A 106,606-nucleotide genomic window follows, 5' to 3' on the forward strand; every position below is an offset into this window, starting at 1 on the left:
GTCCCGGAGATGTCCGGGACCGACCGTCGGCGTTTTTCTCGGATTCGATGGAACCGGGACGCCGCCCCGTGCGTCCAAATCCCATGCGTCCACTCCTGGCGGGTCCTGAACTCGCACCCACGAGCACGTCGCGGCCGCACGGATCGCGGCCGTCGCAGCAGACACCGCGGGTCCGGGTTCGTCCGGCGCCGCCGTACGAGCCCGCCGGTCCGGTGGTGGCAGCACCGCACGGCCTTGCGACTCCGACGGCCATCCGGCCGTTCCCGGGGTCGGCTCCGGGTGCCGGTTCGGCGCGCAAGACCGCGGTCGCCGCGGCCGAGGCCCGCCGCTTCACCGTTGCGGTGTCCCGGCTGCTGTTCGAGGTGGTCGATCGGCGTCGCTCGGTCGCGCACCTCGGCGACGTCGTGTCGCCGGCGATAGCCGACCAGGTCGCAGCCCTCGTCCGGCACGACGCCTTTCGGATTCCGGAGTCGACCGGAACCGGGACGCCGGGGACCGCATCGACGCCGGTGGCGCAGGTGTCGACCGGGAACGTGCTGCGGCGCGTGCACGTCCAGGTGTGCGATCCCAGCGCCGCAGAGGTGTTCGGCTCGTACGAGGGAGGTGGGCGGCTCCGGGCGTTCGCGGGCCGCATCGAGCGCAAGCCGATCCGGGTCCGTGGCGCCGCGGACCCGGGCCGGCGATCGTTGGGTCGAGTGGAATACCGGTGGCAGCTGGTTGCCCTCGAGTTCGGCTGACGGGTGGCTCCTGCGCAGACCACGGAAATCCGCGTCGGCGGCTACGATCGGCGTCGTGGTCACCCGTCTGTCGCCCCGCGACGCGATGTACTACTTCCTCGACGATTCGCGGTCCACGACCCACCTCGGGGCGTTGCTGATCGTCGATCCCGCGGCCGCGCAGGCCACCGCGGAGAACGCCGAACCGGGCGACACCGGATCCGAAACGTCCGACGCGGCCAGGCGAGCGTTCCGGCAGTCGACGCTCGACTACGCGGGTCTGGTCTCGCTGGTCGAGAACCGCCTTCAACTCATCCCGCGGTATCGCCAGGTTGTCCGAGAGGTGACGCTCGGGCTCGCGCGCCCGGTCTGGGTCGACGACCCCGACTTCGACATCAACTTCCACATCCGTCGCGCGGGTCTGCCGCGCCCCGGTGGAACCGTCGACGTCGACGAACTCGTCGCCCGGGTGATGTCGCGGCCGCTCGACCGCACGCGACCGCTCTGGGAGATGTATCTCATCGAGGGTCTCGCCGACGGCCGACTCGCGATCCTGACCAAGTCGCACCGATGCCTCATCGATGATGCGGGAAGCCGGGAGATCAGTGAGGTCATCTGCGACGACACCGAGACAGCGGAACCGCTGCCGGAGGAGTTGTGGATGCCGGGCAGGCCGCCGGGCGGCACCCATCTCGTCGCCGGTGCCCTCGCCGAGGCGCTCGCGCGTCCGGGCGACCTCGTGGACACAGTGCTCCACGGCAACGGAATCGTGTCCGAGATGCGGTCCGCCGTCGGCACGACCGTGCGGCGCGTGGGGGACGTGGTGTCGCAACTGACCGATTCGGCGCCGCGCAGTCCGTTGAACAACGCGGGCACCACCACCCGGTCCTTCACCACCGTCGCACTGCCGCGACGGGGGTGCGCAAAGGTCGCCGAGCATCACGGTTGCACCATCAACGACGTCGAGCTGGCCATCATCTCCGGCGTCATGCGCAAGTGGATGCTGTCGTTCGATCCGGCCGAGGTCCCTGCCGACACCGTGCGGGTCGTCGTGCCGCTGTCAGCACGCGACCCGGGTGTCGAGCGCACGGCCGAGCCGGAACCCGGGTGGATCGGGGTCGGCAAACCGAGTTTCGTCACCGATCTGCCGGTGGGGGAGAGTAATCCGGCCGTTCGGCTGGCGCAGGTGGCCGGCCTGGCCGACCGATATGCGCAGTCGCCGCGCCGGATGACTCTCGGTCCCAGCCCGCTCTTCCCCGAACTGGGTGTGGTGCCGTTCCCGGAGATCAGCTCTCGGGCGTTCCGGTCGCTGAACAGCCGTGCGTACAACGTGCCGGTGGCGATGAGCACGTCGCCGGTGCCGGACCGTTTCGTCCTCGGCGCACCGGTGCGCCAGGTCTTCTCGATTCCCACCCTCGTGTCGCAGCGTGCGCTGGCGATCAGCGTCGTCGAGTACCGTGACCATCTGCACTTCGCCTTCGTCGCCGACCGCGGGGTCATCGCCGATCTGCCCGCGATGGCCGACTACGTCTTCGAGTCCCACGAAGAGTTGACCCAGAAGAGTTGACCCAGAAGAGCTGACCCAGAAGAGCTGACCCAGCCCTACCGCTGGCCGAACGGGAGTAGTTGACGAATGAGGGTGTACCTGCCGGCGACATTGGCGATGCTGTTGCGGCTCGATACCGACGGCGAGTTCCGTCCGCTGGGCGGCACGGGATTCGCCCTGACGCCCGCGCTGCGTGAGGCCTTCGTCTCCGGGGACGACGAGGAGCTGTCCGAAGTCGCGCTGCGCGAGGCCGCGCGTGCGTCGTTGCGCCTGCTCGCCGGGGAGGCCCCGGAGGCCGGCGACCGCGAGTCCGAGTCCGAACTGGTCGCCGACGAGGCGGTCACCGACTCCGCGGACACCCCGCGTCTGCCTCCCCGGCGCGTGGTCGTCGCGGCCGACGTGGAGGACGTGACACTGCGTCCCGACCTGGACGACGCGGTGGTCAAGATCGCCGGGCCCGTCCCGGTGTCGGCGATCGCGTCGGTGCATGTCGACGTCGCCGAGGCGGAGCCGAAGGTCCGTGCGGCCGTGGTGGTCATCGACGCCGCCGACATGGGTGACCTCGATGCCGAACTCGCGGTCGGCGACGTCGAGGACTTCGATCTCGCGTGGTACGCGACTCAGGAACTGCCGTTCCTCCTCGAGCTGCTCTGAACCGAACCACTAACCTACGGTTGCGTAGGTTATGGTGGCTCCGACACGTTCCCCGACGTCGAAGGCGGTAAGTGAGATGGGTTTGCTCGAGAGGTTCGAGGAACCGGTTTCCGGCGTCGCGGCCCGCAGCCGCGGCTCGCAGTGGGCCCGCGCCGCGCTCACCCGGATCACGACGCCGCTCCTGCCCGACGACTATCTCCACCTGGCGAATCCGTTGTGGTCGGCCCGCGAGCTGCGGGGCAAGGTCGTCTCGGTGACCAAGGAGACCGAGGACACCGCGACTATCCGCATCCGGCCCGGTTGGGGCTTCTCGTTCGACTACGCCCCGGGTCAGTACATCGGCATCGGCGTCCTGATGGAGGGCCGCTGGGCGTGGCGTTCCTATTCGCTGACCTCGACTCCGGACTCGTCGGCGAACGACAAGACGATCTCGATCACGGTCAAGGCGATGCCCGAGGGCTTCCTGTCCAGTCACCTGGTCAACGGTCTCCGGCCCGGCACGGTCGTCCGGCTCGCCGCACCGCGCGGGGAGTTCGTGCTGCCGGACCCGTTGCCGGCCAAGATTCTCTTCGTGACCGCCGGAAGCGGACTCACGCCCATCATCTCGATGCTGCGCACCGCACGACACCGCGACCAGCGCACCGACATCACACTCGTGCACTCGACGCCGACGCCGGCCGACCTGCTCTTCGCCGACGAACTCCGGGACCTGGCGGACAGTGGCGTCGTCGACCTGCATGTGCAGTACACGCGATCCGACGGGCAGATCACTCCCGAAGTGCTGCCGTCCCTCTGCGCCGACTGGCGCGAACGTCAGACCTGGGCGTGCGGACCCGCCGGGTTCCTCGACGGCCTGCAGCGCCTCTATGCGGAGGCGCACCTGACCGAGCACTTGCACATCGAGCGGTTCGCCCTCGAACGCGGCGTCGTCGGGGCCCAGGGCGGCACTGTCACGTTCTCCCGGTCCGGGAAGTCGGCGGTTGTCGACGGCGCGACCACGTTGCTCGAGGCGGGGGAGGCCGCGGGCGCGATGATGCCGTTCGGATGCCGGATGGGGATCTGCCAGAGCTGCGTGGTGATGCTCGACAAGGGATGTGTGCGGGACCTGCGCTCGGGCGTCGAACACGTCGAGGGCGAACGCATCCAGACCTGTGTTTCCGCTGCGGCGGGGGACTGCACCCTCGCCGTCTGAGCAGCGTCTTCGTCTCGTGTGGCTCGCGCCCAGCGGTGAGCCGGTAGGGTGAACGACGTGCGTGGCGAGAGGACATCGTGCTGTGGAAACGCCGGCGAAGGCACCAGTGACCGCTGAGGCCCCGGTCCCCAGCGAGATCCCCGTCCTGAGTGACGGAGGCGTCACCCTGCGGCCGCATGAGCCCCACGACCTCGACCGGATGGTCGAACTCGCGGCGGATCCGGCCATGATGCGATGGACACCGATCCCGGCACCGTACAGTCGTGCGGCAGCCGAGCGCTTCGCCCTCGACTACGCGCCGCGCAGCTGGGCGCAGGGCACCCGGATGTTGTGGGCCGTCGAATTCGACGGCCGGTTCGTCGGCACCGTCGACATCGAGGGCGAGGGACCGCTCACCCGACTCAGCTACGACCTGCACCCCGACGCCCGCGGGTGGGGCGTGATGAAGCGCGCCGTCCTGCTGGCCGTCAACTACGCATTCACCGAGGCGGACAAAGAGGTCGTCCGATGGACGACCGTCGCCGGCAACATCGACGCGCTGCGGGTGGCCCACTCCTGCGGTTTCCGTCTCGACGCCGCGGTTCCCAACGGCATCGAGGTCCGCGGTCATATTCGCGACGCCTGGGTCGGATCGCTGCACGCAGGCGATCCTCAGCATCCCAAGACCGATTGGCGGACAGACGTTTTCGAGACCGAGCGGTTCCGCTTGCGGCCGCTCGCGGAGACCGACGACCCGCGCATCCGGGAGACGCTCGACGACCCGGTGTCGCGCAAGTACCTGTTCGCGCGCCCCGATCCGCTGGAACTCGAACACGCTGCGGCCGAACGCCTCCGCAAGTGGTGGACGGCCGCGCAGGGCACGACATGCACCTGGGCGGTGGCGGATCGCGAGACCGACGACTACCTGGGCGACATCACCCTGCTGCACATCGACGAGGTCACCGGTGCCGAGGCGGGTTTCTACACGCACCCCGAGGCCCGCGGCAAAGGCGTTCTGGGCGAGGCATTTCCGGCTGCGGTCCGGTACGCCTTCGACAAGCTGGGGTTTCGCCGCCTCACCCTCTTCGCCGCCGACAGCAACGAGGGCAGCAAGAAGCTCGCCCGCATCGCCGGCTTCCGCGAGTTCGGCACACAGAAACTCGCCGCCCGGTCCGACGGCGTCTTCGAGGACCTCGTGGGATTCGAGCTGTTCCGCGACGACTACGAGGCCGACCGCAAGGACTGACTAGTCCCGCCCCGTCGACCATCCACTGTCTCGCGTCGATTGTGCAGCTTCCTCGCCGGCACGGAACCCGTTCCGTTGATCGGTTGAGTCCCGGTTCGTCACACTCACTGGACACGACGCCGTCGCCAACCTACGCTTGCGTAAGTTACGGAAACGTAGGCGTAGGCAGCGGTCGACACGCGCACCTCGAAGTCGCGCCATCGACCGACCACCGGCGAAGGGAACCACACGTATGGCGATCTCCGACATCCCCGAATACGCGCACCTGACCGAGTCCGACGTGGCCGCTCTGGGAGCCGAACTCGACGCGATCCGCGCCGACATCGAAGCCGACCGTGGTGAGCGGGATGCGCGGTACCTGCGCAACACGATCCGATTCCAGCGCGGGCTGGAGGTCACCGGCCGCGCCCTGCTGTTCGGTTCGACTCGGAAGTCGGCCTGGTGGGCGGGTGCGTGCGCCCTCGGCGTCGCGAAGATCGTCGAGAACATGGAGCTCGGGCACAACGTGATGCACGGGCAGTGGGACTGGATGAACGACCCGGAGGTGCACAGCACCACCTGGGAGTGGGACAACACCGACCCGTCGGCGCACTGGAAGCACACCCACAACTACATCCATCACAAGTACACGAACGTGCTGGGCATGGACGACGATGTGGGCTACGGACTGCTGCGCGTCACGCGCGATCAGCGGTGGCGTCCGTTCAACTACGGAAATCTCGTGTACAACACGATTCTCGCGCTCGCCTTCCAGTACGGGGTCGCCGTGCAGCACCTCGAGCTGGGCAAGAAGCGCAAGACCCCGGAGGCCCAGGAAGAGTTCCGGCGCAATCGCAACGAGGTCCTGTCGAAGATCGGCAAGCAGGTCGCCAAGGACTATCTCGCCTATCCCGCGCTGGTCAGCGCCACGACGGGGCACAAGGTCGGCTACGGCCGAGCGTATGCCAAGGCTGCGACCGCGACCGCGCTCGGCAACGTCATCCGCAACGTGTGGAGCAACGCAGTCATCTTCTGCGGTCACTTCCCGGACGGCGCGGAGAAGTTCACCAAGCAGGACATCGACAACGAGACGCAGGCGGAGTGGTACCTGCGCCAGATGCTCGGCAGCGCCAACTTCGACGCCGGATTCCCCCTGGCCTTCATGAGCGGGAACCTGTCGTACCAGATCGAGCACCATATCTTCCCCGATCTCCCCAGCAACCGGTACGCCGAGATCGCGGTGCGCGTGCGGGCCCTGTGCGACAAGTACGACCTCCCGTACACCTCGGGTCCGTTCCCGGTGCAGTACGCGAAGGCGTGGCGGACCATCGCCAAGCTCTCGCTGCCGGACAAGTACCTGTCGGCGACCGCGGACGACGCACCCGAGACCGCTTCCGAACGCCGCTTCAAGAAGGGGCTGCCCGAAGGTGCGCGTCTGCAGGCGACGATCGACGAGACGACCGGCACGCGTCGTGGACTGCGCTCAGCCATCGCGTCGCTCCGCTCCCGGCGGCGAGACCAGGGTTCGCTCCGCTCGCTTCGTTCGCGGATCGGCGCCGATACGTCGGGCACCCGCTCCGACGAGCAGGCCGCTTGATCGGCGCAGGTCAAACGGCCGGCACACATCGAGACCAAGGCAGTGGCCTCAACAGGGGCATAATGAGGCGCAATGGCAATCACTGATATCAACGAGTACGCGCATCTGACCGACGCCGACGTGGAAGCACTCGGCGCCGAGCTCGACGCGCTCCGCCGTGAGATCGAGGCGGACCGCGGCATGCGTGACGTCCGATATCTTCGGCGCACCATCTTCGCGCATCGCGCCCTGGAGGTCGCGGGCCGCGCCGCGCTGCTGGGCAGCCGCTCCCGGCCCCTGTGGCTGCTGGGGACCGGAGCGCTCGCGCTCTCGAAGATCATCGAGAACATGGAGCTCGGGCACAACGTGATGCACGGGCAGTGGGACTGGATGAACGACCCGGAGGTCCACTCGACCACCTGGGAATGGGACATGGTGTGCGCGTCCCCGCACTGGAAGCACTCGCACAACTACATCCACCACAAGTACACCAACGTCCTCGACATGGATCACGACGTCGGTTACAAGACATTGCGGGTCACGCGCGACGAGCCGTGGAAGCCCAAGCAGCTCCTGCAGCCGGTCACCAACATCCTGCTCGCGGCGCTGTTCGAGTGGGGCATCGGTCTGCACGACCTCGACATCAAGGACGCGATCTCGGGGAAGAAGCCCAAAGAGGTCGCGATCCCGCAGCTGAAGGTGTTCGCGCGCAAGGTCGGCAAGCAGCTGGCCAAGGACTATGTCCTGTTCCCCGCGCTGTCGGGACCGAATTTCAAGCACACGCTGACCGCGAACCTCAGTGCCAACCTGATTCGCAACGTGTGGGCCTACGTCGTCATCTTCTGTGGTCATTTCCCGGACGGCGCGGAGAAGTTCACCGCGGAGTCACTCGAGAACGAGACGCAGGGCCAGTGGTATCTGCGCCAGATGCTCGGCACGGCGAACTTCGAGGCCGGACCCGCGATGGCCTTCTTCAGCGGAAATCTCTGCTACCAGATCGAACACCACCTGTACCCGGACCTGCCGAGCAACCGGTACGCCGAGATCGCGGTGCGGGTGCGCGCGCTGTGCGACAAGTACGATCTGCCCTACACCACGGGATCGATTGTGGTGCAGTATCTTCAGACGCTGCGCACGATCAACAAGCTGGCCCTGCCCGACTCGTTCTTGCGCGACACCGCCGATGATGCCCCGGAAACCGCGTCGGAGCGGCGTTTCGCCGGGATGACCCCCCGCGCCACGGGCCTCAAGACCGCGATCCGCGAGCTGCGCGCCCGGCGTCGACGGTGGTAGCGCGCCACTCGGTCACTCCGGCGAACGGGGCTCCTCGGCCGCGTCGCCCTCGCCGCCGCTGACCGCCACCAGGAGGTGGCGCACGGCCATCGCGCGACGATACGAGTGGCCGATCAGCTCGTCGAGCTTGCACTCGGGATCCGCCGGTGGGCCCAGATGTGTACAGCCGCGGGGACATTCCTCGATGGCGGCGTCCAGATCGTCGAAGGCGGCGACGATGTCGTCGGGTCCGACGTGCGCGAGTCCGAACGACCGGATGCCGGGTGTGTCGATGACCCAGCCACGCGGGCCGGCGTCGTCGGGCAGGGCCAACGCCACCGACTGGGTGGAGGTGTGCCGGCCCTTGCCGACTCCCGACACCACGCCGGTCGCCCGATATGCGTCCGGGACAAGACGATTGACCAGAGTGGACTTGCCGACCCCGGAGTGGCCGATGAACGCGGTGATCCGACCGCGCAACGTCGACAGGATCGCGTCGAGCGGGTCGTCGCGGCCCGCGCACACCACCGGCAGGTCGAGATCGGCGAAGGCCGCGGTGAATTCGGCGGGATCGGCGAGATCCGATTTCGTCAGGCACAGAATGGGGGACAGGCCGCCCACGTAGGCCGCGGCCAGTGCGCGTTCGACGAATCCGGTGCGCGGCGGTGGATCCGCCATGGCGGTCACGATGAGGAGTGCATCGGCGTTGGCCACGACGATCCGCTCGTAGGGATCGGAGTCATCGGCGGTGCGGCGCAACACCGTTCGACGGTCGGCCACCCGGACGATGCGCGCCAGCGTGTCGGGCCGGCCGGACAGGTCGCCCACCACGGACACGTCGTCGCCGACGACGATCGGAGTGCGACCCAGTTCGCGGGCGCGCATCGCGACGACGCGCCGATCCGGGTCGCCGTCGAGCACCACGCCCCAGCGACCGCGATCGACCGAGACCACCATGCCCTGCTCGGCGTCGTCGTGCGACGGTCGCGTCTTGGTGCGCGGTCGGGTGCCCTTCCCGGGACGGACCCGGACGTCGGATTCGTCGTAGCTCGCCGCGCGGCGACTCAACGGCGCGCCTGTCCTCGAGAGCTCATGCGCGCCCCAGCATCTGCTGCCACATCCCCGGGAAGTCGGGCAGCGTCTTGCTCGTCGTCTCGATGTCGGCGACCACCACACCGGGTGTCACCAGGCCGACAATTGCTCCGGCGGTGGCCATCCGGTGGTCGGCGTAGGACTCCCAGGTACCCCCGCGTAACGGGGAACCGGCGGTGCCGGTGATGCGCAGTCCGTCGCCGGTTTCGGCGCATGTCCCACCCAGGCGGGTGATCTCGGTGGTGAGCGCGGCGAGCCGGTCGGTCTCGTGGCCGCGGAGATGGGCGATTCCGGACAGCACCGACTCCCCGTCGGCGAGCGCGCACAGCGCGGCGATGGTGGGGGTGAGTTCACCGATGTCGCGGAGGTCGAGGTCGACGGCCTTGAGTACCGCGGGTCCGCGAACCGACAGCGTGCCGTCGAGATGCTCGACGGCACAACCCATCGCGGCGAGGACGTCCGCGATCCGTGCACCGGGCTGGGTGGTCACGGCGGGCCAGTACGGCACCCGCACGGTACCGCCGGTGACGGCTGCCGCGGCGAGGAACGCGGCCGCATTCGACAGGTCGGGCTCGACCGTCCAGTCGACGGCCGCGATCGGTCCCGGGGCAACGCGCCAGACATTCGGTTCGGAGGTGTCGACGACGACGCCGGCCGTCGCCAGCATCTCCACGGTCATGTCGATGTGCGGGGTCGACGGGACAGCCGCGCCGACATGCCGGACCACGACGCCGGCCTCGAACCGGGCCGCCGACAACAGGAGCCCCGATACGAACTGCGATGACCCGGATGCGTCGATGGTGACCTCGCCGCCGGGCACGGTGCCGGTGGCGTCGATGGTGAACGGCAACCGATCGCCGTCGACGGCGACACCCAGCCCGCGCAACGCGTCGAGGATGGTGGTCTGCGGCCGTTCGCGCGCGTGGGGATCGCCGTCGAAGACCACACGCCCGGTGGCCAGGGCCGCGGCCGGCGGCAGGAACCGCATCACGGTCCCGGCGAGGCCGCAGTCGATCGCGGCACCCCGCAGGGGTCCGGGCACGATCGAGACCGTGGTCTCGCTCGCGGGGTCGATGCGGATCTCGGCGCCCAGGGCCTCGAGCGCGGCGAGCATCAGGTTCGTGTCGCGGCTCCGGAGGGTTCCACGGACGGTCGACGGCCCGTCGGCGAGGGCGGCGAGGACGAGAGCGCGGTTGGTGATCGATTTGGAACCCGGCAACTCCACGGTTGCATCCAGGCCGCCTCCGGCGGGTGCATCCAGGCCGCCTTTGGTGATCGTCGGCGCGTTCCAGGAACTCATGGCGTCCAGTCTGTCATGGGGTGCTCACGTTCCCCGGCGCCGATGGGCCGTCCACGGCGGTGGGTTCCCGATCTATCGCGTGTCCTTGCGCAGCGGGTGATCGGCGGGGATCTGGACGACGATCAGGGTCCGGCCGTCGGGATCGGTCGCGTGCATCTCGATGAGACCCCACGGCTCGGTGCGCGGTTCGCGGGTCACGGGAACGCCACGGTCGCGGAACTCGTCGGCGACGGCCTCGGCGTCCCGGACCTGAAGCCAGAGAACCGAATCGCTGGACGGGGCCGGCTCGTCGGTCTTCATGTGCGACGAGATCTCGATGAGCCCGTTGCCGGCGAAGAACACGACACCACCCGGATACTCGCGGTGGACCGGCAGACCGAGCCGGTCGCGGTAGAACGACTGCAGGCGTTCGGGATCGGCCGAGAGCAGGAGCACCCGGCTGGCCAGGACCTCCATCTACTGCCCCTCGGTGGTGCCGGCGGAGCCGCCCAGGGCGTGTCCGCGATTGAGGTCGCTCCCGTGGCTCGCGGCCTCGTACGCGGCCCGTTCGCGGGCCAGCCGGTCCGTCTCGCCGATGGGAGTCGAATCGCCGAACGCGAACGCGGAATCGTGCGGCCACTCGTGCGGCAGGTCGGGGTCGACGATGCGCCCGTCGTCGTCGATCGGCTCGGGATCAGAACTGGGGGACATGGGTTCCACGATAGGCCGAACCGGGCGCGGTGCGCGGGATTCGGGAGCGGCCCGACCGTTGCGCGATCGTGCGGTCGTCGCAGTACAAACGCAAGGTCGGCGGCCTACCGTTGTCGTCGGGGTCGGGCGTTTCGTACGCGATCACCGGGAGGGATCATGACCAGCATCGAGCACCGGACCGAACACCGCGCCTTCGCCGAACCCGACGAGGTGCGCACCTTCGGGCACGGACATGTCGACATACTGACCGTCGGGACCTCGGACATCGGCCGGCTCACCCTGGAGCCCGGCTGGCGATGGTCGGTCGACGTCAAACCGATCGCCGGCACCGAGCTGTGTGAGGCACCGCACTTCCAGTATCACGTCTCCGGGGTCCTGCACATCGCGATGGCCGACGGCACCGAGTTCGACGCCGGTCCCGGGGAGATCACGTCCCTGCCCTCCGGGCACGACGCCTGGGTGGTCGGCGACGATCCCGTGGTCCTCGTGGACTTCTACGGCGCCAGCAACTACGCGAAACAGCAGGCCGGATGACGACCGACCACGGTCCAAACCGAGCCCGTCACGAACCGCGCCGCGAGAACCCGCCCGAGGTGTAACCGTCCCAGGTGTCGAAGAGCCGCAACACCTTCGGGTCGCCGAGGCTCTTGATGTGGTCGGCCAGATCCTTGGGCGCAGCCGGATTGGTGACGATGAACGGGTGCAGCGACGCGTCGTGGTCGGCCAGGTAGCGGAGCGTGTCGGGCGGGGTGTCGGGGTCGGCGGCCGCCAATGCGTCGCGCGGGTCGAAGGCGGCGGCCCGTACGGCGTCGGCGCCGGACAGGTCGGTTGATCCGTCGGGTGCACGGACCACCGCGATGTCGCCGGTGTTGTGGTAGTCGACCGGATCGGCGGAAACGCTGCGCGTGTTGAGCAGGAGGTTCAACACGATCGCGGTGAGCGCACCCGCGGAGATCCCCGAATGGAAGATGGTCTGGAACCAGTCGGGGAACTGGGCGTAGAGATCCAGGACCACGTTGACCGGCGCTTCGCCGAGTTCGCGGTCGGTGTAGTAGATCTTGGCCTCGGTCAGCATGGCGACACCGACGGAGATCGCGACGACCAGGATGTTGGTGTTGTTCAGCTTCGCCTTCGCGAGCGTCCGGATGCCGCTGGCCGCGACCATCCCGAACAGAGCGACTCCGGCCCCGCCGAGCACTGGCAGCGGTATGCCCTCGACGACGGCGGCCATCTTGGGCAGCAGGCCGAGGACCACCAGGATCACGCCGGCGCAGGTCGCGACGTGGCGGGTCTTGACCCCGGTGATCGCGACGAGGCCGACGTTCTGCGCAAAGGCCGTGTAGGGGAACGTGTTGAACACGCCGCCGAGGGCGGTGCCCAGGCCGTCGGCGCGCATTCCGTCGGCCAGCTTGCGCGGGGTGATCTTCTGGTCGACGATCTCGCCGACGGCGACGATGTCGCCGGTGGTCTCGGTCATGATCACGACGCCGACGATGATCATCGAGATGATGGCGCTGACCTCGAAGGTGGGTGCGCCGAACTGGAACGGCTGCGGGATGCCGACCCACGGGTACTCGCCGACCTGATCCCAGTGCGTCATGCCGAACGGGATCGCGATCAGGGTGCCGACCGCCAGGCCGAGCAGGATCGACACCCGGCGGATCGCCGCGGGGGCGAATCGTTCGATGCCGATGATGACGGCCAGGGTGAGGAATCCGAAGGCGATGTTCTTCGGGTCGCCGAAGTCGGGGCCCGCGGCGGTGCCGCCGCCGAACCAGCCGGCCGCCACCCGCATCAGCGACACCCCGATGATGAGGATGACCGTCCCGGTGACCAGCGGCGGGAAGAAACGGATCAGTCTCCCGACGATCGGTGCGACGGCGATCATGAACAACCCGCACGCGATGACCGACCCGTAGATGGCGGTGATGCCGTACGACGTCCCGATGGTGATCATCGGGCCGACCGCGGCGAAGGTGACGCCCTGCATCAGCGGGAGTCGGACCCCGAACCGCCAGAACCCCACGGCTTGCAAGATCGTCGCGATGCCCGCCACGAACAGGTCCGCCATGATCAGGTGGACGATGTCACCCTGCTCGAGTTGGCCGGCGCCGACCATCGCGCCGCCGACGATGAGGGGTACCGCGACGGCCCCGGCGTACATGGCCAGGACGTGCTGGAGGCCGAGCGGGAACAGCTTGATGAACGGCGGGATCTCGTCCACGGGATGCGCGGCGGACCTTCCGTTCTTGACGACATCGAGAACCGACATGGTCAGTGTTCTACGGTTCGCACGTTTCCGTGAAGGCGCGAGCGTGTATCCGCGACGTTTCCGCCAAGATATATCCGTGATGGCCACCGCCTCCCGCCGCAGCGCGGGAATCCTGCTCTATCGCCGGACGACGTCGGCCGACGGTGCCGCTGCCGTCGAAGTCCTCCTGGTGTTCCCCGGGGGTCCGATCTGGGCGCGTAAACCGGACGCGGGGTCGTGGTCGGTGCCCAAGGGGCTCGTCGAACCGGGCGAGGACGAGTGGGCCGCCGCGCGACGCGAGTACGCCGAGGAGATCGGGAGCCCGGTGCCCGACGCCCCGCCGATCGAACTCGGCGAGGTCAGATTGAAGAGCGGCAAGCGGGTGATCGGATTCGCCGTCGAAGGCGACCTCGACGTCGCGTCGGTCGTCAGCAACACCTTCGAGCTGATGTGGCCGCCGCGGTCGGGACGGATGCAGGCGTTCCCCGAGATCGACCGCGCCGAATGGTGTTCCGTCGATCTCGCGCGGACCCGGCTCAACCCCGCTCAGGTTCCGTTCGTCGACCGTCTGCTCGAGGCGCTGGGGTCCGCGGACCCGGCGTCACCGAGGAGGTAGGTGCGCGTCAGGTCTCGCCACAGCGGGAGATGCGGGTCGGTCAGCGGGTCGCGCCGGTCGATGAGGTAGGTGGTCGCCGCGCCGCGCATGCTCGTCAGGAGCAGCGGGTAGAGGGCGGCGTAGCGCGGCGACGCGGTCAACTCGGGACCGAGGAACCCGGCGACCGCGCGCCGGACGGTCTGGCCGATCTCGCGTTCGGTGGGGAGCAATGCCGTCCGCAGATTGGCATTCGTCCGCGCCGCGACCCACAACTCCATCGACGCGACGAAGTACGGCTGATGGAACGTCGACCACCCGACGTCGGTGGCCAGCGCGATGCGCTCGACCGGATCGGCCGGCCATTCGACGTGGCTGGGCAGTTCGGCGATGCGGGTGCGGGCGAGGTGTCCGACGGCCGCCATCAGCAGGACGTCCCGCGACGGGTAGTGGTGCAACAACCGGCCCCGGCTCACGCCCGCCTCGTTCTGGATCGCGACCGTGCTCGCGGCGGCGTATCCGCGATCGACGAGGACTCGGATCGCGGCATCGAGGATGCGGGTCTGCGTGACCCCGCTGCGTTGCTGCCGCGCGCGCGGGGCGCCGGGAGAGGTGGTCACACGAGGATCGTAGTTCGGCACGGCGCGGATGACCCGCGGCCTCACACGTCGAGGATGTGCGGGAGGCCCGCGCGGTAACGATCGCGGTCGATCTGTTTCAGCGGCTCGAGCATCGGCAGTTCCCAGAGCGGGAAGACGGTCGCCGCGCGGGCGGGGCTGTCGGCCGCGGCGATGATCGCGTTGGTCACCCGGCGGCCGGATTCGTTGGCGCCCTCCATCGTCGCGAGATCGATGTTGCTCCGGACGTGGTCGCCGCCGATGAACAGATTCGGAATCGACGTGTAGGCGTTCGGCCGGTTCTTGTACGAGCCGGCGGTGTTGACCATGAGCGGTGTGGCGTTGGCGATGGACGGCGACCAGGTGATCCCGGGGTCGAGAGACCAGGTGACGATCTCCTCCGAACGCAGGAGCTTCCGGGCCCCCGAGTTCATCGCTCGGCTCATCTGGGCCCACACTTCCCGCGCGATCTCTTGCCGGGTGCACTGTTTGGCGGGTTTGCCGTAGAGGATGCCTGGCTTCTCCCACTCCGAGATGTCGATGGACAGACAATCTTTCACTCGTCCGTCACCGTAGGTGCGCGCGAAGTCGACGTTCCAGGGGCGGGCCTGGAACAGGCCGGTCAGAGCCCAGGGGGTACCCAGCGCGGCGATGTGGCTCGGCGGCATGTCGGCGCGCCGGGACAGGAAGTACTGGATGCCGACCATCCAGTCGTCCTTGAGAGCGTGGATACCGGCCAGCGACGGGTCGGCCGTGACCAACTCGAGCGACAACAACGGACGGAGGCGATCGATGGGCATCGCGGCGACATACCAATCGGCATCGACCGGGGCGCCGGAGGTGAGTTGCGCTCCACTGATCCGGCCGCGCGTCAGATTCAGTCGCGCCAGGCCGGTCCCCATCTCGAAGCGGACGCCGCGACCGCGGAGGTGGGCCACCCACGGGTCGATCCACGCATGATTGGTGGGGCGGTTGAGGATCCGGTCGACGCCGCCGTGTACGAGCCCGGCGTCGTATCCGCTGATCAATCCGGTCGCCGAGGTGGCCAGCGCCAGTCCGATCTGGCCGATCGTCCGTGCCGAGGCGGTGTCGGGTTTGGCGGCGACAAGCGCTCGCGTGAGGGCGCCCACGAGATATCGCTGATACGCCCGTGACTTGCCCTTGGACTTCACGAACTGCATCCAGGACTGGTTCTCCCACTGGCCGATTCGACGTTCGGTGCAACTGGTCGCGATGATCAGCTCGCGGGTGACGAAGAACGCGAGTTCGGGAGGCGGCACATCGACGACGAACTTGAGTCCGGTCATGAACGCGTTGCGCAGGTTGTCCAGCGTCACGATCTCGTTCGCGTGTTGGACGAAACCCATGATCGATGCCGGGGCGGTGGTCGGGGCGTACCCGGCGTCGTCGAAGGCGATGACCGCCGACTCGACGTCGATGAGGTGACGGTCACGAACGTTGCTGTTGCCGACGGGGATTCGCTCCATGGTGTCCGGCACGTGCTGGTAGCAACCCGGGAAGAACCGGAAACCGTGCTCGCCGGGGAGTGCGAGGCGACCACCCCGTGCGGTGCCGGGGACGTCGTGGCTGTAGGCCTTGCCGCCGAGGCGCGACGGCTCGTAGACCGTGACCCCGAAGCCGCGCTCGACGAGTTCATGCGCCGCGGACAAGCCGGCCATCCCGCCGCCGAAGATCGCGACGTCGCGTCCGCGGCCGGTGCCGTGTCGTGGCACCGCACGCGCAGAGGGAACCGTGACGCCCGGTAGCGCCACTGCGGTACCGGCCAGGACTGCGGCGGCAGCCGATCCGCGCAGCATGGACCGCCGCGGAAAGCTGTTCGGCGAGTTGCTGTTCGAAGTGGAAGTGGCGTCCGACATCCCCATGACCCCTTTGTCGACGACTGTCCGCGACGGTGGAGAACAGTCAGCGTTGACTTATCTGCTGTGATGTCTACCACAGCGTCGAAGTGGGTCGGACGGTTTTGGCGAATCGTCTCACGGGGTGCTCCGACGCGCCCCGCGGCTGACTACGACGGTTCGCGGCCGGTGAGGGTGCGTTGGCGAAAGTACTCGTACAGACCGTCGAAGACGGCATCGGAGACCGACAGGGTGTGTTCGTCGTCGCCGATGAGGGAGAGGCCGCGCAACACGACATCGAGGCCCGGCGCTTCCGGCGCGTCGTAGCGGTCGTCCTCGATGTCGGCTTCGTGGATGATCTCTCCGATCGCCCACAGGACCGGGTCGGTGAGTTCGTACCGTTTCAGGATCGTCTCGAACGTGCAGTCGCCGTCATGATGGCCCAGTTCGACCCCGCGCATGTCGAACGGCGTTGCGTCCGAGGGGACTTCGTCTGCGCTGGTGACGAAGACGAACTCCGCGGTGGGATCGACGTACCGGCGGATCAGCCACGCGCACGCCGCCCGGTCGATGTGTACGCCGGCCCGGGTCGCCCACCTCACGACGGCCTCGCCGGTTCGGTCTCGAGGAGTCGGTCGGCCAGTGTGCGAAGTGCTTGTCGGGCGGTCTCGCGCGACTCGGTCGGAAAGTGGTCCCGTCGGGTGATCTCACGGAACCTGCGACGCAGGACGCCGAGCTGTTTCGCGGGGTCGGCATGGTCTTCCGCCTGCTGCGCCTCGACGACTATCTCCGCGTACTCGGCTCCGCGGGCCGACTGGAGTTCGGCGCGGATGCGTTCGAACTCGGCCGGGTTGGTGGGCGCGGCCGACCAGACCTCGCCGGATCCGCCTGCGCTGACCGCGTCCTCGGCCACCCACTCGAGCTGTTCGCGGGTTCGGGCGCTGGCGGGCAGCAGTACCACCCCGTCGGTCAGCTGGTAGGCGCCGTACTTCCGGAGCTTGCGCCAGATCGCGATCCGCGGCGTCGACGGCTCTCGGGGAACCCGATACACGAGCATCACCCAGTCTTCGGACACTCCAGCACCTCCTCGGCATGCCATCCGATCATGCACCAGCGGTCGATGTCGTGACCCGCCGCTCACCGCGCGTTCAACCCTGGACAATCGGATTGTAACCGTGGTTGCATCTGCTGGGAGCCGCACGATCGCGGCGACGTGGGCACGTTGGTGCGTGGTGGAAGGGGTGCGAGTGGCGATGTCGGAGAGATCCGGTCGACCCGGGAGTTCGGATGCGTCGAGACGTGCGGACAGTCCGCCGGAGACCGAAGGGTCGGCGGCCGTCGAGTCGGGTGACCACGTCGACCCGACGGCGGGGGTCTCGCTGCGGACCGCGACCCGCGCGTGGTTCCTGATCTCGCTGCAGACCTTCGGGGGTCCCGCGGGTCAGATAGCGGTGATGCAGCGAGCGCTGGTCGATGACCGGCGCTGGATCGGCCAGCGCCGGTTTCTCCATGCCCTCAACTACTGCATGCTGCTGCCCGGGCCCGAAGCCCAGCAATTGGCCATCTACGTGGGTTGGCTGCTCAACGGAACCGCCGGTGGGCTGATCGCGGGCATCCTGTTCGTCCTGCCCGGGGTGATCGCGATACTCGGGCTGTCGGCGATCTACGTCGCCTTCGGCGCGACGACCATCGTGGCGGCCCTGTTCGCCGGCATCGGCCCCGCGGTGCTCGCCATCGTCGCCCAGGCGGTCACGCGGGTGAGCAAACGGGCGCTCACCGGGCCCGTGCAGATCGCGATCGCGGTCGCCGCGTTCATCGCCCTGGCGGTCTTCGCCGTCCCGTTCCCGATCGTCATCGCCGTGGCCGGCGTCCTGGGCTGGCTGACCGGCCGCCGTGTCGTCGCCGCCCAGAAGGAGGTCGCCGACGACGGGCCCGCGCCGATCATCGCCGACGACGCGATCCACACGGCATCCCCGAGCTGGCGTCGCGCCGGGGTGGTCCTCGGTGTCGGTGCGCTGGCCTGGATCATCCCGATGGGCATCGTCGTGGCGACCACGGGGACGGGCAGTGTGTTCACCCAGCAGGGCACGTTCTTCACGTGGACCGCCCTCATCACCTTCGGCGGCGCCTACGCCGTCCTGGCCTACATCGCCCAGCAGGCGGTCGAGGTCTACGGCTGGGTCACGCCGGGTGAGATGGTGCGCGGACTCGGACTCGCCGAGACGACCCCCGGCCCTCTCATCATGGTCGTCCAGTTCGTCGCGTTCCTCGGCGCCTATCGCGATCCGGGCGGTCTCGACCCCTGGGTCGCGGCGACCATCGGCGCACTCCTGACCACCTGGGTCACGTTCGTGCCGAGTTTCGTGTTCATCTTCCTCGGCGCGCCGTTCATCGAGAAGCTCCGCAACAACCGGCATCTGACGTCCGCGCTGAACGGCGTCACCGCCGCGGTGGTCGGCGTGATCGCCAATCTCGCACTGTATTTCGCACTGCACACGCTGTTCCGGGACACCACGGTCGTCACCGCCGGGCCGTTGCACCTCGCGGTCCCGCATCTCGACACCCTGCGTCCGTTGGCCGTGGTGATCACCGTGATCGCCTTCGTCCTGATCTATCCGCTCAAGCAGTCGGTGCTCCGGACCCTCGGCATCTGCGCGGTGCTCGGCCTGCTCGCCGCCGCGGTCGGCCTGCCCCTGACCTGAACGACCCTGACCTGAACGGGTGTCGTCAGGGCACGAGGAACGGGCGGATCCAGTCGGGCGAGACATCACGGGCGACACCTGCCGCGGTCTCGTCGTCGACGTCGACGAGTGCGTAGTGCTCGGCGCCCGCCGCGGTCGCGAGAATCAACGTGGTGACGCCCGCCCGGCGCTGGAAGAGCGACGTACGGCTGGCCCAGCCGATCACACCGTCCCGGTCGACGACGATGCGTTGCCGCGCGACGCTCGGCGGTGCGATGACCACCGAGCGAGAGGTCAGCCGATGCCCGAGGTGCCGGGCGCGGACGACACCGAGCGCGGTCGAGCCGAGAACGGCGATGACCCCCACCGCCAGCCATGGCGCCGGGAGGGCGCGCGTGAGTACCGCGACGCCGATGACGACGAGCACGACTGCGCCGGACAGGAATCCGCGGTTGATCCGACGCCGCCCGGCGGTGACGCCGTGTCCGACGAGCGGCGTGGTGAGCTCGGTGCGTTCGTCGGTGACCAGACCGGCCACCCGCATCGCCTCGTCGATCGGTGCCGGTGGCAGCAGAAGCGGGTGCTTGGTGCTGCCGGTGGCGATCGCCTGCAGGCGAGCGCCTTTGAGTGGGCGCATGAGGACCGGCTCGGTGAGGTGACTGCCGCGGATGCGCCGTTCGTCGAAGCTGATCGCGTTGGTGGTCAGCAGTCCGCGTTCGGTGCGGAGGGTCCCGTCGGGATGGCGGAGGAGCCGGAAGTTCCAGTAGTTCAGGACGTACCCCAGGACGGACAGGATTCCGCCGACGACGATCACGAGCAGACAGGCACCCAGCACGACGAGTCCGATCGCGGTCTCGCGGACGGAGTCGACGGCATCGCGCGCGAATCCGATCCCTTCTGCGAAGACCCCGGCGTCGTTGGCGATCTGCACGGCGAGGCCGGCGGCGCCCGCCGCCAGTGCGAGCCCGGCGACGGAGAAGGGGGAGTAGCGCAGCCACGAGGTCTGGAACCGCGCCAGGACCGTGGGGTGCTCGGCCGCCACCGGGGCGGTCGGGTCGTCGGGGTCGGTGCCGGCGAGCGCCGACGGTCCCTGGAGGGTGCGCGTGGCCATCAGATTGTCGTGCAGCGCCCGCGCCTCGTCGACGGTGAGTGCGGTGAGGACGACCGCCGACGACTCGTCGTCCCCTCCGGTGCCGATCTTGACCTTCTGCAGTTTCAGCACGCGGTGAACCGGGGACGCGGTGAGGTCGACGCTGCGGATGCGGTCCCGGCGCGCGGTCGCGACCTTGCGTGTGACGAGCCCGCTGCGCACCCGGACGTGCTCATCGGTGACCTGGTAGCGCGTGGTCAGCCAGGGCACCACCGTCACGAACGGCACGATGACCGCGGTGGCGATCAGGGTGAACAGCGGCGCACCCGAGCCGGCGAAGACCAGCGCGATCACGACCGGGATCAGTGAGGGCAGGAGCTCGACGGGTTTGACGGCCATCATCCACGGCGACAACCGGTGCCAGTCCTCCGGCCCGTCGACGGCGAACGGCTCAGGTCGCGTCATCGGTGAAAGCCTGTGTGCGGATGGTCAGATCGGCGGCGGTCGTCCGTGCGACCTCCGCGTCGAGACCGGCGATGTGGATCGTCCCGGCCGACGACGCCGTGGTCACGGTGAGGGTCGCCAGCCCGAGGAACTGTTCGATCGGCCCGGCCTCGGTGTCGACCACCTGGATTCGGGCGATCGGGATGATCACGCGGTGCCGGACGAACCAGCCCGATTGCGAGTACACCGCGTCGTCACTGACCTCCCAGCGGTGAAAGCGGTAGCGCCACTGCGGGACAACCGCGACCCAGGCGACGGTCACGACGACCACGACGACCACGGCGAGCACCGCGATCCATCGCGCCTGGTCGACGACGACGGCCACCACGACGGCGGCGACCACACCCAGGACCCCGAGAACGAGCGGGCCGATGCGCCACAGGGTCTTGGCGCGTGGATCGACAATGTTGACCGGGTCGCGCAGGGTCGGGTGCACCGGCACGGTCGGATCAGATGAGGGGTCCATTGCCGCCAGTCTAGGGGTGGGTTCCCCGATGCTAGGTGACGGTGATGCCTCCGTCGACGGGCAGCGTCTGGCCGGTGACGTATCCGGCTGCGGCCGAGGACAACCAGATCGCGGTGGCGGCGAGTTCCTCGCCGTGTCCGGTCCGGCCGAGGAGTACCCGGGGCATCTGGGAGTCGAGATATCCCGGTTGGTAGGTGTCGGTCATCTCGCTCTCGAAGAACCCGGGGGCGATGGCGTTGACGCGAATGCCCTTGCGCGCGCCCCATTGCTGGGCCAGGTCGCGGGTGAGGCCGATGACGCCGGCCTTGCTCGCGGCGTACGCCGCCTGCGGCAACCCGGCGGTGGTGATGCCGAGGATCGACGAGATGTTGATGATCGAGCTACCCGGTTGCATCACCCGCCCGCAGGCCTGGGCCATCCAGTAGGAGCCGTTCAGGTTGACGTCGATGACGCCGCGGAACTGCTCGGGGGTCTCGCGGGTCGCCGGGTACGCGGTCCCGACGCCGGCGTTGTTGATGAGCACGTCGACCTTGCCGAAGGTCTCCATCGCGGCGTCGACGACCCGTTGACACTGCTCGGGGTCGGCGACATCGGCGGGGACCACCAGCGCCTTGCGGCCCAGTTCCTCGACGGCGGCAGCGGTGGCGGCGAGCTTCTCCGCCCGTCGCGCGGCGAGTACGACGTCCGCGCCCGCCTCGGCGAAGCCGCGGGCGAACGAGACCCCCAGCCCGGACGAGGCGCCGGTCACGATGACCACCTTGCCGGTGGTGTCGAACAGATCCATCACGGACATCGTTGTCTCCCTTGAGTACTCAGCACGGTGAACGACGCGGGGCGCCGGTCGAGTCGGAATCGGTGTCAGAACCAGGACGGTTCGACGTCGAGGGTGGTGCGGTCGAGTGCGGTCAGCAGATCGAGCTGTGGGCCGGTCTTGGGTAGTTCATACCGGAAGAAATACTGTGCCGCAGCGCGTTTGCCGTCGTAGAAGTCACCGGTCCGGCCGTCGGCGGCGAGGAGTTGTTCGAGCCAGATCCAGGCGATCACGATGTGGCCGGCCGTCTCCAGGTAGACGGTCGCGTTCGCCAGCGACAGCTTCGGGTCGCCCGCCGACCAGATGTGCGCGGTCACCTTCACCAGCCGGTCCACCACCGCGTGCAGCGTGTCGGCGAGGGTGTCGAGTCCGTCGACAGCCCGTGCGCGGGCGACGGTGGCCTCGATGGTCTCGGCCAGCGCGGCGAGACCGGCCCCGCCCTGCATGATCACCTTGCGGCCGAGCAGGTCCAGGCCGTGGATGCCGTGGGCACCTTCGTGGATCGGGTTGAGCCGGTTGTCGCGGTAGTACTGCTCGACGTCGAATTCGCGGGTGTAACCGTATCCGCCGTGGACCTGGATCGCGAGGCTGTTGGCCTCGAGACACCACTGGGAGGGCCAGCTCTTCGCGATCGGGGTGAGCACCTCGAGCAACAGGTTCAACCGGTCGCGTTCGGCGGGGTCGGTCGTGGTGGCCGCCTCGTCGACGAGGGTGCTGCAGTACAACCCGAACGCGAGAGCGCCTTCGACGTAGGACTTCTGGGCGAGCAGCATGCGACGAACGTCGGCGTGTTCGATGATCGGGACCGGTTTGGTCGACGGGTCCTTGTGGTCGACGGGTCGGCCCTGCGTACGCACCTTCGCGTAGTCGAGTGAGGCCCGGTACCCGGCGTAACCCAGTGCGGTGGCGAGGAATCCGACGCCGATGCGCGCTTCGTTCATCATGTGGAACATGTAGGACAGGCCGCGGTGTTCGTCGCCGACGAGGTAGCCGACAGCGCCGGGAGCGGAGCGAGCGGACTGATCGTCCACAGCGCCGGGAGCCGTCTGGGTGGAGTCGGTGGGGAAGGTGCCGTCGCCGAAGTTGAGCAGGGTGTTGGTGGTGGCGCGGTTGCCCATCTTGTGGTTGAGGCCGACGAGCGCGACGTCGTTGCGTGTTCCGTCGGCGAGGTATTTGGGCACGATGAACAGCGAGATGCCCTTGACGCCGGGTCCGCCGCCGGGGATCTTCGCCAGGACGAGATGGACGATGTTCTCGGTGAGTTCGTGGTCTCCGCCCGAGATCCACATCTTGGTGCCGGTGATGCGGTAGGTGCCGTCGCCGGCGGGTTCTGCCTTGGTGGTGATGTCGGCCAGCGACGAGCCGGCCTGTGGCTCGGACAGGCACATCGTGCCGGAGAAGCGGCCTTCGACGAGGGGGCGGACCCAGGTGTCGCGCTGCTCGGGGGTGGCGTATTCGGCCAGCAGGTTCGCGTTGCCGACGGTGAGGAAGTTGTACGACGACATCGCGGCGTTGGCGGCCTGGAACCACACGGCGGAGGCCTGGCGGATGACGGTGGGCAGCTGCATGCCGCCGAGTTCGTCGTCGAAGGAGGCCGAGATGAGACCGGCCTTGCGGTACTCGGTGAGGCCGGCGACGATCTCGTCGGGCAGGACGACCTTGCCGTCGTCACCGATGTAGGGCTCGTTGGCGTCGCCGATCTTGTTGGCGGGTGCGAAGCACTTCATCGCGATGTCGGCGCTGAGTTCGAGCACGGCGTCGAAGGTCTCCCGCGAGTGTGCCGAGAAGCGCTCCCGCGAGGTCAGCGCCTCGACATCGAGCCATTCGTAGAGCAGGAACTCGAGGTCCCGCCGGGACATGGGTGTGGTCATCGCACTTCCTCGTCGTTCAGGTGGGCGGACGCTGGTACGCGGAGGTCCGTCGCCCGTCCATCATGCCCCGGCATCAGGGCTCGCCCCGACCCGGGTTTCGCCAGTGGGTTGTCCCGGGCGGCGACACGGCCGGCGTGGTCAGACGTCGATACCGAATTCCTTGATCTTGCGATAGATCGTCGCGCGCGAGATGCCCAGCGCGTGGGCGGCGGCGAGTTTGTTGTGGCCGTTCTCCTCGAGACTGCGCACGATGGCGTCGCGTTCGAGGGCCTCGATGCGGGTGAGGGTGTGACGGCTCTGCGCCCGATACGTCGGGGGCAGTTGCGTGACGGTGATCGTCCCGGAACGGTGGTGGGTGACCACGTCGCGCAGGGCCTGACGCAGTTCGGCGACGTTGCCCGGCCAGGTGTATTTGCTGAGCTGACGCATCGCGTCCGGCGCCACCGGCAGTTCCTTGCCGCGGGTGAGCTGGCGCAGGATCGCGGGCACCAGGACCTGCAGATCTTCGATGCGGTGCCGGAGGGGTGGCACCTCGACGGTGTGGGAGAAGAACGGAAGCAGCGTCGCGCCGAGCGCGGGCAGTGTGTCGACGGTGCTCAGGGTGATGCCGAGCCAGCCCGCGTGTTCGCGACCCTGCAGCACGTCGGCGACGTCGAACAACATGTCGTCGTCGAACTCGTCGATGTCGCGCAGGATGATCGCGAAGTCGTCGCGTTCGATCTCGGCGGTGAAGGTGTCGAGGGTGTCGGCGTCGGAGAAGTCCTCGGCGGAGAAGACGCGGATGGTGCCTCGGCGGTACTGGCCGGCGGCCGCACGCAGCACCGCGGCCCGGCCGCTCCCGCGTTCGCCCGACACCGCGATCCATCGTCCCGCGCCGACATGTTGGGCGATGCGATGACAACACTCCCGCCACGACGAACTGCGGCCGACGATGCCGGGCAGCGTCGCCGCGGCCGCCGGACGGCGTCGCGGTTCCGGAGACGGACCGGGATCCATCAGGTGTACGTGGAAGACCGCGATACCGGCGTCGGTGTCGGAGAACTCGACGACCGGCGCGAGTCGGACCGCGCGTCCACTGGGCAGGGTGTTGACCCGGCGGGTCGACGAACTGTCCAGGGTCTGGTCCACGGCGTGCTCGAGCATCGACACCTGGTCTTGCGGATCGATGCTCTGGCGCAGTCGCCGGTTCATCAGCACGACGTCGGCGGCCAGCGCCAGGACCATCATCTGCGGCGCACGGCGGCAGGTGGCGAGATACGCTGCGAGCAGCCGGGATTCGCGCTCGCTGGCATTCGTCAGCATCTGTTGCTCGATCTGGACGGTGGCCGACTTGGCCAGGGAGAGCAGCAGTGACCCCCCCTCTTCCACCCATCCGGTGAGATCGAGTGCGCCGACGATGCCGCCGGAGAACGGATTTCGGATCGGGACACCGGCACAGCTGAGCTGAGCGAGGCAGCCGGCGTAGTGCTCGGCGCCGGTGACGAGTGTGGCCTGCCGGGTCTCGAGTGCGGTGCCGATCCCGTTGGTGCCGGCGTGTTCTTCGCTGTAGCTGTACCCGGGAGCCAGGGAGACGGCATCGAGTTGGCCGAGGAGTTCCCGGCTGCCGGTGGCGCGCGATAGGACGACGCCATCGGGGGAGGTGAGGATGATGCTCACCGGTTCCGCCGAGAGGTCCATGGCGAGCTGGTCGAGCACCGGACGGGCCGCGCTCATCAACGGGCTGTCCGTGTTCGGTTCGCGGACGAAGGGGAGTTCGAGTCGGTCCGCCTGCACCTTGAACGACCGCGACCGTCTCCACGAGGTGGAGATCGCGTCGCGGACGGTGCCGCCGAAACGGTCGTCGGGTACGCCGTCGTCGCTGAGGAAACGTTCGCGCGCCCGCGCGACGTAAGCGATCGAATTCCGGGCCTGGGCTGAGGGCTGATGATTCACCGGGGTAGACAACTCCCTATTGTGATGTACGTCTCACATCATCAGCAGTGTACAGAACAACGGGCTGGTGGCGGGGGTGGATGGAGCCGGACGAAACGGACCGTGCTGACCCGCCGGGATCCCGCCTGCCGGGACGGCTCGGCAGTGGGCCGGCCGCGATCGACGCCGAGAACGAATTCCGATCGCGACCGGCCCCCGTCACCGTCGTGCGGTGACGTCCCCGCCGGGGTCGATGGCCACCGGCCGGTGTGGGCCGGCCGGTGGCGGCCTGATGAAGGCCGGCCTAGTAGATGTTGGAGGGTCGGACCATGCCCTCCGCGAGGTCGCCGAAGCCGGGCGCCTCGATGGCGCCCGGATGGGTGAGGACCTCTTCGACCACAGCCGTCTCGGTGGTGATCAGCAGGGCGGCGATGGACGCGGCACTCTCCAGTGCCGCCTTGGTGACCTTCGCCGGGTCGATGACACCTTCGTCGAACATGTCGCCGTAGCCACCGGTCATCGCGTTGAAACCGTGCCCCAGCGGCAGGCCGCTCACGACCCGGACCACCTCGTCGCCGTCGAACCCGGCGTTGGTGGCGATCCAGAAGAGCGGCTCGGCCATCGATCGACGCACGACGTCGATGCCGACGCCCTCGTCACCGGACACCTCGGCGAGCGACTCGAGCGCCCGATGTGCCTGCGCAAGAGCCGTTCCGCCGCCGGAGACGATGCCGTCCTCGACCGCCGCGCGTGTCGCTGCCAGTGCGTCCTCGACGCGGAGCATCCGCTCCTTGAGTTCGACGCTGGTGACCCCGCCGACCCGGATCACCGCCACCCGGCCGGTCAGCCGCGCGATCCGCAGTTCGAGGCTGTCGCGGTCGGCGTCGATGCGGGCGCGGGCATGCTGGGTCTCGAGTTGCGCCACCCGCGCGTCGACGAGACCCTGGTCGCCACGCGCGCCGACGATCGTCGTCGCATCTTCGGTGATGGTCACCCGGTCGCACTTGCCGAGCTGTTCGACGGAGACCTCCGACAGTTCCAGCCCGGTGTCCTTCGCGATCACCTGACCGCCCAGGGCGACGGCGAGATCCTCGAGTTCGGCGACCCGCCGATGTCCGAAGCCCGGGGCCCGGACCACCACCGACTGCATCGTCTTGTGCATGTTGCCGCCGACGAGGAGCTGCAGCGCCGGGCCGTCGACGTCCTCGGCGAGGACCAACAGGGGTCGATCGGCACGCTTGGCCGCCTCGATGCTGGGCATGATCTCCTGAACGGTGGTGATCTTCTTGTTCGTCAGCAGGACCACCGGGTTCTCGAGAACCGCTTCCATGCGTTCGTGATTGGTGACCATGTAGCCGGAGATGTACCCGTGGTCGAACTCGATGCCGTCCACCACGTCCACGCCCAGCCCGAGCGTGTCGCTCTCCTCGGTGGTGATGACACCGTTACGACCCACGTACTCGACGGCCGCCGCGATCGCCGAGCCGATCACCTCGTCGTCGCTGGCGGCCAGCGTGGCGATCCGCTCGAGGTCGCTGCGCCCGCCGAGTGCGACGGACTGCTCGGACAGCGACTCGATCACGGTCGCGATGGCACGCTCGATGCCTCGACGCACCCGCATCGGGTTGGCGCCCTGTTCGACCGCCCGTAGACCTTCACGGACCATTGCTTGCGCCAGCACGGTCGCCGTGGTGGTGCCGTCGCCGACCACCCCATTGGTCTTCATCGCCACTTCTTTGACGAGCTGCGCGCCCATGTTGGCGAACGGGTCGCGCAACTGGATCTCGCGGGCGATGGTCACCCCGTCGTTCGTGATGGTCGGAGGGCCGGTGAGCTTCTCCAGGACGGCGTTGCGTCCCTTCGGTCCCAGCGTCACCTTGACCGCGTCGGCGAGTGCGTTGACCCCTCGCTCGAGCCGCAGCCGCGCTTCGGCGTTGTAGCGCAACTCCTTGGCCATGGTCGTCCTGCCTTTCGTTCGGTGTTCTCGGCTGTGTACTGCGGTAAATCTGTTGTGCTGCTCGCCCTTCGAGTCTCGTTGCGCTCTACTCAGGCCTCTGCTCCCTGAGGAGCGCCCGGAGCTTGCGGAGGGCGCGTCACCCCCTGCTCCCTGAGGAGCGCCCGGAGCTTGCGGAGGGCGGCCAACCCCTGCTCCCTGAGGAGCGCCCGGAGCTTGCGGAGGGCGCGTCACGAAGGGTCTTCGCAACTCGTCTCGCCAAGACCCTTCGTGACGCTCGCAAGCTCGCTCCTCAGGGAGCAGGGGGGTCGCCGTCCTTACTCCCTGAGGAGCGCAAGCGGGCTGCCTTCTCTGCTCCCTGAGGTGCGAGGAGCGCAAGCGACGAGCCTCGAAGGGTCGGCTCGGTCAGGGCACGAGGATCGCCCGCCCGCGGACCCGGCCGGCGTCGAGGTCGTCGAGCGCCTGCTGAAAGTCGTCGAGGGCGTAGGTGCTGGTGTGCAGCTTGACCTTTCCCCGCGCGGCGAGGTCCATCAGTTCTCCGAGGTCGTTGTACGACCCGACGAGGTTGCCGATGTAGTTGATCTCCGTGGAGATCACGTCGATGGTCGGCACGTTGATGTTCTCGCCGTAGCCGACGACGAAGAAGTTGCCCGCGCGCCGCAGCATCGCGGTACCCTCGGCGGTGGCCCCGCCCTCGCCGACGAAGTCGAGCACGGCCTCGGCGCCGTGCCCACCGGTCAGCTCGAGAACCTTCTCGACATGTGAACCGTCGGCGACGATCCCGATGTCGGCCCCGATCTGCTGGGCGAGTTCGACGGCGTCCGGATTACGATCCACCACGATGAGCCGGACCGCCGAGATGGCCGCGAGAACCTGAATCCCGATGTGCCCCAGTCCTCCGGCGCCGATCACCACGCAGGTGTCACCGGGACGCGTCATGCGCGCGACCTTGGCGGCGGCGTGATAGGCGGTGAGTCCCGCGTCGGCGAGTGCGGCCACGTCGGCGGGTTCGAGCGAATTGTCGATCCGGACGACGCTGCGGGCGGTGGTCTTCAGGAATTCGGCATATCCGCCGTTGGTGTCGATGCCCGGGAATTTGCTGTTCTCGCAGTGGACGTCGTCGCCGAACCGGCACGCCCGGCAGAGACCGCAGGTGATGAGCGGATGCAGGATCACCTTGTCGCCGACGGCCACGTTCGTGACCGCGTCCCCGACCGCGTCGACCCACCCCGCGTTCTCGTGGCCGATCGTGTACGGCAGCGCCACACCGGATTTCTCCTCCCACTGGCCCTCGAGGATGTGCAGGTCGGTGCGACACACGCCGGCGCCCCCGATCTTCACGATGACGTCGAAGGGACCGGTCACCTCCGGTGCGGGTACCTCGTTGAGCTGCAACTTGTCGTGGTAACCCACGACCTGGACTGCGCGCATGGTCTACTCCTGTTCCGTTCGGGTGATGGCGTCGCGGGTGGTCCGGAGATCGGTGATGACGGGCCCGCTCCGACCGTCGCAAGCGGTGTCGTCGGCATAACGGGTGGCTAGCAGGCCGCGGCAGAAGTGGCTGTTGCCCTCCATCGAGATCCGCACCGAGCGGGCGAAGCGCAGGCGCATCGGCACCTGTTCGGCCGGCAACGGCCTGCCCTCCTCGTCGACGACGACGAGGCTGTTGGGGCACACGCTGAGTCCCAACTCCATCCGTCTGCGCAGCAGCGCCGACTTCCGGTGGCCGCGCGGGAGGTCGCGCAGGGCGAGGCGGTCGACCTCGGACACGAGCACGCGTCCGGCGGTGAGCTCGGCCGCGACGCAGCGCTCCATCGCGGCGGTGTGTGCCTTGCGCCGGAACGTGAGTCGGAGCTCGTCGAGGCTCTCGAGTGCCTCCACCCCGAACGTGCCCTTGTAGCCCGCGTGCGCGTCGAGTCCGGTGTTGATCTTGTCGCTGTCGTGGTGATCGTCGAGCAACACGCGGACCTGACCGATCCCGTCGATGTCCTCGAGCGCATCGAGGGCGTCCGAACCCATGAGGTAGGCGAAGTTCGGCGAGCAGAACGAGGTGGGGAGTCGCAGATGGACCGTCACCCCGGCGTCCTCGAGGAGGATCGACCGGACGAAGGCGAGATCGGTGATCGGCTCGTCGAGTTCGGGATCGAGGACCGTGTCCAGTGCAGCGAGTACGTCGCGCTCGAGGCGGCTCGCCCGGGCGACGCCGAGTGCCGGCCGATCGTCCAGGGCGGTCATGCGTTCACCGCGTCCTTTGCCCCGGCTGCCACCTCGGCATCCGGATCGGCTGCGCTGGTGGGCAATCGCAGTTCTTCGGGCACCTCGATGTGCGGGTACAGCGCGGCCGCGTTCAGGCCGAGGATCTTCTTCTTCTGCTCGACCGTGATCGGTGCGTACTCGGTCATGTCCTCGGGGATCTGGAAGTCGACGAACTTCTCGACCAGCCACTGCGGGGTCCACAGCGCGTAGTCGCTGGCAAAGAGGATCTTGTCCTCGCCGATCCAGTACAGGAGCTCGCCGATGATCTGCGCGAAGTAGCGAGGCCGCGTGTGGATGAACGGGATCGCCACGGCCAGACCGCCGAACACGTTGGACTCCTGGGTTGCGATCCAGCAGAAATCCTCGAGCCGGGGCAGGCCGACGTGCTCGATGACGAAGTTCAGGTCGAGGTAGTCGGTGGCCACCTTGTCGACATCGGCGACGTCGAAGGCGTCACGGTCCAGCGGCCGGATGGTGGGGCCCTTGTGGATGTGGACGTTCTTGATGCCGAGTTTGATGCACTCCTCGAGATAGCGCCGCGACCAGGCGTCGTCGAGCTTGTATCCGCGTGAGTCGCCGAACCATTCGGCCGTGTAGAGCTTGACGCCCTTGAGGTTCATCGTCTCGGCGTCGCGCCGCAGCTGCTCGAGACCGGCCTCGCCGTGGCGGGGATCGTAGGCGTGGTTGTAGGTCAGCAGGCCGGGATTGTCCTCGCACAGCTTGAGCGAGTCGTCGACCTGGGCGAAACCGTTGACGTAGAAGTCCTTCAGGATGGTGGCCTGGAAGATGGCATGGTCGGCCGGCCCCTCCTCGAAGAGGTCTCGCATCAGGCGGTCCGGGCCGTAATAGGTGTACGTGTCGTAGTCCCACACCTTGTCCTCGGGGCTGAGGTTGCGGTGATAGTCGTAGAAGCAATCGATGAACTGCTTGCCGTGGATGTTCTTCTGATTGGACTCGCGTCCGTCCCAGAGGTGGACGTGGGCGTCGACGATGAAGTACTTGTCGCCGTTCTTCTCGTACATCGTGTGCTCCTGACGATCGTGGGCTGTGGTCTCGGCGGGCGGGGCTTAATTTTCTCGGATGTGATTGGCGGGGAGGTGTTCTCGGTGGTGGGCGGGGTGATGCGGGGTTGGTGTACGTCGTGGCCGCCGGGAACGGGCCGCCGGCGGCCACGACGTATGCCTGGTGGGCTCTGGTTCGAGCGTCAACCCTGGGCGGTGAGGTCGAACCCGATGTACTCGGCGGCGTCCTCCGGGCTGGCGAACAGGAAGGTTCGGTCGTCGAGGTGCACCATCCGTCCGTAGTGGGTGGAGCTGATCTCCTCGAAGATCGATCCGTCGAAGTCCTGGCCGAGTGCGTCGGTCAGCTCGTCGTAGTCGAACTCGAGCCGGTTGACCCCGTCCACGCGGATCATGGACGGGTATTCGGTCAGTTCGACCCCGTCTTTCGCTCCCATGACGTCGGCGACGACCCGGCCGATCGGGGTGTTCATCAGGGTCACGCCGCACATGTTGGAGAACTCGGTCTCCGCGCCGAATTGCATGGTCACTTGCTCAACTCCTCGGGGATGGCGACATCGATGGATGTCAGCAGGTCGGTGAACTTGGCGGTTGCCGCGTCCAGGCTGGTGGCGAACGTGATCGACTTGTCCGCCGGCTGCGACCAGATCGGTTGCAACGCACGGGCTGCGTCGAGACACCGGGGGACCCACACGGCGAGCCACTGGCCGAACAGCTCCTTGTTCTCGTCGCCGAACTGCTCGTCGCGCGTGAGGATTCGGAAGAGGCTGCGTGTGTAGGCCAGGTCGCGGTCGTAGTCGTGCTCACCGGTGCCGACAATGGTCGGGGTGATGTAGTCGCCGTTGCGCGCGGCGACCTGCATGACCAGCTCCGAGCGGAAGAGCGATCCGACGAGCTGCTCGAAGACGATGTTGGTGGCGAACAGCAGCTCGCACCAGTCACCGACTGCGGTCAGCCGTTCGACCACCTCGCGGGTCGGCTGCCACTCCGGTGCTGCCTGCCACACCTCTTTGTGTGCCTCGCCGTCGAACTCCTCCTCGGCCTCGGACAGGTCGAGGTTGAACAGCGCGAGATCCTGGGCGAAGCGCATCTTGTGTGCGGCGTTCACGGCCACGGCGGTGTTGATCATGTTGGTCGGGCCCGACCGCTGGATGGAGGTGAACACGTGGAGTGCCAGCCCGTTCTCGGCGTGCATCCAGGCTCCGAGATTGCGCTCGATGAACTTGAGCCACGGCGAATTCCACGAATCGTACGCGCGTGCCCGCTTGGCGTTCTGCAGGCACAGGTCGACCTGGTGGACGACCGCTGAGTTGTTCCGGTAGATCGTCTGGTCCCACTCCTCGTTCGGGTCGAGGAAGGCGTGCCAGTTGCTCGACTTCGCCGTCGTCCACTCCTGCGGGTAGCCGCCGGGACCGTTGCCGAAGCCGTAGATCCAGCCCTGACTCAGGTGCCGTTCGGGATCGGGCTGTACGTCGACGGTGACGTCCTCGTACATCGTGGCGCGCTTCTTGGCCGGCTGATAGTAGCTGTACTTGCGGCTCTTGGAACTCGGGAAATCCTTGGCGCCGGCTTCGGCGTCGGTGAACTCGATGGACGGGAAACTGCGTTCTCGCTGGTTGGATCTGGGGGCGGTGGGTGCGGACATACTGCGCGCTCCTCCTCGTTCGGCGGCTGTCAGGGGTTCGGCGACTGTTAGGGTGTCGAGCTGGCTAGTCGAATGCCGGGCTGGTGAAACTGTCGTAGAAGATCTGGTCACGGGGCACCGAATGTTGTTCGGCGAGAGCCAACGCCGCGTCGACCATGGGCGGGGGTCCGCAGAAGTACACCTCCGTTCGGGACAGATCGGATTCGCATCCGTTGACGATGTCGGTGACGTTGCCCTCGGCCACGGAGACGCCTGCGGGTGCGTCGGCGGCGGACTCGGACAAGCATGCGGTGAAGCTGAAGTCGGCGATCTTCTCGCCGAGAGAAGCGATCTCGTCGAGGCAGAAGAGATCGGCCGCGGTGCGGGCACCGTAGTAGAAGCGCACCGGGCGGACGATCTCCGACTCGCTGATGTGCCGGAGAAGGGACAGCAGCGGTGCCATCCCGGCGCCGCCGCCGATGCAGACGATCGGGAGTACGTGCCCGTTGCGGAGGGTGCATGACCCGTACGGGCCGTTGACCATGATCTCGGTGCCCGGTTCGAGTCCGTTCTCGAGCATGCCTGCGAACACTCCGCCCGGGTACTTCTTGATTAGGAACTCGAGTTTGTCGGGGGTCGACTGGGTGGTGGCGATCGAGAAGGACCGCTTCTCCTCGGTACCGGGGATCGAGAGGTCCACGTACTGACCGGGTTTGAACTCGAAGGTGGCCGGCTCGACCACGTCGAGTCGCAGGGACACGATGTCCTTGGTCATCGGCTCGACCGCGGTGACCCGCGTGCGTACGTCCTGGATCGGTGCGCCGCCGAGCAATTCGTCCTCGTCGAAGTTCAGCAGTTCGATGTCGCAGTCGCTGTAGGCGTACGTGCGGCAGAGCAGGACATACCCTTCGGCCTCCTCCGCGTCGTTGCAGGCGAAGGTCGAGTAGTCATCCATCTGGACGTCGCCGTCGAGCATGTAGGACTTGCACGCCGAGCACCGGCCCTCCCGGCACCCGTGCATGAGGTGGATGCCCTGCCGGAATGCGGCGTCGAGGATGGTCTCGTCCTCGCCGACCTCCATCTCGATGTCGACGGGGGCGAAGTTGATGCGATGTGTGTCGGCCACTGTTTCTCCAGTTCGGACTTCGGGTGCGGGGACCCTTCGTGACGCTCCGCTCCTCAGGGAGCAGGGGTGACGCTCCGCTGCGCTCCGCTCCTCAGGGAGCAGGGGTGACGCTTGGCTCCTCAGGGAGCAGGGGGATGGCTTGCGGGACATCACCCGCTCCCTGAGGAGCGCTCGGAGTTCGCGCTGAGTGCGTTTCCTTCTGCTCCCTGAGGAGCGCTCGGAGTTCGCGCTGAGTGCGTTTCCTTTTGCTCCCTGAGGAGCGCTCGGAGTTCGCGCTGAGTGCGTTTCCTTCTGCTCCCTGAGGAGCGCTCGGAGCTTGCGGAGAGCGCGTCACGAAGGGTCGACGCGACTCAGGCCGGTACGGCCCCGTTGGTGTTGGCGCGGTACGCCGCGATGTGGGCGTTCCGTTCCTCGTCGGACATCTCGTTGAGCAGCACGTTCGGGCTGTTGAAGACGTTGCCGCGGACATCGTCGAGCGTCCACATCTTCTTCGGGTCCAGGTCGAGGTGCGGCTGCGGGATCAGCGTCTTGCCGTCGTCTCGGACGTAACCCAGATCCTGGATGATGTCGGCGAGATCCTTGCCGTGATGCAGCGTCTCCCACTCGCGGAAACCGGTGAGACGTCCCATGTTCGGGGTCTCTCGGCCCTCGTACTCGCCCCGGAAGGCCACCGCATCGGTCCAATAGCAGGTTTCCGAGCAGTACGTGCGCCATTGGTTGTCGACCTTCTCGGTGACCATGTCCTCGCGGATGAGGGCAGGCACCATGCAGGTCCAGCACCGGTGCGGGTACTCGTACCCGACCTCTTCGAAGGCGATCGGCTTGTTGCGTCCGGGGTAGGCGAGCCGGTTGTAGTTCTCCCACCACTTGCCGAACTTGTTGTACCAGCCGGGGTACTTGTGCTCGAACCACTCGAAGTCCTTGTCGGTCATGGCGTCGATGCGCCAGTAGTTGACCGGCCAGCCGGTGGCGAAGAAGCGGGCGACCTCATGGACGTAGTGCTTGTCGACGATCCGCTTCCACGCCTCTTCGACGAGGTCGTGCGGGATGGTCAGCCCGTACTTCTCCAGCGGCAGAAGGTAACTGCGGTAGTAGTCGTCGTAGATCCAGCGACGCCACATCTCGGCGTAGCTCTCGCGGTCCTTACGACGGTCCTTGGTGCCGTACTCGATGAAGGTGCCGATCGCGGCGTCGACGACGCAGTGGTTGTTCCACCATGCGTACCGCAGATCGCGTTCCAGTAGCGGGCGATTGCGCTCGTCGGCGAGAGCCATGAGCAGAATCGAGTAGCCGTTGGAGATGTGCCGCGACTCGTCGGACTGGACGGAGTGGAACACGGTGGGCAGCAGGTAGTCGCCGTTGGCGGCGGCCTCATCGGGCATCGCTACGAAAAGTGTGTTGGTGAAGGCTGTTTCGGCGACGACGGTCAGGTAGATGTTGGCCGCGGTGATGGCGTCGCCGGTGATGAACCCCTCGCCGAACTGGCGGCCGATGGTGCCGGCGTAGTTGTTGGCGAACGCCTTCTCGGTGATGTCGAAGCCGGCCGGGTCGATGTAGTTGTTCATGTACAGCTTCTTGAGGTTCATCTGGATCGTCGAGTGACGGACCTCGTCGATCATCTGCACGGCCAGGCCGTTGTGGATCTCCGGGTTGGGCACGGCGTCGATGGCCATCGGCATCGCGCGGGCCGCGGAGATCTCGGGGAACGGGATGATCGACAGGAACAGCTTCTGCCATTCCAGCCAGCGTTCCTGCACCTGGCGAAACATGTTGCCGCGGATGGCGCCGTCCATGGCGCCGTACACGCGGTTGTCTTTTTCCTCCTCCATCGGGAAGTACGACCGCATGATCTGCTTCAGCGGATCCTTCTTGGGGGCCTTCTCGAATGTGTAGTCGGTACCGAACCGGGTGGCCGGGGTGGCGAAGGTGGGCTCCCAGGACAACTCGGTGATCTTCGCATGGGCTTTTGTCAAGCTCTGCCTGCTCAAAGTGCGCCTCCTCGGTGGAGAGCCGGCGGATTGCCGGCCCGCATGGACTGGAGCGACTTCGATACAACCCTGTGACGTGGATTACAAACGTCTCACTGTGAGACGACGACAGAGAACCCGCCCGGTGCAGTGCGCACGGGGCGGGTTCGGAGGTGGTGAGGGACCGCTACAGCTCGCGATCCGCGGCGGCGAACGACCCGGACGGCAGCAGCGGATCGTTCAGACGTTGTGCGTACTGGTCGAAGTAGATCCGCGCGATCAGCTCGCGGCGGCTGCGGACGCCGGCCTTGTCGAAGATCGATTTCAGGTGGTCCTGCACGGTGTAGGCGGAAACGTGCAGGGCGGTGGCGATGTCCTTCGTGGCCACACTCTGCAGCACCATCTGGGTGACGTCGCGCTCACGGGCGGTGAGCCCGAACGCCTCGACGACCAGCGGGATGATCTCGGGCGGGCGGGCCTCCTCGATGGTCACCACGACCTCGCCGACCCGGCCGTCGGCCGACGACAGCGGCGACGCGTGGATGACGAGCCACATGCCCGACGCCCCGCGCACCCGGAGGCGCGGCGGGACGGAGGACTCACCCGAGCCGTAACGGCGCGCGGCCCCGATCAGGCCGTAGATCGGGTTCATCACCGCCGCGCCGTTCGGACCGGACGCGAGGTCGGCGATGCGCTCCTGGCTGCCGGCGCTCATCTGCACGATCTCGTTGCTGCGGTCGATGATCAGCACCGCCGGGCCGTGGCCGGTCGCCGGTGGCGCACCCGGCGCGTCGACGGCGGCCGGGGCGGCGGCACTCGCCCCGCCGGCGACCACACTGCTCAGCAACCCCACGCGCACGCCGTAGGCGAGGGTGCGCGACAGCGACCCCAGGAAGTCGATCTCGTCGGCGTCGAAGGGCCGGCACCCGGCCCCGCTGCGGAACATCGCGATCCCGGCCCACGCCCGGTCCCCGTCACGAAGCACCAGCCGGGCCTCGTCGTGGAAGCAGTATTCGGGAATCATCAACTGCGACATACGATTGGACCGTTCGGTGGCGCCCCGGTTGAGGAGGTTGAGTCCGACCGCATCGCGTTTGGCGGCCACCATCTCGCGGTAGGCCGTCGGCTCGACCTGCCCGTATTCGAGGAGACCCCAGTCCGGGTCCCGGTGATCCTCGCCGAGCAGTGACCCGTACTTGCGGGCGCTGGTCAGCAGGACGGTGTTCGGATCGAAGGTGCCGATGCACACCGCGTCCACCGGTATCGCGCGACCCAGCGAGGCGACGGTCTCGGCGAAGAAATCGTCGAGACCGAGGCCGGCGTGGGCCACGACCTCGATGTCGCGGCGCACACGCTCGGCGGTCAGACTCGATGTCATTCGACAATTGTGGGCGTGAGCTGCGCGGATGTCTATCCCACAATAGTGGGGTCCCCCGGACGGAGGACACCGGCCGGATCGTGGCGTCGTCGGATGGTCTCCAGGCGCGTCCGCTGGTCGGTCGACCACAGCGCGTCGCGTTGGGTTGCCGTCCGCCCGGAGAAGTTGAGCAGCGCTCCACAGGAGTGGGTGGCCACCGCGTCGGTGACGGCCGCGAGATGCTCACCTACCTGTTCGCCCAGCGGGCCGGCGGGTACGCCGATGGCGAGGACGGAGAACGCGCCATCGCGTCCCACGACGGCGTTGGGTACGCGCTGCGGCGACCGCAACCGGCCACCCAGGAGACGGACCTCGACGATCGCCAGCGGGCTCACGACCTGTGGGCCTGCTACCGCGAGCAGGGCATCCACGGCAGATGCCGGGAAATCGGCGAGTACGCAGCCGCGTTCGGCACTCGGCATCGGCCCGGGCGGGTCCATGTGTACCGCGTCGAGCGCAGCGGTCGGGAGGACGTCGATGTTCTCCAAGAGGATCGGACCCACCGACCGCATCGGTGCGAGCAACGCGGCCGCGGTGGCCGGGTCCCCGGTGTGGGTGTAGCGGACGTGCACGGCGAGCTGACCCTGCAGGGGCGGGGGCAGGTTGGGGTCCGGCGGGAGGCGAAGGATGGCCACCGAGGTCCCGGCCTCCTCGGGCAGGGAGGGCGCCCACTCGCGCCAGGCGTGCAGGACGTCGGCGGCCGCCGAGCCGGCGAAGAAGATCCCGCCGCCGTAGACCGTGGGCAGATCGAAGAGCTCGAACTCGAGTGCGGTGACGATGCCGAACCCGTCGCGTCCGCCGAGCAGTGCCCAGAACAGGTCCGAACCCGCGGATGCGTCCACCGTGCGGACGAAACCGTCGGCGGTCACGAGCTCGATCGACCGGACATGGTCTGCGGCATAACCGAACTGACGACCCAACGGACTCAGTCCGCCGCCGAGTGTGTACCCGACGACACCCACCGACGACGACGAGCCGACGAGCCCGGTGAGGCCGTGCGGCGCGGTCGCGGCGACCACATCGCGCCACCGCGCACCGGCTTCGACGCGCGCGGTCCTGGTCACCGGATCGACACTCACCCCCGCCATCCGAGACGTGGTGACGACGACCGTGCCGCGCCCCTCGATCGGCGATCCGTGCCCGGTCGCCCGCGCACCGACCCGCATCCCGTTCGAGCGCGCATATCGCACGGCGGCGGCGACGTCGGCAGCGTTCGTCGCCCCGACGACCACGTCAGCGGCGGGTATCGCCGCGAGGTTGAAGCCGGTCAGTTCGGCGGTGTAGCCCTCGTCGGCGGCGGTCAGAACGGGACCGCCGACCGCCGAGAGCAGGGCGTCGAAGTCGGTGAAGTCGATGGGTTCAGAGGTGATGGACACGATGCTTCCTTCGTAATGATGTGCGGATGAACGGGTTCGAGCGTCGGTGCTGCTGTGGTGGGCCGCCGGACTCGGCAGCTCCATGGGACTCAGAGTGGCCGACGCCCTTTTGTTCCCGCCATCCCTCGAACGCGGGAAATGCCCGTGCCAGACTTCTGGGTTCGTGTGCGTCCCAGAAGTCTGGGGGGCGGTCAGTCGACACGACCCTCGTTCGCTGGTTGAGCCGGCACCGAGCGGAGCCGCCGGGCCGAGCAAGCGACGAAGGAGCGCATCGAGGTCGAGGCGCCGAGTCGAAGCCACTTGGTGACCCGACGCCGTTGCACAACCCCTGCGGACCCAGCCCCACACGCCCGGCGGGTTGCGGATGCGGCCCGGGGGAGCGAGTTCGCGGGATCTTCAGTCCACTTCAGACTCGCAACTTTCCATCCAGAATCCGTAACAGATGTGACTGAAGTGCACCACAGTCAACGATCCACGCACAATCAACGCGAATCGACGCACACTCAACGAAAAACGCTGCACAGTCGACAGTTTCGAGATTTCTGAGCCTGTGGAAACTCCTCGTAGTCGAACGAATGTTCCGGTACCTTGGAGTCATGCCAGAGCTCACCACTCTCCTCGATCAACTCATCGAGACCACCCCACCCGCGGACGACCCTACGGGCAGAGCAACATTCGACGCCCTCGACACGTGGCGCCTGATCCGCAATCTTGCCGACCACCAGATCGTCGCGCACGCAGCACAACTCGATGCTCTCGGGGTCGCACAGAAAGCCGGCAACACCACCAAGAAACTGCTGATCGAGTCAGGCCACGCACCGGCCGCCGCGCACCGCACCATGCGAAGCGTCGACGCCCTACCCGCGCTGCCCGCACTTGCCCGTCACGCCGCTGACGGGAGACTGGCCGGCGAAGTCGTCGATGCCATCGTCCGCGGCATGAACGAGATCGAAAAACGGTGTGGTGACTCCATTTCCGGGGGAGAACGCTCACGGTATGAGCTCGAACTCATCGCCCAAGCACTCTCCGGTGCAACACCGACTGAAGTGCTCAAGCATGCTCACGCCATCGGCAACGCCCTCGCCGATGCTTCTGCTGCCGGAACCCCAGCGTCGGACGATGCACGCTTGAACTCAGTGAACGCCCACACCACCGACGACGGCCGCGTCGAGGTGCGCGCCGACCTCACCCAGGTGGTGGGTGAGAAGTTCCTGGCCATGATCGACGAACGGTCCTGTCCGCGGCCCGAACCCGACGGCGCCGAGGATCGTCGCACCGCCGAGCAACGCCGCGCCGACGCTTTCGAGTTGATCCTCGACCAAGCCGCGATCGGCGCGACCATCGACACCGTCGGAAGCCCACGCACCCAGTTGATGCTGACCATTCCCGCGACCGGAGACCTCGCAACGCTGCCGTGGACCGGATCGGTCAGCCAAGCGACCGCGAAACAGGTGTCGTGCGACGGCTCGCTGACGGAGATAATCCTCGATAGCGAGGGCGTACCACTACAGATGGGTCACACCCGCCGGTTGTATCCGTCACACTTACGCAAAGCGATCATCGTCCGCGACGCCTGCTGCATCAAATGTGGTGCACCGCCGTCCCATACGCAGGTGCATCACATCCGGTCGTGGGCCGACGGCGGACCCACCGACCTCGACAACGGTTGCCTGCTCTGCCAGCGCTGCCACACCCAGGTCCACCACCACGGCTGGGACATCGTGATGGGTTTCGACCGACACCCCTGGCTCGTCCCACCCGCCAGTATCGACCCGCACCGTCGACCGTTACCCGCCTACAACCGCCGCACCATGCGACTCGACGCCGCCGCCTGAGCATCCAGCCAGAGACCACCAGATTTTCGCGTAGCACCTTCCGCACCCGGAGTCCGTCCGGGATCGCAGCCGTACTTTGACAACTCCACAGTGATGTCCCTCCGTGCCCTGTTCCCGCTGCGATCACCTTCGGGAACGGGGGTTACGGACAACGCAAGAACGGCCCCGCGCACAGGCTATCGACCCGCGAGACTCACTCCGTCACGGTTCACTGCTCGACCGCGACCACCTGGCCGCCCCGCCGATCACCCAGCCGGGTTCGGGTTCATGGCGACCGTCGAGCCGGCGCGCCCCGGTTGTGGCTCGCCTGACAGCAGCCCGGGTCGGCCGCATCCTCAGCCGGTTGCGGTCGTCGGCGACGATCTCGGAGTGCGCCGGGCAGGAGTGGTCGTCGGCGGCGTGGTGCGGGTAGAGACCGCCGCGCAATGTCGTTACCGGGCCGATGCTTTTGCGATCTCACCGGGCAGGACAACCGGGTGTCGCTCAGCGACACGTCGTGCTGAACGCGCCGTAGGTCAGTCCGCCAACGCTCGGTACGTCGCCGCCTCGAAGTCGCGGTACCCGTCGATCGATGCGGGGTCGACGAAGGGGAAGATCTGGGTGGCCCAGAAGCCGCCGATCCGGGTGTGGGGATCGATCCAGTAGTAGAGGTTGGCCAGCCCGGCCCACGACTGCGAACCCGCCTTGCGGCCGGTGGGGGTGTCGGTGTCGTTCACCATGAACGGATACGACCAGGATTTCGGTGTCCCCGGATCGAATTCGACATCGTGGCTCAGCGGCGGGATCACACCGGGCAGCCGCCGCACCGCGAGATCGCCGATCTGGTTGCGCAACGCCGTGGTGACGGTCTCCGGGCGCAGGATCTGTTGACCGCGGTCGGAGCGGCCTTCGCGCAACCACATTCGCAGGAAGGTCAGATAGTCGGGGACGGTGGACCAGAGGCCCTGCCCGCCCATGTCGATCTCGGGATCGGCAGGCTGTTCCCAACGGTGGTTGGGGACTAGCTCGCCCCGCTTGCGCATGTGCAGTACCGCTCGCCGACGCCGGGCGTCGTCGGACAGCGCGAAACCGGTGTCGGACATGCCGAGTGGGTCGAGGACCCGCTCGGCCATCACCTCGCGGAGACGGCGCCCGGTGACGGCCTCGATGACCTGGCCGGCCCAGTCCACCCCGGAGCCGTACTCCCACTCCGTGCCGGGATCGAACAGCAGCGGGGTTCGCAACGACGCCCTCGTCGCCGTGGCGACGGCGGGCACACCGTGGTCCGCGGTCAGTCGACGGTAGGTCTCGTTGAAGAAGTCGTAACCGAAACCTGCGGTGTGCGTGAGTAATTGGTGAGTCGTGACATCGGAGGCGGGTGGCCGCAGACGCGGCCGCCCATCGTCGTCGAAGCCCTCGATCACCTGCAGCTCGCCGAGCGCCGGGACGTAAGTGAGGGCCGGTGCGTGCAGGTCCAAGGCGCCCTCCTCGACGAGCTGCAGCGCGACCGTCGCGGTCACCGCCTTCGTCGCCGAGAACAGAGCGAAGACGGAGTCGACGGTCATCGGCTGCTCGTCGTCGAGCGCACGCACCCCCGCGGCACCGAGGAAGACCGTCTCCTCGTCGGTCGTGACGCCCGCGACCACCCCCGGCACCCGCGGCGCGCCTTCGGTCCGGGCGGTCAGGATCGGGGTCACCTCCTTGGCGAGGCGTTCGGATCGGACTGGTCCCGCAGAGGTCATGGAATGGTCTCTCCTCATCGAAGTGGAACGTGACCGGCCCCGACGAACGTCCGGAGTCGTTCGATGGCGAGGGTGAGGTCGTCGGTGGATGCGGCGTAGGACAGACGGACGTACCGGTCCGCGCCCGCGACCCCGAAGTCGTGGCCCGGGGTCAGGGCGACATGGGCTTCGGCGAGCGCCCGGTCGCAGAACTCGGCCGACGTCAGGCCCGTGGAGCCGACGTCGAGGTAGACGTAGAACGCGCCGTCGGGGATGACCGGCACGTCGAGTCCGATGTCCGCGAGCCCGTCCACGACGAGTTGCCGGCGTCGCGCGAACTCACGACGGTTCTGTTCGGCCACCGCCAGGGAATCCGGCGTGAAGCAGGCCAGCGCCGCGTACTGCGACGGCGTGGGCGGGCACACGTAGAAGTTCTGCGCCAGCCGCTCCAGCACCCCCACGAGTTCCGCGGGCACGATGCACCATCCCAGCCGCCAACCCGTCATCCCGAAGTACTTGGAGAAGCTGTTGATCACCACCGTCTCCGCGACGCCCGGCGAATCGGCGGCCAGGACGCTGCGCGGCGGCCGACCGTCCGGTCCGGGGTCGGACAGCCCGAGGTAGATCTCGTCGACGATCGACCAGCCGTCCCGGGCCGCCGCGAGCTCGCACATGGTCACGAGTTCCTCATACGGCATCGAGGTGCCGGTCGGGTTCGACGGGGTCGCCACGATGACGCCGCGGGTCGCGTCCGTCCACGCGTCGTCGACCTCGGCGGCGGTGAGCTGGAACCGGTTGGCGGGGCTGGTCGGCAGGAGCCGGACCCGTGCACCGAAGGCGTGCGCGAACTGGCGGTTGCACGGATAGGACGGGTCTCCGATGAGGACCTCGTCGCCCGGGTCGATCAAAGCTGCGCAGGCCATCAGAAGTGCCGCCGACGCGCCGGCGGTGACCGCCACCCGCGCCGGATCCACCGACGCCCCGAAGTGGTGGCCGTAGAAGTCCGCGATCGCCTCGCGCAACTCCGGGAGGCCGAGGGCACCGGTGTAGGCGAGGGGACGGCCGGTCGCCTCGCGGGCCGCGGCGAGGACCGCCGGTGGTGCCCCGAAATCGGGTTCGCCGATGTTCAGCTTGACGACGGAATGACCAGCCGCCTCGAGTTCGGCGGCGCGCTTCGCGAACTCCATCGCCTGGAACGGGGCGATCCCTTCGGCACGTCGAGAAATCCTCATGGGTGACATTGTGCGCGTCGGGATATCTGGCACCCGACCCCACCTCTCCGGCGGCGACGCGCACCGGCAGGCAGGATGTGGGGGTGCCCATTCCCGAATTCATCCGCGATCTGCGTGCCCAGGTCGGGACCCGCGAACTCTGGTTGTCCGGCGTCAGCGTCGTCGTCTGCGACGACGCCGGGCGGGTGCTGCTCACGCGCCGCGTCGACAACGGACAGTGGGCCGTCGTGTCCGGCGTCCTCGAACCGGGAGAGGAGCCGGCGCGGGCGGCCCTGCGCGAGGTCCGCGAAGAAACCGATGTCACCGCCGAGATCGTCAGACTGACCAGCATCGACGTCACGCCGCTGATCACCTACCCGAACGGCGACCGGACCCGCTATCTCGACGTCTGCTTCCTCGCGCGCCACGTCGACGGCGATCCCCGGGCCGCCGACGACGAGAACTCCGACGTCGCGTGGTTCGCGCCCGACGCATTGCCGTCCGACCTGACCGACACGTCGGCACTGCGGATCGAGAAGGCGCTGGCCGGCAACGCCGAGGCGTGGTTCCGACGGTAGGGGTTCCAGCGGTAGGGGGTCCCTCAGGGAAGTCCCTGAAGTTCGCCCCAGAAGTGCCGCCGAGCATCGCTTTCCGGCTTCGGCGGGCGCAGACTGGGCTCATGAGCACATCGACGAACAACACCACCGGCATGACCTTCTGGAAGGTCCTGGGCGTCATCGCGGTCGCGCTGATCGCACTGGCCGTCCTCGGCCCGCTACTCGAGGGACTCTTCTGGATCGCCCTCGTCGCACTCGCCCTCTACGGCGGCTACATGCTGTTCCGTTCGAACAAGAAGAACACGCCCCCGACCACCTACTGACCGGGCGTCACCCGCCGAACAGCAGCCAGAGCCCGAGGAACGTGTAGAAGACCATCAGCACCATCATGGTGAGCTGCCCGGTCAGCTGATGCCGGCGGGGCAGGAGACGCAACGATGCGTCGTGCGCCGCGGCCACTCCCAACATGTGGCCGCCGAGTACGAACGCCACCTTCAGGGTCACCGTGACCGTCGGGTGGTCACTCATCACGTACACCGGATGAGCATCGCTGAGCCACAGCACATTCCATCCCCTCCCCAACGGATCGCCGAGCGCGAGGACGGCTTCTTGTCCCTGTTCGACGAGTGACTGCAGGTAGTGGGCGAGGATGTAACCGATCACGATCGGGACCAGCGAGTGCGCCATCAGGCCGGGGAGGCGGCGCCGAAGGTCCGGTTGCACACCGCCGACCGCGCGGGCGGCCGTCCAGAACGTCACCGCGACGACGCCGATGAACACCAACAGGCCGGCGGTCGAGTACACGGTGGCGGCCGCCCGGCTGTCACCGGCACCGTCGGCGACGAGGTCCTGCCAGAACGCGATCGCCGAGAAGCTGTCGAAAGCGGTGGAGCCGAGCAGGATCGCGAGAACGGTGACGGTACCCGGGAGCACCGGGAGCGTGGGCAGCGAGTTCATCGGACTGCGGAGGATCACCCGGCCGGCGCTGTTGCGCGCGAACGGGGACAGGCGCGAGGCCACGGTGCTGTACACCGCGAACGGGTCGGCGTCCACGGTCCACCGCAACCCGAAGACCACGCCGCCGACGAGGGTGATGACCAGGTAGCAGAGAAGCCAGATCCGCACCGACGACACCGAACTCGGGTCGGGCGACGCCAATTCGAGCCAGACGAAGGCGAACAGGCCCAACGCCGCGGGCCACCAGCCCAGCCGACGCGGATACTCCCGCAGGCCGACGACCCGCGGGCCCCCGACACCTCGGGCGGCCCGCAGCAGGGTGCGGACCGGGGACAGCAGTCGCCACACCGGTCCGAGGAGTACCGACAGCACGGTCATGCCGACCCAGAGCAGCACATAGAACGCGCCCGGTAGGGGGTTCTCGTCGTTGTCGGGGCCGACGGCGGCCACGATCAGCCATGCGGTGAGAACCACTGCGGCGCCGCTGATCACGCCGCGCACCCAACGGTTGTCGACGGTCGCCGTCACCCATCTCGGGAGCTCTCGGCCGGCGTCCGGCCGACCGAATCGTGGTGTACGCCAAGCGAACGCGATGACCGCGAACGAGATGGTCAGCGCCCAGGCGCCGCCGATCAACACCGCGGTCAGCGGGACGGGCAGGTACTCCGAACCACCCAGTCCGTGGGCGAGCAGAACGTCAGTCGGCCTCGCGGGCGGGGTCATCGGCCTCGTTTCGGGTCGGGGGATCGGTGGGATCGGGGTCGCCGCCTGCCGGCTCGGCGGCAGTGCGGCCGGCCTCGCCCGGGCGGCCTGCGACGTCGTCCGCGTCGTCTTCGTCGTCCTCGTCGTCCCCGCGTCGACGGTCGACGATCGCGATCGCGACGATGACGCCCACCACCAGGAACGCGGGGATCACGGCCGGCAGCGCCAGCACGAGCGGATGCGTCGCCAGGTGGTGGACGCCGGGGTCGGCAGCGAGAGCGATCACGGCTGCGGCTGGAGTTCGGGCTCCCGCGCGCCCGATGTCGCCTCCCGGGCGTTCACCCGGCCGGCTCCCCACGACAGCGCCGCGATGAGCAGCAGCGAACACACGAGCACCACCAGGGAGGCGGCGCCGAACAACCACGACGGGTAGTCGAAGGTGCGCTCGCGCTGCAGGATCGATATCTCCGCGACGAACGGTTTCGTCGACGTCAGCTGAGCCGGCTCGCCCTCCGCGCCGATCGCCGGGTCGGCCGGCAGATACACCGGCACGCCCGCCATCGTGGTGCCGTCCTGTACGCGCAGGATGGTCTTCCATGATCCCGACACCGGCATCGGTTCGGTGGACCGGAAGTGGTTGGGGCCGACGCGCTCCAGCCGGTCGATGACGATGCCGCGGTCATTGTCGATCCCGCCCTGCCACGACATCAGCGTGACCCACTCGGGGTCGTCGCTGAGCGCGTCGGCCGGGTCGAGGAAGACCTCCGCCGTCACGTTCTCGTCGGCAGCCTCGTTCGGCCCGGCCGGGGTGAGGACGACGCGCGCCGTGACATCCGCGGGGACCGAGACCCGCAGGCCGTTGGCGACGGCCCCGCCGATCACCAGGACGGAGAGCACGACCGCGGTGATGCTGACCCAACGGGTCGGGAGCCGCTCGCCGACGCTGACGAGACCCAGCAACCCGCCGCACACACCGGCCGCGATGCCCACGGGGATCGCCATCGCCAACGCCTCACCCCACATGCCGGTGACCCACGGGAACGGGTAGGCCGCGGCGATCCACCAGGACTCGATCCAGAGACCGAGGGTCGCGACTCCGAGCCCGGCCACCGCGCCGAAGAGCACGCGGCGCTTGAGCAGCGGGGTCAGCGCGAGCAGTTCGATGACCACGGCCGCGCCGAGGTAGAGCGGGAAGACGTTGATCGGCGCACCCAGCGCCGGCCCCACGACGACCGCGACGACACCACGCAGCAGGATCGCGAAGACGGCCGCGACGAGCGCGGCGCCCGGCCCGAGACAGATCCGCGCGGCGACGAGGGCGAACGCCCCGGCCCCGGCGATCATCATCGGCTGCAGCACGAGCCGGAACTGCTCGACGCCGAAGTCGTACTCGATCTGGAACACCGACATGCCGATCACGAGCCCGCCGAAGGCCAGGCAGCGCACGAGCCACTGGCTCCGGCCGTCGTCCGGGGCGTCGGGACCCATGGCGGCCCGGCCCTCACGGTCGAGGATCACGACAGCGATGAGCGACAGGCCCGCGCCGCCGATGAGCATCAGGTGGGTCGGGCCCCAGAGGGTGACGTCCTGGCCGAAGATCCGATGCCAGACATCGTCGAGCGGGAACCCCAGCAGTGCGTAGAAACCGCAGCCCGCCAACAGGATTCCGCCCACCGGTGCGTACCAGTGACGCGTGATCCGGATCGCCGAGCGGCCGGGCTTGTCGAAGGGGAGGAACACCGACAGCATGCCGGAGATGAACAGCAGGAACAGGCCGACCAGGATGAAGTAGTGCGCCGGGTTTGCCAGCGGCCCCTCGTCGCGACCGTCGCCGATGTGCAGGCTCACGTCCCAGAGGAAGCCGAACAGCGCGCAGATGATCGTGCTGGTGAACAGGAAGATCGGCAGTGCCGCCCACGGTGGGCGGTTCACCCGGCGGGCGGCCCATTCGGACAGCGTGGTCAGCCACGTGATCTTGCGCGTGCGGTGCAGGTAACCGATCCAGAGCAGGCCGACCGACACGACGGCGGCCACCGCCGACATCAGGAAGACCTGGTCGAGTGCCGCTCCACCACCTTCGGCGGCGAGATGGAGGCGCGTGACATCGCTTGTTGGCATGGTCGAAGTATGCACAACCGCACCCGGGTCCCGGAAGTGCATTGGGCAAAACGGCGATCACGCGCGGTGAACGGCCCGCTCAGCTCATCCGATGGGGACGCACGACGACGTCGTGCAGATCTCCTCCGGCAGCTCGATCCCCGAGAGGCCGGGGATGTCGGGCAGGCCCGGAATGCTCGGCAATCCGGGCGCCGCCGGGGCCTCCGATTCCGGGGCCGGTGGCGTTGCCGCCCCGCCCGGCACGGTCACCCGCAGCGGCGCGGCGACCGTCGGGGTCGTCCCTGTCACCGGCGGGTTGGTGCCCCAGAACTCTTCGGCTGCTCCGGTGCCCGGTGGCAGCGTGATCGTGGTGCATCCCCAGTAGATGTCGTACGTGCCGTCCGGGATCGTCGTCGTCCCACTGGGTGTCGGCGGCGTGCCCTGAGAGATCCGCAGCGGCAACGACTTCGACGAGCCGGGGGAGATGAGCGCACCGAGCTCTTCCGGCGTCTGATATCCGAAGACGACATTGGTCGGGGCTCCGCCGGCCGGGACGCCGACGATCTCGCAGCCGATGCGCTTCGCGGCGTTGTTCGTCACCGTCAGGGTGACGGTATTGCCGGACACCGAGGGTGTCGCGGTCACATCGCTCGGCGCGGCGGTGGCGACGGGCGCGAGGGCGGCTCCGAACGCCGCTGCGGCGCACACCGCCAGGCCGACGGTGGCCGTCCGGACTCGGTTGCTCATACGGGTGTCCTTCCACACGGGTTTTTTGTTCCGACCAGGAAAAAGCAAGTCGCACGGTCGTCGGGAAATAACGGCAGTTCGCATTCCGTTCGATTCTCGTCAACGATTGTCACATCGTTCTTCACCCGGCTGGTATTCACATGACCGAATCGACAGAAATCTCCGGTCAATGCTCGACTCGGCCATTCTTACAGATATGGGTAATGCCCGCAGAATGAGGGTGGAAAAGACATTCGGCGTCTGATTCGCCGGTGCGAGAGGCCGGGCGGCCGTCGTGGCGCCACCGAACACCCGGTGGCCTGCGCGTCGGCTCGGTAATCTACTCGGGACGCAGGACGTCCGAACAGCAGGGCGACCGAACAGACCGGGGACGCCATGCCGACGGTGATCGCGACCATCAGTCTCAAGGGCGGGGTCGGGAAAACCACGCTCACGGGAGGCCTCGCCGACTTCCTCGCCGGCGTCTTCGGCAAGAAGGTGCTGCTCGTCGACCTGGACGCCCAGACCAACCTGACGACGATGATGATCGGGCAGGAACACTGGCTGACGTGCAACGCCCGGCGGCACACCGTCGCGACACTCTTCACCGACCTGCTCGACGGTACGGAATCGTTCGACCTCGAGGGCAGCGTGCAGCGCGATGTCTCGACCGTCGCCGGGCTCACCGGGATCGACCTGCTGCCGTCGTCCCTGGACCTGATCGAACTGGCCGAGGAGCTCAGTGCTCACCGGGTTGCTGCGGACGACCATCTGGCGGCCGTCGAGGTCCTGACGAACGCGTTGGCCCCGATCGCCGGGCAATACGACTACATCCTCGTCGACTGCCCGCCCAACGTCGGACCGTTCAGCCTCAACGGGCTGGCGATGGCCGCCGCATATCTGATCCCGACCATCCCGGATGTCCTGTCCACATATGCGATTCCGCACATCCAGCGTCAGGTCGCCGATTTCGGCACCGAATTGGGGCGGGAAATCGTCGAATTGGGGGTCGTGATCACCAAGTACCGGGCGGCGTCGACCCTCCATCAGGACACGGTGCGACGACTGAGACGGGACACCTCGATCCAGAACGTCCTCCCGACCTATCTGCACGAGGGCAACGCGATCGGTGCCGCCGCCGACTTCGCAACCTGGCCGAGCCTGCATGCGAAGTACGGCTACCACGGCCACTACGAACAGTTCCGCGATCTGACCCGCGCCGTGACGGTCGAGGCCGACGCCAAACTCGCTCGGGCCGAACTCGCTCGGGCCGAACTCTCGGGGGCGGTTCCGAGTTCCCGCGGCCCATTCGATCGACCGACGCCGAACCGCAGCTCAGGCGTCTAAGTTCATCTCAGCCGCCGACCGGTGGCGCCTCGTTCGACTCCTCAGGAGCTCCCATCATGCGCAAAGTGCACATCACCTCGGTTCTCGGCGCCGCAGCACTGGCCGTCGCCCTCACGGCGTGCGGTTCCGATGACTCGGCGTCGGGTGGCACCGACGCGGAGGCCACCGTGACCGTCGACGGTCAGGAACTGGAACTGGCGGACAAGACGGTCGGGTGCACCGACGCCGCGGGCAAGGTGACCATCGGGATCGGATCGGGTGGGGGCTCGGGTATCGGCGTCGTCCTGACGTCGGGTGACTCGCCCGAGGTGGAGTCCGTGGGGCTGGGCTCGCTCGACGGTGTGGTGCTGGCCTATCAGAAGGGTGCCGGCGGCGGCAGCGGCGAGGTCACCAAGGACGGGGACACCTACACGGTCACCGGTGACGCATCCGGGATCGATCCCGCCAATCCGACCGAGCCCGTGACCAAGTCCTACGAGATCAAGGTGACCTGCCCCTGATCCCGGTTCCGCCGCTTGGTCTCGGTCCGGTGACCGGTCCGGTCTCGATGTGTACACATTTTCCGCGGACACTGTTTGACGCTCTCTGGGTCTGGGTACTTTCCGATTCGTAGCGATTCGAGAGGTCTTCGCGATCTCTAACGATTTGCACAACGGATCAACGACGACCATAGGAGGCAGACATGCTGGGAATTGGCATCATCGCGTGGATCATCATCGGTGGCTTGGCCGGCTGGATCGCCAGCAAGATCATGAAGACCGATGCGCAGCAGGGCATCATCCTCAACATCGTGGTCGGTGTGATCGGCGGCCTCCTCGGCGGCTGGCTGCTCACCTTGTTCGGCGTGGACGTCGAGGGTGGAGGCTGGATCTTCAGCTTCATCACCTGCCTGGCGGGCGCATGCATCCTGCTGTTCCTCGTCAAGCTGGTGACCGGCCGCGGTCGCACCCGCGTCTGAGCTGAGGTCTGCCGGACCCGCCCTCGTCTCCGCCCCGGCCCGACGTTCGCATCGAACGTCGGGCCGGGGCGGAGTCGCGTCGGGGCCGTGTCCGGTGCGAGTGCATGTGCGTACGTTGGAGTGGGTACGAGATTGGCGACCGCGCAAGTGAGCAACCGAAAGTGAGCATCCAGTGACTCGAGTGGCGATCATCGGCGGACACGGCAAGATAGCGCTGCGGCTGGCGCGGATTCTGTCGGAACGCGGCGACGAGGTGACCTCGATCATCCGCAATCCCGAACACGCCGACGACGTCGCGGGCACCGGGGCTGTTCCCGTGGTCGCCGACGTCGAGACCCTCGACACCACCGGCATCGCCACCGCGATCTCCGGCCACGACGCGGTGGTGTGGACCGCGGGGGCCGGCGGTGGCGACCAGAAGCGGACGTATGACGTGGACCGCGATGCCGCGATCCGGTCCATGGACGCCGCCGTGCGGGCCGGAGTCCGCCGGTACGTGATGGTGTCCTACTTCGGCGCCGGACCCGATCACGGTGTGCCCGAGGACAACTCTTTCCACGCCTACGCCGAGGCCAAGGCGGCAGCGGACACGTACCTGAAGTCCACGGAACTCGACTGGACGATCCTGGGACCCAGCAAGCTGACCGACGAGAACGGCACCGGCAGCATCACCCTCGGGGGTGACCGGGTCGAGGGTGACGAGGTCAGCCGGGACAACGTCGCCCAGGTTGCGGCGGCAGTTATCGACCATCCGGCGGCGGTGCACGAGGTGATCGAGTTCAACGACGGCGACACCCCGATCCTCGATGCCTTCCCACGGTCCTGAGGAGCCGGATCCCCCTCGTGCCGCCGTTATCGCGGCTTGTCGCGAGATCGTCGGCGACGCGCATGTCCTCACCGACCCGGACGCCACGGCAGGGTTCCTGACCGACTGGACCGGGCGGTACCGTGGAGCGGCGGAAGCGGTGGTCCGGCCGCGCACCACCGACGAGGTCTCGCGTGTGCTCACCGAATGCGACCGTGCGGGCATCCGGGTCTGCACGCAGGGCGGTAACACCGGGCTCGTCGGCGGTTCGGTGCCACCGGCGGCCGCCCCGGGCGGCCGCTGGATCGTGCTGTCGACGGTGCGGATGACCGACATCGACGAGGTGGACACCGTCGGTCGTTGTGTCGGCGTCCAGGCCGGCGCGACCGTCGAATCCATCGACCTCCGCGCCGCGGCGCATGGCCTCTCGTTCGGTATCGACCTCGCCTCCCGCCAGAACGCGACCGCGGGCGGGGTCGTGTCGACCAATGCCGGTGGGACGCGGATGATCCGGCGGGGCAACGCGAGGTCGCAGGTAGTGGGGATCGAGGCCGTCCTGGCCGACGGTCGGGTCCTCCGCCGGTGGACATCCCTTGTCAAAGACAATGTGGGATACGACCTTCCGGCCCTCTTGGCCGGCAGCGAGGGAACCCTCGCGGTGATCACCCGGGTCCTGTTCCGACTCGTCGCGCCGCCCCCGGCCGCCACCGTCGCGGTCGCCTCGATCAAGCGCGTCGAGAACGCCATCGGGCTGATCGGCGCCGCGTCGGCGGCGGGACTGACCGTCGAAGCCGCCGAACTGATGACCGAGGCCGGGGTTGCGCTCGTCGCCGAATACGGGCACCGGCGCCCGACGGCGACGCCGGGACCGTTCTACGTCCTTCTCGAGGTGTCGGGGACCGGGGACATCGAGACCGCCACCGTCGAGCTCCTCGATGATGCCACCGGGATCATCGACGCCGTGCTCGCACCGGCGCCGGCTCGCGCCCTGTGGTCCGGTCGCGAGGGCCACACCGACGCCATCGCCCGGTCGAGCGCGACACCGGTCGTCAAGCTCGACATCTCGGTTCCGATCAGGGCACTGCCCGAGGCATTCGCCGAACTGTCCCGTGTGGGTTCCGAAGACGAATTTCCCTGCCGCCCCATTCTTTTCGGACACGTCGGTGACGGCAACATCCACGTCAACCTGCTCGACGTCCCGCCGGCGCAGGCCGACACGGTCACCGACCACGTGTTCGGGATCGTGGCCGCCAACGGCGGGAGCATCAGTGCCGAGCACGGTATCGGCCGCGCGAAGTCGGCCTGGACGCACCTCGGCCGCGACGCCACCGACCTCGCGACCATGCGCGCGATCAAGGACGCGCTGGACCCGCGGGGAACCCTGAACCCGGGGGTGATCTTTCCGTGAGGACCTTACCGGTGGACCGAACCGGGCGGCGCGGGCGGCGGGCGCACGGAAATCCTGCGATCATGCACGGGTGGCTGATGTGAACCTCGATGGGTTGACCGCACTGGCGGATCGCTACGGCGTCGCTTCCAGCTATGTCGGCTGGGGTGACGAGCGGCACGAGGTGGACCAGGACACATTGGTCGCGGTGCTCCGGGCGCTCGACGTCCCCGCGGGTTCGCCCGAGGAGATCGAGAACTCGATTCGCGAGATCGACGAGCAACCATGGCGTGAGTTCGTCCCGGCCGTGACCGTCGTGACCGAGGGCGCGGGAGCCACGTTCGCCGTGCATGTTCCGCACGCGCACCTGGTGAAGGTGTGGGTGGTCAGCGAGACCGGTGACGACGTCGCGGCCCCCCAACTCGATGTCTGGGTCGAGCCGCGCGAGGTCGACGGCGTGCTGATCGGCCGTGCGACGTTCGCCGTGCCCGACGACCTCCCCACCGGGTATCACCAGATCAAGGCGCTCGATCTCGACGAATCATCGGCGTCGAGCGCGCCCCTGATCGTGACGCCGCGCCGCCTGCACACGGCCGACCGGCTGATCGGCCGGAAGCGATGGGGACTCGCCGCGCAGCTGTACTCGATCCGATCGGCGGACTCGTGGGGCGTGGGCGACTTCGCCGATCTCGCGGGGATCTGCGAGGTGGCCGCCAGCGCGTACGGCGCCGATTTCGTCCAGGTCAATCCACTTCACGCCGCCCAGCCGAAGGCGCCGATCGAGGCGTCGCCGTACCTGCCGGTGACGAGACGGTTCGTCAATCCGCTCTACATCCGGATCACCGACATCCCCGAACTGGACGGACTGTCGAAGTCGCAGCGCAAGTGGGTCAAGGCGTTGGGGCGCAGCTTCCTCGACGAGAACACCGCGACCGACAAGATCCGGCGCAACAAGGCATTCCGCGCCAAACTGGAAGCGCTCGAACTCATCTACGGTGTCCCGCTCGCCCCGGCCCGGGCGCACGCCTACCGCGCTTTCCGGCGCCGGGAGGGTAAGGGCCTCAAGCGTTTCGCGACGTGGTGCGCACTGGCCGAGCGGTACGACGCCGACGACCCGCGCTGGCAGGGCAAGTTCGCGGACCCCGCGTACATGAAGAAGAAGCGCCGGAAGATGGCCCGGCGCATCGACTTCCACATGTGGCTGCAGTGGATCTGCGACGAACAACTGGCCACCGCCGCGCACGCGGCGCGATCGGCCGGCATGGAGATCGGTGTGATGGCCGATCTCGCGGTCGGGGTCGCCCGGCACAGCGCCGATGCGTGGGCCCTCGGTGACGTACTCGCCACCGGTGCGACGGTGGGGGCACCGCCCGACGGTTTCAATCAGCAGGGCCAGGACTGGGACCAACCGCCGTGGCATCCACGACGCCTCGCCGAGGCCGGTTACGAGCCCTACCGCGACATGATCCGCACCGTCCTCCGACACGCGGGCGGTGTGCGCGTCGACCACATCCTGGGCTTGTTCCGGCTCTGGTGGATACCCGACGGCAGCAGCCCGGCCCAGGGCACCTACGTGCACTACGACAGCGAAGCGCTGATCGGCATCCTGGCGCTCGAGGCGCAGCGCGCCGACGCGGTTGTCGTCGGCGAGGATCTCGGGGTGTTCGAACCGTCGGTGCAGGACTCACTCCGCGAACGCGGAATCCTCGGCACGTCGATCCTGTGGTTCGAACAGGGGTCTGACGCCGCGACCCCGCCTGAGGACTACCGCGAGCTGTGTCTGACCTCGGTGACGACCCACGATCTGCCCCCGACCGTGGGATATCTGGCGGGCGACCACATCACGCTACGATCGCGGCTGGGCCTGCTCGCCTCAGGGGAGGACGCGGAGCGGGCGCGCGATGCACGTGAACGCGACGCCGTCCTCGAACTCGCCTACGAACGCGGCCTGCTGTCGCGGGACACACCGCTGACGGATCCGAAGGTGGTCGATGCGTTGTATGCGGTGATCGCCCGCAGTCCGTCGGTACTGCTGAGCGTCGCCCTGGTGGATGCGGTGGGGGAGCGACGAATCCAGAACCAGCCGGGCACCGACAGCAGTCAGTACCCGAACTGGTGTGTCCCCCTGGCCAATTCGGAGGGCGACGTCGTGCTCGTCGAGGACCTCGTCAGCAGCGTGCGCTTCCGCCGCCTCGTCTCGGTGCTCAACCGATCGGGGCTCAACGAGTCGGGCGTGCCAGGTTCCTGACCGAGACGATGGTCAGTACGAGTGCGATGAGGGCCAGCACGGCGACCCCGATGTTGAACGCGATCCCGGCGGGCCGGAGACCCCAGTGCTGCGCGGTGATTCCCTGGCCGACGATCGGGATCGAGATCGCGACGTACGCGACGACGAAGTAGGTCGAGGTGACCTCGGCCTTGCGTCCCGCCGGGGTTGCCGCCACCACCGACGCGAGTCCCTTGCTGAACGACATGCCCTGCCCCACACCGCAGATCACCGCTCCGCCGAGCAACGCCGGGGTCGATGCGGCGACCAGTCCCAGAATCGACAGGCCGGTCCCGAGGATGAGGATGGCGCAGCCGGCGATCAGTGCTGGTTCGGTGGGCATCCGGCGCACGACGATCTGGGTGACCGCCGAGGACGCGAACAGTACGAACACCAGGAAACCGGTGAATGCGTGGTCGTCGATGCCGAGGATGTTCGTGACGAAGGACGGCATCACGCCGGTGAAGGTGCCCATCACCGCGAACCCGGCGAATGCGGCGATCGACGCCCGGACGAAGACGCCGCGGATGTCGGCCGGGACCGACAGCCGCTGGATGCCCAGCCGGGCGCCGGGAACGACGTCCGCCGTCTCGGGCAGCCGCCAGATGCCGATGAAGACCAGGACCAGTAGTGCCAGATCGAGTACGAACGGGGTGTGCAGCGGTGACGGGGCGTACTCGGCGAGGAGCCCGGCGATCAGCGGTCCCAGCCCCAGGCCACCGATGTTGGCCGCGGTCGCCACGGCCGGGGCGCGTCCCCGCCACGACGCGGGGGCCAGTTCGATGACCGCGGTGGTGGCGGCGCCGGCGTAGATACCCGCGGACAGACCCGACAGCACCCGGCCCAGCAGCAACTGCCAGACCGGTCCGGCCGTGAGGAAGACGACGGCGCTGACCGCCGACAGGATCGCTCCGGCGATGAGCATCTTGCGCCGGCCGATGACGTCGGACCAGCGTCCGAAGCCGATCAATGCGGCGATGACGCCGGCCGCGTACACGGCGAAGATCACGGTCGTGGTGGTCACGCCGAAACCGAGTTCCTCGCCGTAGATCGCGTAGAGCGGTGTGGGCAGCGTGGTGCCCAGCATGATCACGGCGAAGGCGTAGACCGCCGCGGCGAAGGATGCGCCGGTCGGAGCGGGGGAGGCGGGGGCATGCGAATGGTCAGACATGGCAGCTGACACGCTACCGCCGCGTCCGGGAGGCTTCGGCCCTGGTCTCCCGGCTGTGTGCTGGGTTACGGTAACTGTCGGTAACGGTAATTCAGGGTGAGCGAAGAGGGGGTGTCGGATGCAACCAGAACTCGACGTCGTGATCGTGGGTGCCGGCTTCGGCGGGATGGGTGCCGCGATCGAACTGAAGCGACAGGGCTTGGACGACATCGCGATCCTCGAGCGGGAGGACGACCTGGGCGGGACGTGGCACGTGAACCACTACCCGGGATTGGCCGTCGACATCGCGTCGGTCACCTACTCGTATTCCTTCGAACCCAACCCGTACTGGTCACGGCTGTTCGCCCACGGAGCAGAGCTTAAGCGGTACGCCCACCACGTCGCCGACAAGTACGACCTCAAGCGGCACATGGAGTTCGGAACGGTCGTCGAGTCCGCGACCTGGGACCCCGACGAACAGCTGTGGCGCGTCCGCACCGCGTCCGGCACCGAACGCACGGCGCGTTATCTGGTGACCGCGACCGGGTTCCTGTCCCAACCGCACGTCCCGGAGTTCCCCGGCATCAAGAACTTCGCGGGCACGATCCTGCACACGGCGGACTGGCAGGACGGGTTCGACTTCACCGGCAAGAAGGTCGCCGTGATCGGTACCGGCGCGACCGCGGTGCAGCTCATCCCCGAGATCGCCGCCCGCGCCGAGGCCCTGACCGTCTTCCAGCGCACCGCGATCTGGGTGGTGCCCAAGATCGACTTCGCGATCCCGTCGCTCGTCCAGCAACTGTTCGGCCGGTTCCCGCTCACCCAGCGTGCTGCGCGGCTGGTGAACTCGTCGCTTCTCGAACTGCTGATGGTGTTCGGCGTCCTGCACTACAAGCAGGTGAAGCCCGGCAACAAACTCGCCGCCCGACTGGCCCAGGCGCACCTGCGGCGTCAGATCGCCGACCCGGAACTACGGCGGAAGCTCACCCCGGACTACGACTTCGGTTGCAAACGCCCGACCTTCTCCAACACCTACTTCGCCAGCTTCGCCCAGCCGAACGTCACCCTGCAGACCAGTGGCATCGGCGGCCTCGAAGCCGATGCGATCCTCGCCGCGGACGGCACCCGGACCGAGATCGACACCCTCGTCCTCGCCACCGGGTTCAACCTGTGGGACACCAACTTCCCGGCCTTCGACATCGTCGGCCGGGATGGGCGCAACCTCGGCGAGTTCTGGCGCGAGAACCGCTTCCAGGCCTACGAGGGCGTCACCGTCCCGAGGTTCCCGAACCTGTTGTCCCTCAACAGTCCCTACTCCTACAGCGGCCTGTCGTACTTCACGACCATCGAGGGGCAGATGAAACACATCGCCCGCCTCTTCGGAGAACTGCGCCGCCGCGGGCAACGGACGTTCGAGGTGACCGAGGAGGCCAACAGCGCCTTCCTCGACGAGGTGACCGACCGTCTGCAGTCCTCGGTGTTCTACAACGGGGACTGCGCGTCGTCACGCAGTTACTACTTCAACCAGCACGGGGAGGCGACGCTGCTCCGTCCGGCCTCGACGCTGCGAACTCTCCGCGAGATGGACTCGTTCCCGTTGCGCGACTACGAGTTCAGCTGAGCGCTCCTCTCCGACAGCGCCCTGAGGAGCGCCCGGAGCTTGCGGAGGGCGCGTCACAACGGGTTCAGCAACTCCGGCCCGTTGTTGGCGACGCGGTTGACCAGCGGGGCGACCTCGCGGATCGCGATGGCGTCGACCAACGACTCGGCCGGTGGGGCGAACAGCTCGTCGGGTGCCCGGCCGTCCGGGTCGAGCCAGGCATCCCAGTGCTCGTACGGCATGATCAGCGGCATCCGGTCGTGGACGTCGCGCAGCTCCCCGACCGCGTCGGTGGTGAGAATGGAACAACTGAGCAGCGGCTGGGTGGCCTTCTCGGACGACTCGGGATCGGTCTTGGGGTGCCACACCGACCACAGCCCGGCCATGAAGAGCCGGGTCCCGTCCTGCGGCGACATGAAGAACGGGATCTTGGTGGGTTTGCCCTTGCCGTCGGCCGGGCCCTTCTTCCACTCGTACCAGCCGTCCATCGGCACGAGGCATCGACGCGACTTGACCGACGAACGGAACGAGCTCTTCTCCGCGGCGCTCTCGGCGCGCGCGTTGAACAGCAGCGGCCCCTTCCCGACCTCCTTCGCCCACGGCGGTACCAGCCCCCAGCGCATCGCCCGGACGCGGAGCAGCGGATCGTCGTCGGGATCGTCGGGCGAGTGTCGCTTGACGACGGTCATCACGGTCGTGGTGGGCGCGACGTTGTAGTTCACGCCCGGTGACCGGGGCGCCGCGTCGAGATCGGTGGAGTCCGCACCCGCCGGCTCGGGTACCTCGTTGACCGCATCGATCTCGGCTGCCAGCTTCGCCGGGTCGGTGGTCACCGCATAGCGTCCGCACATGGTGTCCATGCTGCCCTAATGGTGGCCCGGCCTCGTGATGAGTGCCCGTTCCGACAGCCGACGATCAGCCCACGGCGATGTCGGCGACGACGGCCTCGGTGACGGACACCAGATCGGCCGGGGCCAGCTCGATCTCGAGCCCGCGCTTGCCGGCGCTGCAGAGCACCCGGTCGAAGTGCGTGGCCGAGGAGTCGACGACGGTCGGCAACAGGGTCCGCTGGCCGACCGGGGACACGCCGCCGAGAACGTAGCCGGTGGCCCGGGTGACCGCCTTGGCGTCGGCCATCTTCGCCTTCGACGCGCCGAGTGCGGCGGCCGCCGATTTGAGCGACAGCTTGGCCGGCACCGGGACCACCGCCACCGCCAGGCCGGGCCGGTCCCCGCCGGAGAGTTCGATGACCAGCGTCTTGAAGATCTGCTCGGCACGGACACCGAGGGTCTCGGCGAGGGCGGCGACCGCCTCCGCGCCGTAGGCCTCCGATCGGGGGTCGTGCGCGTACCGGTGCACCGAGTGGTCGATCCGGGCGCGTTCGAGCGCGGCGATCGCCGGGGTGGACGCCATGGTCGGTTACCTCCTGGTCGTGAGCGGGGTCGCGGCTGCGCGCGTGCGCACGAGGCCACGGTGATCCGCGCCGAGACGATCGCGGGGGCGGGCCGGGAACAAACCGCGCGTTGCGCTCTGTTGGGACTGATCGGACAACGGACGTATGAAGACGGACACGAAGGAGGTCAGAGGCATATGAGCACAGCGGCCGTGATGGAGCTCCCGCAGCGCGTCGAACCGAGGCCTCTCTCGGTGGGGGACGGGTCGGTAAGCTTGATCGACAACATCTCCGTGATGCCTCCCATCGAAGGGATCGTAGTGTCCGACACAGAAGCATCCGACACAGAGTCACCCGATGCCGGCCGTACCGGGACCGCCAAGGCGCCTCGCCGGGCCGATCCGAACGAGTCGCCGGAACAGCTGACCGAACGGTTCGAGCGCGATGCGCTGCCGCTGCTCGACCAGATGTACGGTGCCGCGCTGCGGATGACCCGCAATCCCGCCGACGCCGAGGACCTGGTCCAGGAGACCTACATCAAGGCGTTCACCGCGTTCGCGTCGTTCCGGGAGGGCACCAACCTCAAGGCCTGGCTCTACCGGATTCTCACCAACACCTACATCAACGGCTACCGCAAGAAGCAGCGCCAGCCCGCGCAGTATCCGACCGACGAGATCACCGACTGGCAGATCGCGGCGACCGCCGAGCACACCTCGCAGGGGCTGCGGTCGGCGGAGATCGAGGCGCTCGACGCCCTCCCCGACGACGAGATCAAGGCCGCGCTGCAGGAATTGCCGGAAGACTTCCGGATGGCCGTCTACTACGCCGATGTGGAAGGCCTGCCGTACAAGGAGATCGCCGAGATCATGGACACCCCGATCGGTACCGTCATGTCCCGACTGCACCGCGGTCGCCGTCAGCTGCGTGAGCTGCTGGCCGACGTCGCGCGTGAGCGCGGGTTCAATCGTTCCGCACGTGCGGCGGCGGATGCGGAGGTGGCGCGATGAGCGACGTCGATCCGGAGCTGACCCAGCTCGACTGCTCGGCCGTCATCGCCGATGTCTGGCTCCTGCTGGACAACGAGTGTGACCAGAACGCCCGGGAACGACTCCAGGGCCATCTCGACTCCTGCCCGTCGTGCCTGGCGCACTACGGCATCGAGCAGCAGCTCAAGGCGCTCGTCAACCGGAAGTGCGGCGGCGACCAGGCACCGCAGAGCCTGCGCGACCGTCTGCGCATCGAGATCCGCAAGACCGTGATCGTGCACGAGGTCTCCGACTCCGATCGCTGACCGCGTCGAGCTCGAGCACAACAACCACGACCCACGAAAAAGCCCGGGCGGCCTGATGGCCGTACCCGGGCGTTTTTCGCTTGCTCGCTCGCCGAGACCGCGTGGTGCGGTGATCAGGCGTTGGGGCGCTTGCCGTGGTTGGCGGCGTTCTTCTTACGAGCACGCTTCTTGCGTCCGCGCTTTCCCATGACGCATCTCCTTCATTGCGGGGCGGGCGCCGTGGGACCGGGCCCGCCGTGTACTGGTTCAGCCGTGCTGAGACAACCCTGGCATCGGCCGGGGAGGACATCCCTGGTGTCATCCGGGGAAGACATCCCTGGTGATCGGGACATCACAGTGTCTCAGGGATTCTCCCACGTGCCAAAAACACCTCCGCTGACGCCCCCGGCACCGGGCCCTCCGGGTACGACGCCGTGGGCTAATTTGGGTGCATGGCAGAAGACGTTGTGGCAGAGATCGTCGCGAGTGTCCTCGAGGTGCGCGTCGCCGCGGGGGAGCAGATCGAGGTCGGCGACACCCTGGTCCTGCTGGAGTCGATGAAGATGGAGATCCCCGTGCTGGCCGAGGAGCCGGGCACGCTCGCCGAGGTCAAGGTCGAGGTCGGCGACGTCATCCAGGCCGGCGATGTGATCGCCGTCTTCGAGTAGTGAATCGGCCCCGGCCCCTCGTCGACCCCGTGTACTGAGATGTCCACCCTCTCCGACCTGCTCGCCGAACACACCACGCTGTCCGACTCGGCGGCCGCGCATCTGCAGCGCCTCGTCGCCGAATGGCAGCTGCTCGCCGACCTCTCGTTCGCCGACCTCCTGTTGTCGGTGCGCACGGAGGCCGGCGCGGTCGTCACGGTCGCGCAATGCCGTCCCAACACGGCCTCGACGGTCTTCCCGACCGACGAGGTCGGCCGCGTCATCGACACCGAGGCCCATCCACAGGTGTTGCGCGCCTTCACCTCCGTCCGCATCCTGCGCGACGAGGACCCCACCTGGTTCGGCGCGACGGCCATGCGGCAGGAAGCGGTTCCGGTCGGCTTCGACGGCGAGGTGATCGCCGTGGCGACCCGAGCTGTCGACCTCACCCACCCGCGCCTGCCGTCGCCGCTCGAACTCGCCTATCAGGACTCGGCCGACGACCTGTGCCAGATGGTCGCCGACGGCACCTTTCCGCACGAGGAGGGGAATCCGCGCGGGTTGTCGACGCCCCGCGCCGGCGACGGTTTCGTCCGTCTCGACGGACAGGGACTCGTCACCTATACCAGCCCGAACGCGCTGTCGGCCTTCCACCGGATGGGGTGGACCGCCGAACTCAATCACACCCGCTTGTCCGACGTCGTCAAGCAACTCATCACCGAACCGTTCGAGGCCGACGACGTCGCGCTGATGCTCGACATCGCGGCCGGCGTGGCCGAGATCCCGACCGGCCCCTACCGCGACATCGGGATGCGGGTGGAGGCAGACGCCCGCCGCGCGACGGCCCTGATCCGCGCCGTGCCGCTGCGTCCGCGGGGCGAGACGACCGGAACCGTCGTCCTGATCCGGGACGTCACCGAGGTCAAGCGACGCGACCGTGCACTCATCAGCAAAGACGCCACCATCCGTGAGATCCACCACCGCGTGAAGAACAACCTGCAGTCGGTGTCGGCGCTGTTGCGACTACAGGCGCGGCGCACGTCGAACTCCGACGCCCGCGAGGCGCTCAACGAGGCGGTGCGCCGAGTGGCCTCCATCGCGCTCGTCCACGAGTTGTTGTCGGGCAGCGTGGACGAGGAGGTCGACCTCGACGAGGTCGTCGATCGTCTGGTCCCGATCCTGGTCGATGTCGCGTCGGGGGAGGCGAGGGTGGCTGTGCGCCATCGCGATCGGCTCGGCGTGCTGACCGCCGAACTCGCGATGCCGCTGGTGATGGTCCTCACCGAACTCATCCAGAACGCGATCGAACACGGCTTCGACGCCGCGCCGCACGATGACGCCGAGATCGCGGTCGTCGCCGAACGGGATGTGCGCGGACTTCGAATAGCGGTCCGCGACAACGGTTCCGGCCTCCCGGAGCACTTCGATCTGGCCACGTCCGACCATCTCGGCCTGCAGATCGTCAAGACCTTGGTGTCCATCGAACTGGGCGGTGAGCTCGATGTCCGGTCCAATCCGGGTGGCCCGGGAACCGAAGTGGGTGTCTACATTCCGCTGCGTTCGTGAGCCGTGGTCGCGTACCGCATTGTCTGGCAGCGGTTTCCGCCGGACTCGGCGGACGAGAGCACGAAAAAACCCGGCCGTGGCCGGGTTTCTTCGAGTCCGGGACGACGCCGGCCGTCGAGGCCTAGACGCTGCTCCGGGTACGCGTACGTGCGGTACGGCGCTTGAGTGCGCGTCGCTCGTCCTCGCTCATGCCGCCCCACACTCCGGCATCCTGGCCGGACTCGAGGGCCCACGACAGGCAGTCGGCGGTGACGGGGCACCGCGCGCAGACGAGCTTCGCGTCGGCGACCTGTGCGATGGCCGGGCCGCTGGTCCCCACGGGGAAGAACAGTTCCGGATCCTCGTCGCGACAGATGGCCTTGTGACGCCAGTCCATTCCACTACTCCTTCGGGCGCGTTCGCACCACTCGATCGTCTTGCTGGTGATTGTCGGCTGTAACTCTCAGTTCACGCGGCGCACCAAATGTTTCCGCGTTGTTGCTTGTGAATACTTTCACGAATCGGGCCGAAGTCAATGGGTTTGCTTCACACGTGGGCAACATCACGTCGCCCGCCTAGCACTCCGGTCGCGGACTCCCGAAGGGGGGTCCGGGCACTTTGTCTCACGGCCTTGTTGTAGCCTACGCGTCTCGCGGCGGTAGTGTCGACGACTTTCTGCAGGTCGGGACCCCGTCGCCGGTGAAAAACGCTCGTGACGTGGCCGGACGCCGAGGGTATTGTTCACCACATGCGCCGACGATGTTGATCCACACCGCCCCGGCGGCCCCACCGCAGGCTGACAGCTGCGGCGGTGGGCTCCGCCCTCCTCGAAGACCTCATCCCGCTCTACCCGCTCTACGCCGTCCTGTTCGCCGACCCCGGGATCCCGGGCGCCGGGCTCGGGCCCGCCGAGATCTCGGCGCTGTTCGTCATCTGGTCGGTGTCGTCGGTCATCGTCGAGGTCCCCACCGGTGTGCTGGCCGACCGCGTGTCCCGACGGAAGCTGCTGGTCGCCGGTCCGTTGATCACCGCGTCGGGTTTCGCGCTGTGGACGGTGGCGCCGTCGTTCGCCGCCTTCGCCGCCGGATTCGTCCTGTGGGCCCTCGGTGGTGCGTTACGGTCCGGCACGACACAAGCGCTGGTCTACGACGAGCTGAACCGACTGGGGCGCTCGCAGGACTACGCCCGACTGACCGGGCTCATGCGGGCGGCCGGAGCGATCGGAGTGATCGGCGGCACCGCGGCGGCCGCACCGTTGTTCGCGTGGGGCGGTTACGACGCCGCGGGCGCCGCCAGCGTCGTCGCCTGCGTGTTGTGTTCGGTGATCTCGGCGATGCTGCCCGAGAAGGCTCGGGGCGCCGCCGATCTACCGGAACCAGAGGACGCGGACCCCGACCTCGGTTGGCGGGAGATCGTCCGCCACGGCTGGGGCTCGGTGCGGACGCAGCCGGTCGCACGGCGCATGTTGCTGCTGGGCGTGGCGCTGACCTGGGTCGCGGCGCTCGACGAGTATCTCCCGTTGCTGATCGCGTCGTTCGTGGCCGACGCCGCCGAGCCCGATCCGGCGGCGGTCGCGCTGCTGATGACCGTGGTGTCGGCCGGTGACATCGGCGGCGCGCTCGCGGCGGGGCGGTTCCGGTCGGTCGACGCGATCGGGCCTGCGGTCGGGTTGGGCGCGGTCGTGCTCATCGGGTCGGCGCTGTGGGGGCACCCGGTGGGGGCCGCGGGCGTCGCGACGGCGTTCGGGATCCTGGGGTGGGCGCGGGTCGTGGCCGACGCCGAGCTGCAGGACCATCTGAGTTCGGCGTCGCGGGCCACCGTCACCTCGCTGGCCGGGATGGGCGAGGAGATGGTCGCGATCCTGGCCTTCGCCGGCTGGGCGCTGGGGTCGACATGGCTGGGGCCGGCCGGGCTCTTCGCGGCGGCGGCGCTGCCCTACGTCGTGATGTCGGCGGTGCTGATCGGCGGTGCGATGACCGTGAGGGCGTCACGGCGATGACGAAAACGTATGTCGCGGAACGCCCCGATGTAATCGCCGTCCATCTGGACGTCGATCGGGGCCTCCGCGCGGAAGCACACCTCGTCGACGTCGTCATCCCGAAAGAGGTGGCGCGCCTTCGGATCTGCCTGCGACAGGAGTCGCGTCGCCAGTGGGAGGTTACGGAACACGCCGGTGGAGGTCGCCACGAACACCCCGAGGCCGGTGTGGAAACCGGTGCCGGGGTTGGTGCGGATCTCGCGCGGTCCCAGATAGGTCCACGGGCTGGTGTTGGACACGAAACCGTAACGCGCGCCGACGATCCGGTCCCGGCCGGGGATCTCGACGTCGAACGTGGCCGACGATCCGGACTGCTTCAGGAAGCTGGTGATCGTGGTCCACAGGTATCGGGCCGGCGTCGCGGTCTTGCCCGCGTGCCGCTTGTCCTCCATCGCGTGGATGACGACCGCGTCCATGCCCATGCCCGTGTTGAACAGGAACCAGCGGTCGTCGGTGTGGCCGAGTCCGATCCGGCGACTGCGTCCCGCGTCGAGGAGGGTGATGATTTGCTGTGTCGCCAGCAGCGGGTCGGGATCGATCCCCAGCGTGCGGGCGAAGACGTTGGCGCTACCGCCGGGGATCACGGCCAGGGCGGGCCGCCGCCGGTCGGGATCGCTGCTCGACGGCGGGTCGAGCAGTCCGTTGGCGGCCTCGTTCACCGATCCGTCGCCACCGTGCACGATGACGGTGTCGAAGTCCTCGGCCGCGGCGCGCGCGGCGAGCTCGAACGCATGCCCGCGGTGCGTGGTGAGTTCGACGTCGAGGTGGAAATGCGCGCTCAGGGTGTGCGCCAGCGCGTCGCGGCCGGCCGGACTGGTCGCGGTGGCGAACGGGTTGACGATGAGCATGACACGCACGACACCCGAGGATATGGGGTCGTCGCCGCCCGCGCGTAATCGCGCGGATGTGTACGGCGCCGTCGCTGCGGTGCACACACCCGCGGAGGTCCGCGCGGGAGGACCAAATATCCTGGGACGGTGAGCACCGAGAACGGCCGTCCGGAGTCCGACACCGATCCGTCGGTGACCCCGCGCCAGATCAAGATCGCCGGTGCGGTGACCACGCTGCAGGGGCTGGCCGGTGTTGCGGTCGCGGTGATCCTGGTCGTGCGCGGCCTGGCCGGGCACGAGGAGACCACCATCAGCGGCTACGGCACCGCGGCCTGGTTCGGCATCATCGGCGGGGGAGTACTGGTCGGCGGTCTGGCGCTGCTCTCGGGGCGGCGGTGGGGACGCTCGATCGCCATGGTGGCGCAGATCCTGCTGCTGCCGGTGGCGTATTACCTGTTCACGAGCGGATGGCCGGTGTTCGGCGTGCCGCTGGCGCTCGCGGCGCTCGCGGTCCTGGTGATGCTGTTCAGTCCGGCGTCCATGAGGTGGCTCGCCGACGAACTCGAACCCGAGCGCTGACATCCTCCTCCGGCTGGCTCTCCTCCGTCCGGGAGTGCCGCGCAGCCGAGGTGGACTCTCATCCGACGATCGACGCCCGGGCGGTCGTACAGTAGGGCGCATGACGCGCATCCTCGCGATTGCCAATCAGAAGGGTGGGGTCGCAAAGACCACCACGGTGGAATCCCTCGGTGCCGCCCTCGCCGATCTCGACGTCTCGGTCCTCGTCGTCGATCTCGACCCGCAAGGGTGTCTCACCTTCTCGCTCGGGCACGATCCCGATCAGCTCACCTCCTCGGTCCACGACGTGTTGCTCGGTGACGAGGAGATCGCCGATGTCCTGCTCGACACCGAGGACAAGGTCACCTTGCTGCCGGCGACCATCGACCTGGCCGGCGCCGAGGCGCTGCTGTTGATGCGCCCGGGGCGGGAGTATGCCCTCAAGCGTGCACTCGCGGAGGTGAGCGAGGACTTCGACGTCGTCATCGTCGACTGCCCGCCGTCGCTCGGCGTGCTCACCCTGAACGGTCTCACCGCGGCGGACGAGGTGATCGTGCCGCTGCAGTGCGAGACGCTCGCCCATCGTGGCGTCGGGCAGCTGTTGCGCACGGTCCGGGAGGTCCAGCAGATCACCAACCCGAACCTCACGATGCTGGGTGCGGTGGCCACCTTGTTCGACGCCCGGACCACGCACAGCCGCGACGTTCTCGCCGACGTGGCCGATCGGTACGACCTGCCGGTGCTCGACCCGCCCATCCCGCGCACGGTGCGTTTCGCCGAGGCCTCCGCCTCCGGGACGTCGGTCATGCGGGGCCGAAAGAACAAGGGCGCGATGGCATATCGCGCGCTCGCCGAGAATCTGTGGAAGCACTGGGAGGCGGGCGCCGAAGTCGGCACCTTCGAGGTCTGACAGTCGGGTCTGAGGTTCGGGGGGCCGTGGGGTCAGCCCGGACCGAAGGCCTCGATCCGTGGTCCGTGCTGTTCGACGACGATGTCGCCGAGGACACGCAGACTCACCACGGGCGCGGCCGGTTCGCTCCGGGCGAGCGGGATGGACCGGATCTCCCGGCCGGTCGCGACATCGCGGACGCTGATCCCGGTGGTGCTCGGCAGCAGGAGTTGTCCCGCCATCATCTGGCCGGGTCCCAATGTGCCGGGGACCTGGTAGATCGGATTCAGCGTCTGGGCATTCAGGACGACGGTCGCCTTCCCGGTCCAGTAGGTGACGATCCCGTCGGAGGAGATCGGGACGCTGCCGGCGGGCGGCGTCGAGTCACCGGCGACGGTGTTGCTCCCCGCCGCGTTCGCGTCGGTGTCGAACCGGCGGATCGCCGGCCCGCTCTCGGCGTCGAACGTGGGCGGTTCGGCCGGTGCGGCGCCACCGTCGTACACGGCGATCCCCGACGACGACATCGCGATGACCACGGGCGGCGGTCCGCTCACGTCGCCGGTGATGAGGGTCGACCCGTACTGTTCGACCTTCTCGTCGTCGCCGAGTACCGCGCCGAGGACCGTGAGCCGATACCCGGGGTCGTCGGCGCAGCGTTCGACGACGGCCACGCGATCGCCCGACACCACCGACGAGAACAGCTCGCAGTCGACGCGATCGGGCGCGTCCTCCGGTCGGACCGGCGCCTCGACCCGGCCGTATTCGATTCCGCGAACGAGATTGGAGCCCCAGGTCTCCATCCGGCGGGGGCCCTGCGCGACGACGTACCCCGAGTCGGTCGCGAGCCGGACCTCCGGGTCGGCGTCGCTGGTGCGGGCGCCCTTCCGGCTGCCGGTGCCCGCATCGAGAGCGGTCACCTCCGAGCAGCCGCGGCTGTTGCGGTACACGGCCAGCGCCAGATCGGCGCTCCCGGTCCAGGCGGTGCCGACCGCACACAGGTCGAGATCGCGGCTGTACGACCAGAGTTCGCGACCGGTGGCCGGGTCGTGCCCGACGACCCGTCCGCCGTTCCCGGTGACGACGGCGGAGGTGCCGATCGCGGGGGCGCGGGTGGCGTCGGAGTCGGCACGCCAGCGCGCGACGAAACTCGCGGGCACGGACTGTGCCGGCTGCACCGCGGCGGGTTCGGCCGCGGCCGGCACGCTCGTGGTGTGGCGAACCGGGCTGAGGGCCCAGGCGGTGACGCACAGGGCCGCGACGACGACCACGATGGCCGCGGTGACCGCGAGATCGATCGGGCGGCGCCGTTCGGGCCTGACTCGTGCCACGCGGGTCAGCCGGTGGTCAGTCGGCGACAGCTGCTGTGGACTCCGACGCGCCGGCGTCGGACGTGGCGGTCTGCTCGCCGGCGGGCTTGCGGTTGGCGCCACCCCGACGGCGACGACGGCGGCGCGGCTTCGCGGTGCCGTCACCGGCGGCGGTGTCGCTGCCGGACTCGGTCGTCGTGATCTCGGTTGTCGTGGTCTCGGTTGTCGTGGTCTCGGTTGTCGCGGACTCGGCAGCCGACTCGGTGGACGTGCCATTGCCGTCCGTCTGTCCGCCCCGGGTGCGACGGCGGGTGCGGGTCGAGCGTTTGCGCGGCTCGCGGTCCGCGCGCGTCTCCCGGGTCTCGTCGGGGTCGCGCGGCGGCTTGGCGGCGGCGATCCGGCCCGTCTTCGACTCGTCGATCGACAGGTCCGACCGGAGATGTTCGGACGTCGAGTAGGTCTCCGGCGGATCGGGGATACCGAGATTCAGCGCCTTGTCGATGAGCTCCCAGCGGTGCAGCTCGTCCCAGTCGACGAGGGTCACCGCGATGCCCGTGCGCCCGGCGCGACCGGTACGGCCGATGCGGTGCACGTAGGTCTTGTCGTCTTCGGGGCACTGGTAGTTGATGACATGGGTGACGTCGTCGATGTCGATGCCGCGGGCGGCCACGTCGGTGGCGACCAGCACGTCGATGGTGCCGTCGCGGAACCGCTTGAGCGCCTTCTCGCGGGCAACCTGGCCGAGATCGCCGTGGACCGCGCCGACCTTGAAGCCGCGCTCGGCGAGATCGTCGGCGACCTTCTGCGCGGTGCGCTTGGTGCGGGTGAAGATCATCGTCGCGCCGCGACCCTCGGCCTGAAGGATGCGGGCGACGAGCTCGGCCTTGTCCAGCGCGTGCGCCCGGTAGGCGTACTGCTTGGTGCGGTCGTGGACCGCGGAGTCGTTGGCGTTCTCGGCCCGGATGTGGGTCGGCCGGTTCAGGAACGTGCGGGCCAGGGTGACGATCGGACCGGGCATGGTCGCCGAGAACAGCATCGTCTGACGAGGCGTCGGCAGTGCGGACATGATGCGCTCGATGTCGGGCAGGAAGCCGAGGTCGAGCATTTCGTCGGCCTCGTCGAGGACCAGGATCGACACCTTGCCGAGGACGAGGTGGCCCTGCTGGGCGAGGTCGAGGAGCCGGCCCGGGGTGCCGACCACGACGTCGACGCCGGACTGCAGTTCGGCGATCTGCGACTCGTAGGGACGGCCACCGTAGATCGAGGTGACCTTCAGAGGGCGCTTCGTCCCATCGGCAAGAATGACCTCGAGCGACGGTGCCGCCACCTGGAGATCGCCGGTCACCTGCACGCACAGCTCGCGCGTGGGCACGATGATCAGCGCGCGGGGAGTGTTGTCCAGCGGACGGACCCCGGACTCCTCGGCATGGGCGAGCCGGTGCAGCAGCGGGATGCCGAAACCGAAGGTCTTGCCCATGCCGGTGCGGGCCTGGCCGATGAGGTCGTGGCCTTCGAGCGCCAGCGGCAGGGTCAGTTCCTGGATCGCGAAGGTGTGGGTCTTGCCGTCTGCGGCCAGGGCCGAGACGATACGGTCGTCGACGCCCAGCTCGGCGAAGGTGGGGGCGGTATGGGTGTCGTCGACGATGGTCGTCTGCACGGCGGAATCGCTCATGTGCGGTTGTGTGCCTTTCTGGGCCGGTCTGCGCGCGATGTGTTTCGGTGCGCGCACGGAGAAGGCTCGAAAGTGCACGCGCATATGTCGTAGTGGCACCGGGGATGTGACCGGGTATCGCGAGGAACTCGCAGTTCGGCGAGCAACGCCGTCGTCACATCCACACGCTCGCGCCGGCGAGCACGCGCTCCACGCGCAGCTCAGCGGGCAAGCGACGGGGGGTCCCGTCGGAGTGCACCGCCGTCGAGTGTACTTGGTGCCCCGCGGCGGCCCGCTACCATCACCTCATGGCGCCAGCATCCGACCCGTCCGAGTCGACCCCGTCACCTGCGACGTCCACCTCGGTGGCGTCGGCCGAGATGCGGGATTCGGCGATCGGGAAGCTGTTCGCCGTGCTGCTCGCCGGCGAGTTCGCCGCGTTCCACCGGCTCATCGAGGAGTCGGCGATGGCGCCGGATGTGCCCAGCCGCATCGCGATCGCCCGGATGGCGGCCTCCGAGGTCGGTCACTTCGACCGGCTCGCCGAGCGGGTGGAGGCGATGACCGGCCTCGGCGCCGCGGAAGCGGTCGAGCGCTACCGTTCGGTGTTCGATCAGTATCACCGCGCGACGACTCCGAAGACCTGGTACGAGGCGCTGGTCAAGGCGTATGTCGGCGACGGACTCGCGGCCGACTTCTACGCCGAACTCTCCGACATGCTGCCGCCGGACTCACAGGCCGTGATGGCCGAGGTGATGTCGGAAACCGCCAACTCCCAGTTCGCCCGGGACCAGGTCCGGGCGGCCGTCGAGGCCGACCCGTCGATCAAATCGGCCCTGGTCCTGTGGGGTCGCCGGCTGCTCGGTGAGGCCATCACCCATGCGCAGTGGGTTCTCGCCGCCGAGGAAGAGGTCACCGATCTGCTCTTCGCCGGGGCCAGTTCGCTGACCGGCGTCGCCGGGTTCTTCGACGTCGTCGCCGGCAAACACGCCGAGCGGATGGCGGACCTCGGCCTCGCCTGAGTCGGCCCTGGCCACGACGGTCGTCCGCCCACGGTGTTTCGCTCTGAGCGGAGTGGCTGTCCCGCCGTACCCCGGCTGCACTAGCCTTGTGCGGCAAGCGTTGACAGACACCGAGGAGGGCGGCACATGGCCGTGGAAGTGAAGATCGGCATCACCGACAGCCCGCGGGAGCTGACCATCGCGTCGACCCTGACCAGCGACAAGGCCTTCGCCGAGGTCGAGGCGGCACTGGGTGGCAAGCAGCAGCTATTGTCCCTCGTGGACGACAAGGGCGCCCGCTACCTCATCCCGGTCACCAAGATCGCCTATGTCGAGGTGGGTGCGTCGGAGAACCGCCGCGTCGGATTCGGTTCCTGACGGGCGGCACAACCAGATCGACGAAAAGGGGCCTGTACGCCGGATGGCGTGCAGGCCCCCTCTCGTATCGGAAGTGGGTTCAGGCGGTGCCGTTGACAGTCGGCCCGCTCGCTTCGCTCCCGGCGCCGGTCACATTCGGCCCGCTCGCTTCGCTCCCGGCGCCGGTGACTTCGGTGCCCGGCTCGACGACCGGCTGCGCGTCGGCCGACGCCGTCTGTCGCGGGAAGTGCGACAACCCGCCCCAGAGGAGGGCGACCGTGGTGTCCACAGCGGTCTGCTTGTCGACCGGGCGCTTGGCCTCGAGCCAGTAGCGGGCGTTGACCTGGCTGGCGCCGACGAGCCCCGACGCGAGCATCCGCGAACGGTACGGGTCGAGGCCGGAATCGTGCATGACCAGGCCGTACACGGCATCGACGCACGCCTCGGTCGCGCCCTCCACCCGGCGGATGACGGCGGGATCGGAGGCATCGGAGGAGAAGATCAACCGGTAGCCCGAGTTGTCCTGATCGATGAAGTCGAAGAAGGCCTGGACCGCGGCACGGACGCGCTTACGGTTGTCGGTGGTCGTCCGCAGGGCGGTGTTGACGTCGCTCACCAGCTTCTCGGCGTGGGAGTCCACGACCGCGATGTACAGGTCGAGCTTCGACGGGAAGTGTTGATACAGAACGGGTTTGCTCACTCCCGCGTGCACCGCGATCTCATCCATGCCGGCCGCGTGGTAGCCGCGTTCGACGAAGATCTCACTGGCCGCGTCGAGCAACTGCATACGTCGTGCGCTGCGCGGCAGGCGAGTGCTGCGGCCGGGCACGGCGGACGCGTTGGTTGCGGTCGACATGCCCAAGAGAGTACTCGGCGGAGCTTCCTGCGCAGTATCGGTGGTCTGCTGTGAGAAAGTTGACCGGTGAGCCGCACAGAGGACGGTGGCCCCGGGTCCGAGCGTGGCCGGGTGCGTGCCAAGGATGTCGGCCCGAGATCGTCGGGACGCCCCAGACCGGACCAGCCGCTACGAGCGCGCTGGGACCCGACCGACGACAGCGGACGTCCCCGCGTCGACCGCGATGCCCAGCCGGAATACAAGAAGCAGTCGGCGCTCGGGCGGTTCGTCTCGACCTATGGGTGGCGTGCCTATGCGATCCCGGTGCTCACGATCCTGACGATCGCGCTGATCGTCGTCACCATCCGGGACGGCCGGACCGATGCGCTCGAGCCGGCGGCGGCCGCCAGCCCCGACTCCGCGGCGCGCAACACCGACATCAGCAAGGAGACCCGCCCGATCGGTGCCCCCACCGGCGACATCCAGGCGGCCGCGCTGCCCGCCGGGACGCTGCCCCAGGGCGGCCCGTTCACCGACCGGGCCCGCAAGACGTTCCGGGTTCTGCGCGGCGGCGGTCCGCCCGTCGGCACCGGCGGGCAGGTGTACACCTACACGGTGGAGGTGGAGAACGGCCTCGACCCGCAGGACTACGGCGGTGACCCGACCTTCGCGAAGATGGTGGACACGACGCTGGCCAACCCGCGCAGTTGGATCGGCGACGGCCGCGTCTCCTTCCGCCGTGTCGATCGCGGCGAACCCGACCTCCGCATCTCGCTCACCTCGACCGGCACCACCCGCGAGCTGTGCGGGTACCAGATCCGCCTGGAGACCTCCTGCTACTACCCGCCGCAGGCGCGGGTGACGCTGAACGAGGCCCGATGGGTGCGCGGTGCGCTGTCCTATCAGGGTGACGACGTCGCCTACCGGCAGTACCTCATCAACCACGAGGTCGGTCACGGCATCGGCTACGAGGCGCACGAGGCGTGCCGCGAGGACGGCGCGCTCGCGCCGATCATGATGCAGCAGTCCTTCGGCGTCGCGAACTCCGAGATCATGGCCCTCGACCCGCAGATGAAGGCCAACCGGACCTTCGTGTGCCGTCCCAATCCCTGGCCGTTCCCCACCCGCTGACCGGGAATGCCGCCGCGGACTCATCCGTTGTGCCGGGGGTACGTAGTCAGCCCGAACAATGGAGGCGTTCGTGTCATCGCAAGGGTCGCCCACAGGGTCGCTGCCGCCGCTGGTGGAACCGGCCGCGGAACTGAGCAACGAAGAGGTGGCCCGCTACAGCCGTCACCTGATCATCCCGGACGTGGGGATGGACGGTCAGAAGCGTCTGAAGAACGCCAAGGTGCTGGTGATCGGCGCCGGCGGACTGGGTTCGCCGACACTGCTGTACCTCGCTGCGGCGGGAGTCGGGACGATCGGCATCGTCGAGTTCGACATCGTCGACGAATCCAACCTGCAGCGACAGGTCATCCACGGCCAGTCCGACATCGGCCGGCCCAAGGCCGAGAGCGCGCGGGACTCCATCCTGGAGATCAACCCCTTCGTCACCGTCAACCTGCATGACCAGCGGCTCGAGCCCGAGGGTGCGATCGAACTGTTCTCGCAGTACGACCTCATCCTCGACGGCACCGACAACTTCGCGACGCGGTACCTGGTCAACGACGCCGCGGTCCTCGCGCACAAGCCCTACGTGTGGGGGTCGATCTACCGCTTCGAGGGTCAGGCCTCGGTCTTCTGGGAGGACGCCCCCGACGGCCGCGGTCTCAATTACCGTGACCTCTACCCGCAGGCACCGCCGCCCGGGATGGTGCCGTCCTGCGCCGAAGGCGGTGTACTCGGCATCCTCTGCGCCTCGATCGGATCGATCATGGGCACCGAGGCCATCAAGCTGATCTGTGGGATCGGCGAGCCCCTCCTCGGTCGACTCATGGTGTACGACGCCCTCGACATGACCTACCGGACCATCAAGATCCGCAAGGATCCGGAGGGTGAGCGGATCGCCGGTCTCATCGACTACGACGACTTCTGCGGTGTCGTCTCCTCGGAGGCGTCCGACGCCGCCGCGGGGTCGACGCTGACCGCCGTCGAACTCAAGCAGAAGATCGACGCGGGCGAGAAGCTGGCGATCATCGACGTCCGGGAGCCCGTCGAATGGGACATCGTCCGCATCGACGGCGCGACCCTTATCCCGAAGGGCGACATCCTCTCCGGCGAGGGTCTCGCCCAGGTGCCGCAGGACCGGCCCACCGTGCTCTACTGCAAGACCGGCATCCGGTCCGCCGAGGCGCTCGCCGCGCTCAAACGAGCCGGTTTCGCCGACGCCACGCATCTGCAGGGCGGCGTGACCGCGTGGGCGAACCAGGTCGACAAGACGTTGCCGGTCTACTGAGCCCGGTCATCGATCCGCACGTCGGTGCGCGTGGTTGCCGCGTGCCTTCCGGAAACGGACAACCGCGCTCGGTAATCTGGCCGACGTGAACACCGTCGAGCCGCCCGAACACGTGTTGAACACGTTCGGGCTCACCGCCCACCCGCCCATCGCGATGGGGGAATCGTGGGTCGGCGGGTGGCGTGTCGGCGAAGTCGTGCTCTCACTGGTCCCCGACCACGCGCGCGCCGCGTGGTCGGCGTCGGTGCGCGAATCCCTGTTCGTCGAGGGGATGCGCATCGCACGTCCGTTCCGCGCCACCGACGGCCGGTACGTGGTGTCGGGCTGGCGCGCCGACACCTACATCGCCGGGACGCCCGAGCCGCGGCACGACGAGGTCGTCCTGGTCGCCGACCGGCTGCACGAGGCGACCGCCTCGCTCGAACGGCCTCGGTTCCTGCTGCAGCCGCCTGCTCCGCCGCACACCGACGTCGACGTGTTCACCGCCGCCGATCGTGCCGCCTGGGAGGACGTCCCGCTGCGCTCGGCCCGGGCCGCCGGTATGGCCGAGCCGACCGCACCCGACGGTGTGCAGAGCGTCGACATGCTGAAAACCCTTGCGAAGCTTCGTAAGCCGGTGGATCTTCCGTCTCAGGTCGTGCACGGTGACCTCTTCGGCACGGTGCTGTTCGCCGGTGCCGCGGCCCCGGGGATCACCGACATCGTCCCGTACTGGCGACCGGCCCCGTGGGCGGCGGCGGTCGCGGTGGTCGACGCCCTGGCGTGGGGCGGTGCCGACACCGAACTCATCCAGCGATGGTCGGATCAGCCCGAGTGGCCGCAGATGATGCTGCGGGCGACGATGTTCCGGCTGGCCGTCCACGCGCTGCACCCGCGGTCGACCTCGGGCGCACTGCCCGGGTTGCAGCGAGTCGTCGAACATGTACGGTTACTCGTATAACCGCAGCTCACAGCCCTGACTGGCCGCTGACAGGGTTCTCACAACGCCCGTGTGACGGAGTGAGGACAACGTGACGATGCGGTCACCTCGCGGAAAATCCGCGCAACACGCCCCCTCCACACTTGGTCTCGAGTCGCACGACACCGGTGTCGGCGTCTTCCACGACAGCCACCACTGCACGCAGCCCTGTGCACGGCAGTGACACCACGTAGACCAGCAACCATCGGAGGCGGAGCCTTGGCATTCGCAGATCTCAGAGCACAACTGACACGGGACCACACGATCACCGACTGGGACCCGGAGGACCGGGTCGCCTGGGACAACGGCAATGCCGCGATCGCCAAGCGCAACCTGATCTGGTCGGTCATCTGTGAGCACGTCGGATTCTCGATCTGGTCCCTGTTCTCGGTGATGGCCCTGTTCATGGGCCCCGAGTACGGCATCAGCATGGACCAGAAGTTCGTCATCGCCGCCACCGCGACGCTGGTCGGTTCCTGCCTGCGCATCCCGTACACGCAGGCCACCGCCAAGTTCGGCGGCCGCAACTGGGCGATCTTCTCCGCCGTCGTGCTGCTCATCCCGACCGGGCTGACGATGATGCTGATGATGAACCCGGGCGAGTTCGGGTTCGGCTGGTTCCTCGCCGTCGCGGCCATCACCGGTTTCGGTGGCGGCAACTTCGCGTCGTCGATGACCAACATCAACGCGTTCTACCCGCAACGGCTGAAGGGCTGGGCGCTCGGACTCAACGCCGGCGGCGGCAACATCGGCGTGCCGGTCGTGCAGGTCATCGGTCTGCTGGTCATCTGGCTCGCCGCCGACCAGCCCGAGATCGTGTGCGCCATCTACCTCGTCGCCCTGGCCGTCGCCGGTATCGGTGCCGCCCTCTACATGGACAACCTGGACCACCAGACGGCCAGCGGCCGGGCGATGCTCGACTGCCTCAAGTACCGCGACACGTGGCTGATCTGCCTGCTCTACATCGGTACGTTCGGTTCCTTCATCGGCTTCGGGTTCGCGTTCGGCCAGGTCCTCAACATCAGTTTCACCGAGGCCGGAGTCGCGAAGCCGGCGCTGGCAGCAGCGCAGATCGTCTGGATCGGCCCGCTGCTGGGGTCGGTCATCCGTCCCTACGGCGGAAAACTGGCCGATCGCGTCGGCGGTGGCAAGGTGACGCTGTACACCTTCATCGCGATGGTCTTCTCCGCGGCGATCCTCGTCGTCGCCGGCACGATCGCCGACAACAACGGCAAGACGATCACCGGCGCCACGCTGACGGCCTTCATCATCGGCTTCATCCTGCTGTTCCTGCTCTCGGGCCTGGCCAACGGGTCGGTCTACAAGATCATCCCGACCATCTGGGAGCACAAGGCGCAGACGCAGAGCGGACTCAACTCGCTCGGGAAGACGAAGTGGTCGCGGAGCATGTCCGGCGCGCTCATCGGGATCGCCGGTGCAGCAGGCGGTCTCGGTGGTGTGGGCATCAACCTGGTGCTGCGCGCCAGCTACCAGTCCAACAAGTCGGCGACGATGGCCTTCTGGGTGTTCATGCTCTTCTACGTCGTGGCAGCGGTCGTGACCTGGTGGTTCTACGCCCGGCGCCCGATCGTCATCGCGGAGACCACCGATCTCGCGGTCACCGGCGCCCATGACGAACCGGCATCGACTGTCGACGGGACCGCATCGACCGGTGCTGCCGCCGAGGGCACCGACAAGCAGGCAACCAAGGAAGCGCTGGCCTGATCCTCACGGGACCGGCGAGGCAAGGGAGCAAAGAGCAGTGAACAGCGAAACCGCAACGCGCACAACCAAGACAGTGGTGGTGGTGGGCCATGGCATGGTCGGTCACCGCTTCGTCCAGGCGCTCCGCGAGCGTGACGCGACCGACCTGTGGCGTATCGAGATCGTCAGCGAGGAGATCGACCCGGCCTACGACCGGGTGGGGCTGTCCTCGTATGTCGGTGCCTGGCTTCGGGATTCCCTCGCACTCGAGGGGAACACGTACGCCGGGGACGATCGGGTCGTCACGCATCTGGGCGAGACCGTCACCGGCATCGATCGAGACGCCCGCCGGGTCGTCACCTCGAGCGGTCGCGAGATCGACTACGACGCAGTCGTTCTGGCCACCGGTTCCTACGCTTTCGTCCCGCCGGTTCCCGGCCACGACAACGATCGGTGCTTCGTCTACCGCACCCTCGACGACCTCGACGACATCCGGGCCGCGGCCGAGGCCGCCGGTCCGGGTGCGACGGGTGTGGTCGTCGGCGGCGGCCTGCTCGGACTCGAGGCCGCCAACGCACTCAAGCTCATGGGGATGACCCCCCACGTGGTGGAGTTCGCCCCGCGTCTGATGCCGATGCAGGTCGACGAGGGCGGCGGCGCGATCCTGAAGAACCTGGTGACCGAGCTCGGACTCGAGGTCCACACCGGGGTCGGGACGTCGGAGATCGCCGACGCCGAGGACGGCGGCCTGCGGGTCACGCTGTCCGACGAGTCGACGATCGACGCCTCGCTCGTGGTGTTCTCCGCCGGCGTCCGACCGCGCGATCAGCTGGCTCGGGACGCGGGACTGGCCGTCGGCGAGCGCGGTGGCGTGCTCGTCGACGCCGGTTGTGGAACCGACGACGAGAACGTCTACGCCATCGGCGAGGTCGCCGCCGTCGAAGGCCGGTGCTACGGCCTCGTCGCCCCCGGTTACTCGACCGCCGAGGTGGTCGCCGACCGTCTGCTCGGCGGGACGTCGGAGTTCCCCGGTGCCGACCTGTCCACGAAGCTGAAGCTCCTCGGCGTCGACGTGGCCAGCTTCGGGGACGCGTTCGGCACCACCGAGAACGCGCTGGAGATCACCTACCACGACGCGGTCGCCGGCCGGTACGCGAAGATCGTCGTCAGCGACGACGCGAAGACGCTGCTCGGCGGAATCCTGGTCGGCGACGCATCGGCCTACGCGATGCTCAAGCCGATGGTCGGCCGGGAGATCCCGGGCGACCCGGCGGCCCTCATCGCACCCGAGGGCGGCGCCGCGGTGGGTATGGACGCACTGCCCGACGACGCGGAGATCTGCTCGTGCAACGGCGTCTCGAAGGGTGCCATCTGCTCGGCGATCGCCGACGGCGCGTGCGACATCGCCGCGGTCAAGGGCTGCACCTCGGCCGGCACCACCTGCGGTGGCTGCCTGCCCAGCATCAAACAGCTGCTCGCCGCGTCCGGGGTCGAACTGAGCAAGTCGCTGTGCGACCACTTCACCCAGTCGCGCGCCGAGCTGTTCGAGATCGTCGCGGTGACCGGTATCCGGACGTTCTCCGAACTCGTCGAGCGGTACGGCAGCGGGCAGGGCTGCGAGATCTGCAAGCCGACGGTCGCGTCGATCCTCGCGTCGACCTCCAGCGACCACATCCTCGAGGGCGAGCAGGCCGCGCTGCAGGACACCAACGACCACTTCCTGGCGAACATGCAGAAGAACGGCTCGTACTCGGTCGTGCCGCGGATGCCCGGTGGCGAGGTCACGCCCGAGCAGCTGATCGTGATCGGTGAGATCGCGCGCGACTTCGGGCTGTACACCAAGGTCACCGGCGGCCAGCGGATCGACCTGTTCGGTGCGCGCGTCGACCAGTTGCCCGAGATCTGGCGGCGCCTCGTCGACGCCGGGATGGAGTCGGGGCAGGCATACGGCAAGAGCCTGCGGACGGTGAAGAGTTGCGTCGGTTCGACGTGGTGCCGCTACGGCGTGCAGGACTCGGTCGGCATGGCCGTGCTACTGGAGAAGCGGTACCGCGGACTCCGCTCACCCCACAAGATCAAGTTCGGGGTGTCGGGATGTGCCCGCGAGTGCGCCGAGGCGAGGGGCAAGGACGTCGGCGTCATCGCCACCGAGCACGGCTGGAACCTCTACGTCGGCGGCAACGGCGGCCAGAGCCCGAAGCATGCGGTGCTGCTCGCCAGCGGAGTGGATGACGAGACCCTCGTCGCCTACATTGATCGGTACCTCATGTTCTACATCCGAACAGCCGATCGACTGCAGCGCACGGCGCCGTGGCTGGAGTCGCTCGAAGGTGGTCTCGACCATCTGAAGGACGTGGTGTGTGAGGACAGCCTGGGGCTCGCCGCCGAACTCGAGGAGGCGATGGCCCGCCACGTCGGCGGTTACCAGGACGAGTGGGCCGCGGTGCTCGCGGACGAGGACAAGCTGAAGCGGTTCGTCTCGTTCGTGAATGCGCCCGATGTCGTCGACCCGACGATCCGGTTCTCCGAGTACGAGCGCAAGGCGCCGGTGCTGCTCGACATGCCGGCGGTCCGTCCGGGGGCGACCGCTCCGTCGGGCCCCGATGGAGTGAGCGAGCGACCGGTGAGAGAAGGAGTGCCCACATGACCATCGCGCCAGGGGAGGCCGACACCATGTCCGCAGAGACGACGCCCACCGTCGCCGCCACGGTGTGTGAGGGGAGCTGGGTGCGCGCCTGTTCGATCGACGACCTGATCGTCGGCCGCGGCGTCGCCGTGCTGGGTCCGGAGGGTGTGCAGGCCGCGCTGTTCCGTCTGCCCGCCGCCGAGTCGGACCGCGAGGCGGCGCCCGGGCGCTCCCGCCTGTACGCGATCGGCAACATCGACCCGTTCGGTCGCGCCGCGGTCCTCTCCCGGGGACTCACCGGCGACCGCGGGGGCGAACCCACCGTCGCCTCGCCGCTGGGCAAACAGGTCTTCGCGCTGCGCACCGGGATCTGCCTGGACGACGAGACGGTGTCGGTCCCCAGCTACGGTGTGCGGGTGGTCAACCGCATCGTCGAGGTGTTCTTCCCGGCGTGAACACCATGACCCCCGCCGGTGCAGACCCGGCCGGCGCAACCTCCCCGGACTCCGACCCGTTGCCGCTCGCCGGTTTCACGATCGGGATCACCGCCGCGCGGCGCGCCGAGGAGTTCGCGGTGCTGCTGGAACGACGCGGTGCCGAGGTGATGCAGGCCCCGACCATCCGCATCCTGCCGCTGGTCGACGACACCGAACTCGAGCGGGTGACCGAGGAACTCATCGCCCACCCGCCCGAGGTGATGGTCGCCACGACCGGTATCGGGTTCCGCGGGTGGGTCGAGGCCGCCGACGGATGGGGCAACGCCGAGTCCGTCCTGCGCGCGCTGTCCGAGAGCCGGCTGATCGCGCGTGGCCCGAAGGCCAAGGGCGCGATCCGGGCGGCGGGGCTGCGCGAGGAGTGGTCGCCGGAGAGCGAGTCCTCCTCGGAGGTCCTCGACCGACTGCTGGAAGAGGGCGTCGACGGCGTCCGGATCGCGGTCCAGTTGCACGGTGCCACCAGCGAGTGGGAACCGCTGCCGGACTTCTGCACGGTGCTGCGCGCCGCCGGTGCCGAGGTGGTGCCGATCCCCGTCTACCGCTGGCACATGCACCCCGACGTGGCGCGCATCGACAAGATGATCGGCGCGGTGCTCCGCGGCGATCTCGACGCGATCACCTTCACCAGCGCCCCGGCGGCGGCGTCGATCCTGACCCGTGCCAAAGAACTCGGCAAGCTGCAGCAGTTCATCCACGCACTGCGGACCGCGGTACCGGTCATGTGCGTGGGTTCGGTGACCGCCAGTCCGCTGGAGGCGCTGCAGATCCCGACGATCTACCCGCGCCGGTTCCGTCTCGGCGCGCTCGCGCGCCTGATCACCGACGAACTGCCGCGGCGGAGCCACCTGCTGCGAGTCGCCGGGCACGACACGGCCATCCGCGGCCAGGCCGTCGTGGTCGACGGTGAGCTGCGCGAGATGTCGGCGACGAGTCTGCTCCTGCTCAAACTGTTGGCCCGCAACCCGGGTCGCGTGGTCTCGCGGCAGGAGTTGCTCGCCGGTCTGCCCGGTGACAGTTCCGACACCCATGCGGTCGAGGTCGCGGTTGCGCGACTCCGTGCCGCACTGGGGGATTCGAAGATGGTGCAGACCGTCGTCAAGCGTGGTTACCGGCTCGCGGTCGACCTCGAGTACGACGCCGAAGACGAGTGAGAAGGAGGCGAGAACACATGCACGACAACCATGTACGGCTTCCGCACGGTGACCGGTTGCAGGGGTACAGCCCCGTCCTGGTCGCGCACGGGACCCGCAACCCGCACGGGGTCAACGTGATCGCAGAGATCGCCGAAGCCGTCAGCGACCGCATCGGGCTCACCCGCACCGCGTTCGTCGACGTCCTCGGACCGACGCCGAGCGAGGTCATCGCCGGCCTGGAGCGTCCGGCGGTGCTCGTGCCCGCGTTCCTCGCCTCGGGCTACCACGTCCGCAAGGACCTGCCCGAACACGTCGCGGCCGCGGGACGGGCGGACACCGTCGTCACCCGGGCGCTGGGTCCCGATCCGGCCATCGCCTCGGTCGCCCGACTCCGTCTGGCCGAAGCGGGCTGGGAACCGGGCGATGCGGTCGTGCTCGCCGCCGCCGGGTCGTCGGACGAGAGTGCCTGCGGGCAGGTTCATCTGGCCGCCCGGCAGCTGGAATCGCTGATCGGCGGACGGGTCGAGGTCGGGTTCATCACGACCGCGACCCCCACCGTGCCCGAGGCCGTCGAGCGGGCCCGGCGCACGGGGCGGCGGGTCGTGATCGCCAGCCACCTCCTCGCCCCGGGCCTGTTCCATCAGCGCCTGAGCACCTACGGCGCGGACGCGGTCGCCGCGCCCCTGGGGCCGGACCCCAGGATCGTCGACCTGATCGTGACGCGGATGCGTGCGGCCATCAGTCCGTACCGACGTGTGCCGGTCCCGCGCCACGCCTGAGCTGCGGGTCGGTCACGTGGCGGGGTCCCACCGGCACTCGCGCAGTCGGATTCGCCCGTCGGTGATCGGAACACCCTCCGCCCGTAGCCGTTCCAGCTGACGAGTCGCGAGATGCGGCGCCGGCCGCCCGCCGGCGGGCACCACACGGTGCCAGGGCAGGTCGGCCGAATCGGTCCGCATGATCCAGCCGACGATCCGCGGGCTCGACAACCCGGCCGCGGCGGCCAGGTCGCCGTAGGTGCTCACCTGGCCGGCCGGAATGGCCGACACGAGTACGCGGACCCGTTCGACCTGCTCCTCGGTGATGGCTGCCATCGTCGCCTCGACAGATGTCGTCGCTACAGCAGCGATCGGACCAGCGCGGCCGCGAGCCCGGGCTCGAGGAACGGCACCATGTGGCCGCAGTCGGCGTGGTGGACGGTGACCTCGGCGCCGCGCTCGCTCGCGCACGCTTCGAGGAAGGCCGGCCGCACGAACGGGGGTTGGACCTGGTCGGCGACCACCACGTGGGTGGGCACACCTGGCGGCGGAAGCACTGCGGGCCTCGCCATCTCGCTCCACGACGCCGCTGCGGCGGGTGCGCTCACCCGCCAGCCGACCCGGCCACGCGGCCGGGGGACGAGGTGTTCGGCGAGTTCGGCCTCCATGAGCTCGTCGGGAACGGCGGCCCAGCCCTCCGCACGTTTCGCGGCGCGGGCGGTGTCGGCATCCGCGTAGTCCCAGTTGTCGAGACTGTCGGTGGCGACGTCGAGCGCGAATTCGGGGTCGAGGCCCTGCGCGGGGTCGAGCAGCACCAGCCCCTTCACCGCATCCGGGCGGCGGTTGGCCAGGTGCAACGCCAGCGCGCCACCGAACGAGTGACCCACGACGACCACCGGTTGCTCATCGGCGGGGATGTGTTCGTCGATCACCGCGGACAACGCCCGCACCTGGTGCTCGATGCTCCACGGCGGTCGCCACGGGGACCGGCCGTGACCGATCAGATCCGGCGCGACGAGGCGCACGCCGGGGAGGTGATCGGTCAGCGCTGCCCAGCGGCGGCCGTGCCCGGTGAGTCCGTGGATCGCGAGAACCGCAGGACCGCTGCCGAAGACATGCGTGTGGAGAGCTGTCACCCGTCCATCCTGCCGTACGGCGCGCGGCGGACTCTGACACAGGTCGCGGGGACACAGGTCACGGGCGCGGGCGACGAGGCCGTCGGTGGGCCGTGATTCGATGGGTGCATGAGTCGGAAACCGGGTGCCCAGACCCCGCGGAGCGCGCTGCGTGCGCGACTCGTCGCGGCCCCCGACCCGACGGACCGGCCCCGGCACTGGCCACCGTCCGTGGCGCAGGTGATCGACCCGCCCACGAGTCGCCCGGCGGACGAGGAGCAGGCGTGGCGCCCGGTGCGGGTGCACGGCGGCCCCGGGAGCGGGAAGACCGCGCTGATCGTCGACGCCGCGGTCGCCCGCCTGCTCGATCCCGCCACCGACCCGGAGTCGGTCCTCGTCCTGGCGTCGAGCCGGCGCGCCGCCGTCGCGCTCCGGGAGGAGATCACCCGGCGCGTCCTGTCCGCGGGCTCGAGCGGTCGCCGGGTGCTCGGCGGTGCGCTGCGCGAGCCGCTGGTGCGGACCGTGCACTCCTACGCCTTCGCGATCCTCCGCTTACAGGCGCAGGCCCACAACAATCCGCCGCCGCGCCTCATCACGGGGTCCGAACAGGATGTCGTCCTGCGTGAACTGCTCGCCGGTGACATCGAGGACGGCGCCGGGTACTGGCCTGCCCACCTACGGCCCGCGCTGGGCACCGACGGGTTCGCCCAGGCGTTGCGCGACCTCATGATGCGCGCCGCCGAACGCGGGGTGGGTCCGGAAGAGCTTGCCGCGCTGGGGCGTACGCACAAACGGCCGGAGTGGGCCGCGGCCGCCCGGGCCTACGCGCAGTACGAGCAGAACATGCTGCTGCGCGGGGCGGTCGGCCTCGAGACCCCGGGGGCCTCGGCACCCGCGGTCGACGCGGCCGAGTTGATCGGCTCGGCCCTCTCGGCCTTCGCCACCGATCCCGACCTGCTGAGCGGTGAGCGCCGTCGTATCCGGCATCTGCTGGTCGATGACGCACAGCATCTCGACCCGCAGGCGGCGCAGCTCATCACGCTGGTCGGCACCGGAACCCTCTCGACGATCATCGCCGCCGACACCGACCAGTCCGTGTTCGGATTCCGGGGTGCGAGTCCCCGATTCGCGGACGGGCTGGCCGAACCGGGCAGCCCGCTCGACATCCTGCTGGAACACGATCACCGCGCCCGGCCCGAGCTGTCCCGGCTCGGACGTGCGATCGCCGCCCGGTTGCCCGGCGCCCGCCCGCACCCGTATCCCGACCCGGTGACGGATCCGGCCGACGCCGACCCGGGCGCGGCCGATGGGGGAGGCGCGGCCGCGGTGCGCGTGTACGGGTCTGCCGCGAAAGAAGCCACCGCCATCGCCGACCTCTTGCGTCGTGCGCATCTGTTCGACGGGGTCCCGTGGTCGCAGATGGCGGTCGTCGTCCGGTCGGTGTCCCTGGCCCTGCCGCCGCTCCGACGCGCCTTCCGGTCCGCGGGTGTTCCTTTGACGACGCCCGCGAGCGACCTCCCCCTGCATCGGCAACGAGCCGTCATCGGACTGATGCTGGTGTTGCGCGCCGTCGCCGCGCGGGCGGCCGCGGAAACAGGTACCGACCTGCCTGACACCACCGACCCGGAGACCACCGAACTGTTCACCAGCGAGCTCTTCAGCACCGAGGACACGCTCACGTTGCTGTCCGGTCCGATCGGGGCGGCCGACCCGGGCTCGATGCGCCGTCTCCGACGCGGTGTGCGGCGTCTCGACGATGCCGACGACCCGGCCGGACAACCGGATTCACTCACCTCGTTGACCCGCGCCATCCTCGACCCCGAGGTCGGTGCGCGCTATCGCCGACGGCTCACCGAGACCGAGGCGGCGCCGCTGGCCCGCGTGCTGGACGTCGTCGGTGCGGCCCAGCGGGTCCATGACGCGCGCCGCGGGATCGAGGAGACCCTGTGGGCGGCGTGGCAGGCCACCGGACTCGAGCGGCGGTGGGCGGCATCGGCGGTCCGCGGCGGCCCGGCCGGTGAACAGGCCGACCGCGACCTCGACGCGGTCATGGCGATGTTCGAATCCGCCGCGGATTTCACCGACACGCTGCCCGCGGCCGGACCCGCCGGATTCGTGCACTACCTGTCTCAATTGCAGATCCCGCGCGACAGCCGAACAACCACCGCCGCCACCGAATCGGTGACCGTGCTCTCCGCGCACGCCGCGGTGGGGCGGGAATGGGAGGTCGTCGCCGTCGCCGGGGTCCAGGACGGACTGTGGCCGTCGCTGCGCAGCCGGGGTGGCGTTCTCGCCACCGGGCAACTCGTCGACCTCCTCGACGGCATGGCCGCCGACGCCGTGGACACCGTCGCCCGTGGGGCGACGGCACTCGCCGACGAGCGTCGGCTCTTCCTCGTCGCCTGCACCAGGGCCCGCAGCCGGCTGCTCGTGACCGCGGTCGAGGACGGCAGCGGGGACGCCTCGCCGTCGCGGTTCATCACCGAGCTCGCGGATCTGGTGGGGGACACCGATGATCCGGCCGAGTCAGCCCGCGCCGAGGTACGGCTCGATCCAGGCGTCGACCGGGTGCTCTCGTTGCCGTCCCTCGTCGCGACACTGCGGTCGGCGGTGATCGCCGGCGTCGACGAACCCGATGCACCCCGGACGAAGGCCGCGGCTCGTTTGTTGGCCGAGCTCGCCGACTCCGACATCCCGGGTGCGCACCCGCGCGACTGGTTCGGGCTCGCCGCACCCAGCACCGACGATCCGCTGTGGACGCCGGAGTCGGGGGCGCTGACGCTGTCGCCGTCGAATGTCGATGCACTGACCCGCTGTTCGCTGCGGTGGGTGCTCGAGCGCAACGGCGGACGCGACGGCGACGGCACCCCCGCGCTGACCGGCAGTCTCGTGCACACGCTCGTCCAGGCGGTCGCCGGCCAGCTCGACCCGGCCGAAGTGACGGCGGCGCTGCGCGGCATCTGGGAACGCGTCGACACCGGGGCGGGCTGGTACTCGGCTCGCGAACTCGAACGGGCCGAGGGCATGCTGGGGCACTTCCGGGAGTGGCTGCGCATCTCGCGTGCCGATCTCGAGGAGGTGGGCGTCGAATTGCCGATCGACGCAACCATTCCCGCGGCGTCGGGGCCGGATTCCGATGAGCCCGCGGTCCGTCTGCGCGGGCGTGTCGACCGCCTCGAGACCGATGGCGCCGGCCGGCCGGTCGTCGTCGACGTGAAGACCTCGAAGAACCCCATCACCAAGGCCGACGCCGACGAGCACGCGCAGATGGCGGCCTATCAGGTGGCGCTGGCGCACGGCGGCGTGCCCCAGTTCGGCGACGCCGCGCCGGGCGGCGCCCGACTGGTCTACGTGTCGACCGCGAACCGCAATTCCGGTGCGGCCGAGCGTGTTCAGTCGCCGCTCACGCCGGAGTTGCTGGACGAGTGGATCGGGGTGGTGCGTCGCGCGGCCCGGGCGAGTATCGGTCCGACGTACAGCGCGACGCCCAACCCGGGCTGTGTGCACTGCAACCTCACCACCAGCTGTCCGGCCCAGATCCCGGGGAAGGCGGTGACCGATGACTGACCTGCAGGATCGGACCGAACGGCCGATGGTCGGGGCGAAGTCGCTGGCCGCGGCGCTGGGTCTGCCCGACCCCACGCCCGAGCAGGTGGCGGTGATCGAGGCGCCCATGGAGCCGATGCTCGTCGTCGCCGGAGCCGGGGCCGGCAAGACCGAGACGATGGCCTCGCGCGTGGTGTGGCTGGTGGCCAACCAGCTCGTGGCCCCCGACGAGATCCTCGGGCTCACGTTCACGCGCAAGGCCGCGAGCGAACTCGGCGCCCGCATCCGGCGTCGGCTCTCGATGCTCGCCGGGTCGCCGGCGCTGCGAAACTGGGATCCCGACGGCGCGTTGGCCGCCCGCCTGCGCGGCGCCGACCCCGAGGTGAGCACCTACCACGCCTACGCCGGCCGGCTGATCGCCGACTACGGGCTGTTGCTGCCGGTGGAACCGTCGTCGACGCTGCTCACCGAGACCGAGCTCTGGCAGCTCGCGTTCTCCCTCGTCTCCGCGTGGCCGGGCGAACTGAACACCAAGAAGGTGCCGGCGAGTGTCACCGAGGCGGTGCTCAAGCTGTACGGCGAGATGTCCGAGCACCTCGTCGACATCGCCGACCTCGCGCAGGCGGGTTCGACGCTGTACGAACTCGTCGACACCCTCCCGAAGGGCCCCAAGCAGCGTGACAAACCGACCCAGGCGCTGCTGAAGGTCCAGGAGGTCATCGACGAACGTCGCGAGCTGATCCCGATGGTCATCGCGCTGGGCGAGACGATGCGCGCCCAGTCCGCGCTCGACTTCGGCAGCCAGATGTCGCTGGCGGCACGGCTGGTGGTGTCCAATCCCGAGGTCGTGACCGCCGAGCGCACCGCCTTCCGCGCGGTTCTCCTCGACGAGTACCAGGACACCGGCCACTCGCAACGGGTGTTGCTGTCGACCCTGTTCGGTGGGCACGGCCGTGCGCCGGTCGCGGTCACCTCGGTCGGCGACCCCATCCAGTCCATCTACGGGTGGCGTGGCGCCTCGGCGGCCAACCTGCCGCGGTTCGCGCGCGACTTCCCACGACCCGACGGGACCCCGGCCCGGCGACTGGAACTCCTCACCAGCTGGCGCAACTCGGCCCAGGGGTTGCGGTTGGCGAATCAGATCTCCGAGGAGCTCCGACGCCGCGGTATCCCGGTCAGTGTGCTCCGGCCGCGTCCCGATGCCCCGCACGGAACGGCGTCGATCGCTCTGACCGAAACGGTTCTGGACGAACGGAACTGGATCGCCGACGCGGTCGAGGAACGCTACCGGGCGGCCGAGGCCGCAGACGTGGCGCCGCCGACGACTGCGATCCTGGTGCGCCGCAACGAGGATTCGGCGCCGCTGGCCGCCGAGCTCGAGAGTCGGGGCATCCCCACCGAGGTGGTCGGCATCGGCGGGCTGCTGCACGTCCCGGAGATCGAGGACATCGTCGCGACCCTGCGCGTGATGGCCGACCCGATGGCCGGGACCGCGGTCATGCGTCTGCTCACCGGGGCCCGCTGGCGGCTCGGCGCCAAGGACCTCGCCGCGCTCTGGCGTCGGGCCACCAACCTGGCGGCGGAGAGCTTCGCCGAGGCGGGCGGGGTGGTCACCAGCAGGGAAGCGCTCGACGCCGCACTCGACGCGGTGCTGCCCACCGAGATCGTCGACCGGGCGGGCATCGCCGACGCCGTCGTCGACCCGGGCGAGGCCACCGACTACAGCCCCGAGGGTTACGCCCGCATCCGGGCGTTCGGTGCGCAGTTGGAGTCACTGCGCCGTCGCATCGGACAACCGCTGCCCGAACTCGTCGCCGACGTGGAGAACACGATCGGGGTCGGCGTCGAGGCGCAGATCCGGGCGCGCCGCATGCGGGGTGCGATCACCGGACGCGAACACCTCGACGCCTTCGCCGACTACGTCAGTCATTACGCCGATCGTCCGGGAGCGAATCTGCCTGGGCTGCTCGCCTTCCTGGATGCTGCCGAGACCATCGAGAAGGGTCTCGAACCGGGCCGCATCGAGGTGGCCGAACAGCGGGTGCAGATCCTCACCGTGCACGCGGCCAAGGGCCTCGAGTGGGATGTCGTCGCGATCCCGCACCTGGCGAAGGGGATCTTCCCCAGCGCCAAGGCCGACACCACATGGCTGGGCAGTGCGCGCGAACTCCCGGCGGACCTGCGCGGCGATCTGGCGATCCCGGCAGAGGCGGCCGACGGTGCGCCGGAGGGGTTCCCGATCCTGAAGATCGACACCGTCGCCGACCGCAAGCAGCTCGAGGACGCCCTGACCGACCACAAGGCCGCGATCGGCGAACGGCGACTCGAGGAGGACCGCCGGCTGCTCTATGTGGCACTCACCCGCGCCCGGCACGACCTGCTGATCTCGGCGCACCACTGGTCGGAGACCGGCGACAAACCCCGCGGTGGTTCGGATTTCTTCGACGAGTTGATGACCGGCATCGATGAGGCGATCGCCGGCTCGAGCGTCGACTCGACCGGTCTGTCGATCGCGGTGCGGACGCCACCGCCCGAACCGGACAGCCCGAATCCGTTGGCCGAACGCGCGATCGCGGCGCCGTGGCCGCGCGATCCGCTGGCCGGCCGCCGCGACTCGGTACAGCGGGCGGCCGATCTGGTCGCCGACGCCATCGCCGGCCGCGCGGCGCCCGCGCTGTTCGACACACCCGCTGCCCAGTCCGGCCCTGCCGACGCCGAGACCCCCGCAACGCCACCGGCCGACCCCGCGGACGAGATCGGGGCGTGGGAGGCCGAGGTGTCGGCCCTGCTCGCCGAGCACCATCAGGCCAACCAGGCGCTCGTCGAGGTGTCGTTGCCGACCCATCTGTCCGTCAGCCAGCTGGTCGAACTCGACGCCGACGAGGCCGAGTTCGCTCGCCGACTCCGCCGGCCCACCCCGTTCCGGCCCAACCCGATGGCCCGGCGCGGCACCGCGTTCCACGCCTGGGTGGAACGCTGGTTCGGGGCGACACGGCTCCTCGACATCGACGAACTGCCCGGCGCCGCCGACGCGACCGCGAGTCCGGACGCTGATCTCGAGGAACTGCGGGCCGCGTTCCTCTCCTCGCCGTGGGCGAATCGCAGCCCGACCGAGGTGGAGGTGCCCTTCGAGACCGTCATCGGCGGGATCGTCGTGCGCGGACGGATCGACGCGGTGTTCGCCGAGAAGGACGGTTCGTGGACGGTCGTGGACTGGAAGACCGGTGTGATCCCCGAACCCGCCCGCCGGGAATCACTCTTCATCCAGCTGGCCGCGTACCGCCTGGCGTGGGCGCAGCTGGCCGGGGTGGAGCCGACCAAGGTCCGCGCCGCGTTCCACTATGTGCGCGACGGGCACACCCTGGAGGCCGACGACCTGCCCGACGAGGCGACCCTCGCCGCGAAGCTGGCCCGCTGAGCGCGCCGGTGCCCCGGGACAGCTCCCGCCACATGCCTTGTGATGCCCCGAGGTGGGCTACATTGCAGCGTGTGAGCGAACTCGACGTGCGCGTGCGTGCCGGTGGCTAACCGTCTGCGCCGACGCTTCGGCGGTACCGAGCTGGCCAACCGGCCCGACCACGCACTGGTCGGCGTCGTCCGCATCCCCGAACTCCAGCAGAGCCCGAGCCGGGCGATCGGTCGGCGCGTCTTCTGGGCGACCCTGGCACTGCTGTTCACCTCGGTCGTGGTCTGGCTGGATCGCGCCGGCTATCGCGATGCCCAGGACAACGAGTTGTCGTACCTGGACGCGCTCTACTACTCCGCGGTGACCCTCTCCACGACCGGCTACGGCGACATCACACCGATCACCCCGTTCGCCCGTTTCATCAACCTCGTCATCATCACGCCGTTGCGCGTGCTGTTCCTGATCGTGCTGATCGGTACCACCCTCGAGGTGCTCACCGAACGGTCGCGCCAGGCGCTCAAGATCCAGCGTTGGAGGAATACCGTGCGCAATCACACCGTGGTCATCGGCTACGGCACCAAGGGCCGCACCGCGGTGGACGCCATGCGGGGCGACGGCATCAAGCCCTCCGAGATCGTCGTCGTCGACGCGGACGCCACCGTGCTCGAGGCAGCCGCCTCCGACGGGCTGGTCACCGTGCGCGGCGACGCCACCAAGTCGGATGTGCTCCGCCTCGCCGGTGTCGCGCACGCCGCCAGCATCGTCGTCGCCACCAGCCGCGACGACACCGCAGTCCTCGCCACGCTCACCGCCCGCGAACTCAATCCACGGGCGAAGATCGTCGCGTCGATCCGGGAGTCGGAGAACACCCACCTGATGCGCCAGTCCGGCGCCAACTCGGTGGTGGTGTCGTCGGAGACCGCCGGCCGCCTCCTCGGGATCGCGACGATGACCCCGTCGGTGGTCGAGGTGATCGAGGACCTCCTCACCCCGGACGCCGGATATGCCATCGCCGAACGCGAGGTCGACCCGACCGAGACCGGCGGATCGCCCGCGCACACCCGCGACATCGTCCTGGGTGTCGTGCGGAACGGTGTGCTGCACCGCGTCGACGACAGCGAGGTCGAACAGATCGAAGTCGGTGACCGGCTGCTGTACGTCCGCACCAACCCCAACGACGACTGATCGTTCCGTCATCGAGAAAGGCCGTGTCACCGTGCATTTCGACATGCCCCAGCCGCCGCTGCTGTCGCGGGCGGTGTTCGACCGCGCGGACGCGATCCGCGACGATGCCGAGCGGATGGCCGCCGGTTGGCCGACGGCCAAGGTGCTGTTGATCGACGCGGCCGGCCGCTATCCGGTCACCGATTCCGGTGCGCTGCACTGGGTTGCGGCTCCGACCGTGGCCGAGGCGCCGCCGGGGGATGCGGTGATCCTCGGCTTCGACGGGTCGGGCGGCGCCGGTGGAGCCGACCTGTGGACGCGCCGGGTGGACCACATCGACGGGCCGACCGATGACGCCCGGCGCGGTGCGACGCGACTGTCCGCCGACGAGGCGGGGCTCCTCGCGACCGCCCTGGGAATCCTGAACTGGCATGCGACCGCGAGTCATTCACCGGTCGACGGTTCCGTCACCCGGCCGGCCCGCGGCGGTTGGGTCCGGCGCAGTGTGGATTCCGGCCGCGACGAGTTCCCGCGGACCGACCCGGCGATCATCACCGTCGTCCACGACGGCGCCGATCGCATCCTGCTCGGCCGCCAGTCGGTGTGGCCGCAGGGTTGGTATTCGACGCTGGCCGGCTTCGTCGAGCCGGGGGAGTCGCTCGAACAGTGCGTCCTGCGCGAGGTGTACGAGGAGGTCGGGATCGTGGTGCGCGAACCGCGCTACCTCGGCAGTCAGCCGTGGCCGTTCCCGCGGTCGCTGATGCTGGGCTTCGCGGCGCTCGGCGACCCGGCCGACGAGCTGGCGTTCCTCGACGGCGAGATCGGCGATGCGCAGTGGTTCCACCGCGACGAGGTCCGGGCGGCGCTGGCCCGGGGCGACGGCTGGTCCCGCGCCGAGGCGCCGGGTTCCGACGACGCCGACCGTCTGCGCCTCCCCGGATCGATCTCCATCGCTCGTTCGATGATCGAGGCCTGGGCGGCCTCTGGTCCCTGATCCGAAGGAGCCGCACGCCCACTGCTCGCTAGTCCGAAAACTGCATGACCCTGGTCTGATCCCTAATCTGATCCCTAATCCGAAGGAACGACATAGCCATTGCTCCCTGAGGTGCGAGGAGCGTTAGCGACGAGCCACGAAGGGTCCTGGTGAGATGACGTCGCCAAGACCCTTCGTGACGGCCTCCGCAAGCTCCGGCCTCCTCAGGGAGCGGAGACTGACGCTCGCAGGCTCGCTCCTCAGGGAGCGGAGATTGACGCTCGCAGGCTCGCTCCTCAGGGAGCGGTGCTGACGCTGAACGCGCGTCAGACGCCCAGCTTCGCCTTCACGTCGGCGATCGACGGGTTGGTGGCGGTGGTGCCGTCGGCGTAGAGGACGGTCGGGACGACGTGATTGCCGCCGTTCACGCTGCCCACGAATTCGGCGGCGTCCGGGTTCAGCTCGATGTCGATCTCCTGCCAGCTGATACCGCTGCTCTTGAGGCCGCGCTTGAGGCGGGCGCAGAAGCCGCACCACGACGTGGTGTACATGGTCAGTTCTCCGGAGTCGGAGGTGCGGGCGCCGGCCTCGTCGTCGATCACGTTGCTCATGGGTCCCATAACACCATGTCCGGGCCTGCTGTTCCCGTCCGCGTTGTTCGCCTGCCGGCGGCGTCGGTGGTTGGTGACATAGTGGACGCCGTGCCTCATCCGACTTCTGCCGCGAAACCCGAGTCCCCGCGTCGTGCCGCGGTGTCGGCGAGTGGCGGCGCGGTCGAGGGACTCGATCCCGAGCAGAGCGCCGCCGTCCTGGCGCCGCGCGGACCGGTGTGCGTGCTGGCCGGGGCGGGCACGGGCAAGACCCGGACCATCACGAGGCGCATCGCCCACCTCGTCGACACCGGCCAGGTCAATCCCGGCCAGGTCCTGGCGGTCACCTTCACCGCCCGCGCCGCCGGCGAGATGCGCACCCGCCTGCGCAGTCTCGGTGTCGGCGGTTCGGGGGGCAGCGTCGCGGCCCAGACCTTCCACGCGGCCGCCATGCGTCAGCTGCGGTACTTCTGGCCCCGTGCCTTCGGGGACGCCCGGTGGGAGCTCCTGGACAACAAGTTCCCGCTCATCTCGCGGGCAGCCCGTCGCTCCGGCCTCGACACCTCGACCGACACGCTGCGAGACCTGTCGTCGGAGATCGAGTGGGCCAAGGCCTCGCTGATCTCACCGGAGAACTACGTCGAGGCGGTCGGCCGACTCGGCCGCGAGTCCCCGGCACCGCCGCCGAAGGTCGCGGCCGTGTACGGGCACTACGAGGACGCCAAGGTCTCGCCCGACGGGGACCGGTTGCTCGATTTCGACGACATGCTCATCTACATGACCCAGATCCTCACCGTCGAACCGGGTGCCGCGGACGAATTCCGTTCGCGGTACCGATGTTTCGTCGTCGACGAGTACCAGGACGTGACGCCGGTGCAGCAGGGTCTGCTCGACGCCTGGCTCGGGGAACGCGACGACCTGACGGTCGTCGGTGACGCCAACCAGACGATCTACACGTTCACGGGTGCCTCGCCGAACCATCTCTTGGATTTCAGTCGCCGGTTCCCGGAGGCGACGGTCGTCCGTCTCGAGCGTGACTACCGGTCCACCCCGCAGGTCGTCGATCTGGCGAACCGCGTCATCGGCGCCGCCCGGGGACGCATCGCGGGAACCCGCCTGCAGCTCATCGGACAGCGCCCGCCCGGGCCGGCGCCGCAGTTCGCCGAGTACGACGACGAGCCCGCCGCCGCGACGGCGATCGCCATCGAGATCAAACACCTCATCAGATCGGGGGTCGCGCCCGCCGAGATCGCGATCCTGTACCGCGTCAACGCACAGTCCGAGAACTACGAGCAGGCCCTGACCGAGGTGGGCATCCCGTACCAGGTGCGCGGCGGCGAGGCGTTCTTCGCGCGCACCGAGGTCCGGCAGGCCATGCGGCAGCTCGCGACGGTCGCTGGCCGCGAGGTCAGACCCGACGTGGAGATCCTCGACGTCGTGCGCGCAGTGCTGGGCGAGCTGGGTCTCAGCGAGGAGCAGCCGTCCGGTGCGCAGGCGCGTAGCCGGTGGGAATCACTGAAAGCGCTGGTCCAGCTGACCGAGGACATGGTCGCCGAGAACCCGGAACTGACGCTGCCGCAACTGTCGGCCGAACTCGCCGCCCGCGCCGAGGCGCGCCATCCCCCGACGGTGCAGGGCGTGACGTTGTCGTCGCTGCACGCGGCCAAGGGACTCGAGTGGGATTCGGTGTTCCTCGTCGGACTCACCGACGGGTCGCTGCCCATCAGCCAGGCGATCAAGGGCTCCTGGGAAGAGGTCGAGGAAGAGCGGCGACTGTTCTATGTCGGAGTCACGCGTGCCCGCGAGCACCTGCACCTGTCGTGGGCCCTGGCCCGCAACGAGGGCGGCCGTGCCCGGCGTCGCTCGCGGTTCCTCGCCGACCTCGTGCCCGACGACTCGCCCGCGTCGCCGATCGCGAAGGAGCGCGCGCCCCGCCGCGGACCGACGTGCCGGGTCTGCGGTTCCCGGTTGATGGATTCGACCGCGACGCTGCTCGGTCGCTGCGCCGGGTGCCCGTCGGATCTGGACGAAGGACTGTTGGTCTCGCTCAAGGAGTGGCGTCGCGAGCGGGCCCAGGAGAAAAAGGTGCCGGCCTTCGTCGTCTTCTCCGACAAGACGCTCACCGCGATCGCCGAGCAACGACCGACCGATACCGCTGCGCTGGTGGCGATCTCGGGAATCGGGGCGAAGAAGGTCGACGAGTACGGCGCCGACATCATCGAACTCGTCAAAACCGCAGGTCAAAAATAGGTTGTGCGGGTTTCGGCCCAGCGTCTATTCTGAGTCCCGTCAGTACGGGGATGGGTTGTGTGCGTCCGTCACACCAGCCCGCCACAGTCACCGACGACCGACACGAACGCGGAAAGCCACGAGACCAGAAGGGAGTGGATCAGTGAACGGAATCACCGTGAGCCAGGCCGGCATCTGCCAGTCTGCGGCGAACCTGAGAGCAGCCGACACGCATGCGCCGAAATTGCATGCGCTGAAGCCGAATCAGCCCGCCATCGCGCGTACCGGTCGCACCCGCTCCTGGATGCCGGTCGCCCGAGCGTGCACGAGCTTTGCACGCCCGGTCGCCGTCCTGCCGGCGGCTCTGCACCTGGCAGCCGAAGCGCGCGTCGCGCGAATCGCACCGCCCGCAGCAGCAGTAGCACCCGCGCCGCGTCGGTTCCCCGTTCTGTTCCGAAGTTCCCGGAGTTAGATCTCCGAGACATTCCGGGCCACGGGCGAATCGCAGAGGCGACACCCGTGGCCCTCTTTTTCTGTCACCGAATCTCCACCCCGATCCAGGGGTCTCGGACACAGAGCCACATCGAGGACTCGGGTTCAACACCCCAAACGAGCAGATGTGGAGAAACCAATGACTGTCGAATGCGTCCTCGAGTCCTGTATGTCGGCGGACCGCGCAGCGACCGCCCGGCTCGACCTGCCCTGCCAGGTCGCCGACGCAGATCTGTGGTTCGCCGAAGACCCCCGTGACCTCGAGCGTGCCAAGGCCATGTGCGCCGAATGCCCGTTGCGGGCCCAGTGCCTGCAGGCCGCACTCGATCGATCCGAGCCCTGGGGGGTCTGGGGAGGCGAGATCTTCGAGCGCGGAGCCGTCATCGCACGCAAGCGTCCCCGCGGTCGCCCGCGTAAGAACGTTGCATGACAACAACACCGACGCCGCGAGCAGAAATGCTCGCGGCGTCGGTGTCGTGTCTGCGGGGTGGTGTCAGTCGCCCAGGCCGGGGACCCACTCCTCCATGATGGCCCGGTACGGGGCATGCGCCTCGAGCTGCGAGGCGATGCCGACGCAGCCCCCGAGCACGCGGAAAACCATCACGAAACGCTTGGGCACGTTCAGGTTTCGTGACGTCTTGTACACCTCGCCGCGGACGTCGGTGGCCTTGCCCGCGGCTCGCTGCATCCACTTCCGGGTGAAGTGGAACGACTCGCTGTAGAGGGGATCGACGTAGGGACGCAGGTAGGCCTCGAGGTCGGCACTCGTCACCTTGTTCGCGTGGGACGGGCGGATGAACTCGGCGGAGATCATGAGTTCTTTGAGTTCGTCGTACTTCTTGTCCCGCGCCAGACGGAGAATCGGTCCGGTCTCGGGCGGGAGGCCTTCCGGATAGTGGCCGACCGCCCCGAAGTCGAGTACGCCGAACCGCCCGTCGGTGGCCCGGAAGAAGTTGCCCGGATGCGGATCGCCGTGGAGGAGTCCGACCCGGTACGGCGAGCTGACCTCGAATTCGGCCATCTTCGCGGCGGCGTCGTCGCGGGTCTGCTGGTCCCCGGTGGTGATGATCTTCGACAGCGGAACGCCGTCGACCCACTCCGAGACGACGACCTTGGGTGCACTCGCGACGACCTTGGGGATGAGGAAGTCGGGATGGCCGTCGTAGGCCTTGGCGAAGGCGCGCTGATTGTCGGCCTCGCCGAGATAATCGAGTTCGGCCTCGGTCCGGTCGATGAGTTCGTCCATCATCGCCTTGACGTCGGTGCCGGGGGACAGGCGCTGCAGGAGTCCGGACATGCGGGACAGGGTCTTCAGATCGGCCTTCAGTGCGTGGTCGGCCCCGGGGTACTGGACCTTGACCGCGACCTCACGGCCGTCGGACCAGATTCCCTTGTGTACCTGTCCGATCGACGCCGATGCCGCGGGCTCGTCGGAGAATTCCCGAAAACGCTCGCGCCACCGGGTGCCGAGCTGCTGGTCGAGCACCTTGTGGACCTTCGCGGCCGGCATGGGCGGGGCGTCGGCCTGCAACTTGGTGAGCGCTTCGCGGAACGGCTCGCCGAACTCGTCGGGGATCGCGGCTTCCATGATCGAGAGCGCCTGCCCGACCTTCATGGCGCCGCCCTTGAGTTCGCCGAGAACGGCGAACAGTTGTTCGGCGGACTTCTCCAGGAGCTCCTGGTTGACCTCGTCCTTGTCCCTGCCGACCATGCGCTTGCCGAAACCGGCAGCAGCCCGCCCGGCCATACCGATCGGAAGAGAGGCCAGTTTCGCGTTGCGGCGACCCTGTCCTTTGGTGATGTCGGTCATAGCTTCCTTTCCGCGTCACACAATAGACGACCTGGCTTGCTGATCCGGGGCGGGACGACAATCGCAGGCCGGGTGCGGCGACCATTGTCTGATGTCCAGCCGCGTCGGGTCATCTCGGAGCTCCAACACACGGTCCAGCAGCTGCGGATCGGGTCGCGGCTCCACATGCGGCCGGTCGCGTACGGCCTTCACCAATTGCTCGATCTGCGAGTGGGCCACCGCGGCGGTCATCGCCACGACGGCCGGGCTCGCCTGACCCGATGTCCGGATCAACTGGACGGCCAGGGCCGGCCATTCTGGGTCCGCGTCGGACCGGTGACGGTCGGCGCACATGAGGCAACTCGACAGTCCGGGGAGCACCAGTGGGCCGACGATGCCCACCCCGTCGCGGACCCGGACCAGCAGATGGGGGATCCGGGCGCGGGTCAGTGCGAACACCACCCGCGGATCGTGGACGACGAAGTCGGTCAGGATCACCAGGTCGGTGTCGACGGCATCGAGCGTCCCGTCGGGTAGCCGCCGCATCGTCCGTCGAGCTGACAAACCCATGCCGCGCAACGAATTCGACAGCTGTTCGCTGATCGGCCCCTGGCCATGGATCAGGATGTGGAACTCCGCGGCCGTGGGCGGGCGGTCGACAACCGCTCGGCCGGCCGACACCAAACTGCTCAGGACCAGATCGAGGTCGTCGTCGTGGAGGCCGGCCCGTCGGGCGCGGCGAGCGAAGGTGTCCGCCGTGCATGGATCCTCCAACGATCGAAGCAGCCCGGCGACGGAGTACGCCGACACCGAGGCGTCGAAGTCGAGGAGCAGGCTGTCGGCCGGATCGATGCCCACGCGGACCGAGTTGCCCGGCTGGACGATGACGGGCGTCCCCGGGAGCAGGCGCGGGACCGCGGGCGGAACAGCGCAGGGGGACACCGAGATGGCGCTGGAACTCGTCCGGGCTGGCGACATGCGGCAACTCTGCCAGCCGAACGCCGTCGCGGGCGCTCGGCGAGCAGGTTATCCACAGCATGGCGTGTTCCACCGGTGGTGTGGATTCCTACGATCCGCCTCGTGCCGAGTCGTCGCCGTCCTCGCTCCGGGACTCGTCGGTGGCGTCGCGCGCCTTCTCCTCGGCGATCGTCTTCTCGAGCTGTGCGATCGGGTCGTCGAGGTCGTCGCCGCCCAGGAGCCGGTCGATGAAACCCGCAGGGTTGTCGAGGTCGTCGGCATCCGGCAGCAGATCCGGGTGCGCCCACACGCCGTCCCTGGTCGCGACGTCGGTGGCCTCCAGCGCGCGGCGCCACAGCTCCGAGGCCTCGCGGACCTTGCGGGGCCGTAGCTCGAGACCGACGAGGGTTGCGAATGTCTGCTCGGCCGGCCCGCCCGACGCGCGCCGGCGCCGCATCGTCTCGGTGAGTGCCCCGGTACTCGGGATCCGGTCGCCGAGCGCTCGGGTCACGATCTGCTCCACCCAGCCCTCGATCAGGGCGAGCAGGGTCTCGAGACGGCCGAGTGCCGCTTTCTGCTCAGGTGTCGTGGTCGGCTCGAACGACGTCGACGAACTGATGATCTCCTCGAGTTTCGAAGGGTCGGAAAGCAATTGGGTCGGGTCGATCCCGGCGGTGGCATCGGTGATGCCGCTGAAATCGATACTGATGCCGCGGGCGTATTCCTCGACGGTGGTCAGCAACCGCTGACGCAGCCAGCCGACGTGGGTGAACAGGCGCACATGGGCGGCCTCGCGCGCGGCGAGGAAGACGATGATCTCCTGCGCCGGTTGTTCCAGACCCTCGGCGAACTTGGCGATCGCCTCGGGGAGCAGGACGGCGATCCCCTCGGGCGCCAGCGGCAGCCCGACGTCGGTCGACGTCAGCACCTCCTTGGCGAGCTGACCGAGCCCCTGTCCGAGCTGGGTGCCGAACGCCATGCCGCTCATCTGGGTCAGCATCCCGATCATCGGGCCGGCGAACTGGGCCGCCTCGGCGGGGAGGTTGTCCTGCCAGGTCCGGGCCAGCTGCTCGGCGACCGGGTCGCAGAGACCCTTCCACGTGTCCATCGACTCCTCGAGCCATTGGACCGGTGTCCACGCCACCGTCTGGGTGACGCCGCTGGGGAAATTCGTCGCGTCGTCGAGCCAGACGTCGGCGAGCCGGACGGCATCGGCCGAGGCCGAGATCTCCTTCTCGAGGATCGGGGTGAACGAACCGATCTGCTGGCGGGCGAGATTGGTCGCGACCGAGTAGTTCACCGGACCGTTTCCGCCGCCCGCCATGCCCGCGCCCATACCGCTGAACATGCTGCCCAGTTGCGAGAACATCTGGCCGATCATGTTGGGATCGAACTTCGAGGGGTCGAAGTCGCCGCCGGGGCCGCCTCCGAACCCCTGCCCGCCCCCGAATCCGAACGGGTTGGCCCCGCCGAACGGGTTGCCACCGGGATTGTCGCCCGGCTTGTTCTTGTCACCGCTGTTCTTGTCGCGGTCGTCATCGCCGTCACCGGACGACGAGAAGCCGAAGGGCAGATCACTCATGGGTTCCACCGTACCGCCCGGTGAGGCCCGCAAACGGCGACGACTGTTCGCCCTGCGCGTAGTCGGCTCATGGTCGCCGGCGCATCCGACTCGTGGTCGCTGCGGGGCACTATCGTGTGCGGAATGAGTTCGAGCCCCCGATTCCGGAGAATCGCCGCGGCCGCGGTCTCCACCGTGGTTCTGCTGGCGTTGCTGGTGCTCGGCACGCAGGTGCAGGTGCCCTACGCCGCGCTCGGGCCCGGACCCACGCTCAACACCCTGGGCACGACGAAGGTGGACGACGACGGGGCAGTGGTGGAGCGCAAGGTCGTGCAGATCGACGGTGCGCCGACCGATCCGACGACCGGCCACCTCAACCTCACCACCGTCTCGGTGCGGGACGGGATCTCGCTGTTCGACGCTCTGGGCATGTGGGTGTCGGGCACCTACTCGCTCACGCCGCGCGACCAGGTCTATCCGCCCGACCGCACCACCGAGCAGGTTCAGGAGGAGAACGCGCAGCAGATGACGGGGTCCGAGGAGAACGCGACGGTCGCCGCGCTCCGTTACCTCGATCGTCCCACCGCGTTGCGCATCGCGAGCGTCGCACCCGACGGGCCCGCGGTAGACGTGCTGCGCGCAGGCGACGAGGTCGTGGCGGCCGGCGGCGTGCCGGTGGAAACGGGTGAACAGCTACGGAAGGTCGTCGGCGACAATCCGCCGGGGACCGTCCTGCCCATCGAGATCGTCCGCGCCGGTGCCCGGCAGACCGTGTCGGTGACCCTCGGCACGCATCCGGCCGACTCCGAGGCCGGGTATCTGGGCGTCGTTCCGGAGGTGGTCGATGCCGATCCGCGCCTCGAGGTCACCTACAACGTGGGGGACATCGGTGGACCGTCGGCGGGGATGATGCTGGCACTCGCGGTCATCGACCAGCTGAGTCCCGGCGAGCTGACCTCCGGCAAGTTCATCGCGGGCACCGGCACGATCACCGACGAGGGGGTTGTCGGTCCCATCGGCGGGATCACGCACAAGACCCGGGCCGCCCGCGACGCCGGCGCGACCGTCTTCCTGGTCCCGGCCCGCAACTGTGCCGAGGCGGTCTCGGAGCGACCGGACGGATTGGAGCTGGTGAAGGTCGACACCCTCGAGGGCGCTGTCGACGCGCTGAACGCGGTCGGCGCGGGCCGTCCGGCGCCGAGCTGCTGAGGCTCGCCAGGACTGCCGCGTCAGCCCCGGTCGGACGACTCCGGTAGATCGGGAGCGAAGGTGTCGCGCAGCGCGGCCCGCAGTTCGAGCGCCAGTTGCGGGTGGGTCAGTAGTTCGGGTTCCCCGTCGGGTTCGGGTCGAAGGCGCATCAGCGCGAGATCGGCGCCGGTGCGCAGCACCCCGACCACCAGCCGCGCAACCTCCTCGCCCGGCTGGTGATCGCCGGTGTCGGTGACCACGAAGCGGGGCGTCCGGTCGTCGTCGTCCTCGGGATCGGCGATGACGATCTCCATACTCACCGCCGCCCCGGCGACCTCCTCTGGCCAGACCGCCGAGGCGAGGAACTCGTCGAGGTCGTCGACGTCTTCCTCCACCGGGGTGAACACCGAACCGTCGTCGGCGATCACCTCGGGAAGCTGTGCGTGGAGGAGGTCGGTCGGCGCCAGCGCGAACACGGTCGGTGACTGACCCCAGCCACGGGAGTCGAGGTGTTCGATGATCTCGTTCAACGCGCTGCCGAGATCGTCGGTGGAGAAGGCGCGTGGGGTCGTCGGGAGGTCGGGCACGTGCTCATCCTGCCCCGGATCGCGGTGCGACCGCGAGTCTGCGAACCCGCCCGGGAACCGCCGAGGTGTGGCGATCGTTGAGCGGGCGCCCCGAGTGAGATGGTCACCCGGGTGGTGCCAGTACAGTGGGCACCACGCCCAGCAGGCACGTGTGCGCGGGTGGTGTCCGGATTGAGAGCTTTGGAGAGTGGGTCTGGTGGGCGTCCGAGGGCCGGCGGGAATGCCGACACTGTCACGCAGGAGCAAGATCATCATCGGGCTCGGCGTGGCCGTCCTGGTGCTGTTGCTCGTCGGGCCGCGCCTGATCGGTCTCGCGACCGACTGGCTCTGGTTCTCCGACGTCGGGTATTCGAGCGTCTTCACCAAGGTGATCTGGACGCGCGTGATCCTGTTCCTGATCACGACGATCGTCGTCGGACTCATCATCTTCGGGGCGGTCTCCCTGGCGTACCGCAGCCGCCCGGTGTTCGTACCGACCGCGGGCCCGAACGATCCGCTCGCCCGGTACCGCACGGCCATCATGGGCAAGGTCCGCTGGTTCGCCATCGTCCCGGCGGTGATCATCGGCGCCCTGGCCGGCCTGGTCGCGCAGGGGTCCTGGGCGACCGTCCAGATGTTCCTGCACGGCCAGTCGTTCGGTCGGACAGACCCGCAGTTCAATCTCGACATCGGGTTCTACGCCTTCGACCTGCCGTTCTTCCGCTTCGTGCTCAACCTGCTGTTCGTCGTGGTCGTGGTGGCCTTCCTGGCGAACCTGGTCACGCACTACCTGTTCGGCGGTATCCGTCTGGGGCAAGGCGGTGGTTCGGTCACGACCGCGGCACGCATTCAGCTCGCGGTGCTGGCGGGCACCTTCCTGCTGCTGAAAGCGGCCGCCTACTGGCTCGACCGGTACACCCTGCTGTCCAGTCAGCGGAAGGCCGAGATCTTCCCGGGGGCGAGTTACACCGACATCAACGCGGTGCTGCCGTCGAAGCTCATCCTGATGGCGATCGCGATCATCTGTGCGGTGGCGTTCTTCGCCGGGATCGTGCTCCGCGACCTGCGGGTGCCGGCACTGGCCACCGTCTTGATGTTGTTCTCCGCGTTGCTCATCGGGGTCGGCTGGCCGCTGACGATGGAGCAGTTCTCGGTCAAGCCGAATGCCGCGCAGAAGGAAGCCGAGTACATAGAACGCGCGATCACCTCGACCCGCGAGGCGTACGGGATTGGGCCGGACAAGGTCATCACCCAGCCGGGCTGGACCGCCGGACCGGCAAACCCGGCGCTGGTGAACAGCGATGAACCGACGCTGTCGAACGTCCGGATCCTGGACCCGAATGTGGTGTCCCCGACGTTCATCCAGCAGCAGCAGCGGCAGAACTTCTACGGATTCCCGACGCAGCTGGCGGTCGACCGCTATCGCATCGACGGCGAGCTCCGTGACTTCGTGGTGTCGGTGCGCGAGCTCGATCCGAGTCGCTATCTCGAAAACCAGCAGAACTGGCTGAACAAGCACCTCGTGTACACCCACGGCGACGGGTTCGTCGCCGCCCCGGCCAACCGGGTGAAGGAGTCGACGGACGTCAACAACGTCGACGGTGGCGGCGATCCGTTCTACTACGTCAGCGACACCTCGAACTACCAGACCGAGGAGTACAAGCGGGACGCACCGATCAAGGTGTCACAGCCGCGCATCTACTTCGGCGAACTGCTTGCGAAGATCGACCCGGATTACGCGATCGTCGGTTCCGACGACGGGCAGGCTCGTGAGCACGACATCGGCGACGACAAGTACACCTACCAGGGGCCGGCGGGAGTCTCGCTCGGCAACTGGTTCGCCCGAGCCCTCTATGCCGGCAAGTACGCCGAGCGGAACTTCCTGCTCTCGGGCGAGATCAACTCGGCATCGAAGATCATCTACAACCGCGACCCACGGGACCGCGTCGAACAGGTCGCACCGTGGCTGACGGTCGATTCGAAGACGTACCCCGCGGTGATGGAGGACGGCTCGATCAAGTGGATCGTCGACGGTTACACCACCCTCGACGACTACCCCTACTCGCAGCCCACGTCGTTGCAGAGCGCGACCGCCGACGCGCAGGACCTCAACCCGGGCCAGACCGGTCGGACGCAGATCAACAAGACCGTGTCCTACGTGCGCAACTCGGTGAAGGCGACCGTCGATGCCTACACCGGCGAGGTCGAGCTGTATCAGTTCGACTCCGACGACCCGGTGCTGAAGACGTGGATGGAGGTCTTCCCGGGCACGGTCAAGTCCCGCGCCGACTTCGACGCGCAGACCTCCCTGCGGGATCACGTCCGCTACCCCGAGGACATCTTCAAGATCCAGCGGTCGCTGCTGACCCGCTACCACGTCGATTCGCCCCAGACGTTCTTCCAGGCGAGCGACTTCTGGTCGGTGCCCTCCGATCCGACGGACCCGGACGCCGAGCAGCGCGGCCTGGACCAGCCCCCGTACTACTTCGTGGCCTCGGATCCGGAGAGCGGTGAGCCGACGTTCCAGCTGACCTCGGTGCTGACGCGACTCAACCGACCGATCCTGGGCGCCTATGTGACCGTGTCGTCGAATCCCGAGAACTACGGTCAGATGACGGTCAAGCAGTTGCCCAGCAACTCCCAACGGTCCGGTCCGCAGCAGGCGTTCAACCCGATGCGCACCGACCGGACGGTGGCGGAATCACTGAAGTCGCTCGAGAACACGGCGACGGTGACCTTCGGCAATCTCCTCACGCTTCCGGTGGGCGACAACGGCATCCTGTACGTCGTCCCGTTGTACGCACAGGCCCAGGGCGAAGAGGCCTTCCCCCGTCTGTTCCGTGTGATCACGAGGTTCGAATCGGCAGACCGGGTATCCGGGATCGGTTATGCACCCACGACCCGCGAGGCTCTGCGGCAGGTCGGCATCACGCCCGCTGCCGGAGTGGTCCCCGGCGATCAGCAGGCACCGCCCGCGCCGGACCAGGCCGGAACGCCCGCACCGCCCACGCCGGCACCGAATCAACCTCCGCAGCAAGGTGATTCGCCGGAGCGGGACGACGCGGCAAACGCCATCAGTGACGCGATCACGGCTCTCCGCCAGGCTCAGCAGAGTGGCGACTTCGCAGCGTACGGCGAGGCGCTCGACCAGCTGAGTCAGGCGGTTGCCCGCTACGAGTCGCTGGCGGCTCCCAACTAGTCGAACGACGACCCAGGCCGGGCGCTATCTGCGAGTCATACCGCTATCCGCGGTATTTCCGCAGGTAGCGCTCGGTTTCGTTGGGGGTGTTGTCTGGGAGCACCGGGCTGTGGTGGTGCCGATGGCCCAGCGAGAAGAAGATCGACACCGCCGTGGTGAAAGCCGCGACCATCAGCAGGCCGCAGATGATCGCGGGGCCGACATTTCCGACCGCCATGTGGACCAGCCAGAGCGCGGCCATGGCGAATCCGGTCAGTGCCAAGACGAATCCGACGAAACTCATCGGATGGTTCCCATGGCTCTCGTGGTGGAAGCGGTGGGTGTTCATGGTTCCTCCTCGGCGGGGCGTCTCGTGAGCCGAGTGTACGCCGGATGTGACCGGCATCACATTCAACAGCGGCGACGGACGGGTCGTCCGGGTCGTCACGTCACCTGGGGAAATCGAGGTACGAGTGACCGCCGTCACTGGCATTTCCCCAGGTCGGGTGGGGTTGGAGTATCGATTTGCATCGCTGACAAACCGGTGTGTAACGTTGTGTTCACCAACGCGGGGTGGAGCAGCTCGGTAGCTCGCTGGGCTCATAACCCAGAGGTCGCAGGTTCAAATCCTGTCCCCGCTACCAACACCAAGAACCCCCGCCCGGGACATCCGGGCGGGGGTTCTTGCTATGTGCGGTCCTGTGAAGGCGGGGCAAGCCCGACGCTTCGGGAACCCAACCGGGCAACCGGGCAGACCCGGTTGCGACTGCTTCAGCGGTGGATCACGCGCTCTGGTCGATCCCCGTGGCGCAGTCGCGGCCCGGTGTGCCGGCCGAACAGTGTGCGAAGTCTGCACCTTCGGGTCGTCATATCGAGCATTGGACCCACTCTGACCAGGCGATTTGACGACGGGTAAGGCAGTGCGTAACTTATGTCGAGTCAGCGAGCCACGGCGCCGCCCCGGAGGATCTGGAAGGGTCTGATGGCGGGGAGTGGAGACCGGGTTTGTCGTTGACCGCCCCTTGTTTGTTCTGGTTCGGGACCGTGTGTTCCGGGTAGAGTGTTCGGGGTTGCTGGATTCTCCTGGGTTCGGAATTCTTCGGGGTTGCGGGCTGCGGGATGGGTCTGGTAGGTTGGAAGAGTTGCCTCGGAGACGGGGTGGCTGGCAAGGTTGAATACGAAGTCTGCTGGTGAGAGCCCTGATTTGGGGTGGGTAGCTGGTGGGTGTGTGTTCTTTGAGAACTCGATAGTGTGATGATGAATTGTCTGATGCCAATGTGGCATCGTGCATCTGTTGTGGATGTAGATGTTTGTTTTTTGTGTGGCGTCCGGGCCTCGTCCTGGGTGTCACGTTTTGCTAGGTTTATTTTGGTCAGGTTTTGCTTTCCTGATTGTGTTGAAACGCCGGCCTTTTGGGGTTGGTTTTTGTTTCACTGTTTTTTCATGGAGAGTTTGATCCTGGCTCAGGACGAACGCTGGCGGCGTGCTTAACACATGCAAGTCGAACGGAAAGGCCCAGCTTGCTGGGTAC

The 106,606-nt window shown here is 68.4% G+C and carries 92 protein-coding genes, 1 tRNA gene and 1 rRNA gene; 47 read left to right on the forward strand and 47 right to left on the reverse strand.

The annotated features are described in order from the left end of the window. From ACFVHY_RS20015 to ACFVHY_RS20045, 7 genes are all read left to right on the forward strand, one after another. On the forward strand, nucleotides 1-737 hold a 737-nt coding region (locus tag ACFVHY_RS20015; RefSeq protein ID WP_390275009.1), incomplete at its 5' end, for an Rv3235 family protein. Nucleotides 738-792: 55 nt separating this feature from the next. Then, nucleotides 793-2,283, forward strand: a complete 1,491-nt coding sequence (locus ACFVHY_RS20020; protein WP_390275011.1) for a wax ester/triacylglycerol synthase domain-containing protein — start codon at nucleotides 793-795, stop codon at nucleotides 2,281-2,283. 66 nt (nucleotides 2,284-2,349) lie between these two features. Further along, complete coding sequence (locus ACFVHY_RS20025) at nucleotides 2,350-2,916, forward strand: DUF6912 family protein (protein WP_058251938.1); 567 nt, start codon at nucleotides 2,350-2,352, stop codon at nucleotides 2,914-2,916. Between the two features lie 76 nt (nucleotides 2,917-2,992). Then, nucleotides 2,993-4,108, forward strand: coding sequence for a ferredoxin reductase (locus ACFVHY_RS20030; RefSeq protein ID WP_390275015.1), 1,116 nt, complete (start codon nucleotides 2,993-2,995; stop codon nucleotides 4,106-4,108). 106 nt (nucleotides 4,109-4,214) lie between these two features. Continuing rightward, complete coding sequence (locus ACFVHY_RS20035) at nucleotides 4,215-5,333, forward strand: GNAT family N-acetyltransferase (protein ID WP_068970077.1); 1,119 nt, start codon at nucleotides 4,215-4,217, stop codon at nucleotides 5,331-5,333. Nucleotides 5,334-5,565: 232 nt separating this feature from the next. Beyond that, the gene (locus ACFVHY_RS20040; RefSeq protein WP_390275017.1) at nucleotides 5,566-6,909 is read left to right on the forward strand and encodes a fatty acid desaturase family protein; all 1,344 of its coding nucleotides are present in this window, start codon (nucleotides 5,566-5,568) and stop codon (nucleotides 6,907-6,909) included. A gap of 72 nt (nucleotides 6,910-6,981) precedes the next feature. Beyond that, nucleotides 6,982-8,181, forward strand: coding sequence for a fatty acid desaturase family protein (locus ACFVHY_RS20045; protein WP_390275020.1), 1,200 nt, complete (start codon nucleotides 6,982-6,984; stop codon nucleotides 8,179-8,181). Nucleotides 8,182-8,193: 12 nt separating this feature from the next. Here the strand turns inward: ACFVHY_RS20045 and rsgA are convergent, their stop codons facing one another. From rsgA to ACFVHY_RS20065, 4 genes are all read right to left on the reverse strand, one after another. Beyond that, nucleotides 8,194-9,228 carry a ribosome small subunit-dependent GTPase A gene (rsgA, locus tag ACFVHY_RS20050; protein ID WP_390275022.1) on the reverse strand — a complete coding sequence of 345 codons (1,035 nt, stop codon included), beginning with the start codon at nucleotides 9,226-9,228 and terminating at the stop codon, nucleotides 8,194-8,196. A 22-nt stretch (nucleotides 9,229-9,250) separates the two neighbouring features. Further along, nucleotides 9,251-10,552: a 3-phosphoshikimate 1-carboxyvinyltransferase gene (gene aroA / locus ACFVHY_RS20055; RefSeq protein ID WP_390275025.1), complete on the reverse strand. Its 1,302-nt coding sequence runs from the start codon at nucleotides 10,550-10,552 to the stop codon at nucleotides 9,251-9,253. 72 nt (nucleotides 10,553-10,624) lie between these two features. Continuing rightward, nucleotides 10,625-11,008: a VOC family protein gene (locus tag ACFVHY_RS20060; protein WP_374610521.1), complete on the reverse strand. Its 384-nt coding sequence runs from the start codon at nucleotides 11,006-11,008 to the stop codon at nucleotides 10,625-10,627. Beyond that, the gene (locus tag ACFVHY_RS20065; protein ID WP_390275027.1) at nucleotides 11,009-11,242 is read right to left on the reverse strand and encodes a hypothetical protein; all 234 of its coding nucleotides are present in this window, start codon (nucleotides 11,240-11,242) and stop codon (nucleotides 11,009-11,011) included. Nucleotides 11,243-11,398: 156 nt separating this feature from the next. On the opposite strand from ACFVHY_RS20065, the gene ACFVHY_RS20070 reads away from it, so the two are divergent. Then, a complete protein-coding gene (locus tag ACFVHY_RS20070; protein ID WP_390275029.1) occupies nucleotides 11,399-11,776 on the forward strand; it encodes a cupin domain-containing protein in 378 nt (125 codons plus the stop codon). Between the two features lie 28 nt (nucleotides 11,777-11,804). Here the strand turns inward: ACFVHY_RS20070 and ACFVHY_RS20075 are convergent, their stop codons facing one another. Next, nucleotides 11,805-13,514 carry a nucleobase:cation symporter-2 family protein gene (locus ACFVHY_RS20075; RefSeq protein WP_390275031.1) on the reverse strand — a complete coding sequence of 570 codons (1,710 nt, stop codon included), beginning with the start codon at nucleotides 13,512-13,514 and terminating at the stop codon, nucleotides 11,805-11,807. A gap of 79 nt (nucleotides 13,515-13,593) precedes the next feature. On the opposite strand from ACFVHY_RS20075, the gene ACFVHY_RS20080 reads away from it, so the two are divergent. Beyond that, nucleotides 13,594-14,109, forward strand: coding sequence for an NUDIX domain-containing protein (locus ACFVHY_RS20080; protein WP_390275139.1), 516 nt, complete (start codon nucleotides 13,594-13,596; stop codon nucleotides 14,107-14,109). Here the strand turns inward: ACFVHY_RS20080 and ACFVHY_RS20085 are convergent. The 4 genes from ACFVHY_RS20085 to ACFVHY_RS20100 all read right to left on the reverse strand — a co-directional run bounded on the left by ACFVHY_RS20085 (nucleotide 14,040) and on the right by ACFVHY_RS20100 (nucleotide 17,633). Continuing rightward, nucleotides 14,040-14,705: a TetR/AcrR family transcriptional regulator gene (locus ACFVHY_RS20085; protein ID WP_211538395.1), complete on the reverse strand. Its 666-nt coding sequence runs from the start codon at nucleotides 14,703-14,705 to the stop codon at nucleotides 14,040-14,042. The two genes, ACFVHY_RS20080 and ACFVHY_RS20085, sit on opposite strands and share 70 nt — an antisense overlap. 41 nt (nucleotides 14,706-14,746) lie before the next feature. Further along, nucleotides 14,747-16,579 (reverse strand): FAD-dependent oxidoreductase, encoded by a 1,833-nt coding sequence (locus tag ACFVHY_RS20090; RefSeq protein WP_390275034.1) that lies wholly within the window; start codon nucleotides 16,577-16,579, stop codon nucleotides 14,747-14,749. Nucleotides 16,580-16,728: 149 nt separating this feature from the next. Further along, complete coding sequence (locus ACFVHY_RS20095; RefSeq protein WP_390275036.1) at nucleotides 16,729-17,160, reverse strand: chromate resistance protein ChrB domain-containing protein; 432 nt, start codon at nucleotides 17,158-17,160, stop codon at nucleotides 16,729-16,731. Then, nucleotides 17,157-17,633: a Chromate resistance protein ChrB gene (locus tag ACFVHY_RS20100; protein ID WP_226513797.1), complete on the reverse strand. Its 477-nt coding sequence runs from the start codon at nucleotides 17,631-17,633 to the stop codon at nucleotides 17,157-17,159. The genes ACFVHY_RS20095 and ACFVHY_RS20100 overlap by 4 nt, the downstream gene beginning before the upstream one ends. A gap of 172 nt (nucleotides 17,634-17,805) precedes the next feature. Here ACFVHY_RS20100 and chrA point away from each other — a divergent pair, with 172 nt between their 5' ends. Then, nucleotides 17,806-19,260, forward strand: coding sequence for a chromate efflux transporter (gene chrA, locus ACFVHY_RS20105; protein WP_390275140.1), 1,455 nt, complete (start codon nucleotides 17,806-17,808; stop codon nucleotides 19,258-19,260). 25 nt (nucleotides 19,261-19,285) lie between these two features. Here the strand turns inward: chrA and ACFVHY_RS20110 are convergent, their stop codons facing one another. From ACFVHY_RS20110 to ACFVHY_RS20180, 15 genes are all read right to left on the reverse strand, one after another. Beyond that, nucleotides 19,286-20,794 (reverse strand): PH domain-containing protein, encoded by a 1,509-nt coding sequence (locus ACFVHY_RS20110; RefSeq protein WP_390275039.1) that lies wholly within the window; start codon nucleotides 20,792-20,794, stop codon nucleotides 19,286-19,288. After that, complete coding sequence (locus tag ACFVHY_RS20115) at nucleotides 20,781-21,299, reverse strand: PH domain-containing protein (protein ID WP_390275041.1); 519 nt, start codon at nucleotides 21,297-21,299, stop codon at nucleotides 20,781-20,783. The genes ACFVHY_RS20110 and ACFVHY_RS20115 overlap by 14 nt, the downstream gene beginning before the upstream one ends. Before the next feature lie 31 nt (nucleotides 21,300-21,330). Next, nucleotides 21,331-22,092, reverse strand: a complete 762-nt coding sequence (locus ACFVHY_RS20120) for an SDR family NAD(P)-dependent oxidoreductase (protein ID WP_390275043.1) — start codon at nucleotides 22,090-22,092, stop codon at nucleotides 21,331-21,333. A gap of 65 nt (nucleotides 22,093-22,157) precedes the next feature. Next, a complete protein-coding gene (locus tag ACFVHY_RS20125; protein WP_390275045.1) occupies nucleotides 22,158-23,981 on the reverse strand; it encodes an acyl-CoA dehydrogenase in 1,824 nt (607 codons plus the stop codon). A gap of 138 nt (nucleotides 23,982-24,119) precedes the next feature. Beyond that, nucleotides 24,120-25,925, reverse strand: a complete 1,806-nt coding sequence (locus tag ACFVHY_RS20130; protein WP_390275047.1) for a sigma-54-dependent Fis family transcriptional regulator — start codon at nucleotides 25,923-25,925, stop codon at nucleotides 24,120-24,122. Nucleotides 25,926-26,196: 271 nt separating this feature from the next. Next, nucleotides 26,197-27,849, reverse strand: coding sequence for a chaperonin GroEL (gene groL / locus ACFVHY_RS20135; protein ID WP_390275050.1), 1,653 nt, complete (start codon nucleotides 27,847-27,849; stop codon nucleotides 26,197-26,199). Nucleotides 27,850-28,251: 402 nt separating this feature from the next. Further along, on the reverse strand, nucleotides 28,252-29,277 hold the full coding sequence (locus ACFVHY_RS20140; protein WP_390275052.1) for an NAD(P)-dependent alcohol dehydrogenase: 1,026 nt from the start codon (nucleotides 29,275-29,277) through the stop codon (nucleotides 28,252-28,254). A gap of 3 nt (nucleotides 29,278-29,280) precedes the next feature. Then, entirely contained in the window at nucleotides 29,281-30,081 is an 801-nt protein-coding gene (locus tag ACFVHY_RS20145) for an iron-sulfur cluster assembly protein (RefSeq protein WP_390275054.1), read from the reverse strand. After that, a complete protein-coding gene (locus ACFVHY_RS20150) occupies nucleotides 30,078-31,124 on the reverse strand; it encodes an amidohydrolase family protein (RefSeq protein WP_078113343.1) in 1,047 nt (348 codons plus the stop codon). The genes ACFVHY_RS20145 and ACFVHY_RS20150 overlap by 4 nt, the downstream gene beginning before the upstream one ends. A gap of 182 nt (nucleotides 31,125-31,306) precedes the next feature. Next, on the reverse strand, nucleotides 31,307-31,645 hold the full coding sequence (gene mimD / locus ACFVHY_RS20155) for a propane 2-monooxygenase effector subunit MimD (protein ID WP_176455943.1): 339 nt from the start codon (nucleotides 31,643-31,645) through the stop codon (nucleotides 31,307-31,309). Between the two features lie 2 nt (nucleotides 31,646-31,647). Beyond that, nucleotides 31,648-32,766 (reverse strand): aromatic/alkene monooxygenase hydroxylase subunit beta, encoded by a 1,119-nt coding sequence (locus ACFVHY_RS20160; protein ID WP_078113345.1) that lies wholly within the window; start codon nucleotides 32,764-32,766, stop codon nucleotides 31,648-31,650. A gap of 64 nt (nucleotides 32,767-32,830) precedes the next feature. Further along, nucleotides 32,831-33,871 (reverse strand): 2Fe-2S iron-sulfur cluster-binding protein, encoded by a 1,041-nt coding sequence (locus tag ACFVHY_RS20165; protein ID WP_078113346.1) that lies wholly within the window; start codon nucleotides 33,869-33,871, stop codon nucleotides 32,831-32,833. Nucleotides 33,872-34,221: 350 nt separating this feature from the next. Next, nucleotides 34,222-35,859 carry an aromatic/alkene/methane monooxygenase hydroxylase/oxygenase subunit alpha gene (locus ACFVHY_RS20170; RefSeq protein WP_390275057.1) on the reverse strand — a complete coding sequence of 546 codons (1,638 nt, stop codon included), beginning with the start codon at nucleotides 35,857-35,859 and terminating at the stop codon, nucleotides 34,222-34,224. 166 nt (nucleotides 35,860-36,025) lie between these two features. Further along, nucleotides 36,026-37,216 (reverse strand): helix-turn-helix transcriptional regulator, encoded by a 1,191-nt coding sequence (locus ACFVHY_RS20175; protein ID WP_390275059.1) that lies wholly within the window; start codon nucleotides 37,214-37,216, stop codon nucleotides 36,026-36,028. Between the two features lie 32 nt (nucleotides 37,217-37,248). Continuing rightward, the gene (locus tag ACFVHY_RS20180; RefSeq protein ID WP_390275061.1) at nucleotides 37,249-38,631 is read right to left on the reverse strand and encodes an FAD-binding oxidoreductase; all 1,383 of its coding nucleotides are present in this window, start codon (nucleotides 38,629-38,631) and stop codon (nucleotides 37,249-37,251) included. 575 nt (nucleotides 38,632-39,206) lie between these two features. On the opposite strand from ACFVHY_RS20180, the gene ACFVHY_RS20185 reads away from it, so the two are divergent. Continuing rightward, on the forward strand, nucleotides 39,207-40,466 hold the full coding sequence (locus ACFVHY_RS20185; protein ID WP_390275063.1) for a DUF222 domain-containing protein: 1,260 nt from the start codon (nucleotides 39,207-39,209) through the stop codon (nucleotides 40,464-40,466). A 515-nt stretch (nucleotides 40,467-40,981) separates the two neighbouring features. Here the strand turns inward: ACFVHY_RS20185 and ACFVHY_RS20190 are convergent. Both ACFVHY_RS20190 and ACFVHY_RS20195 read right to left on the reverse strand, forming a co-directional pair. After that, a complete protein-coding gene (locus ACFVHY_RS20190; protein ID WP_390275065.1) occupies nucleotides 40,982-42,187 on the reverse strand; it encodes a serine hydrolase domain-containing protein in 1,206 nt (401 codons plus the stop codon). A 14-nt stretch (nucleotides 42,188-42,201) separates the two neighbouring features. After that, nucleotides 42,202-43,398, reverse strand: a complete 1,197-nt coding sequence (locus ACFVHY_RS20195) for a pyridoxal phosphate-dependent aminotransferase (RefSeq protein WP_390275067.1) — start codon at nucleotides 43,396-43,398, stop codon at nucleotides 42,202-42,204. An 83-nt stretch (nucleotides 43,399-43,481) separates the two neighbouring features. Between ACFVHY_RS20195 and ACFVHY_RS20200 the strand changes: the two genes are divergently transcribed. Next, the gene (locus ACFVHY_RS20200) at nucleotides 43,482-43,955 is read left to right on the forward strand and encodes an NUDIX domain-containing protein (RefSeq protein ID WP_068971499.1); all 474 of its coding nucleotides are present in this window, start codon (nucleotides 43,482-43,484) and stop codon (nucleotides 43,953-43,955) included. Nucleotides 43,956-44,056: 101 nt separating this feature from the next. Further along, entirely contained in the window at nucleotides 44,057-44,257 is a 201-nt protein-coding gene (locus tag ACFVHY_RS20205; protein ID WP_078113354.1) for a hypothetical protein, read from the forward strand. 7 nt (nucleotides 44,258-44,264) lie between these two features. Here the strand turns inward: ACFVHY_RS20205 and ACFVHY_RS20210 are convergent, their stop codons facing one another. The 4 genes from ACFVHY_RS20210 to ACFVHY_RS20225 form a co-directional block, all read right to left on the reverse strand. Then, the gene (locus ACFVHY_RS20210) at nucleotides 44,265-45,614 is read right to left on the reverse strand and encodes a hypothetical protein (protein WP_390275069.1); all 1,350 of its coding nucleotides are present in this window, start codon (nucleotides 45,612-45,614) and stop codon (nucleotides 44,265-44,267) included. Beyond that, a complete protein-coding gene (locus ACFVHY_RS20215) occupies nucleotides 45,589-45,879 on the reverse strand; it encodes a hypothetical protein (RefSeq protein ID WP_390275072.1) in 291 nt (96 codons plus the stop codon). The genes ACFVHY_RS20210 and ACFVHY_RS20215 overlap by 26 nt, the downstream gene beginning before the upstream one ends. Further along, complete coding sequence (locus ACFVHY_RS20220) at nucleotides 45,876-47,711, reverse strand: hypothetical protein (protein ID WP_390275074.1); 1,836 nt, start codon at nucleotides 47,709-47,711, stop codon at nucleotides 45,876-45,878. The genes ACFVHY_RS20215 and ACFVHY_RS20220 overlap by 4 nt, the downstream gene beginning before the upstream one ends. A gap of 84 nt (nucleotides 47,712-47,795) precedes the next feature. Continuing rightward, nucleotides 47,796-48,437, reverse strand: a complete 642-nt coding sequence (locus tag ACFVHY_RS20225; protein ID WP_078113386.1) for a hypothetical protein — start codon at nucleotides 48,435-48,437, stop codon at nucleotides 47,796-47,798. 375 nt (nucleotides 48,438-48,812) lie between these two features. Between ACFVHY_RS20225 and ACFVHY_RS20230 the strand changes: the two genes are divergently transcribed. From ACFVHY_RS20230 to malQ, 6 genes are all read left to right on the forward strand, one after another. After that, nucleotides 48,813-49,763, forward strand: coding sequence for a ParA family protein (locus tag ACFVHY_RS20230; RefSeq protein ID WP_390275076.1), 951 nt, complete (start codon nucleotides 48,813-48,815; stop codon nucleotides 49,761-49,763). 56 nt (nucleotides 49,764-49,819) lie between these two features. Beyond that, nucleotides 49,820-50,263 (forward strand): lipoprotein LpqH, encoded by a 444-nt coding sequence (locus tag ACFVHY_RS20235; RefSeq protein WP_058251911.1) that lies wholly within the window; start codon nucleotides 49,820-49,822, stop codon nucleotides 50,261-50,263. A gap of 182 nt (nucleotides 50,264-50,445) precedes the next feature. Next, nucleotides 50,446-50,721 carry a GlsB/YeaQ/YmgE family stress response membrane protein gene (locus tag ACFVHY_RS20240; protein ID WP_004023462.1) on the forward strand — a complete coding sequence of 92 codons (276 nt, stop codon included), beginning with the start codon at nucleotides 50,446-50,448 and terminating at the stop codon, nucleotides 50,719-50,721. Nucleotides 50,722-50,893: 172 nt separating this feature from the next. Continuing rightward, nucleotides 50,894-51,547 carry an SDR family oxidoreductase gene (locus ACFVHY_RS20245; RefSeq protein WP_390275079.1) on the forward strand — a complete coding sequence of 218 codons (654 nt, stop codon included), beginning with the start codon at nucleotides 50,894-50,896 and terminating at the stop codon, nucleotides 51,545-51,547. Further along, nucleotides 51,528-52,934 (forward strand): FAD-binding oxidoreductase, encoded by a 1,407-nt coding sequence (locus ACFVHY_RS20250; protein WP_390275081.1) that lies wholly within the window; start codon nucleotides 51,528-51,530, stop codon nucleotides 52,932-52,934. The genes ACFVHY_RS20245 and ACFVHY_RS20250 overlap by 20 nt, the downstream gene beginning before the upstream one ends. Nucleotides 52,935-53,013: 79 nt before the next feature. Further along, complete coding sequence (malQ, locus tag ACFVHY_RS20255; protein WP_390275141.1) at nucleotides 53,014-55,161, forward strand: 4-alpha-glucanotransferase; 2,148 nt, start codon at nucleotides 53,014-53,016, stop codon at nucleotides 55,159-55,161. On the opposite strand, the gene ACFVHY_RS20260 is transcribed toward malQ, so the two are convergent. Further along, nucleotides 55,133-56,350 carry an MFS transporter gene (locus ACFVHY_RS20260; RefSeq protein ID WP_390275084.1) on the reverse strand — a complete coding sequence of 406 codons (1,218 nt, stop codon included), beginning with the start codon at nucleotides 56,348-56,350 and terminating at the stop codon, nucleotides 55,133-55,135. The genes malQ and ACFVHY_RS20260 overlap by 29 nt on opposite strands. Nucleotides 56,351-56,468: 118 nt before the next feature. Here ACFVHY_RS20260 and ACFVHY_RS20265 point away from each other — a divergent pair, with 118 nt between their 5' ends. Further along, nucleotides 56,469-57,950, forward strand: a complete 1,482-nt coding sequence (locus ACFVHY_RS20265; protein WP_390275086.1) for a flavin-containing monooxygenase — start codon at nucleotides 56,469-56,471, stop codon at nucleotides 57,948-57,950. Nucleotides 57,951-58,003: 53 nt separating this feature from the next. Here ACFVHY_RS20265 and ACFVHY_RS20270 read toward each other — a convergent pair whose 3' ends face one another. Both ACFVHY_RS20270 and ybaK read right to left on the reverse strand, forming a co-directional pair. Then, nucleotides 58,004-58,780 (reverse strand): SOS response-associated peptidase, encoded by a 777-nt coding sequence (locus tag ACFVHY_RS20270; RefSeq protein ID WP_390275142.1) that lies wholly within the window; start codon nucleotides 58,778-58,780, stop codon nucleotides 58,004-58,006. A gap of 64 nt (nucleotides 58,781-58,844) precedes the next feature. Next, entirely contained in the window at nucleotides 58,845-59,342 is a 498-nt protein-coding gene (gene ybaK, locus ACFVHY_RS20275) for a Cys-tRNA(Pro) deacylase (RefSeq protein WP_390275089.1), read from the reverse strand. Nucleotides 59,343-59,519: 177 nt separating this feature from the next. On the opposite strand from ybaK, the gene ACFVHY_RS20280 reads away from it, so the two are divergent. Beyond that, a complete protein-coding gene (locus ACFVHY_RS20280) occupies nucleotides 59,520-60,329 on the forward strand; it encodes a sigma-70 family RNA polymerase sigma factor (RefSeq protein WP_078113362.1) in 810 nt (269 codons plus the stop codon). Further along, a complete protein-coding gene (gene rsrA / locus ACFVHY_RS20285) occupies nucleotides 60,326-60,613 on the forward strand; it encodes a mycothiol system anti-sigma-R factor (RefSeq protein WP_390275091.1) in 288 nt (95 codons plus the stop codon). The genes ACFVHY_RS20280 and rsrA overlap by 4 nt, the downstream gene beginning before the upstream one ends. Nucleotides 60,614-60,726: 113 nt before the next feature. Here the strand turns inward: rsrA and ACFVHY_RS20290 are convergent, their stop codons facing one another. Continuing rightward, the gene (locus ACFVHY_RS20290) at nucleotides 60,727-60,801 is read right to left on the reverse strand and encodes a 50S ribosomal protein bL37 (RefSeq protein ID WP_369758845.1); all 75 of its coding nucleotides are present in this window, start codon (nucleotides 60,799-60,801) and stop codon (nucleotides 60,727-60,729) included. Between the two features lie 243 nt (nucleotides 60,802-61,044). On the opposite strand from ACFVHY_RS20290, the gene ACFVHY_RS20295 reads away from it, so the two are divergent. Together ACFVHY_RS20295 and ACFVHY_RS20300 are read left to right on the forward strand one after the other, a co-directional pair. Continuing rightward, nucleotides 61,045-61,260: a biotin/lipoyl-binding carrier protein gene (locus ACFVHY_RS20295; protein WP_033206071.1), complete on the forward strand. Its 216-nt coding sequence runs from the start codon at nucleotides 61,045-61,047 to the stop codon at nucleotides 61,258-61,260. A 39-nt stretch (nucleotides 61,261-61,299) separates the two neighbouring features. Continuing rightward, the gene (locus ACFVHY_RS20300; protein WP_390275093.1) at nucleotides 61,300-62,805 is read left to right on the forward strand and encodes a sensor histidine kinase; all 1,506 of its coding nucleotides are present in this window, start codon (nucleotides 61,300-61,302) and stop codon (nucleotides 62,803-62,805) included. Nucleotides 62,806-62,926: 121 nt separating this feature from the next. Here ACFVHY_RS20300 and ACFVHY_RS20305 read toward each other — a convergent pair whose 3' ends face one another. Then, nucleotides 62,927-63,181, reverse strand: coding sequence for a WhiB family transcriptional regulator (locus ACFVHY_RS20305; protein WP_004023450.1), 255 nt, complete (start codon nucleotides 63,179-63,181; stop codon nucleotides 62,927-62,929). Between the two features lie 414 nt (nucleotides 63,182-63,595). Here ACFVHY_RS20305 and ACFVHY_RS20310 point away from each other — a divergent pair, with 414 nt between their 5' ends. Beyond that, nucleotides 63,596-64,783: an MFS transporter gene (locus ACFVHY_RS20310; protein WP_390275096.1), complete on the forward strand. Its 1,188-nt coding sequence runs from the start codon at nucleotides 63,596-63,598 to the stop codon at nucleotides 64,781-64,783. On the opposite strand, the gene ACFVHY_RS20315 is transcribed toward ACFVHY_RS20310, so the two are convergent. Next, nucleotides 64,720-65,670, reverse strand: coding sequence for a diacylglycerol kinase family protein (locus tag ACFVHY_RS20315; protein WP_175401173.1), 951 nt, complete (start codon nucleotides 65,668-65,670; stop codon nucleotides 64,720-64,722). The genes ACFVHY_RS20310 and ACFVHY_RS20315 overlap by 64 nt on opposite strands. Nucleotides 65,671-65,799: 129 nt before the next feature. Between ACFVHY_RS20315 and ACFVHY_RS20320 the strand changes: the two genes are divergently transcribed. Both ACFVHY_RS20320 and ACFVHY_RS20325 read left to right on the forward strand, forming a co-directional pair. Then, nucleotides 65,800-66,231, forward strand: a complete 432-nt coding sequence (locus ACFVHY_RS20320; RefSeq protein ID WP_055475551.1) for a hypothetical protein — start codon at nucleotides 65,800-65,802, stop codon at nucleotides 66,229-66,231. A 100-nt stretch (nucleotides 66,232-66,331) separates the two neighbouring features. Continuing rightward, nucleotides 66,332-67,120 (forward strand): ParA family protein, encoded by a 789-nt coding sequence (locus tag ACFVHY_RS20325; RefSeq protein WP_390275098.1) that lies wholly within the window; start codon nucleotides 66,332-66,334, stop codon nucleotides 67,118-67,120. 32 nt (nucleotides 67,121-67,152) lie between these two features. Here the strand turns inward: ACFVHY_RS20325 and ACFVHY_RS20330 are convergent, their stop codons facing one another. Further along, nucleotides 67,153-68,427, reverse strand: coding sequence for a hypothetical protein (locus ACFVHY_RS20330; protein ID WP_390275100.1), 1,275 nt, complete (start codon nucleotides 68,425-68,427; stop codon nucleotides 67,153-67,155). Nucleotides 68,428-68,443: 16 nt separating this feature from the next. Then, complete coding sequence (locus ACFVHY_RS20335; RefSeq protein ID WP_390275102.1) at nucleotides 68,444-70,078, reverse strand: DEAD/DEAH box helicase; 1,635 nt, start codon at nucleotides 70,076-70,078, stop codon at nucleotides 68,444-68,446. 287 nt (nucleotides 70,079-70,365) lie between these two features. Here ACFVHY_RS20335 and ACFVHY_RS20340 point away from each other — a divergent pair, with 287 nt between their 5' ends. Next, nucleotides 70,366-71,079 carry a ferritin-like fold-containing protein gene (locus ACFVHY_RS20340; RefSeq protein ID WP_083207443.1) on the forward strand — a complete coding sequence of 238 codons (714 nt, stop codon included), beginning with the start codon at nucleotides 70,366-70,368 and terminating at the stop codon, nucleotides 71,077-71,079. 126 nt (nucleotides 71,080-71,205) lie between these two features. Beyond that, nucleotides 71,206-71,436, forward strand: a complete 231-nt coding sequence (locus ACFVHY_RS20345) for a DUF3107 domain-containing protein (RefSeq protein ID WP_004023442.1) — start codon at nucleotides 71,206-71,208, stop codon at nucleotides 71,434-71,436. Between the two features lie 79 nt (nucleotides 71,437-71,515). Here ACFVHY_RS20345 and ACFVHY_RS20350 read toward each other — a convergent pair whose 3' ends face one another. Next, the gene (locus ACFVHY_RS20350; RefSeq protein WP_390275106.1) at nucleotides 71,516-72,271 is read right to left on the reverse strand and encodes a TetR/AcrR family transcriptional regulator; all 756 of its coding nucleotides are present in this window, start codon (nucleotides 72,269-72,271) and stop codon (nucleotides 71,516-71,518) included. Between the two features lie 66 nt (nucleotides 72,272-72,337). Between ACFVHY_RS20350 and ACFVHY_RS20355 the strand changes: the two genes are divergently transcribed. The 8 genes from ACFVHY_RS20355 (at nucleotide 72,338) to ACFVHY_RS20390 (ending at nucleotide 82,342) form a co-directional block, all read left to right on the forward strand. Further along, complete coding sequence (locus ACFVHY_RS20355; protein ID WP_390275109.1) at nucleotides 72,338-73,381, forward strand: DUF3152 domain-containing protein; 1,044 nt, start codon at nucleotides 72,338-72,340, stop codon at nucleotides 73,379-73,381. A 58-nt stretch (nucleotides 73,382-73,439) separates the two neighbouring features. Further along, the gene (gene moeZ, locus ACFVHY_RS20360; RefSeq protein WP_390275112.1) at nucleotides 73,440-74,648 is read left to right on the forward strand and encodes an adenylyltransferase/sulfurtransferase MoeZ; all 1,209 of its coding nucleotides are present in this window, start codon (nucleotides 73,440-73,442) and stop codon (nucleotides 74,646-74,648) included. An 85-nt stretch (nucleotides 74,649-74,733) separates the two neighbouring features. After that, complete coding sequence (locus ACFVHY_RS20365) at nucleotides 74,734-75,588, forward strand: TIGR02569 family protein (protein ID WP_226513776.1); 855 nt, start codon at nucleotides 74,734-74,736, stop codon at nucleotides 75,586-75,588. Nucleotides 75,589-75,825: 237 nt separating this feature from the next. Further along, nucleotides 75,826-77,331, forward strand: a complete 1,506-nt coding sequence (locus tag ACFVHY_RS20370) for a nitrate/nitrite transporter (RefSeq protein ID WP_390275113.1) — start codon at nucleotides 75,826-75,828, stop codon at nucleotides 77,329-77,331. A 37-nt stretch (nucleotides 77,332-77,368) separates the two neighbouring features. Further along, complete coding sequence (nirB, locus tag ACFVHY_RS20375) at nucleotides 77,369-79,957, forward strand: nitrite reductase large subunit NirB (RefSeq protein WP_390275115.1); 2,589 nt, start codon at nucleotides 77,369-77,371, stop codon at nucleotides 79,955-79,957. Next, nucleotides 79,954-80,391, forward strand: a complete 438-nt coding sequence (locus tag ACFVHY_RS20380; protein WP_390275118.1) for a nitrite reductase (NAD(P)H) small subunit family protein — start codon at nucleotides 79,954-79,956, stop codon at nucleotides 80,389-80,391. Before nirB ends, ACFVHY_RS20380 begins: the two co-directional genes overlap by 4 nt. A gap of 5 nt (nucleotides 80,392-80,396) precedes the next feature. Continuing rightward, the gene (locus ACFVHY_RS20385; protein ID WP_390275143.1) at nucleotides 80,397-81,581 is read left to right on the forward strand and encodes a uroporphyrinogen-III synthase; all 1,185 of its coding nucleotides are present in this window, start codon (nucleotides 80,397-80,399) and stop codon (nucleotides 81,579-81,581) included. Between the two features lie 17 nt (nucleotides 81,582-81,598). Further along, nucleotides 81,599-82,342, forward strand: a complete 744-nt coding sequence (locus ACFVHY_RS20390) for a sirohydrochlorin chelatase (RefSeq protein WP_390275120.1) — start codon at nucleotides 81,599-81,601, stop codon at nucleotides 82,340-82,342. Nucleotides 82,343-82,354: 12 nt separating this feature from the next. Here ACFVHY_RS20390 and ACFVHY_RS20395 read toward each other — a convergent pair whose 3' ends face one another. Together ACFVHY_RS20395 and ACFVHY_RS20400 are read right to left on the reverse strand one after the other, a co-directional pair. Then, complete coding sequence (locus tag ACFVHY_RS20395; RefSeq protein ID WP_390275122.1) at nucleotides 82,355-82,657, reverse strand: MGMT family protein; 303 nt, start codon at nucleotides 82,655-82,657, stop codon at nucleotides 82,355-82,357. A gap of 23 nt (nucleotides 82,658-82,680) precedes the next feature. Further along, nucleotides 82,681-83,457, reverse strand: coding sequence for an alpha/beta fold hydrolase (locus ACFVHY_RS20400; protein WP_390275125.1), 777 nt, complete (start codon nucleotides 83,455-83,457; stop codon nucleotides 82,681-82,683). A gap of 108 nt (nucleotides 83,458-83,565) precedes the next feature. On the opposite strand from ACFVHY_RS20400, the gene ACFVHY_RS20405 reads away from it, so the two are divergent. From ACFVHY_RS20405 to nudC, 4 genes are all read left to right on the forward strand, one after another. Continuing rightward, nucleotides 83,566-87,003: an ATP-dependent helicase gene (locus ACFVHY_RS20405; RefSeq protein ID WP_390275127.1), complete on the forward strand. Its 3,438-nt coding sequence runs from the start codon at nucleotides 83,566-83,568 to the stop codon at nucleotides 87,001-87,003. Continuing rightward, nucleotides 86,996-90,400 (forward strand): ATP-dependent helicase, encoded by a 3,405-nt coding sequence (locus ACFVHY_RS20410; protein WP_390275129.1) that lies wholly within the window; start codon nucleotides 86,996-86,998, stop codon nucleotides 90,398-90,400. Before ACFVHY_RS20405 ends, ACFVHY_RS20410 begins: the two co-directional genes overlap by 8 nt. A 102-nt stretch (nucleotides 90,401-90,502) precedes the next feature. Next, nucleotides 90,503-91,573, forward strand: a complete 1,071-nt coding sequence (locus ACFVHY_RS20415) for a TrkA family potassium uptake protein (RefSeq protein ID WP_058252009.1) — start codon at nucleotides 90,503-90,505, stop codon at nucleotides 91,571-91,573. 43 nt (nucleotides 91,574-91,616) lie between these two features. Then, nucleotides 91,617-92,546, forward strand: coding sequence for an NAD(+) diphosphatase (nudC, locus tag ACFVHY_RS20420; RefSeq protein ID WP_390275131.1), 930 nt, complete (start codon nucleotides 91,617-91,619; stop codon nucleotides 92,544-92,546). A 305-nt stretch (nucleotides 92,547-92,851) separates the two neighbouring features. Here the strand turns inward: nudC and ACFVHY_RS20425 are convergent, their stop codons facing one another. Then, nucleotides 92,852-93,136, reverse strand: a complete 285-nt coding sequence (locus ACFVHY_RS20425) for a mycoredoxin (RefSeq protein ID WP_058251890.1) — start codon at nucleotides 93,134-93,136, stop codon at nucleotides 92,852-92,854. A gap of 81 nt (nucleotides 93,137-93,217) precedes the next feature. On the opposite strand from ACFVHY_RS20425, the gene ACFVHY_RS20430 reads away from it, so the two are divergent. Further along, the gene (locus ACFVHY_RS20430; protein ID WP_390275132.1) at nucleotides 93,218-95,365 is read left to right on the forward strand and encodes an ATP-dependent helicase; all 2,148 of its coding nucleotides are present in this window, start codon (nucleotides 93,218-93,220) and stop codon (nucleotides 95,363-95,365) included. 610 nt (nucleotides 95,366-95,975) lie between these two features. Next, nucleotides 95,976-96,266 carry a WhiB family transcriptional regulator gene (locus ACFVHY_RS20435; protein ID WP_058251888.1) on the forward strand — a complete coding sequence of 97 codons (291 nt, stop codon included), beginning with the start codon at nucleotides 95,976-95,978 and terminating at the stop codon, nucleotides 96,264-96,266. Between the two features lie 63 nt (nucleotides 96,267-96,329). Here the strand turns inward: ACFVHY_RS20435 and ACFVHY_RS20440 are convergent, their stop codons facing one another. The 3 genes from ACFVHY_RS20440 to ACFVHY_RS20450 form a co-directional block, all read right to left on the reverse strand. After that, nucleotides 96,330-97,646, reverse strand: coding sequence for an AarF/ABC1/UbiB kinase family protein (locus tag ACFVHY_RS20440; RefSeq protein ID WP_058251887.1), 1,317 nt, complete (start codon nucleotides 97,644-97,646; stop codon nucleotides 96,330-96,332). A gap of 15 nt (nucleotides 97,647-97,661) precedes the next feature. After that, the gene (locus ACFVHY_RS20445; RefSeq protein ID WP_390275133.1) at nucleotides 97,662-98,603 is read right to left on the reverse strand and encodes a hypothetical protein; all 942 of its coding nucleotides are present in this window, start codon (nucleotides 98,601-98,603) and stop codon (nucleotides 97,662-97,664) included. An 88-nt stretch (nucleotides 98,604-98,691) separates the two neighbouring features. Next, a complete protein-coding gene (locus ACFVHY_RS20450; RefSeq protein ID WP_390275134.1) occupies nucleotides 98,692-100,164 on the reverse strand; it encodes a zinc-dependent metalloprotease in 1,473 nt (490 codons plus the stop codon). 123 nt (nucleotides 100,165-100,287) lie between these two features. On the opposite strand from ACFVHY_RS20450, the gene ACFVHY_RS20455 reads away from it, so the two are divergent. After that, a complete protein-coding gene (locus ACFVHY_RS20455) occupies nucleotides 100,288-101,352 on the forward strand; it encodes a PDZ domain-containing protein (protein WP_390275136.1) in 1,065 nt (354 codons plus the stop codon). A gap of 20 nt (nucleotides 101,353-101,372) precedes the next feature. Here ACFVHY_RS20455 and ACFVHY_RS20460 read toward each other — a convergent pair whose 3' ends face one another. Further along, complete coding sequence (locus ACFVHY_RS20460; RefSeq protein ID WP_390275137.1) at nucleotides 101,373-101,918, reverse strand: PPA1309 family protein; 546 nt, start codon at nucleotides 101,916-101,918, stop codon at nucleotides 101,373-101,375. 220 nt (nucleotides 101,919-102,138) lie between these two features. Here ACFVHY_RS20460 and ACFVHY_RS20465 point away from each other — a divergent pair, with 220 nt between their 5' ends. Next, nucleotides 102,139-105,096, forward strand: coding sequence for a UPF0182 family protein (locus tag ACFVHY_RS20465; RefSeq protein WP_390275138.1), 2,958 nt, complete (start codon nucleotides 102,139-102,141; stop codon nucleotides 105,094-105,096). 43 nt (nucleotides 105,097-105,139) lie between these two features. Here ACFVHY_RS20465 and ACFVHY_RS20470 read toward each other — a convergent pair whose 3' ends face one another. Continuing rightward, entirely contained in the window at nucleotides 105,140-105,424 is a 285-nt protein-coding gene (locus tag ACFVHY_RS20470) for a hypothetical protein (protein WP_058251883.1), read from the reverse strand. A 218-nt stretch (nucleotides 105,425-105,642) separates the two neighbouring features. Between ACFVHY_RS20470 and ACFVHY_RS20475 the strand changes: the two genes are divergently transcribed. Both ACFVHY_RS20475 and ACFVHY_RS20480 read left to right on the forward strand, forming a co-directional pair. Beyond that, a tRNA-Met gene (locus tag ACFVHY_RS20475) sits at nucleotides 105,643-105,719 on the forward strand. A 796-nt stretch (nucleotides 105,720-106,515) separates the two neighbouring features. After that, a 16S ribosomal RNA gene (locus ACFVHY_RS20480) occupies nucleotides 106,516-106,606 on the forward strand; the annotation flags it as partial.

Origin of the sequence: Gordonia sp. NPDC127522 (assembly GCF_042672305.1) — a bacterium.
Lineage (GTDB): Bacteria > Actinomycetota > Actinomycetes > Mycobacteriales > Mycobacteriaceae > Gordonia > Gordonia hongkongensis.

What these genes read in the sequence shown, in the direction of transcription:
- ACFVHY_RS20025 (WP_058251938.1), top strand. Translation starts at nt 2,350, where the DNA reads ATGAGGGTGTACCTGCCGGCGACATTGGCGATGCTGTTGCGGCTCGAT.
- ACFVHY_RS20030 (WP_390275015.1), top strand. Translation starts at nt 2,993, where the DNA reads ATGGGTTTGCTCGAGAGGTTCGAGGAACCGGTTTCCGGCGTCGCGGCC.
- ACFVHY_RS20040 (WP_390275017.1), top strand. Translation starts at nt 5,566, where the DNA reads ATGGCGATCTCCGACATCCCCGAATACGCGCACCTGACCGAGTCCGAC.
- ACFVHY_RS20045 (WP_390275020.1), top strand. Translation starts at nt 6,982, where the DNA reads ATGGCAATCACTGATATCAACGAGTACGCGCATCTGACCGACGCCGAC.
- aroA (WP_390275025.1), bottom strand. Translation starts at nt 10,552, where the DNA reads ATGAGTTCCTGGAACGCGCCGACGATCACCAAAGGCGGCCTGGATGCA.
- ACFVHY_RS20060 (WP_374610521.1), bottom strand. Translation starts at nt 11,008, where the DNA reads ATGGAGGTCCTGGCCAGCCGGGTGCTCCTGCTCTCGGCCGATCCCGAA.
- ACFVHY_RS20065 (WP_390275027.1), bottom strand. Translation starts at nt 11,242, where the DNA reads ATGTCCCCCAGTTCTGATCCCGAGCCGATCGACGACGACGGGCGCATC.
- ACFVHY_RS20070 (WP_390275029.1), top strand. Translation starts at nt 11,399, where the DNA reads ATGACCAGCATCGAGCACCGGACCGAACACCGCGCCTTCGCCGAACCC.
- ACFVHY_RS20075 (WP_390275031.1), bottom strand. Translation starts at nt 13,514, where the DNA reads ATGTCGGTTCTCGATGTCGTCAAGAACGGAAGGTCCGCCGCGCATCCC.
- ACFVHY_RS20080 (WP_390275139.1), top strand. Translation starts at nt 13,594, where the DNA reads ATGGCCACCGCCTCCCGCCGCAGCGCGGGAATCCTGCTCTATCGCCGG.
- ACFVHY_RS20090 (WP_390275034.1), bottom strand. Translation starts at nt 16,579, where the DNA reads ATGTCGGACGCCACTTCCACTTCGAACAGCAACTCGCCGAACAGCTTT.
- ACFVHY_RS20110 (WP_390275039.1), bottom strand. Translation starts at nt 20,794, where the DNA reads ATGACGCGACCTGAGCCGTTCGCCGTCGACGGGCCGGAGGACTGGCAC.
- ACFVHY_RS20115 (WP_390275041.1), bottom strand. Translation starts at nt 21,299, where the DNA reads ATGGACCCCTCATCTGATCCGACCGTGCCGGTGCACCCGACCCTGCGC.
- ACFVHY_RS20120 (WP_390275043.1), bottom strand. Translation starts at nt 22,092, where the DNA reads ATGTCCGTGATGGATCTGTTCGACACCACCGGCAAGGTGGTCATCGTG.
- ACFVHY_RS20125 (WP_390275045.1), bottom strand. Translation starts at nt 23,981, where the DNA reads ATGACCACACCCATGTCCCGGCGGGACCTCGAGTTCCTGCTCTACGAA.
- groL (WP_390275050.1), bottom strand. Translation starts at nt 27,849, where the DNA reads ATGGCCAAGGAGTTGCGCTACAACGCCGAAGCGCGGCTGCGGCTCGAG.
- ACFVHY_RS20140 (WP_390275052.1), bottom strand. Translation starts at nt 29,277, where the DNA reads ATGCGCGCAGTCCAGGTCGTGGGTTACCACGACAAGTTGCAGCTCAAC.
- ACFVHY_RS20145 (WP_390275054.1), bottom strand. Translation starts at nt 30,081, where the DNA reads ATGACCGCCCTGGACGATCGGCCGGCACTCGGCGTCGCCCGGGCGAGC.
- ACFVHY_RS20150 (WP_078113343.1), bottom strand. Translation starts at nt 31,124, where the DNA reads ATGTACGAGAAGAACGGCGACAAGTACTTCATCGTCGACGCCCACGTC.
- mimD (WP_176455943.1), bottom strand. Translation starts at nt 31,645, where the DNA reads ATGCAATTCGGCGCGGAGACCGAGTTCTCCAACATGTGCGGCGTGACC.
- ACFVHY_RS20160 (WP_078113345.1), bottom strand. Translation starts at nt 32,766, where the DNA reads ATGTCCGCACCCACCGCCCCCAGATCCAACCAGCGAGAACGCAGTTTC.
- ACFVHY_RS20175 (WP_390275059.1), bottom strand. Translation starts at nt 37,216, where the DNA reads ATGACATCGAGTCTGACCGCCGAGCGTGTGCGCCGCGACATCGAGGTC.
- ACFVHY_RS20185 (WP_390275063.1), top strand. Translation starts at nt 39,207, where the DNA reads ATGTTCCGGTACCTTGGAGTCATGCCAGAGCTCACCACTCTCCTCGAT.
- ACFVHY_RS20190 (WP_390275065.1), bottom strand. Translation starts at nt 42,187, where the DNA reads ATGACCTCTGCGGGACCAGTCCGATCCGAACGCCTCGCCAAGGAGGTG.
- ACFVHY_RS20195 (WP_390275067.1), bottom strand. Translation starts at nt 43,398, where the DNA reads ATGAGGATTTCTCGACGTGCCGAAGGGATCGCCCCGTTCCAGGCGATG.
- ACFVHY_RS20205 (WP_078113354.1), top strand. Translation starts at nt 44,057, where the DNA reads ATGAGCACATCGACGAACAACACCACCGGCATGACCTTCTGGAAGGTC.
- ACFVHY_RS20210 (WP_390275069.1), bottom strand. Translation starts at nt 45,614, where the DNA reads ATGACCCCGCCCGCGAGGCCGACTGACGTTCTGCTCGCCCACGGACTG.
- ACFVHY_RS20220 (WP_390275074.1), bottom strand. Translation starts at nt 47,711, where the DNA reads ATGCCAACAAGCGATGTCACGCGCCTCCATCTCGCCGCCGAAGGTGGT.
- ACFVHY_RS20225 (WP_078113386.1), bottom strand. Translation starts at nt 48,437, where the DNA reads ATGAGCAACCGAGTCCGGACGGCCACCGTCGGCCTGGCGGTGTGCGCC.
- ACFVHY_RS20230 (WP_390275076.1), top strand. Translation starts at nt 48,813, where the DNA reads ATGCCGACGGTGATCGCGACCATCAGTCTCAAGGGCGGGGTCGGGAAA.
- ACFVHY_RS20235 (WP_058251911.1), top strand. Translation starts at nt 49,820, where the DNA reads ATGCGCAAAGTGCACATCACCTCGGTTCTCGGCGCCGCAGCACTGGCC.
- ACFVHY_RS20240 (WP_004023462.1), top strand. Translation starts at nt 50,446, where the DNA reads ATGCTGGGAATTGGCATCATCGCGTGGATCATCATCGGTGGCTTGGCC.
- ACFVHY_RS20250 (WP_390275081.1), top strand. Translation starts at nt 51,528, where the DNA reads ATGCCTTCCCACGGTCCTGAGGAGCCGGATCCCCCTCGTGCCGCCGTT.
- ACFVHY_RS20260 (WP_390275084.1), bottom strand. Translation starts at nt 56,350, where the DNA reads ATGTCTGACCATTCGCATGCCCCCGCCTCCCCCGCTCCGACCGGCGCA.
- ACFVHY_RS20265 (WP_390275086.1), top strand. Translation starts at nt 56,469, where the DNA reads ATGCAACCAGAACTCGACGTCGTGATCGTGGGTGCCGGCTTCGGCGGG.
- ACFVHY_RS20270 (WP_390275142.1), bottom strand. Translation starts at nt 58,780, where the DNA reads ATGTGCGGACGCTATGCGGTGACCACCGACCCGGCGAAGCTGGCAGCC.
- ybaK (WP_390275089.1), bottom strand. Translation starts at nt 59,342, where the DNA reads ATGGCGTCCACCCCGGCGATCGCCGCGCTCGAACGCGCCCGGATCGAC.
- ACFVHY_RS20280 (WP_078113362.1), top strand. Translation starts at nt 59,520, where the DNA reads ATGAGCACAGCGGCCGTGATGGAGCTCCCGCAGCGCGTCGAACCGAGG.
- rsrA (WP_390275091.1), top strand. Translation starts at nt 60,326, where the DNA reads ATGAGCGACGTCGATCCGGAGCTGACCCAGCTCGACTGCTCGGCCGTC.
- ACFVHY_RS20295 (WP_033206071.1), top strand. Translation starts at nt 61,045, where the DNA reads ATGGCAGAAGACGTTGTGGCAGAGATCGTCGCGAGTGTCCTCGAGGTG.
- ACFVHY_RS20300 (WP_390275093.1), top strand. Translation starts at nt 61,300, where the DNA reads ATGTCCACCCTCTCCGACCTGCTCGCCGAACACACCACGCTGTCCGAC.
- ACFVHY_RS20305 (WP_004023450.1), bottom strand. Translation starts at nt 63,181, where the DNA reads ATGGACTGGCGTCACAAGGCCATCTGTCGCGACGAGGATCCGGAACTG.
- ACFVHY_RS20315 (WP_175401173.1), bottom strand. Translation starts at nt 65,670, where the DNA reads ATGCTCATCGTCAACCCGTTCGCCACCGCGACCAGTCCGGCCGGCCGC.
- ACFVHY_RS20325 (WP_390275098.1), top strand. Translation starts at nt 66,332, where the DNA reads ATGACGCGCATCCTCGCGATTGCCAATCAGAAGGGTGGGGTCGCAAAG.
- ACFVHY_RS20335 (WP_390275102.1), bottom strand. Translation starts at nt 70,078, where the DNA reads ATGAGCGATTCCGCCGTGCAGACGACCATCGTCGACGACACCCATACC.
- ACFVHY_RS20340 (WP_083207443.1), top strand. Translation starts at nt 70,366, where the DNA reads ATGGCGCCAGCATCCGACCCGTCCGAGTCGACCCCGTCACCTGCGACG.
- ACFVHY_RS20345 (WP_004023442.1), top strand. Translation starts at nt 71,206, where the DNA reads ATGGCCGTGGAAGTGAAGATCGGCATCACCGACAGCCCGCGGGAGCTG.
- ACFVHY_RS20350 (WP_390275106.1), bottom strand. Translation starts at nt 72,271, where the DNA reads ATGTCGACCGCAACCAACGCGTCCGCCGTGCCCGGCCGCAGCACTCGC.
- moeZ (WP_390275112.1), top strand. Translation starts at nt 73,440, where the DNA reads ATGGAGGCGTTCGTGTCATCGCAAGGGTCGCCCACAGGGTCGCTGCCG.
- ACFVHY_RS20380 (WP_390275118.1), top strand. Translation starts at nt 79,954, where the DNA reads ATGACCATCGCGCCAGGGGAGGCCGACACCATGTCCGCAGAGACGACG.
- ACFVHY_RS20385 (WP_390275143.1), top strand. Translation starts at nt 80,397, where the DNA reads ATGACCCCCGCCGGTGCAGACCCGGCCGGCGCAACCTCCCCGGACTCC.
- ACFVHY_RS20390 (WP_390275120.1), top strand. Translation starts at nt 81,599, where the DNA reads ATGCACGACAACCATGTACGGCTTCCGCACGGTGACCGGTTGCAGGGG.
- ACFVHY_RS20395 (WP_390275122.1), bottom strand. Translation starts at nt 82,657, where the DNA reads ATGGCAGCCATCACCGAGGAGCAGGTCGAACGGGTCCGCGTACTCGTG.
- ACFVHY_RS20405 (WP_390275127.1), top strand. Translation starts at nt 83,566, where the DNA reads ATGAGTCGGAAACCGGGTGCCCAGACCCCGCGGAGCGCGCTGCGTGCG.
- ACFVHY_RS20410 (WP_390275129.1), top strand. Translation starts at nt 86,996, where the DNA reads ATGACTGACCTGCAGGATCGGACCGAACGGCCGATGGTCGGGGCGAAG.
- nudC (WP_390275131.1), top strand. Translation starts at nt 91,617, where the DNA reads ATGCCCCAGCCGCCGCTGCTGTCGCGGGCGGTGTTCGACCGCGCGGAC.
- ACFVHY_RS20425 (WP_058251890.1), bottom strand. Translation starts at nt 93,136, where the DNA reads ATGAGCAACGTGATCGACGACGAGGCCGGCGCCCGCACCTCCGACTCC.
- ACFVHY_RS20435 (WP_058251888.1), top strand. Translation starts at nt 95,976, where the DNA reads ATGACTGTCGAATGCGTCCTCGAGTCCTGTATGTCGGCGGACCGCGCA.
- ACFVHY_RS20440 (WP_058251887.1), bottom strand. Translation starts at nt 97,646, where the DNA reads ATGACCGACATCACCAAAGGACAGGGTCGCCGCAACGCGAAACTGGCC.
- ACFVHY_RS20445 (WP_390275133.1), bottom strand. Translation starts at nt 98,603, where the DNA reads ATGTCGCCAGCCCGGACGAGTTCCAGCGCCATCTCGGTGTCCCCCTGC.
- ACFVHY_RS20450 (WP_390275134.1), bottom strand. Translation starts at nt 100,164, where the DNA reads ATGAGTGATCTGCCCTTCGGCTTCTCGTCGTCCGGTGACGGCGATGAC.
- ACFVHY_RS20455 (WP_390275136.1), top strand. Translation starts at nt 100,288, where the DNA reads ATGAGTTCGAGCCCCCGATTCCGGAGAATCGCCGCGGCCGCGGTCTCC.
- ACFVHY_RS20465 (WP_390275138.1), top strand. Translation starts at nt 102,139, where the DNA reads ATGCCGACACTGTCACGCAGGAGCAAGATCATCATCGGGCTCGGCGTG.
- ACFVHY_RS20470 (WP_058251883.1), bottom strand. Translation starts at nt 105,424, where the DNA reads ATGAACACCCACCGCTTCCACCACGAGAGCCATGGGAACCATCCGATG.